This window comes from Celeribacter halophilus (genome assembly GCF_018860305.1).
In the GTDB taxonomy this organism is placed as follows: Bacteria; Pseudomonadota; Alphaproteobacteria; order Rhodobacterales; family Rhodobacteraceae; genus Celeribacter; species Celeribacter halophilus_A.
Genome location: NZ_JAHKPE010000031.1, coordinates 113,157 through 225,243, shown reverse-complemented (window position 1 = coordinate 225,243; position 112,087 = coordinate 113,157). Strand labels below are relative to the sequence as shown.

112 protein-coding genes and 1 tRNA gene (1 of these 113 running past the window's edge) are annotated in these 112,087 nt (G+C 59.8%); 67 read left to right on the top strand and 46 right to left on the bottom strand.

Translation table 11 applies throughout. The features are described from left to right. Positions 1–63 precede the first annotated feature (63 nt). The 6 genes from dctP to KO492_RS12920 all read left to right on the top strand — a co-directional run bounded on the left by dctP (position 64) and on the right by KO492_RS12920 (position 5,100). Positions 64–1,068, top strand: coding sequence for a TRAP transporter substrate-binding protein DctP (dctP, locus tag KO492_RS12945; protein ID WP_216045344.1), 1,005 nt, complete (start codon positions 64–66; stop codon positions 1,066–1,068). 186 nt (positions 1,069–1,254) lie between these two features. Next, positions 1,255–1,851 (top strand): TRAP transporter small permease, encoded by a 597-nt coding sequence (locus tag KO492_RS12940; protein WP_252735562.1) that lies wholly within the window; start codon positions 1,255–1,257, stop codon positions 1,849–1,851. A 3-nt stretch (positions 1,852–1,854) separates the two neighbouring features. Next, positions 1,855–3,141: a TRAP transporter large permease gene (locus KO492_RS12935; RefSeq protein WP_216045343.1), complete on the top strand. Its 1,287-nt coding sequence runs from the start codon at positions 1,855–1,857 to the stop codon at positions 3,139–3,141. A 12-nt stretch (positions 3,142–3,153) separates the two neighbouring features. Then, positions 3,154–3,597 carry a universal stress protein gene (locus KO492_RS12930; protein WP_216045342.1) on the top strand — a complete coding sequence of 148 codons (444 nt, stop codon included), beginning with the start codon at positions 3,154–3,156 and terminating at the stop codon, positions 3,595–3,597. A 202-nt stretch (positions 3,598–3,799) separates the two neighbouring features. Continuing rightward, complete coding sequence (locus tag KO492_RS12925; protein WP_216045341.1) at positions 3,800–4,774, top strand: DnaJ C-terminal domain-containing protein; 975 nt, start codon at positions 3,800–3,802, stop codon at positions 4,772–4,774. Next, positions 4,771–5,100, top strand: a complete 330-nt coding sequence (locus KO492_RS12920; protein WP_216045340.1) for a chaperone modulator CbpM — start codon at positions 4,771–4,773, stop codon at positions 5,098–5,100. Before KO492_RS12925 ends, KO492_RS12920 begins: the two co-directional genes overlap by 4 nt. Positions 5,101–5,218: 118 nt before the next feature. On the opposite strand, the gene ilvN is transcribed toward KO492_RS12920, so the two are convergent. From ilvN to KO492_RS12905, 3 genes are read right to left on the bottom strand one after another with little or no spacing between them, the layout of a single operon-like run. Beyond that, positions 5,219–5,785, bottom strand: a complete 567-nt coding sequence (gene ilvN, locus KO492_RS12915; protein WP_216045339.1) for an acetolactate synthase small subunit — start codon at positions 5,783–5,785, stop codon at positions 5,219–5,221. 15 nt (positions 5,786–5,800) lie between these two features. Continuing rightward, the gene (locus KO492_RS12910) at positions 5,801–6,103 is read right to left on the bottom strand and encodes a hypothetical protein (protein WP_216045338.1); all 303 of its coding nucleotides are present in this window, start codon (positions 6,101–6,103) and stop codon (positions 5,801–5,803) included. Continuing rightward, complete coding sequence (locus KO492_RS12905) at positions 6,103–7,851, bottom strand: acetolactate synthase 3 large subunit (protein ID WP_216045337.1); 1,749 nt, start codon at positions 7,849–7,851, stop codon at positions 6,103–6,105. The genes KO492_RS12910 and KO492_RS12905 overlap by 1 nt, the downstream gene beginning before the upstream one ends. 383 nt (positions 7,852–8,234) lie before the next feature. Here KO492_RS12905 and KO492_RS12900 point away from each other — a divergent pair, with 383 nt between their 5' ends. Both KO492_RS12900 and modA read left to right on the top strand, forming a co-directional pair. Continuing rightward, on the top strand, positions 8,235–8,636 hold the full coding sequence (locus KO492_RS12900; RefSeq protein WP_066608176.1) for a winged helix-turn-helix domain-containing protein: 402 nt from the start codon (positions 8,235–8,237) through the stop codon (positions 8,634–8,636). Between the two features lie 125 nt (positions 8,637–8,761). Next, on the top strand, positions 8,762–9,526 hold the full coding sequence (gene modA, locus KO492_RS12895; RefSeq protein WP_216045336.1) for a molybdate ABC transporter substrate-binding protein: 765 nt from the start codon (positions 8,762–8,764) through the stop codon (positions 9,524–9,526). Between the two features lie 3 nt (positions 9,527–9,529). Here the strand turns inward: modA and KO492_RS12890 are convergent, their stop codons facing one another. Continuing rightward, the gene (locus KO492_RS12890) at positions 9,530–9,997 is read right to left on the bottom strand and encodes a YbjN domain-containing protein (RefSeq protein ID WP_216045335.1); all 468 of its coding nucleotides are present in this window, start codon (positions 9,995–9,997) and stop codon (positions 9,530–9,532) included. A 290-nt stretch (positions 9,998–10,287) separates the two neighbouring features. Here KO492_RS12890 and KO492_RS12885 point away from each other — a divergent pair, with 290 nt between their 5' ends. After that, positions 10,288–11,052 carry an STAS/SEC14 domain-containing protein gene (locus KO492_RS12885; RefSeq protein WP_216045334.1) on the top strand — a complete coding sequence of 255 codons (765 nt, stop codon included), beginning with the start codon at positions 10,288–10,290 and terminating at the stop codon, positions 11,050–11,052. A gap of 237 nt (positions 11,053–11,289) precedes the next feature. Further along, a complete protein-coding gene (locus KO492_RS12880) occupies positions 11,290–13,173 on the top strand; it encodes a heavy metal translocating P-type ATPase (protein ID WP_216045333.1) in 1,884 nt (627 codons plus the stop codon). On the opposite strand, the gene arsH is transcribed toward KO492_RS12880, so the two are convergent. Together arsH and KO492_RS12870 are read right to left on the bottom strand one after the other, a co-directional pair. After that, the gene (gene arsH, locus KO492_RS12875) at positions 13,148–13,846 is read right to left on the bottom strand and encodes an arsenical resistance protein ArsH (protein WP_216045918.1); all 699 of its coding nucleotides are present in this window, start codon (positions 13,844–13,846) and stop codon (positions 13,148–13,150) included. The two genes, KO492_RS12880 and arsH, sit on opposite strands and share 26 nt — an antisense overlap. A gap of 302 nt (positions 13,847–14,148) precedes the next feature. Next, positions 14,149–14,910: an IclR family transcriptional regulator gene (locus KO492_RS12870; RefSeq protein WP_216045332.1), complete on the bottom strand. Its 762-nt coding sequence runs from the start codon at positions 14,908–14,910 to the stop codon at positions 14,149–14,151. A 165-nt stretch (positions 14,911–15,075) separates the two neighbouring features. Between KO492_RS12870 and KO492_RS12865 the strand changes: the two genes are divergently transcribed. From KO492_RS12865 to KO492_RS12845, 5 genes are all read left to right on the top strand, one after another. Continuing rightward, on the top strand, positions 15,076–16,521 hold the full coding sequence (locus KO492_RS12865) for an NAD-dependent succinate-semialdehyde dehydrogenase (RefSeq protein ID WP_216045331.1): 1,446 nt from the start codon (positions 15,076–15,078) through the stop codon (positions 16,519–16,521). A 69-nt stretch (positions 16,522–16,590) separates the two neighbouring features. Further along, positions 16,591–17,757 (top strand): iron-containing alcohol dehydrogenase, encoded by a 1,167-nt coding sequence (locus KO492_RS12860; RefSeq protein ID WP_252735519.1) that lies wholly within the window; start codon positions 16,591–16,593, stop codon positions 17,755–17,757. A 105-nt stretch (positions 17,758–17,862) separates the two neighbouring features. Then, entirely contained in the window at positions 17,863–19,230 is a 1,368-nt protein-coding gene (locus KO492_RS12855) for a hypothetical protein (protein WP_216045330.1), read from the top strand. 291 nt (positions 19,231–19,521) lie between these two features. Next, positions 19,522–19,980: a DUF1440 domain-containing protein gene (locus KO492_RS12850; protein ID WP_216045329.1), complete on the top strand. Its 459-nt coding sequence runs from the start codon at positions 19,522–19,524 to the stop codon at positions 19,978–19,980. Positions 19,981–20,274: 294 nt separating this feature from the next. Next, positions 20,275–20,820, top strand: coding sequence for a YaeQ family protein (locus KO492_RS12845; protein ID WP_216045328.1), 546 nt, complete (start codon positions 20,275–20,277; stop codon positions 20,818–20,820). Between the two features lie 258 nt (positions 20,821–21,078). Here the strand turns inward: KO492_RS12845 and KO492_RS12840 are convergent, their stop codons facing one another. Then, entirely contained in the window at positions 21,079–22,275 is a 1,197-nt protein-coding gene (locus KO492_RS12840) for a multidrug effflux MFS transporter (protein WP_216045327.1), read from the bottom strand. A gap of 103 nt (positions 22,276–22,378) precedes the next feature. Between KO492_RS12840 and KO492_RS12835 the strand changes: the two genes are divergently transcribed. Further along, positions 22,379–22,969 carry a TetR/AcrR family transcriptional regulator gene (locus tag KO492_RS12835; protein WP_216045326.1) on the top strand — a complete coding sequence of 197 codons (591 nt, stop codon included), beginning with the start codon at positions 22,379–22,381 and terminating at the stop codon, positions 22,967–22,969. Between the two features lie 98 nt (positions 22,970–23,067). Here the strand turns inward: KO492_RS12835 and KO492_RS12830 are convergent, their stop codons facing one another. Further along, positions 23,068–23,790: a hypothetical protein gene (locus KO492_RS12830; protein WP_216045325.1), complete on the bottom strand. Its 723-nt coding sequence runs from the start codon at positions 23,788–23,790 to the stop codon at positions 23,068–23,070. A 395-nt stretch (positions 23,791–24,185) separates the two neighbouring features. Between KO492_RS12830 and KO492_RS12825 the strand changes: the two genes are divergently transcribed. After that, entirely contained in the window at positions 24,186–24,596 is a 411-nt protein-coding gene (locus tag KO492_RS12825; protein ID WP_216045324.1) for a GFA family protein, read from the top strand. Between the two features lie 166 nt (positions 24,597–24,762). Beyond that, on the top strand, positions 24,763–24,963 hold the full coding sequence (gene rpsU / locus KO492_RS12820; protein ID WP_040700433.1) for a 30S ribosomal protein S21: 201 nt from the start codon (positions 24,763–24,765) through the stop codon (positions 24,961–24,963). A gap of 164 nt (positions 24,964–25,127) precedes the next feature. Here the strand turns inward: rpsU and KO492_RS12815 are convergent, their stop codons facing one another. Next, positions 25,128–26,057, bottom strand: a complete 930-nt coding sequence (locus KO492_RS12815) for a hydrogen peroxide-inducible genes activator (RefSeq protein WP_216045323.1) — start codon at positions 26,055–26,057, stop codon at positions 25,128–25,130. 103 nt (positions 26,058–26,160) lie between these two features. Between KO492_RS12815 and KO492_RS12810 the strand changes: the two genes are divergently transcribed. After that, the gene (locus KO492_RS12810; RefSeq protein WP_216045322.1) at positions 26,161–26,805 is read left to right on the top strand and encodes a peroxiredoxin; all 645 of its coding nucleotides are present in this window, start codon (positions 26,161–26,163) and stop codon (positions 26,803–26,805) included. Between the two features lie 60 nt (positions 26,806–26,865). Further along, positions 26,866–27,309 (top strand): Dps family protein, encoded by a 444-nt coding sequence (locus KO492_RS12805; RefSeq protein WP_216045321.1) that lies wholly within the window; start codon positions 26,866–26,868, stop codon positions 27,307–27,309. Positions 27,310–27,695: 386 nt separating this feature from the next. On the opposite strand, the gene KO492_RS12800 is transcribed toward KO492_RS12805, so the two are convergent. Beyond that, on the bottom strand, positions 27,696–28,460 hold the full coding sequence (locus KO492_RS12800; RefSeq protein ID WP_252735518.1) for an SDR family NAD(P)-dependent oxidoreductase: 765 nt from the start codon (positions 28,458–28,460) through the stop codon (positions 27,696–27,698). Positions 28,461–28,804: 344 nt separating this feature from the next. Between KO492_RS12800 and KO492_RS12795 the strand changes: the two genes are divergently transcribed. Both KO492_RS12795 and dusA read left to right on the top strand, forming a co-directional pair. Continuing rightward, positions 28,805–29,446, top strand: coding sequence for a DUF3047 domain-containing protein (locus KO492_RS12795; RefSeq protein WP_216045320.1), 642 nt, complete (start codon positions 28,805–28,807; stop codon positions 29,444–29,446). A 198-nt stretch (positions 29,447–29,644) separates the two neighbouring features. After that, a complete protein-coding gene (dusA, locus tag KO492_RS12790; RefSeq protein ID WP_216045319.1) occupies positions 29,645–30,652 on the top strand; it encodes a tRNA dihydrouridine(20/20a) synthase DusA in 1,008 nt (335 codons plus the stop codon). A gap of 21 nt (positions 30,653–30,673) precedes the next feature. Here dusA and KO492_RS12785 read toward each other — a convergent pair whose 3' ends face one another. Beyond that, positions 30,674–34,384, bottom strand: coding sequence for an efflux RND transporter permease subunit (locus KO492_RS12785; RefSeq protein ID WP_216045318.1), 3,711 nt, complete (start codon positions 34,382–34,384; stop codon positions 30,674–30,676). After that, positions 34,381–35,541 (bottom strand): efflux RND transporter periplasmic adaptor subunit, encoded by a 1,161-nt coding sequence (locus tag KO492_RS12780; RefSeq protein WP_216045317.1) that lies wholly within the window; start codon positions 35,539–35,541, stop codon positions 34,381–34,383. The genes KO492_RS12785 and KO492_RS12780 overlap by 4 nt, the downstream gene beginning before the upstream one ends. Before the next feature lie 244 nt (positions 35,542–35,785). Here KO492_RS12780 and KO492_RS12775 point away from each other — a divergent pair, with 244 nt between their 5' ends. The 4 genes from KO492_RS12775 to der all read left to right on the top strand — a co-directional run bounded on the left by KO492_RS12775 (position 35,786) and on the right by der (position 39,601). Further along, on the top strand, positions 35,786–35,929 hold the full coding sequence (locus KO492_RS12775) for a hypothetical protein (RefSeq protein WP_216045316.1): 144 nt from the start codon (positions 35,786–35,788) through the stop codon (positions 35,927–35,929). A 60-nt stretch (positions 35,930–35,989) separates the two neighbouring features. Beyond that, entirely contained in the window at positions 35,990–36,640 is a 651-nt protein-coding gene (locus tag KO492_RS12770; RefSeq protein ID WP_216045315.1) for a hypothetical protein, read from the top strand. Between the two features lie 40 nt (positions 36,641–36,680). Next, the gene (locus KO492_RS12765) at positions 36,681–38,015 is read left to right on the top strand and encodes a PQQ-like beta-propeller repeat protein (protein WP_216045314.1); all 1,335 of its coding nucleotides are present in this window, start codon (positions 36,681–36,683) and stop codon (positions 38,013–38,015) included. Between the two features lie 68 nt (positions 38,016–38,083). Further along, a complete protein-coding gene (gene der, locus KO492_RS12760; RefSeq protein WP_066599769.1) occupies positions 38,084–39,601 on the top strand; it encodes a ribosome biogenesis GTPase Der in 1,518 nt (505 codons plus the stop codon). 96 nt (positions 39,602–39,697) lie between these two features. Here der and xth read toward each other — a convergent pair whose 3' ends face one another. The 4 genes from xth to KO492_RS12740 all read right to left on the bottom strand — a co-directional run bounded on the left by xth (position 39,698) and on the right by KO492_RS12740 (position 42,917). Next, complete coding sequence (gene xth / locus KO492_RS12755) at positions 39,698–40,528, bottom strand: exodeoxyribonuclease III (protein ID WP_216045313.1); 831 nt, start codon at positions 40,526–40,528, stop codon at positions 39,698–39,700. Between the two features lie 33 nt (positions 40,529–40,561). Further along, complete coding sequence (locus KO492_RS12750) at positions 40,562–41,758, bottom strand: NAD(P)/FAD-dependent oxidoreductase (protein WP_216045312.1); 1,197 nt, start codon at positions 41,756–41,758, stop codon at positions 40,562–40,564. 120 nt (positions 41,759–41,878) lie between these two features. Further along, positions 41,879–42,226: a DUF7282 domain-containing protein gene (locus tag KO492_RS12745; protein WP_252735517.1), complete on the bottom strand. Its 348-nt coding sequence runs from the start codon at positions 42,224–42,226 to the stop codon at positions 41,879–41,881. Between the two features lie 358 nt (positions 42,227–42,584). Next, positions 42,585–42,917 carry a HesB/IscA family protein gene (locus tag KO492_RS12740; RefSeq protein ID WP_216045311.1) on the bottom strand — a complete coding sequence of 111 codons (333 nt, stop codon included), beginning with the start codon at positions 42,915–42,917 and terminating at the stop codon, positions 42,585–42,587. A 149-nt stretch (positions 42,918–43,066) separates the two neighbouring features. On the opposite strand from KO492_RS12740, the gene KO492_RS12735 reads away from it, so the two are divergent. The 8 genes from KO492_RS12735 to KO492_RS12700 all read left to right on the top strand — a co-directional run bounded on the left by KO492_RS12735 (position 43,067) and on the right by KO492_RS12700 (position 52,175). Further along, positions 43,067–44,239: a deoxyguanosinetriphosphate triphosphohydrolase gene (locus KO492_RS12735; RefSeq protein WP_216045310.1), complete on the top strand. Its 1,173-nt coding sequence runs from the start codon at positions 43,067–43,069 to the stop codon at positions 44,237–44,239. Positions 44,240–44,295: 56 nt separating this feature from the next. Then, a complete protein-coding gene (locus KO492_RS12730; RefSeq protein WP_216045309.1) occupies positions 44,296–46,239 on the top strand; it encodes a cation:proton antiporter in 1,944 nt (647 codons plus the stop codon). 65 nt (positions 46,240–46,304) lie between these two features. Continuing rightward, positions 46,305–48,023 carry an arginine--tRNA ligase gene (gene argS / locus KO492_RS12725; protein WP_216045308.1) on the top strand — a complete coding sequence of 573 codons (1,719 nt, stop codon included), beginning with the start codon at positions 46,305–46,307 and terminating at the stop codon, positions 48,021–48,023. Between the two features lie 142 nt (positions 48,024–48,165). After that, entirely contained in the window at positions 48,166–49,350 is a 1,185-nt protein-coding gene (locus tag KO492_RS12720; protein ID WP_216045307.1) for an SPOR domain-containing protein, read from the top strand. Positions 49,351–49,353: 3 nt separating this feature from the next. Further along, positions 49,354–50,331: a beta-N-acetylhexosaminidase gene (nagZ, locus tag KO492_RS12715; protein WP_216045306.1), complete on the top strand. Its 978-nt coding sequence runs from the start codon at positions 49,354–49,356 to the stop codon at positions 50,329–50,331. Between the two features lie 29 nt (positions 50,332–50,360). Further along, a complete protein-coding gene (locus KO492_RS12710; RefSeq protein WP_216045305.1) occupies positions 50,361–51,167 on the top strand; it encodes a segregation and condensation protein A in 807 nt (268 codons plus the stop codon). A gap of 1 nt (position 51,168) precedes the next feature. Next, positions 51,169–51,816: an SMC-Scp complex subunit ScpB gene (gene scpB, locus KO492_RS12705; protein ID WP_216045304.1), complete on the top strand. Its 648-nt coding sequence runs from the start codon at positions 51,169–51,171 to the stop codon at positions 51,814–51,816. A gap of 101 nt (positions 51,817–51,917) precedes the next feature. Next, positions 51,918–52,175 (top strand): hypothetical protein, encoded by a 258-nt coding sequence (locus KO492_RS12700; protein ID WP_216045303.1) that lies wholly within the window; start codon positions 51,918–51,920, stop codon positions 52,173–52,175. Between the two features lie 48 nt (positions 52,176–52,223). Here KO492_RS12700 and KO492_RS12695 read toward each other — a convergent pair whose 3' ends face one another. The 8 genes from KO492_RS12695 to KO492_RS12660 all read right to left on the bottom strand — a co-directional run bounded on the left by KO492_RS12695 (position 52,224) and on the right by KO492_RS12660 (position 58,406). Next, positions 52,224–53,297: a 2'-deoxycytidine 5'-triphosphate deaminase gene (locus tag KO492_RS12695; protein ID WP_216045302.1), complete on the bottom strand. Its 1,074-nt coding sequence runs from the start codon at positions 53,295–53,297 to the stop codon at positions 52,224–52,226. 114 nt (positions 53,298–53,411) lie between these two features. Beyond that, a tRNA-Pro gene (locus KO492_RS12690) sits at positions 53,412–53,488 on the bottom strand. A 92-nt stretch (positions 53,489–53,580) separates the two neighbouring features. Continuing rightward, positions 53,581–54,729 (bottom strand): MerR family transcriptional regulator, encoded by a 1,149-nt coding sequence (locus KO492_RS18695; RefSeq protein ID WP_252735516.1) that lies wholly within the window; start codon positions 54,727–54,729, stop codon positions 53,581–53,583. Between the two features lie 25 nt (positions 54,730–54,754). Then, positions 54,755–55,054, bottom strand: a complete 300-nt coding sequence (gene ihfA / locus KO492_RS12680; protein ID WP_066599804.1) for an integration host factor subunit alpha — start codon at positions 55,052–55,054, stop codon at positions 54,755–54,757. Positions 55,055–55,171: 117 nt separating this feature from the next. Further along, entirely contained in the window at positions 55,172–56,146 is a 975-nt protein-coding gene (locus tag KO492_RS12675) for a beta-ketoacyl-ACP synthase III (RefSeq protein WP_216045301.1), read from the bottom strand. A 20-nt stretch (positions 56,147–56,166) separates the two neighbouring features. Next, entirely contained in the window at positions 56,167–57,273 is a 1,107-nt protein-coding gene (plsX, locus tag KO492_RS12670; RefSeq protein ID WP_216045914.1) for a phosphate acyltransferase PlsX, read from the bottom strand. A gap of 54 nt (positions 57,274–57,327) precedes the next feature. Then, complete coding sequence (rpmF, locus tag KO492_RS12665; protein WP_066599808.1) at positions 57,328–57,534, bottom strand: 50S ribosomal protein L32; 207 nt, start codon at positions 57,532–57,534, stop codon at positions 57,328–57,330. 314 nt (positions 57,535–57,848) lie between these two features. Beyond that, positions 57,849–58,406: a YceD family protein gene (locus tag KO492_RS12660; protein WP_216045300.1), complete on the bottom strand. Its 558-nt coding sequence runs from the start codon at positions 58,404–58,406 to the stop codon at positions 57,849–57,851. Between the two features lie 79 nt (positions 58,407–58,485). On the opposite strand from KO492_RS12660, the gene KO492_RS12655 reads away from it, so the two are divergent. Then, positions 58,486–58,983 carry an outer membrane protein assembly factor BamE gene (locus tag KO492_RS12655; RefSeq protein ID WP_216045299.1) on the top strand — a complete coding sequence of 166 codons (498 nt, stop codon included), beginning with the start codon at positions 58,486–58,488 and terminating at the stop codon, positions 58,981–58,983. Positions 58,984–59,103: 120 nt separating this feature from the next. Here the strand turns inward: KO492_RS12655 and msrB are convergent, their stop codons facing one another. Next, positions 59,104–59,505, bottom strand: coding sequence for a peptide-methionine (R)-S-oxide reductase MsrB (gene msrB / locus KO492_RS12650; protein WP_216045298.1), 402 nt, complete (start codon positions 59,503–59,505; stop codon positions 59,104–59,106). Between the two features lie 271 nt (positions 59,506–59,776). Here msrB and KO492_RS12645 point away from each other — a divergent pair, with 271 nt between their 5' ends. The 9 genes from KO492_RS12645 (at position 59,777) to KO492_RS12605 (ending at position 68,416) form a co-directional block, all read left to right on the top strand. Then, positions 59,777–60,529, top strand: coding sequence for a GNAT family N-acetyltransferase (locus KO492_RS12645; RefSeq protein WP_216045297.1), 753 nt, complete (start codon positions 59,777–59,779; stop codon positions 60,527–60,529). A gap of 181 nt (positions 60,530–60,710) precedes the next feature. Then, a complete protein-coding gene (locus KO492_RS12640) occupies positions 60,711–61,154 on the top strand; it encodes a TerB family tellurite resistance protein (protein ID WP_216045296.1) in 444 nt (147 codons plus the stop codon). Positions 61,155–61,201: 47 nt separating this feature from the next. Further along, the gene (locus tag KO492_RS12635; protein WP_216045295.1) at positions 61,202–63,031 is read left to right on the top strand and encodes an ABC-F family ATP-binding cassette domain-containing protein; all 1,830 of its coding nucleotides are present in this window, start codon (positions 61,202–61,204) and stop codon (positions 63,029–63,031) included. 214 nt (positions 63,032–63,245) lie between these two features. Then, entirely contained in the window at positions 63,246–63,839 is a 594-nt protein-coding gene (locus tag KO492_RS12630; RefSeq protein ID WP_216045294.1) for an outer membrane protein, read from the top strand. Between the two features lie 225 nt (positions 63,840–64,064). After that, positions 64,065–65,030, top strand: a complete 966-nt coding sequence (gene speB / locus KO492_RS12625) for an agmatinase (RefSeq protein ID WP_216045293.1) — start codon at positions 64,065–64,067, stop codon at positions 65,028–65,030. After that, a complete protein-coding gene (locus tag KO492_RS12620; protein WP_216045292.1) occupies positions 65,027–65,449 on the top strand; it encodes a DUF1499 domain-containing protein in 423 nt (140 codons plus the stop codon). Before speB ends, KO492_RS12620 begins: the two co-directional genes overlap by 4 nt. Before the next feature lie 55 nt (positions 65,450–65,504). Continuing rightward, positions 65,505–66,554: a peptide chain release factor 1 gene (gene prfA, locus KO492_RS12615; RefSeq protein WP_216045291.1), complete on the top strand. Its 1,050-nt coding sequence runs from the start codon at positions 65,505–65,507 to the stop codon at positions 66,552–66,554. Then, positions 66,551–67,405 (top strand): peptide chain release factor N(5)-glutamine methyltransferase, encoded by an 855-nt coding sequence (gene prmC / locus KO492_RS12610; RefSeq protein WP_216045290.1) that lies wholly within the window; start codon positions 66,551–66,553, stop codon positions 67,403–67,405. The genes prfA and prmC overlap by 4 nt, the downstream gene beginning before the upstream one ends. 372 nt (positions 67,406–67,777) lie before the next feature. After that, positions 67,778–68,416 (top strand): DUF4167 domain-containing protein, encoded by a 639-nt coding sequence (locus KO492_RS12605; protein WP_216045289.1) that lies wholly within the window; start codon positions 67,778–67,780, stop codon positions 68,414–68,416. Positions 68,417–68,571: 155 nt separating this feature from the next. Here the strand turns inward: KO492_RS12605 and rsmA are convergent, their stop codons facing one another. The 6 genes from rsmA to lptF form a co-directional block, all read right to left on the bottom strand. Further along, positions 68,572–69,414, bottom strand: coding sequence for a 16S rRNA (adenine(1518)-N(6)/adenine(1519)-N(6))-dimethyltransferase RsmA (rsmA, locus tag KO492_RS12600; protein ID WP_216045288.1), 843 nt, complete (start codon positions 69,412–69,414; stop codon positions 68,572–68,574). Then, positions 69,414–70,397, bottom strand: a complete 984-nt coding sequence (pdxA, locus tag KO492_RS12595) for a 4-hydroxythreonine-4-phosphate dehydrogenase PdxA (protein ID WP_216045287.1) — start codon at positions 70,395–70,397, stop codon at positions 69,414–69,416. Before pdxA ends, rsmA begins: the two co-directional genes overlap by 1 nt. Next, positions 70,394–71,647, bottom strand: coding sequence for a peptidylprolyl isomerase (locus KO492_RS12590; RefSeq protein ID WP_216045286.1), 1,254 nt, complete (start codon positions 71,645–71,647; stop codon positions 70,394–70,396). The genes pdxA and KO492_RS12590 overlap by 4 nt, the downstream gene beginning before the upstream one ends. Before the next feature lie 133 nt (positions 71,648–71,780). Then, the gene (locus KO492_RS12585) at positions 71,781–73,991 is read right to left on the bottom strand and encodes an LPS-assembly protein LptD (RefSeq protein ID WP_216045285.1); all 2,211 of its coding nucleotides are present in this window, start codon (positions 73,989–73,991) and stop codon (positions 71,781–71,783) included. A gap of 3 nt (positions 73,992–73,994) precedes the next feature. Next, positions 73,995–75,092, bottom strand: coding sequence for an LPS export ABC transporter permease LptG (gene lptG, locus KO492_RS12580; RefSeq protein ID WP_216045284.1), 1,098 nt, complete (start codon positions 75,090–75,092; stop codon positions 73,995–73,997). Continuing rightward, positions 75,089–76,270, bottom strand: coding sequence for an LPS export ABC transporter permease LptF (gene lptF, locus KO492_RS12575; protein WP_252735515.1), 1,182 nt, complete (start codon positions 76,268–76,270; stop codon positions 75,089–75,091). Before lptF ends, lptG begins: the two co-directional genes overlap by 4 nt. 99 nt (positions 76,271–76,369) lie before the next feature. Here lptF and KO492_RS12570 point away from each other — a divergent pair, with 99 nt between their 5' ends. Then, positions 76,370–77,836 (top strand): leucyl aminopeptidase, encoded by a 1,467-nt coding sequence (locus KO492_RS12570; RefSeq protein WP_216045283.1) that lies wholly within the window; start codon positions 76,370–76,372, stop codon positions 77,834–77,836. Positions 77,837–77,842: 6 nt separating this feature from the next. After that, a complete protein-coding gene (locus KO492_RS12565; RefSeq protein WP_066599875.1) occupies positions 77,843–78,301 on the top strand; it encodes a DNA polymerase III subunit chi in 459 nt (152 codons plus the stop codon). Positions 78,302–78,404: 103 nt separating this feature from the next. On the opposite strand, the gene KO492_RS12560 is transcribed toward KO492_RS12565, so the two are convergent. The 3 genes from KO492_RS12560 to KO492_RS12550 form a co-directional block, all read right to left on the bottom strand. Continuing rightward, positions 78,405–78,974 (bottom strand): retropepsin-like aspartic protease family protein, encoded by a 570-nt coding sequence (locus KO492_RS12560; protein ID WP_252735514.1) that lies wholly within the window; start codon positions 78,972–78,974, stop codon positions 78,405–78,407. A 75-nt stretch (positions 78,975–79,049) separates the two neighbouring features. After that, complete coding sequence (locus tag KO492_RS12555) at positions 79,050–79,676, bottom strand: MarC family protein (RefSeq protein ID WP_216045281.1); 627 nt, start codon at positions 79,674–79,676, stop codon at positions 79,050–79,052. A 15-nt stretch (positions 79,677–79,691) separates the two neighbouring features. Beyond that, positions 79,692–81,542 carry an ABC-F family ATP-binding cassette domain-containing protein gene (locus KO492_RS12550; protein ID WP_216045280.1) on the bottom strand — a complete coding sequence of 617 codons (1,851 nt, stop codon included), beginning with the start codon at positions 81,540–81,542 and terminating at the stop codon, positions 79,692–79,694. 139 nt (positions 81,543–81,681) lie between these two features. Between KO492_RS12550 and ndk the strand changes: the two genes are divergently transcribed. Further along, on the top strand, positions 81,682–82,104 hold the full coding sequence (ndk, locus tag KO492_RS12545; RefSeq protein WP_216045279.1) for a nucleoside-diphosphate kinase: 423 nt from the start codon (positions 81,682–81,684) through the stop codon (positions 82,102–82,104). 145 nt (positions 82,105–82,249) lie between these two features. Here ndk and KO492_RS12540 read toward each other — a convergent pair whose 3' ends face one another. From KO492_RS12540 to KO492_RS12525, 4 genes are all read right to left on the bottom strand, one after another. Next, positions 82,250–82,588 carry a TfoX/Sxy family DNA transformation protein gene (locus KO492_RS12540; RefSeq protein ID WP_216045278.1) on the bottom strand — a complete coding sequence of 113 codons (339 nt, stop codon included), beginning with the start codon at positions 82,586–82,588 and terminating at the stop codon, positions 82,250–82,252. A 21-nt stretch (positions 82,589–82,609) separates the two neighbouring features. Then, complete coding sequence (kdsA, locus tag KO492_RS12535; RefSeq protein ID WP_216045277.1) at positions 82,610–83,434, bottom strand: 3-deoxy-8-phosphooctulonate synthase; 825 nt, start codon at positions 83,432–83,434, stop codon at positions 82,610–82,612. A 330-nt stretch (positions 83,435–83,764) separates the two neighbouring features. Next, positions 83,765–84,292 (bottom strand): single-stranded DNA-binding protein, encoded by a 528-nt coding sequence (ssb, locus tag KO492_RS12530; RefSeq protein ID WP_216045276.1) that lies wholly within the window; start codon positions 84,290–84,292, stop codon positions 83,765–83,767. A gap of 38 nt (positions 84,293–84,330) precedes the next feature. After that, positions 84,331–84,552, bottom strand: a complete 222-nt coding sequence (locus KO492_RS12525) for a hypothetical protein (protein WP_216045275.1) — start codon at positions 84,550–84,552, stop codon at positions 84,331–84,333. On the opposite strand from KO492_RS12525, the gene KO492_RS12520 reads away from it, so the two are divergent. Beyond that, positions 84,536–85,111 (top strand): lytic transglycosylase domain-containing protein, encoded by a 576-nt coding sequence (locus KO492_RS12520; RefSeq protein ID WP_216045274.1) that lies wholly within the window; start codon positions 84,536–84,538, stop codon positions 85,109–85,111. The two genes, KO492_RS12525 and KO492_RS12520, sit on opposite strands and share 17 nt — an antisense overlap. A gap of 127 nt (positions 85,112–85,238) precedes the next feature. Here the strand turns inward: KO492_RS12520 and KO492_RS12515 are convergent, their stop codons facing one another. The 3 genes from KO492_RS12515 to KO492_RS12505 all read right to left on the bottom strand — a co-directional run bounded on the left by KO492_RS12515 (position 85,239) and on the right by KO492_RS12505 (position 88,190). Continuing rightward, entirely contained in the window at positions 85,239–86,225 is a 987-nt protein-coding gene (locus KO492_RS12515; protein ID WP_216045273.1) for a helix-turn-helix domain-containing protein, read from the bottom strand. Positions 86,226–86,327: 102 nt separating this feature from the next. Next, entirely contained in the window at positions 86,328–87,236 is a 909-nt protein-coding gene (gene miaA / locus KO492_RS12510) for a tRNA (adenosine(37)-N6)-dimethylallyltransferase MiaA (protein ID WP_216045272.1), read from the bottom strand. Positions 87,237–87,386: 150 nt separating this feature from the next. Then, a complete protein-coding gene (locus KO492_RS12505; protein WP_066599912.1) occupies positions 87,387–88,190 on the bottom strand; it encodes a mechanosensitive ion channel family protein in 804 nt (267 codons plus the stop codon). A 176-nt stretch (positions 88,191–88,366) separates the two neighbouring features. On the opposite strand from KO492_RS12505, the gene pyrH reads away from it, so the two are divergent. The 13 genes from pyrH (at position 88,367) to lpxB (ending at position 100,852) form a co-directional block, all read left to right on the top strand. Then, a complete protein-coding gene (pyrH, locus tag KO492_RS12500) occupies positions 88,367–89,116 on the top strand; it encodes a UMP kinase (RefSeq protein ID WP_216045271.1) in 750 nt (249 codons plus the stop codon). A gap of 64 nt (positions 89,117–89,180) precedes the next feature. Further along, positions 89,181–89,741, top strand: a complete 561-nt coding sequence (gene frr, locus KO492_RS12495) for a ribosome recycling factor (protein ID WP_066599922.1) — start codon at positions 89,181–89,183, stop codon at positions 89,739–89,741. A 101-nt stretch (positions 89,742–89,842) separates the two neighbouring features. Continuing rightward, the gene (locus KO492_RS12490) at positions 89,843–90,601 is read left to right on the top strand and encodes an isoprenyl transferase (protein WP_216045270.1); all 759 of its coding nucleotides are present in this window, start codon (positions 89,843–89,845) and stop codon (positions 90,599–90,601) included. After that, positions 90,598–91,287, top strand: a complete 690-nt coding sequence (locus tag KO492_RS12485) for a phosphatidate cytidylyltransferase (protein ID WP_303578334.1) — start codon at positions 90,598–90,600, stop codon at positions 91,285–91,287. The genes KO492_RS12490 and KO492_RS12485 overlap by 4 nt, the downstream gene beginning before the upstream one ends. Before the next feature lie 7 nt (positions 91,288–91,294). Beyond that, a complete protein-coding gene (gene dxr, locus KO492_RS12480) occupies positions 91,295–92,467 on the top strand; it encodes a 1-deoxy-D-xylulose-5-phosphate reductoisomerase (RefSeq protein WP_216045269.1) in 1,173 nt (390 codons plus the stop codon). A gap of 14 nt (positions 92,468–92,481) precedes the next feature. Beyond that, entirely contained in the window at positions 92,482–93,828 is a 1,347-nt protein-coding gene (gene rseP, locus KO492_RS12475) for an RIP metalloprotease RseP (RefSeq protein WP_216045268.1), read from the top strand. Between the two features lie 190 nt (positions 93,829–94,018). Then, positions 94,019–94,150, top strand: a complete 132-nt coding sequence (locus KO492_RS18815) for a hypothetical protein (RefSeq protein WP_269446547.1) — start codon at positions 94,019–94,021, stop codon at positions 94,148–94,150. Positions 94,151–94,435: 285 nt separating this feature from the next. Further along, the gene (gene bamA / locus KO492_RS12470) at positions 94,436–96,802 is read left to right on the top strand and encodes an outer membrane protein assembly factor BamA (RefSeq protein ID WP_216045267.1); all 2,367 of its coding nucleotides are present in this window, start codon (positions 94,436–94,438) and stop codon (positions 96,800–96,802) included. A gap of 1 nt (position 96,803) precedes the next feature. Next, positions 96,804–97,442 (top strand): OmpH family outer membrane protein, encoded by a 639-nt coding sequence (locus KO492_RS12465; protein ID WP_216045266.1) that lies wholly within the window; start codon positions 96,804–96,806, stop codon positions 97,440–97,442. A gap of 196 nt (positions 97,443–97,638) precedes the next feature. Beyond that, positions 97,639–98,106, top strand: a complete 468-nt coding sequence (gene fabZ, locus KO492_RS12460) for a 3-hydroxyacyl-ACP dehydratase FabZ (RefSeq protein ID WP_216045265.1) — start codon at positions 97,639–97,641, stop codon at positions 98,104–98,106. 10 nt (positions 98,107–98,116) lie between these two features. Then, positions 98,117–98,917 (top strand): acyl-ACP--UDP-N-acetylglucosamine O-acyltransferase, encoded by an 801-nt coding sequence (gene lpxA / locus KO492_RS12455; RefSeq protein ID WP_216045264.1) that lies wholly within the window; start codon positions 98,117–98,119, stop codon positions 98,915–98,917. Between the two features lie 4 nt (positions 98,918–98,921). After that, positions 98,922–99,704, top strand: coding sequence for an LpxI family protein (locus KO492_RS12450; RefSeq protein WP_216045263.1), 783 nt, complete (start codon positions 98,922–98,924; stop codon positions 99,702–99,704). Beyond that, on the top strand, positions 99,701–100,852 hold the full coding sequence (lpxB, locus tag KO492_RS12445; RefSeq protein ID WP_216045262.1) for a lipid-A-disaccharide synthase: 1,152 nt from the start codon (positions 99,701–99,703) through the stop codon (positions 100,850–100,852). The genes KO492_RS12450 and lpxB overlap by 4 nt, the downstream gene beginning before the upstream one ends. A 66-nt stretch (positions 100,853–100,918) precedes the next feature. Here lpxB and mnmA read toward each other — a convergent pair whose 3' ends face one another. Further along, the gene (gene mnmA / locus KO492_RS12440) at positions 100,919–102,064 is read right to left on the bottom strand and encodes a tRNA 2-thiouridine(34) synthase MnmA (RefSeq protein ID WP_216045261.1); all 1,146 of its coding nucleotides are present in this window, start codon (positions 102,062–102,064) and stop codon (positions 100,919–100,921) included. Positions 102,065–102,191: 127 nt separating this feature from the next. Between mnmA and sciP the strand changes: the two genes are divergently transcribed. From sciP to KO492_RS18810, 5 genes are all read left to right on the top strand, one after another. Beyond that, positions 102,192–102,470, top strand: a complete 279-nt coding sequence (gene sciP / locus KO492_RS12435; protein WP_216045260.1) for a CtrA inhibitor SciP — start codon at positions 102,192–102,194, stop codon at positions 102,468–102,470. Positions 102,471–102,587: 117 nt separating this feature from the next. Beyond that, positions 102,588–103,304 (top strand): response regulator transcription factor CtrA, encoded by a 717-nt coding sequence (gene ctrA / locus KO492_RS12430; protein WP_216045259.1) that lies wholly within the window; start codon positions 102,588–102,590, stop codon positions 103,302–103,304. Between the two features lie 146 nt (positions 103,305–103,450). After that, the gene (gene ligA, locus KO492_RS12425; RefSeq protein ID WP_216045258.1) at positions 103,451–105,592 is read left to right on the top strand and encodes an NAD-dependent DNA ligase LigA; all 2,142 of its coding nucleotides are present in this window, start codon (positions 103,451–103,453) and stop codon (positions 105,590–105,592) included. Between the two features lie 7 nt (positions 105,593–105,599). Further along, a complete protein-coding gene (recG, locus tag KO492_RS12420) occupies positions 105,600–107,693 on the top strand; it encodes an ATP-dependent DNA helicase RecG (protein WP_216045257.1) in 2,094 nt (697 codons plus the stop codon). A 121-nt stretch (positions 107,694–107,814) separates the two neighbouring features. Then, positions 107,815–107,937, top strand: a complete 123-nt coding sequence (locus KO492_RS18810) for a hypothetical protein (RefSeq protein ID WP_289847585.1) — start codon at positions 107,815–107,817, stop codon at positions 107,935–107,937. Between the two features lie 202 nt (positions 107,938–108,139). Here KO492_RS18810 and KO492_RS12415 read toward each other — a convergent pair whose 3' ends face one another. Then, positions 108,140–108,604: an iron-sulfur cluster assembly scaffold protein gene (locus KO492_RS12415; RefSeq protein ID WP_216045256.1), complete on the bottom strand. Its 465-nt coding sequence runs from the start codon at positions 108,602–108,604 to the stop codon at positions 108,140–108,142. A 64-nt stretch (positions 108,605–108,668) separates the two neighbouring features. Here KO492_RS12415 and hisI point away from each other — a divergent pair, with 64 nt between their 5' ends. Beyond that, positions 108,669–109,049 (top strand): phosphoribosyl-AMP cyclohydrolase, encoded by a 381-nt coding sequence (gene hisI, locus KO492_RS12410; RefSeq protein WP_216045255.1) that lies wholly within the window; start codon positions 108,669–108,671, stop codon positions 109,047–109,049. 50 nt (positions 109,050–109,099) lie between these two features. On the opposite strand, the gene gluQRS is transcribed toward hisI, so the two are convergent. The 3 genes from gluQRS to KO492_RS12395 all read right to left on the bottom strand — a co-directional run. Next, the gene (gluQRS, locus tag KO492_RS12405; RefSeq protein WP_216045254.1) at positions 109,100–109,966 is read right to left on the bottom strand and encodes a tRNA glutamyl-Q(34) synthetase GluQRS; all 867 of its coding nucleotides are present in this window, start codon (positions 109,964–109,966) and stop codon (positions 109,100–109,102) included. Continuing rightward, the gene (gene trmFO, locus KO492_RS12400) at positions 109,966–111,312 is read right to left on the bottom strand and encodes a methylenetetrahydrofolate--tRNA-(uracil(54)-C(5))-methyltransferase (FADH(2)-oxidizing) TrmFO (protein ID WP_216045253.1); all 1,347 of its coding nucleotides are present in this window, start codon (positions 111,310–111,312) and stop codon (positions 109,966–109,968) included. Before trmFO ends, gluQRS begins: the two co-directional genes overlap by 1 nt. A 132-nt stretch (positions 111,313–111,444) precedes the next feature. Then, positions 111,445–112,087 carry the 3' portion of a hypothetical protein gene (locus KO492_RS12395; RefSeq protein WP_216045252.1) on the bottom strand. Its footprint extends 215 nt past the window's final position, so only the last 643 of its 858 coding nucleotides appear in the window; its start codon lies beyond the right edge, outside the window; its stop codon occupies positions 111,445–111,447.

Below are 112,087 nucleotides of genomic sequence, written 5' to 3'. Positions count from 1 at the left end.
CATGAAAATACGCCCGCCGCCAAGAGAGGGCGGTTTCGGGCATGACAACAGGGGATACGTTTAATGTCATATCAAAAGTTCTTCGCCACCAGTGCCATGGCCTTGCTGCTTGGCACGGGGAGCGCCGTGGCCGACACTTGGCGCTACGCTTTCGAAGAGGCGATGGAAGAGGTTCAGGGCAAGTTCGCCCAGAAGTTCAAGGAAGAGATCGAAGCCAATTCCGATCACGAAATCCAGCTTTTCCCGTTCGGCACGCTGGGCGAGTCCGACAGCATTATGGAGCAGACCCAGTCGGGTATCTTGCAATTCGTGGACCAGTCACCGGGCTTTACCGGCGCGCTGATCCCCGAGGCGCAGGTGTTCTTTGTGCCCTATCTGCTGCCGCAGGACACGGCGACGCTGGCGACGTTCTTCGAGAACTCGAAAGCCATCAACGAGATGTTTCCGCCGCTCTATGCCGAGCAGGGGCTGGAGCTTCTGACCATGTTCCCCGAGGGCGAGGTCATGATGACCACCACAGAGGCGGTCACAGGGCCGGATGATCTCGGCGAGGTGAAATTCCGCGTGATGACCAACCCGCTTCTGGTGGAGAGCTACAAGGCCTTTGGTGCCACACCGACACCGCTGCCGTGGGGCGAGGTCTACGGTGCGCTTCAGACCGGCATCATTCAGGGGCAGGAAAACCCCGCCTTCTACATCGAGTCGACGAAAATGTATGAGGTGACGGATCACATCACCCGTACGGGTCACAACAACTTCACCACCGCTGTGATGGCGAACAAGGAGTTCTTTGACGGTCTGTCGGACGAGGACAAGACCTTGGTCACCAATGCGATTGACGCGGCGTTCGACTATATCATCGCCTATCAGGAGGGGCTGACCGAAGCCTCGCTGGCCAAGGTGATGGAAGCCAAACCGTCCATGACCATCACCACCCTGACCGAGGAGCAGCGCGCGCCGTTCAAGGCCACGGCAGCTTCGGTGGAGGAAGAATTCCTCAAGATCGGTGGCGATCAGGCCGGAGCAATCCTTGAACAGCTCAAAGCCGATCTGGCTGCGGCGCAATAAACGCATCGCCGGAGCACAGGCCGCGCAACCTGTGCTTCGGCGGTCGATACGGAAAGGGTCGGGCCGTTTGCCTGCTGCGGTTTGTCTGCGTCGTGACCTGTTTCCCCGAAAATATCACACAGGGATGTGCTCGTGACGCCTGACAAAGATGACGCCCCGACGGGGGAGCCTGAACTCCTGACTGCACTGGCAGCCTCACCCATTGACGAAGACATCGACGATTCCAGCTATGTGTCCGGTCTGCCCGGCATTCTCGGTGTGATCGACGGCGGGGTCGCGCGGATCGAGGCGGTGCTTCTGGCGCTTGGCGTGTTGCTGATGGCGCTCAATACAATGGCCAATGTGGTCGGGCGGTTTGTCTTCGGGCAAAGCCTGTTCTTTTCCGAAGAAATCAATCGCGCGCTGATCGTGTTGATCACTTTCGCGGGGATTTCCTATGCCGCGCGCCACGGTCGCCATATCCGTATGTCGGCCTTTTTCGATGCGCTCAACCCGCCGATGCGCAAGGTGCTGATGGTGGTGATTGCCGTTGTGACCTCTGCGGCGATGTTCATGCTGGCGTGGTATGCGGTGGATTATGTGCTGGCACAGGCCGCGCGTGGCCGCCTTTTGCCCGCGCTGCAAATCCCTGTCTGGTGGATCATTGTCTGGGCGCCCTTGGGATTTTTCCTGACCGGCCTGCAATATGCGCTCACGGCGATCAAGAACTGCATCCACAAGGATATATGGCTCTCGACGAGCACCATGGAAGGCTATTCCAACGACGATGCAGAGGAGGTCTGAGCCATGGCTCTCGCAATTTTCGGCACCATGATCGTGCTTCTCCTGTTGGGCTTTCCGATGATGATCCCGCTGATCGCCGGCTCGCTCATCGGTTTCGTCACCCTGTTCAAGGGCTTCGGCCAGTTGGACACGATGGTGCAGCAAATTCTGGGAGGCATCCAGCCCGCCAGCCTGATCGCCGTGCCCATGTTTATCTTTGCTGCCGACATCATGACACGCGGGCAGTCGGCCAACCGTCTGATTGATCTCGTCATGAGTTTCGTCGGTCATCTCAAAGGCGGGCTTGCGGTGACAACGGCCGCCGCCTGCACACTTTTCGGCGCGGTCTCCGGCTCGACACAGGCCACGGTGGTGGCGGTCGGCGGGCCGCTGCGTCCGCGGATGATCAAGGCGGGATACAAGGACAGTTTCGTGCTGGCGCTGATCGTCAACGCCTCCGACATCGCCTTTCTGATCCCGCCCTCCATCGGCATGATCATCTACGGCGTGGTGTCCGGCACTTCGATTTCCGAATTGTTCATCGCAGGGATCGGTCCGGGGCTTTTGATCCTCGTGCTGTTCTCGATCTATTCCTACATCTATGCCGTGCGTAACAACGTGCCGACCGAGCCCAAGGCCACATGGGCCGCGCGGGGCCGTGCCATCCGGCGCGCGCTCTGGCCGCTGGGCTTTCCGGTGATCATTGTCGGCGGCATCTATGGCGGCATCTTTTCCCCGACAGAAGCGGCGGCGGCCTGTGTGCTCTATGCGCTCCTGCTCGAAATGGGCATCTTTCGGGAGATGAGTGTCCAACAGCTCTACGCCACGGCCAAATCGACGGGGCTGATCACGGCGGTGGTCTTTATCCTCGTGGGGGCAGGGGCGGCGTTTTCCTATGTCATCAGCTTCGCGCAAATCCCGCAGCAGGTGTTGGGCAGTATCGGCATCAACGAGATGGGCCAGTATGGTGTGCTCTTTACCATCTCCATCGCTTTTTTCATCGGCTGTATGTTCGTGGACCCGATCGTGGTGATCCTGATCTTTGTGCCGATTTTCGCCCCCGTGGTGCAGTCGGTCGGGCTGGATCCGGTTCTGGTGGGTACGATCATCACGCTTCAGGTCGCGATTGGCAGCGCCACGCCGCCTTTCGGCTGCGATATTTTCACGGCGATTGCGGTGTTCAAACGCCCCTATGCCGAGGTCGTCAAAGGCACACCGCCCTTCATTGCCATGCTTCTGTCGGTCTCGGTGCTGTTGATCTTTTTCCCGCAGATCGCGCTCTTTTTGCGGGATGTCGCCTTTGGCAAGTGAGGAGGCTCGCCCATGTTCAAGAAAATACTACTGGCCCATGACGGCTCAAACGGCGCGGATGGCGCTCTCGAAAAAGCCGCTGGCCTGTGCAAGCTGACGGGGGCGGAGCTTGTTGTGCTGACGGTCTATCGCCATCACTCGATCCTTGAGGCATCGATCTCGATGGTGCGCGGACATGGCGAGGAGAGCGGCAATCTGGACGATGCGATGAGGTCTGCGGCCCGTGAAGTGGGAAACCATGCCAAGGCGCTGGCCGGAATGCTGGGGGTGCCGAAGGTTCAGGCCTTTATCAAGGGCGGGCCATCCGCGCGCACCATTGTGACCTTTGCCAGACAGAACGGCTGTGACCTGATCGTGGTCGGCTCGCGCGGTGTGGGGGCGTCCGAAGGCTACATGCTCGGTTCGGTGAGCCACAAGGTGACCAGCATCTCGGAGATTCCGGTTCTGGTCGTCTGAGAGCTGCAAGTGAGGGCGGCAAGCGTGGCAGAGGGGTCTGTTGGGCTTGCATGCACCCAAGCGCGAGCATAGCTGCTCGGGCCGTTTCCGCATTGATTTGGATCACGGACGAAGGCGCGGGCATGTGGCACCTTGCGTCCGTTGGACCCGCCCTCGCGCGCAGTCCTGCAGACATGCATTTCCCGGCAAACAGGAGGCCTGGATGCCCGATGATCCATATGAAGTTCTTGGCCTGACCAAGGCCGCGACGGCGGATGAAATCAAGAAAGCCTATCGCAAACTGGTGCGGACCTGCCATCCGGACCTCAATCCCGATGACGCGGGTGCAGAGGAGCGATTCAAAAAGGTCAACGCCGCCTATGAACTGCTGAAAGACCCCGAAACTCGTGCGCGGTATGACGCCGGAGAGATCGACGGGCTCGGAGCAGAGCGCCCGCAGCGCCAGTATTACCGTGATTTCTCCGGTGCGTCCGACAATGCCTATCAACAGGGCCACGGGTTCGGGCCGGATGTGGATCCGGCGGATATATTCGCCGAAATCCTGCGCAATCGCGGGCGTGCAGGTGCTCAGGGCACAGGCGGTCAGGGATTTGGCGGGCAGGGCTTTGGTGGCCAAGGATTCTCGGCGCGTGGGGCCGATATGCGCTATTCGCTCAACGTGCCGTTTCTGGACGCTGCGAAGGGTGCGGAGACGCGGATCACCTTGCCGGACGGGCACAGCCTTGCCGTCAAAATCCCGCAAGGCACCGAAGACGGCCAGACCCTGCGGCTGCGCGGCAAAGGTGCGCCGGGATATGGCGGCGGACCGGCAGGCGATGCGCTCATCACCGTGCTTGTGGGGTCGCATCCGGTGTTTCGCCGCGACGGGGACGACATTCTGATCACGCTGCCGATCACCCTTGACGAGGCGGTTCTGGGCGCCAAGGTCACAACTCCGACCATCGACGGGCCTGTGGGGCTTACGATTCCGGCAGGCGCAAGTTCGGGGCAGGTTTTACGCTTGCGCGGACGTGGCGTCGGTCATGCCAAACGCAAAGCCAAGGGTGATCAGATGGTTGAGTTGAAGATCGTCTCCCCGCCCGAGATTGACGACAGTCTGCGGGAGTTTTTCACAGAATGGCGCAAGACGCATCACTTTGATCCGCGGGGTGATTTGATGAAGGGGGCAGGCACATGACGCAGAGATTCACGGTAGAGGAAGTTGTCACCACCGTCACGCGGCTCACGCGCCGCCAGCTTATGGGCTTTGTCGAAGGCGAACTGGTCCGGCCGGAACAGGGGGACGAGGGCTATGTTTTCCGTCAGGTGGATATCGCGCGGCTGGAGCTTCTGTGCGATCTGTCCCATGACCTTGATCTCGACGAAACGGCGCTGGCCATTGTCATCTCGCTCATTGACCAATTGCATGGGGCGCGACAGGAGCTGGCGACCCTTGCGGGTGCAATCGACAGCCTGCCCGATGAGCTTCAATCCCGTATCATGGCGGAGATGAAGCGGTCCTAAGGGGCGCATCGGGAGTGCGCCAGAGGGTGTGATCCGCGCCTGTCCAAAGAAAAAGGGGCCAATGCGGCCCCTTTTCATGTGATGTTGTTTGCAGATTTGTGTCGCGCAGTTGTGCGTGTCAGCCCTTGCCGCCACGGGCCAGAGCCGCAACGCCGGTGCGGGCGGTTTCCACCAGTCCCAGCGGGCGCATAAGCTCTGCAAATGCGTCGATTTTCTCCGACGGGCCGGTCATTTCAAAGACAAAGCTCTCCAGCGTGCTGTCCACCACATTGGCGCGGAAAATCTCCGCCAGACGCAGGGCTTCGATGCGGTTGTTGCCGGTGCCCTGAACCTTGAACAGCGCCAGTTCGCGCTCAATGGAGGGGCCTTCGACGGTGAGGTCGTGGACCTCGTGGACGGGCACGATGCGGCCGACCTGTGCCTTGATCTGTTCGATCACATCGCGGGTGCCGGTGGTCACAACGGTGATGCGCGACAGGTGGCTGTCATGGTTGACCTCGGCCACGGTGAGGCTCTCGATGTTGTAGCCGCGTCCGGAGAACAACCCGATGACGCGCGCCAGCACACCGGCTTCGTTGTCGACCAGAACGGCCAGCGTGTGTTTCTCGATCACTTCGGAATGATAGTCGCGAAGGTCATAGGCGGAATGGCTCGACGAGCCTTTTTCGATACGTAGGGCAGACATGATCTTTCCTCTCCCTTAGCCAGCGCAATCGAGCGTGGCGTCAAAAGTGTTGATTTCATCGCGTTTGACCAGCGTGCGCACGGCACAGCCTGACGCGGTTTCAATGGCGGCGCGGGCGGCCTCTTCAAGCTCGGCAAAGTTGAGACGGCCCGTGTGATAGTTGCGCGCGGTGGCGGTTGTGCCGGAGGTCTCGACCGCAAAGTCGAAGCCGCCGGAGGACACATCCACCGCATCAGCCGAAGACATGCACCCCGCAAGCCCCCATGTCGCGACCAGCGCGGCCAGAGCGTTGCGCAGCCATTTCCCGAAACGTTTCATCAGACCAGAACCGCCCCGTCGGACTTGATCGCCCCCTCGGTGGAGGCATCGCCCAGAAGCATTTCGTTATGGGCCTTGCCTGACGGGATCATCGGGAAACAGTTTTCGTGTTTCTCGACGAGGCAGTCAAAGATCACCGGACCGTCATATTCGATCATTTCCATGATCGCATCGTCCAGATCTTTCGGGTCGGAACACTGGATGCCCTTCGCGCCGAAGGCTTCGGCGAGTTTGACGAAATCGGGCAGGGCTTCGGACCAGCTCGACGAGTAGCGTTCGCCGTGCAGAAGTTGCTGCCACTGGCGCACCATGCCGAGGCGTTCGTTGTTCAGGATGAACTGTTTCACCGGCAGGCGGTATTGCATCGCCGTGCCCATTTCCTGCATGTTCATCAGCCAGCTTGCCTCACCCGCAACATTGACAACAAGGCTGTCGGGATGCGCCATTTGCACGCCGATGGAGGCCGGAAAACCGTAGCCCATCGTGCCCAGACCACCGGAGGTCATCCAGCGGTTCGGGTCTTCAAAGCCCAGAAACTGAGCCGCCCACATCTGGTGCTGGCCGACTTCTGTGGTGATGTAGCGGTCCATGCCCTTGGTCAGTTCCTGAAGCCGTTGCAGGGCGTATTGCGGTTTGATGATCGTGTCCGAATTCTTGTAGGTCAGACAGCGGACCTCGCGCCATTCCTCGATCTGTTTCCACCATGCGGAGGTATCGGCGGTCTTGCGCCCGCGCGATTTCCAGACCTTGAGCACATCTTCGAGAACATGGCCCACATCGCCGATCACCGGCAGGTCGACGCGGATGACCTTGTTGATCGAGGAGGGGTCGATGTCGATGTGGATTTTCGTGGAATGCGGTGAGAAGTCCTGAATCCGTCCGGTGATCCGGTCGTCGAAACGCGCCCCGATGTTGATCATCAGGTCACAGTCATGCATCGCCATATTGGCCTCGTAGAGACCATGCATCCCGAGCATCCCCAGCCAGCTTTTGCCGGAGGCCGGATAGGCGCCCAGCCCCATGAGCGTGGAGGTGATCGGAAAGCCCGTCGCATCGACCAGTTCGCGCAGCAGTTGCGAGGCCCCTGTGCCGGAGTTGATGACCCCGCCGCCGGTGTAGAACACGGGGCGTTCGGCTTTTTCCAGCAGGTCAACAATGCCGTTGATCTCTTCGATGGAGGCTTTCACGCGGGGCTGGTAATGGCTGACGTTGATTTTCGCGGGCGCTGTATAGTTGCCTTCGGCGAATTGCACGTCTTTCGGCAGGTCGATCAGCACCGGACCGGGGCGGCCGGAGGTGGCAACATGGAAGGCCTGATGGATCGTGCCGGACAGGGTGTCCGTGTCTTTCACAAGCCAGTTGTGCTTGGTGCAGGGCCGCGTGATGCCCACTGTGTCGGCTTCCTGAAACCCGTCTGTGCCGATCATGAAGGTCGGAACCTGACCGGAGAAGACCACCAGCGGAATGGAATCAAGCAGGGCATCGGTCAGTCCGGTGACCGCATTGGTCGCCCCCGGACCGGATGTGACCAGCGCCACACCCACCTTGCCGGTCGAGCGCGCATAGCCCTCTGCGGCGTGCAGGGCGGCCTGTTCGTGGCGCACGAGGACGTGCTTGATGTCATTTTGCTGGAAAATTTCATCGTAGATCGGAAGGACAGCGCCCCCCGGGTAGCCAAATACCGTGTCCACACCCTGATCCTTGAGGGCCTGAACCACCATTTTTGCTCCGGTCATCTGACGTGTCATTTTTCTCTCCGTCTCACGCGTCACTTACGTTTTTGGCAATAAAAAAGCCCCCGGTTTTACTCGGGGGCGCATGGGTTCCAATATGGTTAACCGTTACCGGCCCATGCGCGTTTTCCCTACAAGTACAATAATGTGGCCGATCATGGCGTTGGGGTCCTTCATTGCGTGCGGCGACATTATGTGCAGCCGCAGCAGGCGTCAACACCAAAACACCTGTTTGCGTGAAGAAAATGTCGCGCAAAGGGGTGGTGACGAAATAAAGTTAAAGATGCTGACCTATTTTGCGGTCAGGCAAGGCGGATATGGTCGTGAACGCACGGGTCGGGATCCGGAGGCGCAGGGGAGAGCTTGCGCCCCTCTCGGAGACGGGGCACAGTCCGGATATGTGTGAAGATCAGAACCTGCGCCCTGAAAACCCGACGCCGGAAGGCATGGCCGATATCCGTATGCGGCTCAGGCTGCATTTCGGGGATGTTCTCAAACTCGGGCCGGGTAAGGCCGATCTGTTGGAGGGCATTCGCGAGACCGGCTCCATCGCTGCGGCCGGACGTGCCATGTCGATGAGTTACAAACGCGCTTGGTCCTTGGTGGAAGAGATGAACACGGCTTTCCGTGCGCCTTTGGTGCAGTCGAACCGTGGCGGCGCGCAGGGCGGCGGTGCCTCTCTGACCGAGACGGGGGAGACGGTGCTGGCCCATTACCGCAGGCTCGAAGGCATTGTCTGGCAGGCCGGCCACGACGAGATCGCCGCCATTCGCGATTTGTTGGCTGACACTTCGGTTTAAGGCGCAAAGGCGCGGATCACACCCATTCAGCTTGCGGGAAAATCAATATGTTTGCAGGGAAATATCGCTTGCCTGTTTTTTGCGTGGATGCGATATGTTTTGTGAAACATATTGAGAGAGGTCCCATGTCCACCGCTTTGTCCCGCATCCTTGCCACTGTCATCAGTTTCTGCGCACCCGTCGCGCTTCATGCAGATGAAGTCACGGTTTTCGCCGCCGCCAGCATGACCAACGCTCTCTCGGAGATCGAGGCGGCGTTCGAAGCCGACACGGGGCATGATCTGGCCATTTCGCTTGCGGGCTCATCGGCGCTTGCACGTCAAATCCAGCAGGGCGCGCCTGCGGATGTTTTTATCTCGGCCAATCCCGACTGGATGGATGTTCTTGAAAAGGACGGTCTCTTGGCGGAGGGTAGCCGCTTTGATCTGGTGACCAATTCCATCGTGCTGGTCGCGCATGGGCAGGAAGCCGCGCCCATGCCGGTCGAGAGCCTGCCGGATGCGCTTGGCGAGGATCGTCTGGCGATGGCGCTTGTGGATGCGGTGCCTGCGGGGATTTACGGCAAGGCGGCTTTGACAAGTCTCGGCCTCTGGAGTGATCTCGCCCCCAAAGTGGCGCAGGCCGACAATGTGCGCGCCGCTCTGGCGCTTGTGGCACTTGGCGAAGCACCGTTCGGTATCGTCTATGCGACGGATGCTGTGGCCGAAGAGGATGTGAGCGTCGTGGCGACTTTCCCCGCCGAGACCCATCCGCCGATTGTCTATCCGGCGGCTTTGATCAAAGGGCAGGACACAGAGGCGGCCACGCAGTTTTTAAGCTACCTGACCGGCGACAAAGCCCGCGCCGCTTTCGCGCGACAGGGCTTTGTCATGGCATCCGCAGATGAGTGAGCCTTATTCAAAGAACTCTTCGGACTGTTCGAGAACCACACGCCACCAGTCAAACGTGTCATCCAGCGCCTCGCGGGTGATCCCGCCCTTGAAGGCGAAGGAATAGTTGATTTCCAGATCGCCATCCGAGTCGACGGAGGCTTTGCCGAAGCGGAAGCCGTTGTTATAGGCGTTGATGACGCTGGCGTCGGTCACATAGTCGTCGCCGTCAAAATAGGCGACGAAGGTGCCGTTGTTGCAGTCCTTGTGGTCTTCGCAACCGTAGAAATAGAGCCCGTAGCGAACGCCGCCGATACGACCGCGAAACATCGGGTCGCCCTCACTGTCTGTTTCAAGTTCGACCGAACCGTAGCCGCTCAACAGGCTTTCGAATGTCTCGAGATCGTCGAAGGTCAAAACTTCCGGTGCAGCCGTTGCGCCGAGGGTGGATGCGCAAAGCACAGTGCTTGCAAGAAGGGCGGATCGAAACATGTGGGTCCTTTCCGGCTGGAGGCCGTGTCGTGGAATGTGGTTAGAGAAAGTGCTAATGTCGTGAGACAGTCTTGCCAGAGCGGGGGCATGAAAAGAAAGAGGAAATCCGGTTTTATTTCCCCGTGGGCGAAACGGGGGCGCGTTAAGACCCTGCGGTGGTTGACGCAGGTCAATGCCGGAACGCGGGACATGCGGCATCCTTTGCCCACCGCAGCGTAAGCGCCAATGAGGTGCTGCCCGTGTTCGGGCCTCTTACGGTCTGCGTAGCATCGCAGCACTGGACAGGATCAATGTCCATCTTCCGCGACAAAATGGGAGGCACGATTATCATGATCGACGTTCAACATATTGGTGACCATGGCGTGATGGAAATCCGGATGACCGCTCCGGTGACCGATCACGACTATAAAGAAACGCTGGTTCCGGCCATAGACAAGGCCATTGCGGGTGGGGATTGCCTGCGCCTTCTGGCCGTTGTGGAGGCCGGATTTACCGATTTCACGCTGGGGGCCATGCTTCAGGACACGCGAGTGGGCCTCAAACACTGGCGCGGGTTTGATCGTGTGGCGGTCGTGACCGACAATGCCGCACTCGCCAAGTCTGTCGCGGCCTTTGCGGTTTTCATGCCCTGTCCTGTCTCGACCTTCAAACTGCGTGAACTGGAGGAGGCGCGCCGCTGGCTGCGCGAAAGCCTCGGCAGTATTCAGCAGGAAGATCTGGGCGATGGTGTGCTGCACCTGTCGCTTCTGGGGAAACTCGACACCGAACAATACGAGAATGACATCGAGGATCTGAACCGCTTCTTTGCTGAACATGAGGACATCCGGTTGCTGATTGATCTGCGCAAATTCGACGGCTGGCAGGGGCTGGGGGCGCTCAGGGATCACTTCTACCTGATCCGTGGCCACGCAGACCGTGTCGAGCGCGCCGCCATTGTCGGAGATGCCGGATGGCAGGAGATGGCCGTCCAGATTGGCAAACGTGCCTTTGATCTTGATGCGAAACATTTCGAGAGTGACGAGTTCGAGAAGGCAAAATCCTGGCTCATGGATTGATTTCGGCTCTGGTGCGTTGAGGTCGGGGCGAAGTGTTTTCGGCCCGCCGCGTGCCACACGCACAGCGGCCATACACGGTCGCCGCAGACCGCTGCCAGATCGTTGCCAGACAGGGGAAGACCTCGACACGTTTTACGTCTTGCGCGAAGATCATGCTCGGTCTGAGGCGCGGGCAAATGCTTCGCTGATTTCCAACACATCGCCCAAGGCAGATTTGCCCCAGCCAAAGTGAACAGCATGACCAACGCCCGAAACGACGACGCCAGAAACGCCCGTGTGAAGAAATCGCTCTTTCTGGCGGCTATCCTCGGGCTTGTGGCGGGGCTGGCGCTGTATTTCTCTGGCCATGAGGGGACATCCCGCCTTGTCTGGACGATTACGGTGCTTCCGGTTCTGGTCGCGCTCTGCGTGGATATTCTGCGCAGCCTTTTGCGGGGCGAGGTCGGGCTGGATATTGTTGCGGCCCTGTCCATGTCCGCCGCGCTGGGGTTTGGCGAGACCTTGGCGGCGGCTGTGGTGGCGGTGATGTATACCGGCGGCAATGTGCTTGAGAGCTTTGCCGAAGGCCGCGCGCGGCGGGATATGCATGCGCTGCTGTCGCGGGTGCCGCGGATGGCCTGCCGCTATGAGGCGGGTGCGCTGGTGGATGTGCTGCTGGATGACATCACGCCCTCGGACCGGCTTTTGATCCGTCAGGGCGATGTGGTGCCGGTGGATGGCACGGTGGCCTCAAAGACGGCCTATCTCGACAGTTCTGCCTTGACGGGGGAATCCCTGCCTGTGCGTCTGGCATGCGGGGCGGAGGTCATGAGCGGGGCGACCAATGCGGGCGAGCCTTTCGACCTGATTGCCGCACGTCGCGCAAGTGAGAGCACCTATGCGGGGATCGTGCGGCTGGTCGAGCAGGCGCAGCACTCCAAGGCCCCGATGGCGCGACTGGCGGACCGTTGGTCGCTGGGCTTTCTCGCCGTGACCGTGGTGATCGCGCTGGCGGCATGGGGGCTGACGGGCGACCCGATCCGTGCGGTGGCCGTGCTGGTCGTGGCCACGCCGTGCCCCTTGATCCTCGCCGTGCCGGTGGCGCTGGTGGCGGGCCTGTCGCGGGCAGCGCGTTTCGGGGTGTTGATCAAGGGGGGCGGGCCGCTGGAGGCGATGGCGCGTATTCACACGCTGATCCTCGACAAGACCGGCACGCTGACCGATGGGCGACCGCAGATCGTCTCGATCCACCGCAGCGGTGATACGTCGGAGGAGGACATTCTGCGCTATGCCGCCTCGCTTGATCAGGCCTCCAAACACCCTGTGGCACAGGCCATTGTTGCGGCGGCCAAGGCGCGGGGGCTGGCGCTCGCGGTGCCTTCCGAGGTCACGGAAGTGGCTGGCTCCGGGGTTGAAGGCACGGTTGACGGGCGCAAGATCGTGGTCGGCGGCAATGATCTCGTCGCGCGGCGGACCGCTCAGGCCGCAGAAGACATGCCCGTGCTGGAGGCCGGTGCTTTGTTGGTGGCGGTGGCTATAGACGGGCGGCTGGCAGGGCATCTGGTCATGGCCGACCCGCTGCGACTTGGAACTGCGTCGATGCTGGCAGGGCTGCGCGAACAGGGCATTGCGCGCATCCTGCTGGCCACGGGGGACCGCGCCGCCGTGGCCGAGCATGTGACCGAAGGGCTGGATATGGACGGGGTGCGTGCCGGTCTGACGCCGGACCAGAAGGTTCTTCTGGTCCTCTCTGAGCGCCAGAACGGGCCGGTGATGATGGTGGGAGATGGTGTCAATGATGCCCCCGCGCTTGCGGCGGCGACTGTCGGCGTGGCCATGGGCGCACGCGGGGCGGCGGCCTCTGCCGAGGCGGCCGATGTTGTGCTTTTGGTGGATCGCGTGGACCGTCTGGGGCCGGGGATCGAGATCGCCCGTCGTTCGCGCCATATCGCCATGGAAAGCGTTGTCGTCGGGATCGGCCTGTCGGTCGCGGGGATGATCGCGGCCGGTTTCGGCTATCTGACGCCGGTTCAGGGGGCGGTGTTGCAAGAGGTCATCGACGTTGCCGTGATCCTGAACGCGTTGCGCGCGCTGCGAATTGTGCCGAAAGACGGCCTCAGCCCACAGCCTTCGACTGATTGACCCGTTTGGAGAGCTCTTCGCGGCTTTCCACCCGTTCCGAATAGCGGTCGACAAGATGCTCCTTGATGTCGCGGGTGAGCAGGGTGAATTTCACCAGTTCTTCCATCACATCGACGATCCGGTTGTAATAGGGCGAGGGTTTCATGCGCCCGTCTTCGTCGAATTCGTCCCATGCCTTGGCCACAGAGGACTGGTTCGGGATGGTCAGAAGCCGCATCCAGCGCCCGAGAATCCGCAACTGGTTGACCGTGTTGAAACTCTGCGATCCGCCGCAGACCTGCATCACCGCCAGCGTCTTGCCCTGTGTCGGGCGCACGCCGCCAAGGGACAGGGGAATCCAGTCGATCTGGCTTTTCATGATGCCGGTCATGGCGCCGTGACGCTCGGGGGAGGACCAGACCATGCCTTCGCACCACGTCACGAGATCGCGCAGTTCTGCGACTTTCGGATGGTCCAGAGGTGCGTCGTCGGGCTGGGGCAGGCCGCGCGGGTCGAAGATTTTCACCTCCGCGCCGAAACGGGTCAGGATGCGTCCGGCCTCTTCGGCAGAAAGACGTGAGAAGCTGCGGTCGCGCAGGGAGCCGTAGAGGATCAGGATGCGCGGCGGATGGGTGCTATGGCTGGCCGGAAAGAGTTGCGCAGGGTCCATCGCGGCAAAACTTGCGTCTTCCATCTGCGGTGTATCGGTCTCTGATCTGTTGTGTGCGGGCGTCTCGGACATGGCCGGTCTCCTGTTTGTCATCCTCTTTTCCCTCCTCGTCACCACGCAATATGGTTGCAGCCAAGGCGTCACTCAGCGCCTGAATGCCGCCAGCGCAGCCCTGAATTAGCCCTGTATATGGGGGCAGGGGTGTCCGCTATGGCCGCATTTTGTGTCGTGAGGCGGGGATGCCTATGGTTTCGTCATTACGCGGATTCTCGAAGTCAGAGGTGAAGTAGAGCGATGCGGCGGCTCTGTCAAGCGGCGCAGACGGGTCAGCCCAGATGGTGGCGCGATAGGGAGCCTGCGATTTCGCAGATGATGCCGCCGAGGTCTTTCTTGGCGGCGTCGCGGGCTTCGGTGCTGGTCATGGAAATCGCGATGCCCGCTACGGGGCTGCCTTCCGGCCCGAGGATCGGTGCGCCGAGACAGACCATACCCTCGCGGATTTCGCCGTTGTCCACGGCGTAGCCCTGCGCCCGCCAGACTTTCACATCCTCTTCGAACGCCTCGAAATCACGCACGCTGTTGTCGGTAAACGGCGCGTGCCACGGGGCGGAAAGAAGCGTGCGTCTCTGCTCTTGCGGAAGCTGTGACAGCATGGCTTTTCCGGTGGCGGAATAGACTGCGGGAAGGCGCATACCTATTTGAAATGTAAAGCCTAAAGGCTTGTCGGAGTTGCGGCAGGCGAGGTAGACGACCTGATCGTTTTCCAGTGTCGAGAGGGTGACGGTGTAATTGGCCAGCCGCCCGTCGCGGGCCAGTGTACGCTGGAATTCGGAGACAAGGGAGGAGCGGCTCAGATAGGCCCCGCTCCAGCGCAGGCAATGGGCGCTCATGCTGTAGCCGGTGGGCTCCGAGTGAAGCACGCCGGTCTCCACCAGAGTCTCACAAATGCCGAAGACGGAACTCTTGGGGATATCGAGGCATCGGGCAAGCTCGGAGACGCCCATAGGGGCGTTGCTGGCGGCCAGTTGATCGAGGATTCGGATGGTGCGCTCCGCCGCCGGTGCGCGCCGTTTTGTAGGGTCAGCCATGTGTCTGCCATTCGTCTGCGTTTTGTCGGGCAAGTTTACCGCCGTATTTGGGGAATTGACATAGGGTATACATCGGCATACGTTTCATATTGAAGACAGCGTTCCACATGCGGAACGATCAGTCAAGCCGAAACCGAAATACCAAGACCAAACTGGGAGGCCCGAATGCCCGAACTCAAAGACCCGTCTCTGTTGCAAAACGCCTGTCTGGTGAACGGCCAGTGGGTGCAGGCCGCCTCCGGTGACACTGTCGAGGTTACAAACCCCGCAGATGGCTCCGTGGTCGGCACCGTGCCCAGCATGTCCCCCGATGAAATCCCTGCGGTGATCGAAGCCGCGCGGGTGGCGCAGGCGGACTGGGCCACATGGGCGGCCAAGGAACGCGCGGCCGTGCTGCGCAAGTGGTTCGAACTGATGGTGGAGAACACCGAAGACCTCGGCCTGATCATGACGCTGGAGCAGGGCAAGCCGCTGAAAGAAGCCAAGGGCGAAATCGCCTATGCTGCCTCTTTCGTGGAGTGGTTCGCAGAAGAAGCCAAACGCATTTACGGCGACACGATCCCCGCACCGGCACGCAACCAGCGCCTCACCGTGCTGCGCCAGCCCATCGGTGTGACCGCCGCGATCACGCCGTGGAACTTTCCGGCTGCGATGATCACCCGCAAGGCCGCGCCTGCGCTGGCCGCAGGGTGTTCGATGATCGTGCGCCCCGCCGATCTCACCCCGCTCACGGCGCTGGCGCTTGGCGTGCTGGCCGAACGTGCGGGCATTCCGGCAGGCGTGTTCCAGATCGTCACCGGTCCGGCCTCGAAAATCGGCAAGGTCATCACCGATAGCGATGTGGTGCGCAAGCTTTCCTTCACCGGTTCGACCGAAGTGGGACGTCTGCTGATGGCGCAATGTGCCGACACGATCAAGAAAGTCTCGCTCGAACTGGGCGGCAACGCGCCCTTCATCGTGTTTGATGACGCCGATCTTGATGCGGCGGTCGAAGGGGCGATGGCCTCGAAATACCGCAACGCGGGTCAGACCTGTGTCTGTGCCAACCGGATTCTGGTGCAACGCGGCGTTTATGATGCCTTTGCCGAGAAACTGGCAGCCAAAGTTTCGGAACTCACCGTCGGCAACGGCACCGAAGAGGGCACGGACATCGGCCCGATGATCGAGGCGAAAGCCCTCGACAAGGTGCAAAGCCATATCGAGGACGCGGTCTCCAAAGGCGCGACGCTTATGCAGGGCGGCAAGCGCCTCGGCGGGCTGTTCTTTGAACCGGCCATCCTCACCGGTGTCACACCGGAGATGAAAGTCGCGAGTGAGGAAACCTTCGGCCCGCTCGCGCCGCTGTTCCCCTTCGATACGGAAGAAGAAGCGATTGCCATGGCCAATGACACGATCTTCGGTCTGGCGGCCTATTTCTTCACCCGCGATCACGCCCGTATGGTGCGTGTCTCCGAAGGGCTGGAATACGGCATGGTCGGGCACAACACCGGCCTGATCTCCAACGAGGTGGCCCCGTTCGGCGGCGTGAAACAGTCCGGTCTGGGCCGTGAAGGCTCCAAATACGGAATCGAGGAATATCTCGAAATGAAATACATCTGTAGCGCCCTTTAAACCCTTCCCCTCGCGCGACCCGACCCTCTTCCTGCGGGTAGCGCATTTTTTACTTCAAGGACAAGATCAATGACTGATGGTATCAAACCGTTTTCCTTCGACACGCCCGGCTCCATGCTTGTGGAATGGGGTGGCGCGAAGCGGATGGGCGAGCTTTTGAGCGCATGGTTCCCCGAGCGCAACCTGTTGATCGTGACTGACAAATTCCTGCATGAGAACGGCCTGCTTGATCCGGCTGTGGCCTCTTTAAAAGCCCACGGGTTCACTGTGACGGTGTTTGACGATGTGGTGGCCGATCCGCCCGAAGCCGTGCTCATGTCCTGTGTCGAGCGTGCCAAAGCTGCGGGTGCTGATGTCGTCATGGGGCTGGGTGGCGGCTCCTCTATGGACATCGCAAAACTCGTGGCGGTGATGCTGGTCTCCGAACAACCGCTTTCCGAGCTTTACGGCATCGGCAAGGTCGAGGGCAAACGCACGCCTCTGGTGCAGGTTCCGACCACGGCGGGCACGGGCTCCGAAGTGACCAACATCACGATTCTGACCACCGGCGAGACCACGAAAATGGGCATTGTTTCGCATCAGCTTTACGCCGACCGCGTGTTGCTGGATGCCGAGCTGACCGTGGGTCTGCCGCCGGTTCAGACGGCTGCGACCGGCATTGATGCGATGGTTCACGCCATCGAGGCCTTCACCGGCCAGCACAAGAAAAACATGATGTCGGATGTGTTCGCCAAAGAGGCCTTGCGCCTGATGTCGGCAAACCTGATTACGGCCTGTCAGGACGGCACCAACCGCGCGGCACGCGAAGCCATGCTTCTGGGTGCGAACCTTGCGGGGCAGGCCTTCTCCAACAGTCCGGTAGGCGCGGTTCATGCGCTGGCCTATCCGTTGGGCGGGCATTACCACCTGCCGCATGGTCTGACCAATGCGCTGATGCTCGGGCCGGTTCTGCGTTACAACATGACCGCCGCCGCGCCGCTCTATGCCGAGTTGGCCGATGTGGTTGTCGGGCCGTCCGACGAGGGCACACAGGCCAAATCCGCCAATTTTGTGAACTTCATGCAAGACCTGATGGATCGCTCCGGCGCGCCGTTGAAACTGCGTGATGTGAACGTCCCCGAAGCCGATCTGCCGATGCTGGCGAAAGACGCCATGCTGCAAACGCGGCTTCTGATCAACAATCCCGTCGAAGTGACGGAGAAAGATGCGCTCGCGCTGTATCGCGAAGCATACTGACCCTCATGACAGGCGCCCTGACGCACCGCAGGTAGGGCGCCTGACACATAAGAAATGAGCCCCGGGAGGGAGGGGCCCAACTGCGCACAAAGCGAGGAGACTTCAGTGAGACAACAACGTATCGACGGGCAGGAAACGCCCTATTGGCCGGCGGGTCCGTTCAAGATCCGCCTGCCATTCCTACACTACCGGTTCGAGTGGCCGGATTATTTCCAGGGCCTCTTGATGTGCGCTGTGGATCTGGCGGCGATCCCGCTCATGATCGAACTGTTGGGGATGCCCTTTGAGGTGGCCCTTGCTGTTGTCATGATGAACGGGATTTTGTACCTGACGCACCACCTGTTGGGCGATCCGGTTATTCCCGGCTGGATCACACCGGCGATCCCGCTTCTGATGGCCTATTGTGCGGCATTCCCGGAGGGGCCGGAGCGCGTGCATGCCTTGATTGCCTTCCAGTTGATGCTCGGCCTGTTCTCGATCTTCATCGGGGCCTCGGGTCTGGCGCATCGCGTGGTGCAGCTTATCCCGCAAGCGATCAAGTCCGGCATCATTATCGGGGCGGGCATTGCCGCCGTGATCTCCGTGTTCAAGGTCGGTGGCCGGTTTGACAGCTTCCCCTTCACCATCACCATCGCGGTGGGCATTGCCTTCTACGTCATCTTCTCGCGGCACTTTGCCAAGCTGAAAGCCACCAATTACATCTTTGGCGCGATCGGCAAGCTCGGTATCTTCCCGATTGTGGCGCTGGCGATTGTGGTTGCTCCGGTCTTTGGCGAGGCACCGTGGCCGACCATCGAGTGGGGGATTTCCAAGCCGGACTTCACCACGCTGTGGAAGGAATACACAGTCTTCGGTCTCGGCTTCCCGCCGCTGGGCATGTTCCTGACCGCGATCCCGACGGTTCTGGCCGCCTATATCGTGCTGTTCGGGGATGTTCTGCAAAGCAAGGCCATCCTTGAAGAAGCCGACCACGCGCGTCTGGACGAAAAGATCGACTACAACCCCGACCGTGCACATATGATCTTCGGGGCGCGGAACTCGGTCATGTCCATCATCGGGCCGGATGTGGCCATGTGTGGACCGCTCTGGGCCGCCATGCATGTCGTCATTGTCGAGCGTTTCACGCAGGGCAAAAAGGCGATGGACTCGATCTTCGGCGGGGCAGGGTCCTTCCGTTGGGGGACCAACACCGGCTTGCTCTTGATGCCGATTGTCACGCTTGTGCAGCCGATCCTCGGCATCGCGCTGGCCCTGACGCTGCTGATCCAGGGCTATGTCTCGGTCCGCATCGGTGTGATGGAAGCGCGTTCCCAGCGTGACCTCGGCATCGCCGGTGTCGTTGCCGCCGTGCTCGCCACCCGCGGGGCCGCTTGGGCCTTCGGCGTCGGCGTGGTGCTCTGCATTCTCGTCTACGGTCGGGACTTCTTCCGCGGTGAGGTCGACGAGACCTTCGTGAAAGACATGAAAGACTGACACAGACTATTTTGTGAGACGTTGAAACGGGGGCCGCTTTGGCCCCCGTTTTGTGTTTGGCCTTCGGTCGGCCTCACGTCCCAAACCCTGTCCACATAACAAACGATCACCCTTTGTTGAGTGATCGTTCAAATATGTTTTTTGAGTCATCGCTCCATAACGCTTAAATGCCAGTCTACGACATGACGGCAAAGGCGTCTGTGCGATGAACGCTCTGTTCTGTGCCGCCCTTGCCGAAGTGATTCAAACCGGCTCCGCAATTTACGCAAAACACAGAAAGACCTTCCCGATATGTTGACACTTCACAGCCTCAGAAATCTGGTTATCGCCGGATTGGTGGGCGAAATTTCGTTTGAAATCTACGCATGGCTGATCTCGCCGGTTCTGTTCGGGGTGGCTTTGGCCCCTGCGAATTTGGTGATCGCGCTGATCAAGATCGCCTTTGGCGTCACGCTGCCGCATTGGGCGGGGTTCCTTGTCCATTTCACAATCGGCGCGGTCGGGTTCGGGGCGTTTGTCTGGCTGACGCATCTGGTGACGCGGGTCAATCTCGTCCTATCGGGCGCTTTGGCGGGGTTTGTCCTGTGGTTCGTGGCACAAGGCTTGTTGGCGCCTGTGGTGGGGCGCAGCTTTATGATGGGGTTCGGGGCCTATACCCAGTCCTCCTTTATCGGGCATGTCGGCATGGCGACCTTGATGGGGTATGTCATGGTCAGGCTGCAAACACGCCAAGCGCGCATCGCGGCCTAAAAGCGCAAGCGTACCCAAGGGGCAAAGCAGAGCGTCCTGTCTGCTTTGCACATGACCATGCCTGAGACCATGCCCGTGCCCCTATCTGCCTGAGGCCGGAAGAGGCGGGCAGGGGCGTGGCACAAGAGCCGCGCGAAAGGCTTGGCCTGTGCCTTATCCGCTTTCACAAAGACGCCGGAGGCTTTAGAGCCTATCGCAACGTGCCTCGATGGAGCGTGACAGCCCCATCCCGACGCAGCGCGGCGTTTCTTGAAACGCCTGCGGCAGGCCCATCTTTTATTCAGGACAGATATCATGGCGCTCAAAGCCACCATTTACAAAGTTGAACTCACCGTCTCCGATATGGACCGTCACTATTACGAGACCCACAAGTTGACGGTGGCCAAACATCCTTCCGAGACGGATGAGCGGTTGATGGTGCGCCTGCTGGCCTTTGCCTTGAATGCCCATGAACATCTGGAAATGACCAAGGGCCTCTCCACGGATGACGAGCCCGACATCTGGCAGAAAAGCCTGAGCGACGAACTGGAACTCTGGGTGGCCTTGGGCCTGCCGAGCGAGAAACTCGTGCGTCAGTCCTGTGGCAAGGCCCGTGATGTGATCATCTATGCCTATGGCGGCAGGACGGCAGAGATGTGGTGGGAGAAGATCAAAAACAGCACCACGCGGTTCGACAATCTGAAAGTGGTGAATATCACCCCGAAAGACACCGCCGCACTGGCCGAACTGGCGCGCCGCACGATGAAGTTGCAGGTCAACATTCAGGACGGCGAGGTGATGGTCGGGGTTGATGACAGCGTGGTCTACCTGACGCCGGAGACTTGGAAAGAGGCGGGGTAGGCGACGGAAGTTCCGCAGAGAGCTGCAACCATACGGCTTGGGCGCAACATTTTGTTGCATCATTCCTTAGAAACAGGCCCCCCAAAATCGAGGAAAGACAGCTCCGAGCCGTTTGTGGCAGTTCGACACCAACGGCGAAAACGGACATTTGCTTCATCTCGCATGACCGTTGTTTGAGGAGATGGGCCTTGGTCTCCTTTGCAATGCAAGGCCCATACTCTCATTTGGTGAGGTTTCCCGATTGTGATCTCGACACGCCTATCTCTTTGAGCGATTCCCAAAGGCAAAGAACAAAACTGTCGCGAGTGTGGCTGGGAGAAAGAGGCCAAGAGACATGGGCAGAGCCGTGGCGGTTCCTCCGATGGCAACGCAGGACGAGACGGTAAATGCGATGGCAAACTGAATGGCTCCGAGCAAAGCCGAGCCCATGCCTGCGCCCGCTTTTGCCAGTTCCATTGTGATCGACATGGCATTGGCCGAAAGCAACCCGACCATACCGATCGAAATCCAGAGAGGAAGAACGAATAGCCACAGTGTCTCTGTGCCGGAGAGCAGGGTCAGGACCAATGTCGCGCCCAAATAGACTGGCAATCCGACCGTGAGGATCCGGTTGGGGCTGTGGGTGTTCAGTAGAATGCCATTCACCTTCCCGAAAACCATCAACGCGGCAGCAATCGCCGCGAACATGATGCCGAAGCCAATCGAGCTTAAACCAAATATCCCCTGAAACACGCCCGATGATCCGGTGATGAATGCGAACATGCCGCCCTGCACCAAACCCGATACAAGCACCATGATGACAAAGCGGCGCTGTGACAGCAGTGTCACCGCCGTGCGGGCCCCGTGGACAAATGGCTGTGTTTTGCGCTCTTCGACTGGGAGTGTTTCGGGCACGACAATCAGGGTCAGGACAAAGGCAACAACGCTGATAAGCGCCATGAGCGCAAAAATCGAACGCCAACCGAAGGCTTCAAGAAGCAGGCTGCCCAGCGTTGGAGACACGATCGGACCGATCGTCAGCAACATCACAAGCACCGTCATGACCTGAGCCGCCCGTCGCCCTTCATAGAGGTCTTTGACCACGGCGCGCCCGACGACCATGCCGGCACTTGCACCAATGGCTTGGACAAACCGCAGGGCGTTGAACCACACGATATCGTCGAGCAACGGTAGGGCAATCGAGGTCGCTGTAAACAGGGCTGTTCCGATCAGAAGCGGCAGCTTGCGCCCATAGGCATCGGCCAAGGGGCCAACCAGAAGCTGACCGACACATAGCCCGAGAAAAAAGATCGAAAGAGAAAATTCGGCCGCTGTGTGTGTGGCGGACATTGATGTCGCCAAATCACCGAGCGCGGCCAGATACATATCTGTTGCCAGTGGGGGAAAGATGGACAGCAAACCCAAGCTTGCTGTGATGGCCGCAGCGTGCTTTGGCGTTAGGGATATTCGGGACATTTTGGTTCCTGTCTGGTTAGTAGACTTTGGTCTAAATTTAGTTAATAGACTAAAGTCTCACAAGCAAGTAAGGTCAGCCTGCGTGATTGAACAGGATATGTGCATGACGAAGAAAGTATCGGGCGGGCGGCCGACAGACGAGAGAGCCAGTGCCGCGCTGAAAGCCGCCGCACTGCAGCTTGTTCGCGAAAACGGCTACGAGAAAGTATCCATCGCAGCGATTGCCAAAGAGGCCGGTGTGGCCCGACAAACGCTCTATAATCGCTGGAACACCAAGGCCGATCTCGTCCTTGAGGCCGTATTCGAGGAAACAGGCAATTACGCCGCCCAACCCGCCTTGGAGGACGGCAAAAGCTGTCGCGTGGTTCTGGAAGAGTTTCTGATCAATGTCTTCGAGCACCTGAACAAAGACCGCGACACTCTGTGTTCCATTATCGCCGCTGCGCAGAAGGATGTGACATTCAATGCCTCCTTCCATAAGAATTTCGTCTTGCCGCGTGAAAAGATGATCACCGCGTTGCTGCATCGGGCACAAGACCGCGGAGAGCTTTCGCGCGGTCGGAATCCGGAAATGATTTCAACCATGATCCATGGCGCGTTCTGGTATCGCCTTCTCAATCGCGGAGCGCTGGATGCCCGACTGGCAACAGATATCACAACGGAAGTCTTTGAACGACCACCTGCATCGCCTTAGTGCGTTGCGGTTGGTTCTTTGCACGCGCGGTAGCCCCAAAATGCAACATTCAGTTGCCAGCCGGAGACTTGGGTGAAAGCGCCTGAAATACCGGAATATTAAGATGCGTCGCGTAGCATAGAGCCTAAATTTTCGAGATAATTACTCGTCTTTCCTCTCACCCTCGCGTTTGGATGGTGCATCGAAACAAACGTGGTGTCACCTTTAACGGCACGCGAATGCAAATTTTCAGTTTCGAAGGTCGCGCCTGCAATTTCAGCCCAAAATCTCTCATACTTCTTTCCGTAAAAGATGACAGCCTTTGGCTCGTGCTGTGCAAGCATATCTTTAATCGACGCTATACGGTCAGCCCGATACCGAGCATTGTAGGCAATTCGGCTTGCCAAAAAGGGCAGGTCGGTGAAATCTGGATACTTCCAGGTAGTGATGCTCGGAGAGGGCAACGGGTTCAATTCCATAATGCAAGTTGCCGAACCTCGTCTACCAAGTTGCTGCTGCCAATGGTTGCGCACACTCATTCCCGACACGGGGTCTGAATTATAGGCGAGCTGGATACGGCTGAGCGCTGACCAAGTGTTTTGCTTGGTAATCGAGTTAAAGCCATTCTCAAATACGGCATCATGGTATTCTGCGACATCTTCCAGAGGCGCGCACCCTCTTTGCTGCCACACGTGAATTCTATTCGTCACCTCTCTTGCGCTGTTACCTCCACCTTCTTCCATACCTATAAACCATAGCGGGGCTTCGAAATCTCCATAGCCATAGAAGCCTGTTGCGAAGCCGTCTATTTCCTCGGCAGTGGGAAAGTTAAGTGTTGTCATTGAAAAATGCTCTTTGGATAGAGGAAGTGACTTTCAAGATAACCACAAAATTTATCAGTCAGCGCAATAGTTCAAGTCTTTCATTCAGAACTGAAGGTGGAACGAAAAGCCCCGATCGGAGAGGGTATATGTTATTATCTGGAACGTAATGCATATCCAAAATTTATCGCAAAGGCCATTTGTCCGCTTCGGGCTGCTGCCGTTGAACGGTTTTTGCACGAATAGCGGCTCGGGACCGTGAACGACGGAAAGGCATGGTTTTCAATCCGTTGATGCTCTGCGACGCCGAGACTGTCTTTCTGTGAGCCCCTTTGACCGGAATTCAACACGCGGATACAAAGGAACAATGAAATGCGTTTGACTGGCGGCAGGGGGGGCGGTTGCGAGGAGTGTGAATGGACAACAATCCGACCACGGGACAATGCCTTTGTGGCGCTGTGAAATTCCGCATATCAGGAGAGTTCGAGAGCTTTTTCCTGTGCCACTGTTCCCGCTGCCGCAAGGATAGCGGTTCGGCCCATTCGGCAAACCTGTTTTCGTCCACGGCCAAACTCATCTGGGTTTCAGGCGAGGCAAAGATCAAGACGTTCCGTTTTCCTGCTTCACGCCATATGAAGAGCTTTTGCTCCGACTGCGGATCCGCACTGCCTATCTCCCAGCCGGAGGTCGGTTTGCTTGTGGTTCCGGCAGGGTCGCTTGACAGCCCGATCGACATACGACCCGACGCGCATATCTGCTGTTCCAGTCGCGCGGACTGGGACAACGATCCGAGCTCCATCCCAAGGATCGACGGGCTTCCCGGCTGAAGGGTCGCGCCGGTGATGCCTCTCGGACAACCGCCAGATGACAAGGGCGCGACCGCCGGTTTCGTCCCACATGGCAGGCTTTACTATACAAGATGGTTTAAGGCTGTTATCTGGCCTGTAGGTGCAGATCATTGCAAATTCAAACGAAAAGGCTGGTGGAAACCACATGCAGGTTAGTGTTCGCGACAACAATGTCGATCAGGCCCTTCGGGTTCTTAAGAAAAAACTTCAAAAGGAAGGCGTGTTCCGTGAAATGAAGCTCAAGCAACATTTCGAGAAACCTTCCGAGAAAAATGCGCGTCAGAAAGCGGAAGCGATCCGTCGCGCCCGCAAACTGGCACGCAAGAAGCTGGAACGCGAAGGATGATTTAATTCAACTCCTGATGTTGAATAAACACCCCCGTTGTCTGATGGCAGCGGGGGTTTTCCGTATTTGAAGGGTGTTTTTACATGGGCCGTTCACTGCGCCCGCATTGTGGGTGACCCGTCATCATGCAGCAGACATATCTGTGGCTGTCAGGTAGGGAGGTCTCAGGCACAGGTTGAACGATCTCCATTCGGCACATTTCCGGATTGGACAAGGGTTTTCTGGGTTTGCTGCAACAGCTTTCCGATGGATTGAAAGAGTTTCGCCCGTGCCGTTCCGGGGCGCCAGGCCAGAACAACCTGACGCGGGCAGGCATCAGGCAGCGGTGTGAGTTGAACATGAGCCAAGCGTGTCACTCCGGCAGCGACCGCCAGATTGGGCAGGAGCGTGATCCCCAGACCTTCGGCGACCATGGCGATCAGTGTGCTCAGGCTGGTCGCGGCAAAGCTGTCTTCGGCCGCGACGATCCGCCCCGGATAGGCCGCCAAGGCATGGCGCTGTAGACAGTGCCCCTTTTCCAGAAGCATCAATTCGGGGCTGCTTGTTAGTGTGTCCGCGCCCCGCGGGGGTGGACCGCCAAGGGGCGTGGCCAATTGATAGCCATCATCGAACAGCGGCATGACCTCCAACGCGCCGATGTCAAAGGGCAGGGCAATCAGCACCAAATCCAGCCGACCGGCGTTCAGTCCTTCGATCAGAGTCTCGGTCATTTCTTCGCGCAGGTAGACCCGAAGATCGGGGAAGGCCTCTCTGATGGCTGGTAGCGCACGTGGCAGAAGATACGGCCCGATGGTGGGAATCGACCCCAGTTTCAAATCACCCTCCAAGGGGCTCTTATGGGCCTTTGCCACCGCTTCGATCTCTGCGGCGTCCAGCAACAAGCGCCTCGCCCGTTCGGTCAATTCCAGACCCAGCGGTGTCATCATCACGCTTTGTCGTGTGCGCTCGATCAACTGAACGCCCAGCCGGTCTTCCAATTCCTTGATGCCGGCACTCAACGTCGGCTGGGTGACGAAACAGAGTTCTGCCGCGCGGGAAAAATTCAGTGTGTCGGCAACGGCCGTCAGGAAACGCATCTGGCGCAGGGTAATCATTGATAGACTTTCTCTATAATAATGATCTTTATATTCGATTTCTTCTATCTGTGTCCAGCCGCTATATCTGCTGCATCAGAACGCAGACAGGAAAGACAAGCAAATGACAGACCAGATCCAATACCCCGCAGCACGTCTGAACGAAGCCGCTCCGGCCTTTGATGCTCCGACCACCCATGGTCGCAAGACACTGGCCGACTACCGTGGCAAATGGCTGGTGCTGTTTTCGCATCCGGCGGATTTCACGCCGGTCTGCACCACGGAATTCATCGCCTTTGCCAAAAAGCACGATGACTTCACCGCCCGCAACACCGAGCTTCTGGGGCTCTCCATCGACAGCCACTACAGCCACATTGCGTGGATGTTGAATATCAAGGAAAAATTCGGCGTCGAGATCAAGTTCCCGATTATAGCGGACCTGAATATGGCCGTGGCACAAGCCTATGGCATGATCCAGCCCGGTGCCTCCGACACGGCCGCTGTCCGTGCGACGTTCCTGATTGATCCGGAAGGTGTGCTGCGTGCGATGGTGTATTATCCGATGAACGCAGGCCGCTCCGTTAACGAGATTTACCGTCTGCTGGTGGCTATGCAAACTGCGGATGAAAACAAATGCGCGATGCCGGAGAACTGGACCCCCGGACAGCCGGTCATCGTGCCGACACCTGCAACCCCGCAAGACGCAATGGCTCGCGCTGGCGAAGGCTATGATACGGTGGATTGGTATTTCTCCACACGCAACCTGTGACAGTTCCGGACGGGCCATAGTGGCCTGTCCGCCCCCATAATTCCGTTAGGAGAGAGACCTATGACCACCGCATCCCAAACCAACATCGCGACCCTGAAAGACGTTCTCGGACAGACCTTCCGCCTGTATGTGCAGACCCACGGCTATCACTGGAATGTCGAAGGACCGAATTTCCGCCAACTGCATGTCTTGTTCGAGGCGCAATATCAGAACCTCTGGGGCGCGCTGGACGAAATCGCTGAACGCATCCGTATTCAGGGGGCATATGCGCCGGGAACGGTCGCGGGCCTGATGGCACATGCCGAAGCGGAGGACACTCCGGCGCAATCCGCTGAAGACATGATGATCAAACTCGTCGCTGGCCACGAGGCCCTTGCCGTCACCCTGCGCGATGCCATCGGCATTGCCGGCGAGGCGGGCGATGAAGTGTCTGCCGGCATCCTCACCGACCGTCTGGAATGGCATGAAAAAGAGCTCTGGATGATGAAATCCAGCCTCCGCTAAGCTTGGGTGGCCAAGCTTCGGAGCTTGGCCACCACGCGCGCCTACAAAGACATCAAACACCCAAACCCTACATCAAGGAGTGGGATCATTGGTGGGAGGTCGGCGGTATGCTTTTATAACCCACGCCTATAACCAACGCCGCCGTCACTCATTGTTTGGCGGCAAAAGTCCTGAGCCTTCTCCCGTCTAGCGAAGAGATGGCATAAAGATATGGCAGAGTGCGCTTGCGGAGGGGAACTCGCCCCCTCTGGGTATTGGCCTGTTCGGGAGCAAGGGCCCCTCCGCAAGACATATCAGTTTTCAGTCCATCGCGCCGATTGTCACGCAGATACATCGGCCAATCCACCTTCGGTGTTCAACGGGCCGCTCTTTTCGAGCGTGAAAACCTATGTAGCAGACATCCCGCCATCAATGGAATACCGTCCACCCGTGCAAAACTTGCTTTCTTCAGATGCAAGGAAGACTGCCAAATCCGCGACTTCATCGGGTGTTCCATAGCGACTGAGCGGAATGGATTTTTCAGCAGCATCCTTGGCAGCAGAAGCCTTGTCTGGGGCGGCACCCGCCTCAATGGATCGCATCATCCGGGTTTCGATTGGCGAGGGGTGAATGGTGTTGACACGCACCTTCATTGGCGCGGCTTCCAAGGCGGCCGTGCGCATCATGCCAACCAAAGCATGCTTGCTGGTCACGTAGGCTCCGAGGCCCGGAGCGCCTTTAAGGCCGCCAATGGAGGACGTGATGATGAAGCTGCCACCGCCAAATTTGGAAATCTCCGGAATGCCGTAATGAAGGCCCAGCCAGACACCACGAATGTTGACGGCCATCACTTTGTCAAAAGCTGCGAGCGGGTATTCCGTGATGGGGGCTATAACACCTTCGGTGCCGGCATTGGCGAAGAAGGTATCAAGACGGCCAAACCGTTTGATCGTTTCGGCAATATAACGTTGCGTGTCATCCGGATCCGAGACGTCTGCGACACAAGTTGCGACCTGATCTTTTTCGAAGCCTGCCTGAGCCTTATCCAAGGCGTCCTGACCAATATCAACCAGCATCACTTTTGCGCCCTCAGACACAAAACGTTGAGCCGTAGCAAGGCCAATGCCGCCTGCGCCGCCAGTGATGATTGCCACTTTTCCATTCATTCTCATGATTTTCTCCTCAATTTGCTGGTTGCTCTAAGGCGGTTCCGGTAAGAGGGGCGACGCGGGCCAATAATTCCCAAAATTAGAATTCAAATGCCTATGCGCTATACGTCTAAGAGTATCTCACCGATAACTGTCACCGAATGCATCCTCGGCTTCATTTATGTGAGAATTTGCGGGCGCCATTCCAATACCCTGATCTCTGACGGAATCTGGCCTTTTCAGTTATCACATTCGCGTATCAGGCGCTGCGCGCCATTCAAACCTTGCAAAAGCCGGTTACAATGAACGCTCCGAATATGTGATGGCGAGTATGATCGCTCGTTTTACAACACCCAAGGGAGTGATCAATGCGTTTCACAATACCAGCCGCGCTGCTTATGTTTTTATCTCAGGCCGCACTTGCCGAACCCGTCAGTTTTTCCGACGGGTGGCGCGAGCAGCGTTTGTCCCTCTTCAGTTCGAATGACTACAGTTTCGGGTCCAGCCTGAGTCTGGTTTCGGAGGGGGCGGTGTCGATTGCGTGGAGCCGCGTGGCGCAGGATCGTTGGACAAGTTCGCGCGCATCGTGGGTTTGGACCGTTGATCAGTCCGTGCCGCCAACAAACCTTGCGCAGAAGGGCGGCGATGATCGCAATATTTCGCTTTACTTCGTGTTCGTGCCAGAAAGCATGGCTCCGGCGCTTCGGGAAGCCAATATCCGCAGCCTTCTGGGGAATGAAGATGTGCGCATCATCCAATATGCGTGGGGCGGAAACCACGGACGCAAACAGATCATTCCTTCGCCCTACGGTCCTACGGGGCAGGGTGTGACCATTGCATTGCGGTCTGCGGGCACAGGGTCTCACGCCGAGAGTGTGGACCTTACCGAGGACTACATGAAGGCTTTCGGTGGCGCAAAAGGGGCGCTTGTCGGTTTGGCTGTTTCGGGCGATAGCGATGATACAAATAGTATAATTCGGGCTGCTATCGGGAATTTACATTTGGAGTAGAGCGACATTTTCAAAAGATGCCGGGCGCACCGTTTCATGTCCAATGTCAAGAGAGAGGCGCAGGACATGAGGCCGGTCATGACATGATCAGAAGCCTCTTTCACGAACCGGATTTTAATTGCGCCACCCGTGCTGCAACCTGTAGCACCGCGTCTGGAAACGGGATAAAATCGCGCTGAAACGAGGAAAACGTGAAAAATGGTTGATCAAAAAGAACAAGAAAAATCAGCGTTTTCCGCAGTTGATTGCTCTGCGCGTCTATCTGTCGCCCCCATGATGGATTGGACCGACCATCACTGCCGGTATTTTCACCGGCTGATGAGCCGTCATGCCTTGCTTTATACGGAGATGGTGACCGCGCCGGCTTTGGTGCGGGGCGGGGCTGTGCATTTGTTGGACTATAACTCAGAGGAACATCCGGTTGCGGTGCAGCTTGGTGGTTCCGATCCGGCGGAGCTGGCGGCGGCGACGGGGTTTTGTGTGGAACGCGGTTATGACGAGGTTAATCTCAACGTCGGCTGCCCGTCTGATCGGGTGCAGTCGGGGGCCTTTGGCGCGGTGTTGATGAAATCGCCGGATCTCGTGGCCGATTGCGTCCGTGCGATGCAGGAGGCGGCGGGGGCTGTGCCTGTGACGGTGAAATGCCGGATCGGGGTGGATGATCAGGAGGCTGCAGAGGTCTTGCCGGAGTTCCTGCGCAAGATGCAGGCGGCCGGGGTCGGTCGGATCACGGTTCATGCCCGCAAGGCGTGGCTGGACGGTCTGTCGCCCAAGGAGAACCGCGATATTCCGCCGCTGGACTACCCGCTGGTGCATGAGATGAAACGCGTCTTTCCCGATTTGCACCTGTCGATCAATGGCGGCATTGCTTCGCTCGATACGGTCGAGGCGGAGCTTGCGCATATGGATGGCGTGATGGTGGGGCGGGCGGCCTATCACCAGCCTTACGATATTCTGGGCGATGCGGATCAGCGGATCTTCGGGGATGCGCGCGCGCGCCTGAGTCGTGAGGACGTGGTCTTCGCGATGGAAGACTATATCGGGCGGCATGTGGCCGCAGGCGGCAAGCTGGCGCAGATCACAAAGCATATGCTAGGCCTGTTTGCGGGCCAGCCGGGAGCGCGGCGCTGGAAGCGGGTGCTTTCCGAGGGCGCGCATAAAGAGGGCGCGGGGTTTGCCTTGGTGCAAGAGGCCCTGCCGCGCTAGGGCCTTTCATGCGCCTAGGGCTCACTCCGCGGCTTTCGGCCCGTCTTTTCCATCTTTGCTGATTTTGCCGGTCTCCGGCGTCTCCGGTGTAACCTCGCCCACGCTTTCGGGCGTGGCGGGCGGCGGTTCTACAGGGCGGGTTTTCGGCGCGGTTTGCGACACGCGCTCGGCCTCGAATGTCTCCGGTGCTGCCCAAGCGCCTGTGCCTGTGGACCAGATGAATTCGGGGTTCTTCGCCCGTTTGGCCTCGCGACGCAGGCGGTAATCCTCGGCGGTGCGGCTTTGGCGGCCCATGACGGTCAGCAGGCGCATCCGCAGATGGTGCAGGATGTCCCAGAACCAGATGCGCAGCGCCAGCATGGCGGGGGTGAACACCAGCGTCAGAACGGTGGCAATGCCGAGGCCGAAGACCACAGCCGTGGCCAGATTGGTCCAGAACTGTGCGGTGGGCGAGTTGATCGTGTAGCCGCCATTGATGAAGTCCAGCGAGAGGCCGAACATCATGGGCGTGAGGCCCGCCATGGTGGTGATCGTGGTCAGAAGCACGGGGCGGATACGGTCTTCGGCCGTGCGCACGATGGCTTCGATACGCGGCATGTAGCGGGAATATTCCTGATAGGTATCAATGAGAACGATGTTGTTGTTCACCACGATCCCCGCCAGCGCCACGATCCCCGTGCCGGTCATGATCATGCCGAAGGTCATATCCATCACCAACAGCCCGATCAGCACGCCCGCCGTGGACATGACCACCGCCATCAGCACCAGAACCGAGTTGTAGAAACTGTTGAACTGGGCCAGCAGGATGATGAACATGAGCGCAAGCGCGGCCCCGAAGGCCTTGCCGAGGAATTCGCCGGTTTCCTTTTGCTCCTCGTCATCGCCGGTCCATTCCCAAGAGACGCCTTGGGGCAGGGGCGTTTCGTCTTCCAACCATTGCGTCAGCGTTTCGATCCGTTCCGTGGGGGTGATCGTCACCCCGTCCTCGCGGGTCAACCCGCTGTCCACCGCCGCTTTCACATCGTAGTAGCGCTGTTGGTCGACGCGGCTGATGGAGGCGAGTTTTCTGACGGGTGTGCGGGTAATGAAATTGGACAGGGGCACCTGACCGTCAGCGGTGCGGACCTTGAGACTGTCGAGTGTGGAGAGCACGCGGAATTCTTCGGGCAGGCGCACACGGATGTCGATTTCCTCGTCGGATGTGTCCACCCGCATCGTGTCGAGCAGGATGCCACGGGTCACAAGCTGGATCATCCCGCCGACCGTGGCGACATCCGCGCCGTAGCGACCGGCCTTCTCCACATCCACGTCGATCTGCCAGTCGATGCCGGGCAGGGGGCGGGTGTCTTCGATATCGGCCAGTGCCTCGGTCTGATCGAACTTGGCGCGCACGATCTCGGTTGCCTGTTCCAGCAGTTCGAAATCAACGGCCTTGAGCCGCAGATGCACGGGCTTGGCTGAGGCCGGTCCCATTGAGAGGTTCAGTGTCTCGGTCTGGATGCCGGGCAGTTTCGAGAGCTTCTGTTCAAGCTGGGAAAGTACATAGTCGCCGTCATAATCCGGTTTGACATGGGTGTCCTTGAAAAAGAGAAACCCGTCCTCGGTCTCGGTCGGGCGGTCTTCCCACGGGATCAACTCGACCTGAATCTGGCCGATGGTGTCGCGCGGTGCGGACGAGCCGCCGGTGTTGGAATTGAGCCCGCCGTCGCCAGCAAAGACAAAGGCGTTGTCCACACCGGGCTGGGCCAGCACAATGTCTTCGGCCTGACGCACCAGCGCGTCTTTTTCGGTCAGCGACAGGTTGCCGCGTGCCTTCACATAGATGATCGCCTGTTCCGGCTCTGTGGCTGAAAAGAACTCGATGCCTTTGTTGTTTTTGCCATAATAGCCGAAGACCGAGACCACCGCGAAGAGAACGGCGACAATGACCACCACCGGCATCACGGGGTTGCCTGCGATGAAATAGGTGAAATGCCCGAAGGCGGAGCGTTTATAGCCGGACTCCACCTTTTTCCTGTCCAGCTCGATACGCGCCGCCGAAAGCGTGATGCCGGTGAGGGCCGAGCCGATCAGGAACAGAGCGCCGCCGAGCACAGCGCCGCCCTTGGCCCCATCGCTCATGAGGTAGCCGGGGTTCATGAGCTGCATAAGCCCGAGAAACACAAGATAGGCCGACGGGATCACCAGAAGCGCGCGCAGCCAGTAGGGCGCCATGTCGCGCAGACCGGCCGAGGCGAGATCAAAGCTCCGCGCGATCCGGCCGGAGACGCCACCCATCACAGGCAGGTAGATCAGAGCCACGATCAGCGAGGCGGAGAGCACAAAGATGATGGTAACGGGCAGCATGCCCATAAATTCGCCCGCTACACCCGGCCAGAACAGCATCGGCAGAAAGGCGCAGAGCGTTGTGGCGGTGGAGGAGACAATCGGCCAGAACATGCGCTTGGCCGCCTCGATGAAAGCGGCCATGGGGCCTGCGCCTTCGTCCATTTTCCGGTCGGCATATTCGACCACCACAATGGCCCCGTCGACCAACATTCCGACCGCGAGGATCAGCCCGAACATGACGATATTCGAAATGGTGATGTCCATCAGCCCCAAGAGGATGAAGCACAACAGGAAGGACGTGGGGATGGCAAAGCCGACCAGAAGAGACGAGCGGATGCCCAGCGAGGCCAGCACCACGATCATCACCAGCGCAATGGCGGTGAGCACGGAGCCTTCGAGCTGACTCACCATAGAAGAAACCTGCCGCGACTGGTCATTTGACGTGCCGACAATGATCGCCTGTTGCAGCGGCCCCGGCCATGTGGCGAATTCGGCAGCAACCTCCTGTTTCACAAGATCCACCGTGTCGATGATCGGGAAACCTTTGCGTTTGACCACCTGTAGCGCCACGGTGTTTTCGCCATTGAACCGCGCCGTGCCCGTGCGGTCCTCGAAGGTCAGACGGATGTCGGCCAGATCGCCCAGCGTCACCACGCGGTCGCCATTGACCTTGACCGGCAGGGACATGACGTCGCGCTGGTCGTCGAAAGACGCGGGGATCTTGACCGAGAACGTGCCTTGATCGGTTTCGACCTCGCCTGCGGCGACAAGCTGGTTGTTGTTTGTGACCACGTTGATCAACTCGGCGGCGGTGACATTGTAGCTTTCGAGCTTGAGTGGATCGATCACCACTTCGAGCATCTCGTCGCGATGGCCGGTGAGCTGGGCTTCCAGCACGGGTTCGAGACTTTCGATCCGGTCCTGCATTTCCTTGGCATATTTCACCAAAGTGCGTTCGGGCACGGGGCCGGTAAGGTTGACGATCAGGATCGGAAATTCGGAGAAATTGACCTCCGAGACGGTGTAACTGTCGGCCCCTGCCGGAAAATCCGCCTCGACGCGGCCCATCCGGTCGCGCACATCCGCGATGGTTTTGGTCTTGTCCCAGCCGAATTCGAATTCAAGCCAGATGCCGCCATAGCCTTCGGAGGCAGTGGCCGACATGGAATCGAGCCCGTCGAGATCGGAGAACTCGGTTTCCATCGGTTTGACGAGCAGCTTTTCGGCGTCTTCGGCGGAAATGCCGGGGAAGGGCACGGCCACATAGAGGCCGGGGATTTCGATGTCCGGTTCGCCCTCTTTGGGCAGGCTGACATAGGCATAGGCCCCCGCGATCAGGGTCAGAGCAATAAAGGCCAGAATCATTCGGGCGCGTTCACCGGCCCAGTCGACGAGTCCGGTCATTGGGTGGCCTCCGTCTGGAGGTCGGTCTCAGTCGTATCAGTCTCGGGCATGGCCTCGTCGGGAGTATCAAAATGCGGCTCGACCAGAACACCCGCGCGGACAAACTCCTGTCCCACGGTGATGATGTCGGCCTTTTCGGGCAGACCGGCGACCCAGATGCCCTCGCGCGTGTCGCGCAAGACGGTGACGGGCGCAAACTGCGTGCGGCTGTCCTCGCCCACGAGTCGCAAGCCGATCCGTCCCTCGTCGTCCAGTGTCAGCGCCGATTGCGGCACCAGATGGGCCTCAACCCCCGCCGAGGAAATGGCGATTTCTACCGTTTGCCCGTCGCGGATGGCGAAATCGGGATTGGGCACCTCGACTTCAACGCGGAAGGTGCGCGTGGCCGGATCGGCGGAGCGCGATAGGAAGGTGACATTGCCCTGCACAGTTTCCCCCGAAATCAGCCGTGCACCAGCGAGCGCGCCAAGTTCGATCTTGTTCACATCGGTCTCGGAGGCATAGCCCACCAGTTTGATCGGATCGAGCTGGATCACCATGGCACAGGGCGCCCCCGCTGTCAGATAGGTGCCAAGCTCCGCCGTGTCGCTTTCGAGAAGCCCCGCAAAAGGCGCGGTGATCGAGAGGTTTTCAATATCACGCTGGACCTGCGCCACAGCGGCGCGCGCACTTTCAACACCGGCCTCTGCGGAGAGGATCTGGGTTTCCGAAGCATAGCCCCCTGCGGCCAGTTTGCGGGCATTGGCCAGTGCGACTTCGGCCTCGGAGAGCGCGGCATGGGCCTGTGCAAGGCTCGAATCCCGCGTGCCGCGATCAAGGGCGCAAAGCTCTTGTCCTGCGCTGACCGTCGTGCCCTTGCGCAGTGGTTCGTTGATCACGCGCCCGTTGGTCTCGGCGGTCACCTGAACCGTGCGCGCCGCTTCGGTCTCTCCGCGCAGCACCACGGCCGAGTCGAGTGTCCGCGCCACGGAATGGCGGGCCACCACAGCCACCGCACGGGCGTCCTGTATGGCTTTTTGCGCTGGCGGGGCAAAGTCCTCTTGGCTCTCCGCGTTTGCGTCCGTCTGGTCCTGTCCGGTCAGGCGGTCACGTTCGAATATGAACAGGTACAGGCCGATCGTGACGAGCAGGGCGATAAGAATGGAGACGATGCGCATGGCTTTACTGTCCTGTGTCTTGTCTTGGGTGGGTTACGCCCCGGAGCAGGGTCCGGATCAAGTTTTCCACCCGCGAAAGAGTTAATGGCATTAACATTGCGACCAAGATGGGGAATCCTCATGGCAATCACAAGATCGTGTCGGCAATTCTTTCACTTTGGAACCTGTTTTTGCATCTGGCAACCACTGGGGGCGGCGTTGTGAGGCACCGTCTCGGCATTTTTGCAGGGCAAGGCCCGTATGAATGAGCGCCTTTGCACAGAGCCCGCCGGATCAGGCAGGAAACGGCTTTTCTGCAATGCCAGCGCGGCTTGGCACAGGGCCGGAATGGCAGATCATCCATCTGATCTCAGCGCAGGTCTTGGCAATCCGGCGAAGATCGGGGTAAGAGGGTGCAAGAGTTTGAAACCACATGAATCCCGTGCATGCGCAGGGGCGGAGGGCATTTGTGAGCCAGAGCGATACCTTCATCGAGGAAGTGACCGAAGAGGTCCGCCGCGATAAATTCTATGCTTTCCTGAAAAAATACGGCTGGATCGGCATTGTCGCCGTTGTAGCGCTTGTGGGCGGTGCGGCGTATAACGAATACAGCAAGTCTCAGGACCGCGCACAGGCCGAATCTGCCGGTGATGCGATCACGGCTGCCTTGGGGCTGGATGCGCCCGAAGCACGGGCCGAGGCCCTGGCCGAGGTGTCTGTTGAAGGTGACGCGCGTGTGGTTGCCGCGATGCTGCGCGCAGGCGAACTTCATGCCGCAGGGGATGTCAAAGGCGCTTTGGCGGTTCTGGCACCTTTGATGGCTGATGACATGCTGGCGCCGGTCTATCGTGATCTGGCGGTTCTGAAATCCGCGATGATCGGTGCGGGGGAAATCCCGCCGGAAGATCGTGTGAAACAGCTTGCCGTCATTGCCAGCCCCGGCGCGCCCTACCGGCTTTTGGCCGAGGAGCAGATTGCCGCCGCTCAGGTCGAGATGGGCGAAGTGGAAGCGGCGATTGAAGGCTATCGGGCCATCTCGCAGGATGTCGGGGCAAGTAATGCCTTGCGTCGGCGCGCGGCTCAGATGATTGTGGCCCTCGGGGCCGATCCTGCGGAATAGAAAAACGCGTCGGGATCGTGGAATGAAAGGGAGTGCGGGTATGATCGGTCGATCTGGCAAAGCGGGGCTTTTCACAGCGATGCTGGCGCTGACGGCGTGTGGCGCGGGGCGTGAGGAGATTCTTCAGGGGCCGCGTGTCGATCTGCGCGACGGCTCGCCTCTGGCGGCGGCGACAGCCACCGAGACACCGCAAAACCGTGCCGAGAGCATTTCTCTGGGCCAGCAGGTTTCACGGGATTCATGGACCATGACCGGCGCAGGGCGCACTCATGCGTCCGGCCATAATGCCTTTACCTCCGGCGCGCCGAGCCTTGTCTGGACCGCTGATATCGGCAAGGGCAAGACCCGCAAGACCCGCCTGACGGTTGATCCTGTGGCGGCACAGGGCCTGGTCGTGGCGATGGATGCCGAAGCGCGTCTGACAGCTGTATCCGCAAGCTCCGGTGCAACAGCATGGTCTGTGGACCTGACGCCTGCAGGCGAGAAACCGGGCAAGGTTTTCGGCGGCGCTTTGGCGATCTCCGGCTCCGTGCTTTATGCGACGACCGGTTACGGCGATCTTGTCGCGCTTGATTTGAAAACCGGTGGCGAAATCTGGCGGCAACGTCTGGATTCTGTCGGGGCGGCGGGGCTCACGGTCTATGACGGTCTGGCCTATGTGGTCGCGGGCAACGGACGCGCTTGGGCGGTGGACACCTCCAACGGGCGCGTGAAATGGCAAATCTCCGGTCCCGAAAGCATTACCTCACGCGTCGGGGCGACCTCTCCGGCGGTGTCGGACAAATTCGCGATTCTGCCCTTTGCCTCCGGTGATCTCTACGGCGTCTTCCGTAAGGGCGGCGTCCGCTACTGGACCTCCTCTCTGGCTGGTCAGCGCAAGGGCGTGGTCTATGCCAATGTCTCTGACATCACCTCTGATCCGGTTGTGATCGGGGGAAAATTCTATGTCGGCAACCAGGCCGGACGCTATGCCGCGTTCAATCTCGAAACCGGTACACGGATCTGGACGGCGGACGAGGGGGCCTATAGCCCTGCGTCCATCGTGGGTGGCTCTGTCTTTATCGTGACCGACCGCAACGAGTTGGTGCGGCTCTCGGCCTCCAGCGGCGAGCGGATTTGGGGCGTGCAACTGCCCTATTTCACCACGGAAAAAGAGCGCAAGCGCAAAACCGTCTTTGCCCATTACGGTCCCGTGGCGGCAGGGGGCAAACTCTGGGTGGCCTCGGATGACGGAATGCTGCGCGGATTTGATCCTGTTTCGGGCGCATTGGCGGCCTCGGTTGCCCTTCCCGAAGGCGCGGCCTCGGACCCGATTGTCGTCGGCGGGGTGATGTATCTCCTGCTGGAAGACGGCTCTCTGGCTGCCCTGCGCTGATTCTCTTTGACGGGCGGCCCCGAACGGGTGTATCGGGGCTGCTTGAACCCACACCCGGAGCCTGAATTATGTCCTTTTCTCTCGCCATCGTCGGTCGTCCCAATGTGGGCAAATCGACCCTGTTCAACCGCCTTGTGGGGCGGCGTTTGGCGTTGGTGGATGACCAGCCCGGCGTGACGCGCGATTTGCGCGAAGGTGAGGCGAAGCTTGGCGATCTGCGCTTTACCGTGATCGACACGGCGGGGCTTGAAGAAGCGACCGATGCCAGCCTTCAGGGCCGGATGCGCAAACTCACCGAACGCGCGGTCGACATGGCGGATGTCTGCCTGTTCATGATCGACGGGCGTGCAGGTGTTTTGCCCGCCGACGAAGTCTTTGCCGATATTCTGAGAAAACGCGCCAAACATGTGATCCTTGCGGTGAACAAGGCCGAGGGAAAAGCCGGCGAAAGCGGTTTTCTGGAGGCCTATGGTCTCGGCATTGGCGAGCCTTTGCGCCTTTCTGCCGAACATGGCGAGGGGATGCCCGATCTTTATGACGTGCTCAAACCGCTCGCGGCGCAGTTCGATATCCGCTCGGCGCAAGAGCAGCCCGAGGTTGATGTCGAACTGACCGAGGAAGAGCAGGAACTGGGCGAGGGCGAAGACATCGGTGGCGCGTCGCGCGATTTCACCATGGACAAGCCTTTGCAGATTGCTGTCGTGGGGCGTCCCAATGCGGGCAAATCCACGCTGATCAACAAGCTTCTGGGTGAAGATCGCCTGCTCACCGGACCTGAGGCGGGGATCACGCGCGATTCTATCTCTGTGACGATGACATGGAACGGCACGCCCGTGCGGGTGTTTGACACGGCGGGGATGCGCAAAAAGGCCAAGGTGCAGGAAAAGCTGGAAAAGCTCTCCGTCGCCGATGGTCTGCGCGCGGTGAAATTCGCTGAAGTGGTGGTCGTGCTTCTGGACGTCTCTATTCCGTTTGAACAACAGGACCTGCGCATCGCCGATCTGGCAGAGCGTGAGGGCCGTGCGGTTGTGATTGCCGTGAACAAATGGGACGAGGAAAAAGACAAATCCAACAAGGCCAAAGAGTTGCGCGAAGAATTTGCACGGCTTCTGCCGCAGCTTCGCGGCGCGCAATTGGTCACGGTTTCCGCCATGACGGGCAAGAACCTCGACAAGCTGCAAGAGGCGATTCTCGATGCCCATGCGGTGTGGAACCGTCGTGTGTCGACCTCGCGTCTCAACAGCTGGCTGGGTGCCATGACCACGGCCCACCCGCCGCCTGCACCCGGTGGCCGCCGGATCAAGCTGCGCTACATGACGCAGGTGAAGGCCCGTCCGCCGCAATTCATTGTGATGTGTTCGCAGCCAGATGATCTGAACGACAGCTATAAACGCTACCTTATCAACGGGTTGCGCGAAGACTTTGATATGCCGGGCACGCCGATCCGCCTGTTCTTCCGCTCTCAGGCGGACAAGAACCCGTTCAAGAACAAGACCAAGTCCACACCGTCGCGGCTGCGTAAACACCTCGGCAAAGAACGTGCCGACGCGCCGAAGGTCAAGAAACAGCGCCCGCCGAAACGCTGAACCATCCGTGCGGGTGTCTGCTTTTGGTGAGGATGTTATGAAAAAGGGGCCCGTCGCGGCCCCTTTTGCTTTGATGTTGTCGCGTGAATCTCTGCCTTACAAATCCAGTTCGACCCAGATCGGCACGTGGTCTGACGGTTTGTCCTTGGCCCGCGTATAGGCGTCGATCTGACAGTCGGTCAAAAGATCGGCGGCCTGTGGCGACAAAAGGAAGTGGTCAATGCGGATGCCGTCGTTTTTCTGGAAGGCACCGGCTTGGTAATCCCAGAACGTATAGGTCTCCGGCGCACCATTCCGGACCCGCAACGCATCTGTGAGGCCGAGATTCATCATCTTGCGAAACTTTGCACGGCTTTCCGGACGGAACAGCGCGTCGTCTTTCCATGCCTCGGGGCGTTTGGCGTCTTCGGGCTGGGGGATGAGGTTGTAGTCGCCTGCCATCAGAAACGGTTCTTCGAGCGCCAAAAGTGCCTCGGCACGCTGTGTCAGCCGGTCGAACCATTTGAGTTTGAAGTCGTATTTCGATCCGGGCACCGGTTGGCCATCGGCGTCGAGATCGACCGGATTGCCGTTGGGCAGGTAGAGCCCGCAGATGCGGATCGCGCCTTTGTCGCCGACCACGGTGGCCTCGATATAGCGCGCTTCCTCGTCATCGGCCCCGTCGCGCCCTGCGCCCTGTGCGTCGGGCAGGCCGCGGGTCACGTCTTCGAGCGGCAGTTTCGACAAAAGCGCCACGCCGTTGAACGATTTCTGCCCGTGGGTTTCGACATTGTAGCCCATGTCCTCGAAAATCTCGCGGGGGAAATTCTCGTCGACGGATTTGATCTCCTGCAAGATCGCCACATCGGGTTCGGCTTCCTTGAGCCAATCCTGAAGGGCGTTGACCCGCGCTTTGATGCCGTTGATGTTGAAACTGGCGATTTTCATGGGCGCTCCTTCTTTTGTCCCTTTCTAGGGGGATCACTGGCGTTCGGCAATGGCCCGACCGGCTGCGGCGGCAGAGGCCCAAGCCCATTGGAAGTTGTAGCCGCCGAGCCAGCCCGTCACATCGACCACCTCGCCGATGAAATAGAGACCGGGGACGGTTTTGGCTTCCATTGTTTTCGACGACAGCCCGTCCGTGTCCACGCCGCCCAGTGTCACCTCGGCTGTGCGGTAGCCCTCCGAACCTGTGGGTTTGAGGGGCAGGGCGTGGATATGGTTTGCCAAGTCCTGAAGCGCCTTGTCCGACTGGTCGGCAAGATTTCCCCGCAAGTGCCACTTTTCGGTCAGAGCCGTGGCCAGTTTGGCGGGAAATAGGGTGGCCAGAGCGGTGTGCATCTGGCGACGGCCATTGTGGCTGCGCTCGGCCTTCAGGGCTTCGAATGCGTTTTGCGCGGGCAAAAGGTCCACGGTGATCGCATCCCCTTCGCGCCAGTAGTTCGAGACCTGAAGAATGGCCGGTCCGGACAGGCCGCGATGGGTGAACAGGAGTGCTTCGTCAAAGGATGTGCCGTTGGCCGTGACGCGCGCCTCAATGGCGGTGCCCGCAAGCGGTGCGATCCATTCCAGCTCATGGGGGGCGAAGGTCAGGGGCACGAGGCCGGGGCGGGTGTCCAGAACCTGAAGGCCGAATTGCGTCGCGATCTGGTAGCCGATCCCCGAGGCGCCCATTTTCGGAATGCTCTTGCCGCCGGTGGCCACCACCAGATTGCGCGCCTGCACCGGCTGACCGTTCAAGAAGACAGTAAACCGCGTGCCGTCATGGGAAATCTCGCCCACCTCTGTGGAAAGCCGCAAGTCGGCAGCGCGGGATTCGTGTAGCAGCATTTCGATAATGGCGGCGGATTTGCCGTCGCAGAACAGCTGCCCCAAGCCTTTTTCGGGGTTTTTCTCATGCCATGTGATGCCGTGCTGTGCCAGAAGGTCGATGAAATCCCATTGCGTGTAACGTGCCAGCGCCGATTTCATGAAATGCGGATTGCGGCAGATGTAATTGTCCGGCGCGGCGTAGAGATTGGTGAAATTGCACCGCCCGCCGCCGGAAATCCGCACCTTGTCGGCAGGGCGTTTGGCGTGGTCCACCACAAGCACGGAACCGCCTGTTGCGGCTGCGAATTTCGCGCAAAACAGCCCTGCGGCCCCTGCGCCTAGAATGAGTGTATCGACTTGGGTCATGAGGCGGTTTGAACAGGCTGTGCGCGCTATTGCAAGCCAAGAAAAAGCCCCCGCACGAGGAACGGGGGCTTTGGGGTGTCTGTGTTTTGTGGGAAACCAGACGTCCTTGGAGGCGCAGCGTCAGTCGCTTTCATGCACCTGTGCGGTGGCGCTCGGCGTGGTCGTGTCGTCCGTGTAGAGCACGGTCAGCACATCATTGAGCGCAGGGGTTTTGAAATTGACCCGTACATCACTGTTGGCACCTGCCTTGACGGCGGTGGAACCGAGAACCTTGCCATCCGTGCCGGTCCGCGCGTCATAGGCATAGATCACCCCGTCGGAATCGGCGCGCACAAGTTCAAGGGTCACGCCGGAGTTGGTGTTCTGGGCCTCTCCGACCTTGATGTAATTCGCACCGGCAAAAGCGGCGGAACCGGCAGCGGCCAGCAGTGTGGCGGCCACAAGAGTTTTTACGGTGTGGGTGATCATTGTCTTTGTCCTTTTATCCTTTGCGAGACACCGGCGGAATTGCACGGCGCTTTGCTCTGTCCTGTCTGATATGGGATGTGGGTCGCTAAGGTTAAGGGGTTGAAAGATCACAAGATTGCGCGTGAAAAGTGACGGTTTTGTGTGTGAATTCCTGTCGGGGTTTCTGTGTATTTACGCGCGATGGAAACGGGCAGGTCCTGCGTAGAAAGACGGCTTTCGCCTGTCTTGCGCGGTGAGGACCTGTGGGTTTGCGGAATGATGCGGCGTTTCGCAGGCCGCGCCAGAGAGCAGAACGCGAGACTGCAAAAAGGGAGGCCTGAAGACCTCCCTCAAAACCACGTCCCGAATGGGCTGCATCTCACATCGAAAATGATACGCCGCAGCCGCAAGAGGAGCTTGCATTCGGGTTGTCGATCACGAAACGCGCGCCGATCAGTTCTTCGGTGAAGTCGATGGTGGCGTTCTCCAGAAAGGGCAGGGAGACCGGATCAATCACCACCGTGCCACCGTCACCGGAGAGCACCACATCGTCTTCGGCGGGGGTGTCGAGGGTGATGTCATATTGAAATCCCGAACATCCGCCGCCTTCGACAGCGACGCGCAGCGCCTTGTCCTCGCCGGTTGCGGCGTTGATTTCGGCCAGACGTGCAAAGGCACGAGGGGTCACTTTCGGGGGCAGAGTAAGAGCCATGATGTCGATCCCGGGTGTTCAGGCTGAAAAAACAGCAGATTAATGCGAAAAAGCGGCGTCATCTGTTTGTCGCCGGATGCTGTGCACAATATAGTTGTGGAAAACACAGGCGACAAGGACAGGGGTGAAGATACCTCTGAAACAGGCAGATGATGAAACCCTATGCAAGCCAGCCGAACGACACCCGCGGGCGGCTCTACTCCGAGGAACTGTCAACGTTCCGCTCACCGTTCCAGCGCGACCGCGACCGGATCATTCACTCGTCGGCCTTCCGGCGGCTGAAACACAAGACGCAGGTCTTCGTCGAACATGAGGGTGATTACTACCGCACGCGGTTGACCCACTCTATCGAGGTGGCGCAGGTGGCGCGGACCATGGCGGGCGCTTTGGGGTTGAACGAGGGGTTGGCCGAAGCGGTCGCCCTTGCGCATGATCTGGGGCATTCGCCTTTCGGACATACCGGCGAGGATGCGCTCGAACTGTTGATGGCACCCTATGGCGGGTTTGACCACAATGCGCAGGCCTTGCGGATCGTCACCAAGCTGGAAAAGCATTACGCGACATTCGACGGGCTGAACCTGACATGGGAGAGCCTTGAGGGCATCGCCAAGCACAACGGGCCGATTGTCGGGCCTTATGCGGATAAAAAGAAACACCCCGAAGACGCGCCTTTGCCCTATGCGCTCAAGGAGGTGAACGACCTGTTCGACCTTGAGTTGCACACATTCGCATCCGCCGAGGCGCAGGTGGCGGCGATTGCCGATGATGTGGCCTATAACCACCACGACCTGCATGACGGGCTGCGTGCGGGGCTGTTCACCGCCGAGGATTTGATGGAACTGCCGCTGACGGGCCCGGCATATGAGGAGGTGGACCGCCTCTATCCGGGGCTTGAGCGCAACCGGCGCGACCATGAGGCGCTGCGGCGGATTTTCGGCTATATGGTCGAGGATGTGCTGACCATTGCCACCAACCGTTTGGAAGCGGCCAAGCCGGAAACCGCGCAGGACATCCGCGATATGGACCGGACGATCATCCGGTTTTCCAAACCGTTCTTCCAGAACCTCAAGGCGATCAAGTCCTTTCTCTTCACCCGAATGTATCGCGCGCCGTCTGTGGTGCGAGAGCGCCAGCGCGTGACCCATATGGTCAACACGCTCTTTCCGTTGTTCATGGAAAAGCCGGAGCTTTTGCCCGAAGAATGGCGTCATGAGGTGGAAAACGCGCAGTCGGAGACGGAACTGGCGCGGATCGTGCTTGATTATGTTGCCGGGATGACCGACCGTTTCGCCATTCAGGAATATGAACGACTTTGCGCCTGATGCGTTTGAGTATTTGAGGCACAAAGGAGACCGCAGGATCTGCGGGGGAGCGGGATATGGCGACAGAACATTTGACGGGCTTGGGTCCGGTGGAAGCCTTTGCCCTTGTGGGCGCACTTGGCGTCGGGTCGCAATGGCTCGCGTGGCGACTGAAACTTCCCGCGATTGTGCTGATGCTGGCCGCCGGTCTCATCGTCGGCCCCGCTTTGGGCATTCTTGATCCGCAGCGCGATATTGGTGATCTGGTGCAGCCGCTGATTTCGTTGGCGGTGGCGGTGATCCTGTTTGAAGGCGGGCTGACGCTTGATCTGCACAAGCTGGGGGATGCGCGCAAAGGTGTGACGCGTCTGGTTCTGATCGGCGCGCCTTTGGGTTGGTTCCTCTCGACAGCGGCGCTGCATTGGGGTGCGGGGCTGGGCTGGGAGGCCGCAACGGTGTTCGGCGGCATTATGGTTGTCACAGGCCCGACCGTGATCGCGCCTTTGCTGCGGCAGGCCAAGCTGCAAAAACGGCCCGCGAACCTGTTGCAATGGGAGGCCATCGTCAACGACCCTGTCGGGGCTTTGGCGGCGGTGCTGGCCTTTGAATTTGTGCTGGTAGGGCGCGAGGCGGAGAGCCTGCCGGATGCCTTGGTGCAACTGGGGGTCGGGATCGCCATGGCCATGGCTGTGGGCATCGCGGCGGGGATGGCGATTTCCTATACGTTCCGCCGCGCCTATGTGCCGGAATATATGAAGGTGCCGGTGCTGTTTGCCACGCTTCTGGTGACCTTTGCTTTCCCGAATATGATGCTGCATGAAAGCGGGCTTTTGGCGGTGACCGTGATGGGGCTGATCATCGCCAATGCCGATCTGCCGTCTTTCGAAGAGCTGCGCCGGTTCAAGGAACATGCGACGGTGCTTCTGGTTTCGGGCGTGTTCATCCTTTTGGCTGCCTCGATGGATTTCGCCTCCTTGGGACAGTTGACATGGCGGGCGGGGCTTTTTGTGGCCTTGGTGATCCTCGTGGCGCGCCCTGTGACCGTTTTGGTCTCGCTCATCGGGACCGGACTGCCGCGCAACGAAAAACTGCTTATCGCGCTGACAGGGCCACGCGGTGTGGTGCTTGTTGCTGTGGCGGGGCTATTTGGCGAACGTCTCGCCGCCAACGGGGTGAGCGATGGCGCGGTTGTGGGGCCTTTGGCCTTTGTGCTGGTGCTGACGACCGTGGTGTTGCACGGCTTCACGCTGGCGCCTCTCGCGCGGCGCTTGGGGCTGGCGTCCAAGGGCAAGCCGGGGGTGCTGATCCTTGGCGGGTCGCGGTTCACCACGGCTTTGGCGCAAGCGCTCAAGCGAGAGGAGGTGCCGGTGCTGATTGCCGATCCGAACCACGCGCGTCTGGTGCGCCCGCGTGCGGCGGGTCTGCCGGTGTTTTACGGCGATATTCTGGGCGAGGCGGCGGAAGACAGTCTTGAAGTTCTGTCCTATGCCACGCTCATAGCGGCGACGGAAAATGATGCTTATAACACGCTGGTGGCGACGGATTTCGGCTCTGAATTCGGGCGCGATCAGGTCTGGCAACTGGCCCGCGTCAAAGGTGAACGCGCACGCCATGCGCTTCCGACGCAACTGGGCGGGCGTCCTTTCGGGGCGGGCAAGACCTATGGCGAGCTGGACGAGTTGATGCGTCAGGGCTGGAAGCTCTCTGTCACGCAACTGTCCGAGGATTACGGTTTTGACCAGTGGAAAGAGGACCGGCCCAATGCCATGCTTTTGGGGCGGATGAGTGCGGACGGTGTGTTCAAGCGTTTCCTGCCCGAAGATGCCGAGCTTTTGTTTCCGGCGCGTGCGGAGGCTTTGATCAAGGATTTGCCCGAAGACCAGCGCGAAAGTGCACGCGAGGCCCTCAAACGCCGCCGCACGGAACTGCGGGTGAATACCGCACGCGGGCGGATGAGCCCCGGTGTGAAACTCGTGGCGCTTGTGCCGCCGGAAGATCAAACCCCCAAACGTGTTGAATGAGCAAGCCCCGTTGACGTGGCGCGCCCGCGTGATAAACCCGCGCTGGACTGACAAAGAGAGACATCATGAACCTGTTCGCCGATATCCGTAGCCTTGTGATCGACAGCCTCAATGCGATGAGCGCCGAGGGTGTTTTGCCCGAAGGATTGGAGTTTTCCAATGTTGCGGTGGAACCGCCGCGTGATCCGTTGCATGGCGATATGGCGACCAATGCGGCGATGGTTCTGGCCAAGCCTGCCAAGATGAAGCCGCGCGACATTGCCGAGAAACTGTCCGAGAAACTTGCCGCTGATGCGCGGATCGAGACGGTTGATGTGGCCGGTCCCGGTTTCATCAACCTGCGTCTGGCCGAGGCGGTCTGGTCCGGTCTTGTGGAAACTGTGCTGACCAGCGAGGGCTTCGGGCGCTCGACCTTGGGCGGGCAGAAAAAGGTCAATGTCGAATATGTCTCCGCCAACCCGACCGGTCCGATGCATGTGGGCCACACGCGCGGTGCGGTGTTCGGGGATGCTCTGGCCTCGCTGCTGGATTTTGCGGGCTATGACGTGACGCGCGAGTATTACATCAACGATGGCGGCGCTCAGGTCGATGTGCTGGCGCGTTCGGTGTTTGAACGCTACCGCGAGGCCCACGGGCTGAGCCCCGAGATTGCAGAAGGGCTTTACCCCGGCGACTACCTTGTGCCAGTGGGCGAGGCGCTCAAGGAGAAATACGGCGACAGTCTTCTGGACAAGCCGGAGGAAGAATGGCTGGCCGATGTACGTGTCTTTGCCACCGATGCGATGATGGCGATGATCCGTGACGACCTGAAGATGCTGGGCGTCGAGATGGACCGGTTCTTCTCCGAAAAATCGCTCTACAACACGGGGCTGATCGAAACCGCGATCAAGGAACTGGACGAAAAAGGTCTGATTTATCGCGGCGTTCTGGAGCCGCCGAAAGGCAAAATGCCGGAGGACTGGGAGCCGCGCGAACAGACGCTGTTCAAATCCACCGCTCACGGTGATGACGTGGACCGCCCGATCCAGAAATCTGACGGGGCATGGACCTATTTCGCGCCGGATATTGCCTATCACTATGACAAGGTGAAACGCGGCTATGACGTGATCATCGACGTATTCGGTGCCGACCATGGCGGCTATGTCAAACGGATGAAAGCGGCCGTGTCTGCCCTGTCGGATGGCAAGGTCGATTGCGATATCAAGCTGATCCAGTTGGTGAAGCTCTTCAAAAACGGCGAGCCGTTCAAAATGTCCAAACGGGCGGGCACATTTGTGACCCTGCGCGATGTGGTCGAGCAGGCGGGCAAGGATGTGACACGTTTCATCATGTTGACGCGCAAGAACGACGCCTCGCTGGATTTCGATTTTGACAAGGTTCTGGAGCAGTCGAAAGACAACCCTGTGTTCTATGTGCAATATGCCCATGCGCGGATCTGTTCCGTGTTGCGCAAGGCCGAGGCGCAGGGGATTACACTTTCCGATACGCCGCGCTTTGACGATCCCGCGGAGATTGCCGTTGCACGCAAGCTGGCCGATTTCCCGCGTCAGGTGGAAATCGCCGCCAAAGGCCACGAGCCGCACCGGATCGCCTTCTATCTCTATGATCTGGCTTCCGACTTCCATGCGCTGTGGAACAAGGGCAATGAGAACGAGGCGCTGCGCTTCTTGCAAGACGATGCGGAGCTGTCGGCGGCAAAAATTGCCCTACCGCGTGCCGTGGCCGTTGTGATTTCTGCCGGACTTGCTATCCTTGGGGTAACTCCGGCTGAGGAAATGCGTTGAGTTTCAAGCGTATCGACCAGAACTGACCGGAACCCCGGGAGGGGCCGCATATTATAACGAGGGCAAAAGACCTTCACGCGGCCTCTCAAGAGCAGATGATAACCCGCAGAAAACAAAGCGGGAAATGTATGAGGCAAAGAGGATGCAGGACGTTTTTAACGGCCCCGGTCAAGGCTATGCGCCAGCGCAGGATCGTGGCACCACTTCTCGCGAACATTATTGGCAACGCTCGGAGCCACAGGTGACGCGCCCATCGGATTACGGGGCACAAAGCCATCCGAATATGGCGGGCGCACCGGATGCGGACCGTTTGTTTTCCAAGGAAAATGTGCACTTTTCGCCACAGTCTGCCCCGCAGGCGGGCGCGGCTATGGGGCATGAAACGCAGGCACCGCAAGCGGGCTATCAGGCAGCTCCGGCCTATGTCTACGACACGCAGGATATGCCGGAGATGGAGGGTGCTACACGCCCCCAACTCGGGCCTGCACAACTGGGCGGGGCGGTGATCTCTCTGGTGCTGATCCTTGGTCTGGCCGTTTGGGGCTACAAGCTCATGGTGCGCGATGTAACCGGTGTGCCGGTGATCCGCGCGCTCGAAGGCTCGGCACGGCTTCTGCCGGATGATCCCGGTGGTCAGCTTGCCATGCATCAGGGGCTGGCCGTCAACTCCGTGACGGCTGATGGCTCTGCGGCGGCCCCTGCGGATCGCTATGTTCTGGCCCCTGCGGCTCCGTCACTGACCGACGAGGATCAGCCTGTGTCGGCCTTGCAGCCTGTGCTTTCCTCTTATGAGCCGGCATCGGATGCTTTTGCCGTTGAACCTGCGCCGGAAGCACTGGAGCAGGTCGCGGTAGCCGAAGACCCGCTTGAATTGGAAGCGGTCGAAGAGGTCGCGACCAATGTGCCCGACACGCTCGACGGGGCAAATGTGATGACCTCCCCGATCCCGAAACCGCGCCCTGTCAAACTTGCCTCGCTGGCGACACGGACGGATACGGCCAGCCTTGACGGTGTCGCCGGTGACATTCTGGCCGCAGTCGGTGCGGTCAATGAAATCAGCCCGAGCGAGGTGCCCGATGGTGCAAGCCTTGTGCAATTCGGGGCGTTTCAATCCGAAGACATTGCGCGCAGCGAATGGGAACGGTTGAGCGGTCGTTTTGAAGACCTCATGGAGGGTAAGACCCGTGTGGTGGAACAGGCCGAAAGCGGCGGCAAGACCTTCTACCGTCTGCGTGCCTACGGCTTTGCCGATGCCTCTGATGCGAACCGTTTCTGTGCGGCGCTGACCGCGATGAACGCGGCCTGTGTGCCGACGATCAAGCGCTAAGACATGGGGCAGGGTGCCTTTATCTTCGGCTGCGAAGGCATAACGCTGTCTCCACGTGAGGCGGCGTTTTTCCGTGAGGCGCAGCCTTGGGGCTTTATCCTTTTTGCCCGCAATGTGGAGACGCCCGAACAGCTTCGCAGCCTCACAGATGCGCTGCGCGAGACCGTGGGCCGCGATGCGCCGGTGCTGATCGATCAGGAGGGCGGTCGTGTCCAGCGGATGCGTGCGCCCCATTGGCGGGAATTCCTGCCCCCTTTGGATCAGGTGCAACAGGCAAGCGATCCCGACCGCGCCTTGTGGATCAGGGGGCGGTTGTTGGCTGAAGACCTGCATAGCGTGGGCATCGATGTGAACTGCGCTCCGGGTCTGGATGTGGCCCGCGAACAGACTCATCCTTTCCTGAAGAACCGTTGTTTCTCCGAAGATCACGGCATGGTTGCCCGTATGGGCCGCGCCTTGGTCGAGGGCATGGCCGCAGGTGGCGTTGCCCCTGTGATGAAACACCTTCCCGGACACGGGCGCGGCACGGTGGACAGCCACAAGGGGCTGCCCCATGTGTATGCGACGCGGGCGGAACTGGCGGCGGACTTCGCACCGTTCGAGGCTCTGAGCGATCTGTCTATGGGGATGAGTGCGCATATTATTCTGGACGCCATCGACCCGCACCGGCCCGCCACGCAAAGCCCGAAGGTGATTGACCTGATCCGCGAGGAGATCGGCTTTGACGGGCTTTTGATGACCGATGACATTTCGATGGGCGCGCTCGATGGCACGGTTCTGGAACGTGCTCAGGTAGCACTTGCGGCGGGGTGCGATATGGTTTTGCATTGCAATGGCGATCTGGCCGAGATGGAGCAACTCGCGCATCTGGGGGCGATGTCTGAGACGGCGCAGAGCCGCGCGGATCATGCCGCCCATACGCGCCCGAGCTATCAGCCCATTGACATCACCGCTCTGGCGGATGAGTTTTCCCGAACGTAATTTCTGGGCACAACCCGTAAAGGCAACCAATGGCCGACTCCGATCAATTCGAGATCAGCGATGTATTAAGTGTCGAGGAACGCCTCGCCGCCGAAGCTCTGATTGTGGATGTCGACGGGTTTGAAGGGCCGCTGGACCTTTTGCTGCAACTGTCGCGCACGCAAAAGGTCGATTTGCTGAAAATCTCGATCCTGCATCTGGCGCAGCAATATCTGGTCTTTGTGGAGCGGGCGAAAGAGCTCAGGATCGAACTGGCCGCCGATTATCTGGTGATGGCGGCCTGGCTGGCCTTTCTGAAATCGCGCCTGTTGTTGCCGCCTGATCCGAGCGACGAAGGCCCCTCCGGCGAAGAACTGGCTGCGCATCTGGCCTTTCAGTTGCAACGTCTGGAAGCCATGCGCGACGCCGCCGCCAAACTCATGGCCCGCGACCAGAAAGGCCGCGACTTTTTCCCGCGCGGTATTCCCGAAGAGGTGCAGCGCAAGCGCAACGTCACCTACCGCGCGACGCTTCTGGACCTGATGCAGGCCTATGCTCGCGTGCGCACAAAGGACGAATTTCGCCCCTTTGTCATGGACCGCGAGGCGATCCTGTCGATGGAACAGGCGCTGGAACGGATGCGGGGGATGATCCCTTATGCGCTGGACTGGGCCGATCTGTCGTCCTACCTGCCGGAAGGCTGGGAGCTGGACCCGAAAAAACGCCGTTCTGCCACCGCCGCGACCTTTGCGGCGTCGTTGGAACTGGTCAAACAGGGGCAGATCGAATTGCGTCAGGGCGGCACATTCGCCCCCATCCAGATCAAAGCCCGTCCGAGCGGAACATCACGGAGTTAGCATGGCTGAAACTGACCAAAAGGTTGAACACGTCGAGAGCCTGTTCGAGGCCCCGCCTCTGGCCGAGCAGGAACGTATGGTCGAAGCGGTGCTGTTTGCCTCTGCCGATCCGGTGACGCTGGCTGATCTGGCGGCGCGGATGCCGCATGGTTGCGAGCCGAGAGCCGCGCTTGATCTGTTGCAAAAACGCTATGAGGGGCGCGGGGTGCGTGTGGTGCGTGTCGGTGATGCATGGGCCATTCGCACGGCGCCGGACCTTGGCTTTCTGATGCAAAAGGAAACCACGGAGACGCGCAAACTCAGCCGCGCGGCCATCGAAACTCTGGCTATCATCGCCTATCACCAGCCCTGCACCCGCGCCGAGATCGAGGAAATCCGTGGCGTCTCCGTGTCGCGGGGCACTCTGGACCAGTTGATGGAACTTGAATGGATTCGCTTTGGTCGCCGCCGGATGAGTCCCGGTCGCCCAGTGACCTATGTGGTGACGCCGGGCTTCCTTGACCACTTCGGTCTTGAGAATGCCCGCGACCTTCCGGGCGTCAAGGAATTGCGCGCTGCAGGCCTTCTGGACAGTCGCCCGATGCCGGGGGATGGTGATCTTGAGGACGGGGACGAGGAACAGGATGATCTGTTCGAGGACGAGTCCTGAGACCTTCACGCGCATGTGTGTCGCACCTGTGTGCGAAAGCCTTTCGCCACGCCTCCGGGAATGTGATATGAAATACGGGCAACAGGCAGAGGCATAGTGACATGAATCTCGACAGATTGATCAACATGGTCATCAACCGCGTGATCCGCACCCTTGTGAGCAAAGGGGTGAACAAGGGGATTGATGCGGGCTCCTCCGCGCTGGCCAAACGGCGCACACCTGCGCGCGGCGAGGAACTTTCCGACAAAGATCAGGCTAAGCGGACGCAGGATCAGGCCCAGATGTCCTCGCAAGCCAAAGAGACCGCCAAACGCGCCCGCAAACTGGCCCGTATGAGCCGGAGAATCGGCAAGTTCTGAGGCGCGTTTGCGGAAACTTCGTCTTACGGACGTGGCTGCGTCGGTAGATTACAGTCCGCGAAAATGTTTAGAGAGTTTGAGCCCTTGCCCCTGATAATTCGACGCAAGATCAGCACCGTATAGCCGGTCGGGGCGGCTTTGCATCTTTTCATAGACCAGACGCCCGACGATTTGCCCGTGTTCCAGCACAAAAGGCGCTTCGTGGCAGCGGACTTCAAGCACGCCGCGTGCACCTGCGCCACCTGCATCCACATTGCCGAAACCGGGGTCAAAGAAACCGGCGTAATGCACACGGAATTCGCCCACCATCGCCAGATATGGGGCCATTTCGGCGGCATAGTCGGGCGGGATATGCACTGCCTCGCGACTCACAAGGATATAGAACGCGCCGGGATCAAGTATGATCTGGCCGTTTCTGGCATGGATCGGCTCCCAATATTCCGCCGGATCGTAATGGCCGATGTTGTCGAGGTCGATCACACCCGTATGCGGCTTGGCGCGATAACCGACGAGATCACCCTCGGCGGGTTTCAGATCGACAGAGAACCCCAGCCCCTGATCAATCACGGCGGGACCATCGACCAGCGGGGTGCTTTCGTGCAGCGCCATCAGCGCCGGATCGGTGAGCACAGCCTGTCCGTCGCGGAACCGGATCTGGTTGAGCCGCATACCGGGGCGGACGAGCACGGAAAACGACCGCGGGCAGATTTCGGCAAACAGCGGGCCGTCATAGCCGGGCGCGATGCGATCGAATTCGACGCCTTCATCTGTGATGAGGCGGGTCAAAAGGTCCAGCCGTCCCGTCGAGCTTTTGGCATTGGCCACGGCCTGAATCCCGTCGGGCAGGGCGAGCCGTTCCATCAGGGGCACGACATAGACGCAACCTTTTTCCAACACAGCTCCGTCTGTGAGATCAATCTGGTGCATCTCGAATTCTTCGAGACGTTCGGCCACGGTGCGGCCCTCTCCGGCCAGAAAGGAGGCCCGAACCCGCCATGCCCTCGCTCCGAGACGCAGATCAAGAGAGGCGGGTTGCACCTGAGCGTCAATCACTGCCGGTTCGGCAGAAACCTCGCCGCGTGTGAGCATGTCGCGAATGGCATGGTCGGCCAGTACACCCATTGTCGTTCCTCCACCCTGATTGCGGGCATCTTGCGGGGTTTTCACAGAATGGCAGAGGCTTAACGCAAAACCGCCCGCAAGCCCAGAGGGTTGCGAGCGGTTTTGAGGTGTTGTTGGTCGGGCTAGCAGGACTTGAACCTGCGACCTTCCGTCCCCCAGACGGACGCGCTACCAGACTGCGCTATAGCCCGACGTGGACACGTTAAATAGAGATTTCCGTGGCGGGGGCAAGTGCTATTTTGCGAAAAAGACACTGAATTTGGAATAAGCTGCACGATTGCGTTCAACCGGCCAGACGCGCCCGCAGCGTTTCGATTCGCGCCACCAGTGCGGTGATCTCATCTGCGGGCATGGTCATAAGTTTGCGATGATCAAGCTGCCCCAAGACACTCTCCGCAGGGGTGATCTCGGGCGCGGTGTCCTCAGGGTCGTCCGGCAGATCAAGTGCTGCTCCCAAGGGCAGGCGTTCCGGTGTGGCGGGGACCTCTGCCTCTGTGGGCGCGGCTAGGGGGGCGTCGGCGGGCAGCTCGGCCTCGTCCGTCTCCACCAGACTCGGGTCGGGGTCGTGATCCGCAAAGGACTCACTCAGATCGAAGTCGAAAGTCGCTTGTTCAGCCATTGAGTCCGCCTCATCCGCTTCGGAACTGTCTGTCATATCGAACAGCGATTCGGTCATCGCCTCCGACTCATATGTGCCTGTTTCGGCTTCATCCATCGCGATCGGCATTTCGGACGGATCATGCGGTTCCGGCTCTGTTGGCGCATCCGTGGCGGTTTCTTCTGTGTGAGCCGTGAATACAGGCGCTTCTGCGACTTCGGGCTCTGCGACCTCCGCCCCGGCTGCGACCTCAGGCGCGTCAGATTCGGGCTGCGCCACGGCGGTGTCCGGAGATACAGGCTCCGAGCGGGAGAAGGGCACAATGGTCTCTTCAGGCTGCTCTGCCTCGTAGTCCTCTTGGGATACCATTTCAGCCATCGGCGCGGGCGGCACAGGTGTGCGCGCGGGGGCCGGTTCCGGCTCTTGTGCTGTTTCTTGTGCAGGTTGGGCCGGTTCAGGGGGCGTTTCCACGACGGCAAGCTGCACAGGTTCGGACGGTTTCGGCGTCGGGGGAATCGGGCTGTTCGTCACAGGCGGAGCGGTGATCGGCTCAACCCCCTCGATCACAGGGGAGAGCGAGGCGACATATTTAACCCCGTGTTCGCGCAAGAGTTTTTGCACGCCGCGAATGGTCATGCCATCGTCATGCAGCAGTTTCTTGATCCCGCCCAAAAGCGCCATGTCGGCAGGGCGGTAATAGCGTCGCCCGCCCGCGCGCTTGATGGGTTTGACTTGGGTAAACCGGCTCTCCCAAAAGCGCAGCACATGGGCTGGCGTGTCGAGCCAATCGGCAACCTCGCTGATTGTGCGGAAGGCGTCCGGTGATTTATCCATTTAACATCAAGCCTTTAGGTGTAGTTTACGCTTTATTGCCTTCGGCCACCCGATCTTTCATCAGGTGCGACGGGCGGAAGGTGAGGACGCGGCGCGCCGGAATAGGGGCCTCGTCACCGGTCTTCGGATTGCGTCCTACGCGTTCGGATTTCGAGCGCACGGAAAAGGTGCCGAAAGATGAAATCTTGACGGTCTCGCCTTCGACGAGGGCATCGGAAATATGCGCCAGCACACTTTCGACAAGGGCGGCGGATTCATTGCGGCTCAGACCCACTTCACGAAATACAGCTTCGCTCAGGTCCATACGTGTCAAAGTCTTGCTCATTTGTCTCCCCCTTTTGGACGGCTGACCTGAGAGTGGCAGTTTGCAAAGCCCCCGTCAATATCAATGACTTGGGTGGGGCTTTTGACGCGCGGGAAGCCGCCCTTGGGCTGTGGTCGTTTACCAGCGGATGACGATAGCGCCCCAAGCTAGCCCGCCACCGATGGCCTCGGCCACACAGATGTCGCCGGTCTTGATCTGCCCGCGTTCCTTGCCGACCGACATGGCCAGCGGAATCGAGGCGGCGGAGGTGTTGCCGTGGTCCTGTACTGTGACGACCACCTGATCCATCGCATGCCCGAGCTTTTTGGCGGTGCCTTCGATGATGCGGATATTGGCCTGATGCGGCACGATCCAGTCGATGTCCTGCGTGGTCAGCCCTGCTTTGCCTATTGCGGTCTCTGCGGTGGAGGCGAGTTTCTGCACTGCCTGACGGAAGAGCGCATTGCCCTGCATCCGCAGTTTTCCCGCCGTGCCGGTGGTGGAGACCCCGCCATCGACATAGAGCATGTCTTTGTAATTGCCATCGGAATTGAGATCGACAGACAGGATGCCGCGATCTTCCGGCGTGCCTTTGCCCTCTTGTGCCTCAAGCACCAAGGCGCCCGCGCCATCGCCAAAGAGGACGCATGTGGAACGGTCGGTCCAGTCCATGATGCGCGAGAAGGTCTCCGCCCCGATGACCAGAACCTTCTTCACCTGACCAGAGACGATCTGGGCATTGGCATTGGAGAGCGCATAGATAAAGCCCGCGCAGACGGCCTGCACATCAAAGGCAAAGCCGCAGGTCATGCCCAGTTCTTTCTGGATCATCGTCGCGACTGAGGGGAAGGTAAGATCCGGCGTCGAGGTGGCGACGATCACGGCCTCAATCTCGCTGGCGTCCACACCCGCATCGGCAAGCGCGGCTTTCGCGGCTGCAGTGCCCATCATGGAGGTTGTTTCGCCTTCTTCGGCGAAATGGCGGCGCTCGATCCCCGTGCGCGTTCTGATCCATTCGTCGGATGTGTCGAGAGTTTTTTCGAATTCTGCGTTTTCGACCACGCGTGCGGGGAGGTAGTGACCCACGCCGGTGACGACTGCCCGGATTGTCATGGCTTTGAGCCTTATGTTACTTATGACGTTGGGTCATTTTGCGCCGAGGCGTCGGCGGATGCAACCCGTGCGGCCAAACGTTCGGTGAACCCTGTGGAAGCCAGTTCATAGGCCAGTTTGATGGCGGCGGAGACGCCGGTGGCATCGGCCGAGCCGTGGGATTTGACCACAGTGCCTTTGAGGCCGAGGAACACCCCGCCATTCACGCGCCGAGGATCGATTCGTTTCTGCAAGCGTTTCAACGAGGTCAGCGCCAGAAGGGCGGCGACGCGGGACAGAGGCGTGGCCTTGAAGGCTTCCTTGAGGAAATCACCCACAAGTTTCGCCGTGCCTTCGCCGGTTTTCAGTGCGATATTTCCGGTGAACCCGTCGGTGACGATGACATCGACCTTGTCGCCGGGAATGTCTCCGCCTTCCACAAACCCTTTGAAGTCATATCCACCGATGCCGGAGGCATTGGAAATCAGCTCGTTGGCCTCTTTGAGTTCGGCGCGGCCTTTGTGTTCTTCGGTGCCGACATTCAGCAATCCGATTCGCGGCACATCCAGTCCCAAACCGTTGCGCGCATAGGAGGCGCCCATCATGGCATATTGCAACAGATCACGCGCATCGGCGCGAATATCCGCGCCCACATCCAGCATGACATTGAACCCCTGTGCATTGCGCGAGGGCCAGAGGCAGGCGATGGCGGGGCGGTTGATTCCGTCGAGCTTGCGCAAGCGGATCATCGAGGTCGCCATCAACGCGCCCGTGTTGCCACAGGAGACACAGGCCTGAGCCTCGCCGTTTTTCACCGCATCAATGGCAGAGCGCATAGAGGTGTCCGGCCGGCGCATGGCCTGACTGGGTTTTTCATCCATAGTGACGACCCCGGGCACATCGCGAATCTCGATGCGATCCCGCAGGATACGCCGTTTGCGCACGAGTTTGTTCAACTCGGCGGCAGGGCCGTGCAGGATGAAATGCAGCGCAGGGTTTTTGGATGCAGAACGCGCAATACCGGCGACCACGGTCGCCGGTCCACGGTCGCCGCCCATAGCGTCAACCGAAAGCGTGACTTTAACGCCTGCGCGTGCACCGAGCCGGCCTTTACGTTGTGCCTCGGTCTCCGCAGAAGCGGCAGACATCGGATCAACTGAGGGCGAGGGCTCGGTCATGAGTCAGACGTCGTAAAGCGAAGCTTATGCTGCGTCTTCGTCGAGATCGATCTCGTCGGCTTGTGCGACGACTTCACGATCATCGTAATGGCCGCAAGCACCACAGACGTGGTGGGGGCGTTTCAGCTCGCCACAGTTCGGGCATTCAGCAGGATTGCCTGCAACCAGCGAATCGTGTGCGCGGCGCATGTTCCGCTTGGAGCGGGTAATCTTATTCTGAGGGACAGCCATGTCTCAACCTCGGTATCAAAGGGCAAAAGGTTCGAAAACCCGTGCCGCAGGTGGGCGGGGCCGGGGCCCCAATTTATCTCCGGGCCTCATGCCCGGCAAAACTTTGGCGCTTCATAGGCTTTCGCGGGCAGCGTGTAAACCATGGTTTTGCCATGGCATTCCGTCTGCGCCAGACGCGACAACATTCGTGGAAGCGAGGCCGGGAACATACTCGGATTTCGTTTTCGTGCAAGTCTTTTGTTTTTGCCGTGTTTATCCGGTGTTTTGCGGTGGTTTTCCGGCCTTTCGGGGCGGGTGTGCCCCGCCTGTGCAGGTTAATCGCCGTCTTTTTGCAACTTGTCGCGCAAGGATTTGAGGCTGGCAAAAGGTTTCAAATCCTCGTCGGTCAGCGCCTCCTTGCCAGATTCGGTGAATTGCGTCACCGCAAGCTCGGCGCCTTCGACTCGCGGATAGTCCGGTGCCGCCAGTGCCAGTTCCTCTTCCGCCACGGTGGACAGGAGCAGCGCGACGGGCAGGGGCTCGGCATCATCTGCGGGCATTTCGATTTCTTCTTCCTCGGCATCCTCTTTGAACTGCGCGAGGTAGCTGCGGCTCACATCCGCGTCGATCCGTGTTGTCACGGGCGCGAGCGTGGCCACGCAGGGCTGGACCACCGTGGCCCCCAGTTTGCCCTCAAGACGCCAGTCGCGTTTGCCGATGGGAATCATTTTGCCCTCGAAAGACAGTTTCTTCACGGAAGACAGGCCAAGCGTGGCGGCCATTTCTTCCAGATCCTCGGATGTGGGTACGAGGCGGAACGGATGCGCATGGGCGTCCGAAAGATCACGCAAGCGCAATTCCGCCCCCCAGCTTGTCAAACCGTCATGTCCCATTGTCGATGTCTCCTTGAACGTCGGGCCCTGTTTCTATAAGCGGATAAGAGGCGCAGGCTCACAAGGCAAGAGGGGGCACATGTCCGACCGCATTTTCCCGCAAAAGACCGCAACAGGGGTCTTATCCTGGGTCTCCACTCTGGCGAAAGCCGTTTTGGGGCTGACCCTTATCCTGTCTCTGACGGCCTGCGTGGCGCAGTTCCGCAATCACGGCTATGTGCCGTCCGAGGAGCAGCTGGCGCAAATCTCTGTCGGGGTCGATACAAAAGAGACCATCAAGGACGAGATCGGCACGCCGGGCACAGAAGGTATTCTGGACAGTTCCGCATGGTATTACGTCCGCTCGCAATTCCGCCATCTGGGCGCGTTCGAGCCGAAAGAAGTGGACCGTCAGGTTGTGGCCATCTCCTTTGATGCTCAAGGGCGGGTCAGCAATGTCGAGCGATTCGGACTTGAGCAGGGCCGCGTGGTCGTCCTGTCGCGTCGCGTGACGGATGACGGGGTGAAGGGCATCACCTTCCTCCAGCAGCTCTTTGGCAACCTTGGCAATGTCTCTGCGGAGCAGTTGTTGCAGTAAGCTCTGCATTTTGCGGATTTGGAAAAAAACCGCGCATGGGAAAATCCCCTGCGCGGTTTTCTTTTGAGTATTTGGGCCATCAGAAAGCCGCCCGTGCGGCCTCAGAGTGAGGTGTTGCCTTTAATCTGCGTCTTTGGGCACGAAGCGCAGAGACACGCCGTTGATGCAATAGCGCATGCCGGTGGTCTCGACCGGCCCGTCGGGAAAGACGTGCCCCAGATGCGCGCCACATTGATCGCAATGCACTTCTGTGCGGATCATTCCGTGGGTGGTGTCACGTGTTTCGGCTATGGGGGCGTCGTCTTTGGCCGCGTCGAAGGCGGGCCAGCCGCAATGTGATTCGAATTTGTTTTCCTGTGCAAACAGTTCCGCACCACAACAGGCGCAGGTGAAAACGCCGGGGGTTTTCGGGAAACCGGGATGCGAGAAGGGGCGCTCGGTGCCCGCCAGACGGGTCACCCGATAGGTTTCGGGGTCCAGTTCCTCGCGCCATTGGGCGTCGGTTTTCTCTATTTTGGCCATAGGGTGTCCCTTTTGCTTTCGGTTGACCTCGGTCGCATTGGAGGTGCGACAGGGGATGAGTTTGGCAGGCCCTGACCATACCGAAGTCATGGCCCAAGGTCTTGATCCGCCCTGCTGTGTGTCCGCACATATTCGGTTCGGGCCATGTGCGTGTTGTTTTAGCACAGATAGGCGGCATTCCGTGCAGGGCAAGGCGTCAAGAAACCGTCATAACTTGCAGGCATGAAGGGGCTACCCATATTCTATAGGGACAAGAAAAGGACTCACAGCGATGTTCAAGCTCCTGAAAGGCCGTTACACGGCGCGCTTTGCCGAGACCCGCGCCGATGTCGAGGCGGCACAGCGTTTGCGTTATCTGGCTTTCGTGGCAGGCACGGGCGCGATTGCGCGTGAGGACGGGCTTGAGGCCGATGATTTCGATGCCTTGTGTCGCCATGTGCTGATCGAGGAACGCAAGACGGGGCGGCTGGTCTGCACCTATCGTTTTCTGGACCTCGAAGGCGGGGCGCAAATCTCGCAAAGTTATTCGGCACAGTTCTACGGGCTGGAAGGACTTGCGGATTATGAGGGCCGGATGTTGGAGATGGGGCGTTTCTGCATTCATCCCGAAGTGAAGGATCCGGACATTCTGCGCGTGGCATGGGGGGCGATGACCCGCTATGTCGACGAGCAGGATGTGGCGCTTTTGTTCGGCTGTTCCTCTTTTCATGGCACCGAGTGGAAAGACCATGCCGATGCTCTGGCCATGCTCAAACACCGCCATCTTGGTCCCAAACGGTTCCTGCCGAAGGTCAAAGCCCCCAATGTGTTCAAATATGCTGCGCGATTGCGGCGCAAACCGGATGCACGCCGTGCGATGCTCAAGATGCCGCCGCTGTTGAAGACCTATCTGATGATGGGCGGCTGGGTGTCGGATCATGCGGTGGTGGATCGCGAATTGAACACGATGCATGTGTTCACCGGTGTCGAGATCAAGGCGATCCCGCCTGCGCGCAAGCGGTTGCTGCGGGCGGTGGCAGGTTAAACCTTCGGTCAAGTCACATCCGCGCAACGGGGGGCTGTCGCGCGTCTGTAGGCTGGGACGCCGGACAAGCTGTCTGCCTTTTGCAACAGGGGCGCGAAACGATCCCTGTTTCATCTGTGAGATACTGGAAGCGGCGCGCGGTCTGTGAAAGACTCGCGTCGACCCCAGTTTGGAGCAGAGAATGTTCAGAACCCTGAAAGCGATTTTCAAAAAAGCCGAGCCTTACGAGACACCTTTGCCGGAGGCGGATGCGCAACATGCTATGGGGGCGCTTCTGGTGCGGGCCGCGAAGGCCGACCACAAGATTCTGTTCGAGGAGTTGCAAGTGATCGACTCCATTCTCGCGCGCCGCTTCGGGTTGAACCCTGTCGAGGCGTCGAAAATGCGCGCGGCTTGCGAAAAACTCGAAAAAGAAATGCCCGAGACGCAGGAAATGACTGAGATCGTGCGTAATGCCATCAGCATGGAAGAACGCGAACGCACGCTGAAGGCGCTTTGGCAGGTGGTTTATGCTGATGGTGTGAATCACGAACAGGAAGATGTGCTTTTGCATCATATCGAAAAGCTTCTGGGCATTTCGAAAGATCGGGCAAAGGCGCTCCAGTCCGAGGTTCGTGACGGCTGAGTTTGCCGGTGCTTGACCTTTGCCACAGTGGCCTGTAGCGGGTCTTTATGGCACGCGCACCCGTATTACAGCTCTCCGATATTTCCCTCACCTTTGGTGGAGACCCCGTTTTCGACGGGCTCAACCTTGTTGTTCAGGAGGGCGACCGTGTCGCTCTTGTGGGCCGCAACGGGTCGGGCAAATCCACACTTATGAAGGTCATGGCCGGTCTTGTGGAGGCGGATCGCGGCAGCCGCGTTCTGGGGCCGGGGATCACAGTCGGCTATATGGAGCAGGACCCCGATCTGTCCGGCTTTGCCTCCTTGGGAGATTTCGCCGCGTCCACTTTGGATCCGAGCGAGACCTATAAGGTGGATATGGTGGCCGAGGGCCTCAAATTCGATCCGGAAACGCCGGTGGAGACCGCTTCGGGTGGCGAGCGTCGTCGTGCGGCGTTGGCGAAACTTCTGGCCGAGGCGCCGGGGTTGATGCTTTTGGACGAGCCGACTAACCACTTGGACATTGAAGCGATTGCGTGGCTCGAAGAAGAGCTGCGCACCACGAAAACCGCCTATGTGCTGATTTCCCACGACAGGGCCTTTCTCAACCACCTGACTCGCGCAACCCTCTGGATTGATCGCGGTGCGGTGCGGAGGCAGGAAGAGGGCTTCGCTGCGTTTGAGGCGTGGCGCGACAAGATCTGGGAAGACGAGGACATGCAGCGCCACAAGCTGGATCGCAAGATCAAGGCAGAGGCGCGTTGGGCGGTCGAGGGAATCTCTGCACGGCGCAAACGCAACATGGGGCGCGTTCGTGCCCTGCAAGACCTGCGCTCCGAACGCGCCAGTCAGATCCGGCGTCAGGGCACGGCGGCAATGGAACTGGATGTTGCGGAGAAATCCGGCAAGCGGGTGGTCGAGGCCGAACATATTTCCAAGACATTTGGCGACAGGGTCATCGTGCGTGATCTGTCCATCAAGGTGGCACGCGGCGACCGGATTGCCTTTGTCGGTCCCAATGGGGCGGGCAAAACCACGGTGTTGAAAATGCTCACAGGCGAGATGGAACCCGACACGGGCACCGTCAAACTGGGCACGAAACTGGATATGGCGGTCTTTGACCAGACCCGTTCCAACCTGCGCGATGATCTGACCTTGTGGGAGGCGCTGATCTCCGACAAGGACATGCGTGTGTCGGGCAAGGCCGATCAGGTCATGGTGCGTGGCACGCCGAAGCATGTGGTTGGTTATCTTAAAGAATTCCTCTTCACCGATGCACAGGCCCGCGCGCCGGTCTCCTCGCTTTCGGGCGGTGAGAAAGCGCGGCTTTTGCTGGCGAAGCTGATGGCGAAACCGTCGAATCTTCTGGTGCTCGACGAGCCGACCAACGATCTCGACATCGAAACACTGGACCTGTTGCAGGAAATTCTGACGGACTTCGAGGGCACGGTTCTTCTGGTCTCGCACGATCGTGATTTTATCGACCGTGTGGCGACGCAGACCGTTGCGATGGAGGGCGATGGTGAGGCTGTGGTCTATGCGGGCGGCTGGTCGGACTACCTGACGCAGCGGGGCGAGCGTGCCAAGGCGCAGGCGGAGAAAACCGGCCAGAAACCGGCGCAGAAGTCCGGCAAGCCCGGGGCCAAGCCGCAGGCGGAAAAGGCAAAAACCGGCCTGTCATTCACGGAAAAACACCGGCTTGAAGCCCTGCCGGCCGAGATCGCGCGGCTGGAGGCGGAGATCGCCAAACTGGCCGATCTTCTGGCCGATCCGGAGTTGTTCACACGCGAGCCTGTGAAGTTCCAGAAAGCCACAGAAATGTTGACAGAGCGTCAGGCCGCACTCGATGCGGCGGAGGAAGAATGGCTTACGCTCGAGGAGAAAAATTCCGGCGCTTGAGGGCGCCGTTTTTTTGCCTTGCGACTGTGTGAGCCAATTTCTGCCAACTGACTCCGGAGGGTCGGCAGGATTTGACCGATTTAGGAAACCTCACGGTTCCCTCACAGGAGCGTGACCGCTGACCCTCTGTTTTTTCGGAACAAATTCTCTATCTGCCTTGTTGAGATGTCGATGATGGCATCACCTCAAGAACGAGGCATACAAGGAGAAAATGATGAAACGTTTCGCAACCCCCGCGCTGGTACTTGGCGCATTCGCCCTGACCGCTCCTGCATTCGCTGGCGGCTATTCCGAACCGGTTGTCGAGCAGCCTGCAATCGCGCCTGCGCCTGTGGCGATCATGGCCGATACAGATTGGACGGGTGGTTACGCCGGTGCGACTCTCGGCTACGGCTGGGGCGATGATGCGCTCGATGACGCTGACGACATGACCTACGGTGTGTTCGGCGGCTACAACTACGACTTCGGCCAATTCGTCCTCGGTGGCGAACTTGAATACCTCGGCTCCGATATCGAAACCGGTGATTCCGAGCTTGAAGACATGACCCGCCTCAAACTGCGTGCCGGTTATGACGCAGGTCCGGCTCTGATCTACGGTGTTGTCGGTGCGGCCTATGCCAATGCAGACATCAATGGCGTGTCCTATGACGATACCGGTTACACCTATGGTCTCGGCGTGGACTATGCCGTGACGGATAGCGTCAATGTCGGTGCCGAACTGCTGCAAAACGAATTCGACGGTTTTGACGACAGCGGTTCCGATCTTTCGGCCACGACTTTGGGCGCCCGCGTGTCGTTCAAATTCTGATCTGACACACGTCTGACTTCCGTCGGACATTTGTCTGGCACGGACAGGGCAACCTGTCCGGCCGTCTCCCCAGAGGACGATTTGCAGCAGCGAGCGTCCTCAGCCCTCCGCTTTCCCGAGCGGAGGGTTTTTTCGCATCTGCAGCGCGCATCCGATTGCCAAGCCGGAGGCAATGGCTACAGTGTGGTCCGACACATGTGCATGATGAGAGCAGAAAGGCCGCAGATGGCGCTTGAGGACGCAAAGACCCAGATTGATCTGGCCTTCACCGGAACGGGGCGGGGGCTGGCCTTCGAGAATGCCTTTGGTGGTGCGCTGTCAGCCTTCCGGCGGCGCTATAGCAAGGATCTGGCGGGGGTCGATCTGGCGATCACGGGTGTGCCCTTCGATCAGGCGGTGACCAACCGTCCGGGCACGCGTCTTGGCCCGCGCGCCATTCGCGAGGCCTCCGCGCTACAGGCCTTTGATGCGCCCTATGGCTGGGGCTATTCGCCGTTCGATTTGTTCAACGTGGTGGATTACGGCGATCTGGCTTTTGACTATGCGATGGTGTCGGAATTTCCCGACCGCCTTACCGACCACATCCGTACGATTCTGGCCGCAGGGGCGGGCAGTCTGGTGATGGGCGGGGATCACTATATCAGCTATCCGATTCTGAAAGCCCATGCGGAGAAATTCGGCCCGTTGAGCCTGATCCATTTCGATGCCCATTCGGACACATGGCAGGACGACGATCTCGCGCGGGTCGATCACGGGACGATGTTCTACAAGGCGGTGAAGACCGGCCTGATTGATCCGAAAACCTCTGTCCAGATCGGCATTCGCACCGACAATCCCGACACGATGGGCGTCAATATCATCGACGCGCGCACCGTGCACGAACGCGGCACAGCGTGGGTCGCCGCCGAGGTCAAGAAAATCGTAGGCACGCGGAATTGCTACCTGACCTTTGATATCGACTGTCTTGATCCGGCCTTTGCCCCCGGCACAGGCACGCCGGTCTGGGGCGGTTTGGCAAGTTGGCAGGCCGCCGCGATCCTGCGCGATCTGGCGGGGGTGCGGCTGACCGGCGGCGATGTGGTGGAGGTCTCACCGCCTTTTGACACCACCGGCGCCACAGCCATCGCAGGGGCGCATGTGCTGATGGAATTGATTTGCCTGTATGGCTGGACCCGCAGAGAGGATTTATGAAAATGGTTTTCTGGGGGGCATTGATTGTTTTCGTGGCGCTGCAAGCCATCGTCCGGCTGACGCCGAGTGATCCTGCACGCTGGCATGTGGACCCGTTCGCCGCCGCTGACCCTGCGCCGGGCGGCGTGAAACGTCTCGTGACCGCGCCGCTGCAACCGGAGGAGGCGCTTGCGCGTCTTTCTGCTGTGGCACAGACCGAGCCACGCACGCGCCATGTGGCCGGATCGGTCGAGGAAGGGCGTCTGACCTACCGCACGCGCTCGTTTTTCTGGGGGTTTCCCGATTACACAACATTGGCCGCCCGCCCGCATGAAGGCGGCGCGGAACTTGTGATTCTGGGCCGTTTGCGCTTTGGCAAAGCCGATTTCGGCGTGAATGCCCGCCGCGCAGAGGCGTGGATCGAGGCGGCAGGGTTTTGAGAGGCCACGCGATGATGCTTGACGCGCAGGCGGATCACAGGCAACAGATCACCCCATGATACCCGAAGACCGTCTACACCAGATCCTCCAGCGTTTTGAATTCCTTGAGGCCTCCATGTCGCAAGGCTCGGGCGATATTGTCGCCCTTGGCCGCGAATATGCCGAGTTGCGCCCCGTGGTCGAACAGATCCGCAGCTACCAAAGCCTCAGAGAGCAGATTGCCGAGGCCGAAGAAATGCTCGCCGATCCGGAGATGAAATCGCTGGCCGAAGAGGAACTCCCCGCCCTCAAAGCGGCGATTCCCGAAGCCGAAGAGGCGCTCCAGATCGCGCTTCTGCCCAAAGACGCCGCCGATACAGGTTCGGCCATCATCGAGATTCGCCCCGGCACAGGCGGCGATGAGGCGGGGCTGTTCGCCGGTGATCTTTTGCGCATGTATCAGCGCTATGCCGAGGCGAAGGGCTGGAAGTTCGAGATCATCGAATTGAGCGAGGGCGAGTTGGGCGGCATCAAGGAAGTGATCGCCAATATCAAGGGCGAGGGCGTCTTTGCCCGCATGAAATTCGAGAGCGGCGTGCATCGGGTGCAGCGCGTGCCGGAGACCGAAAGCGGCGGGCGGATTCACACCTCTGCGGCCACGGTCGCGGTGCTGCCCGAAGCGCAGGACGTAGATATCGAGATCAACCCCAACGACATCCGGATCGATACGATGCGCTCCTCCGGTGCGGGTGGCCAGCACGTCAACACCACAGATTCGGCGGTCAGGATCACCCATATCCCGTCGGGGATTGTCGTGACCTCCTCGGAGAAATCGCAACACCGCAACCGTGAGATTGCGATGAATGTCCTCAAGGCGCGGCTCTATGATGCGGAGCGCCAAAAGCTTCATGATGCGCGGTCCGCAGACCGGAAGTCGCAAGTCGGCTCGGGGGATCGGTCCGAGCGCATCCGCACCTATAATTTCCCGCAAGGTCGCATGACCGATCACCGTATCAACCTGACGCTCTACAAGCTCGATCAGGTGATGCAGGGTGATCTCGACGAGGTGATCGACGCGCTGATTTCCGATCATCAGGCGGGGCTTCTCGCGGAGATGGAAGCGTGAGCGTCCAGACGGCTCTGATTGCAGGCACCAAACGGTTGAATGCGGCGGGGATTGAGGGCGCACCCCGCGACGCGCGGCTGTTGATGGCGCATGTGTTGGGGATTGCGCCTGGACGGCTGACCTTGGTTCTGCCGGATACCATCACGGTTGATCAGGCGCAGGGGTTCGAGCAGGCGATTGAGCGGCGTGCAAAGCGCGAACCGGTTTCGCATATTCTGGGCTACCGCGAGTTCTACGGGCGGCGGTTCTCCGTGAGCGCAGACGTGCTTGACCCGCGTCCGGAAACCGAGGTTCTGATTGCAGAGGCGCTGTCGAAACCTTTTTCTTCTGTGTTAGACCTTGGTGTAGGGTCGGGCGCTATCCTTTTGACTTTGCTTGCGGAACAGGTTCTGGCCAAAGGGCTGGGCACGGATGTGTCCGAGGCGGCTTTGGCGGTGGCGCGGGGCAATGCCGATGCTTTGGGCCTGTCGTCTCGTGCGCGGTTTCAACAGGCCGATTGGTGGGGCGATGTCGAAGGGCAGTTCGATCTTATCACCTCCAACCCGCCATATATCGCGGCAGAGGAATTGGCGGCTTTGTCTCCGGAGCTTGCCCATGAGCCGCGCGTGGCGTTGACCGACGAGGCGGACGGGCTGAGTTGTTACCGGATCATCGCGGCGCAGGTGCGGGCATTTCTGGCGCCGCGCGGGCGGGTGCTGGTGGAGATCGGCCCGACGCAGGGGGCCGCAGTCTCGGCACTGTTTCTGGAGCATGGGTTGAAAGCGGTGCGTGTCCTGTCCGACTTTGACGGGCGCGATCGTGTGGTCTGTGCGCAGGCGCCGAACCCGCATCCGCGCAATTCCGGCAAATAGCGGTTTTCTTTTCACTTTTCTCTGAGGCTCTGCTCTCGTGGGAATTGAAATGTGCTTATGGAAAGCAAATGGTAACCTTTCTGTTCAAGAGTTCCGTAAATCGGTGATTTGGCCGGTTTTTCGCGGAAAAAGCCGCATTTCGGCGCATGGGATGTGCAAAAAACGCTTGTAATGCCCGTTCTGGCATGGTTATTGGAGACAGCGTAAGGCGGAGCTTCTCCCCGACGCTGTTACCCTGCACAGCTTTGACGTTGCGGCTCCCGATACTGGGAGCGCATGGGACAGACAAGCCAATTCAAGGATAAGCCGGTCCATAGAACCCGGCAGACACAGGCTCGACTTTACCGAGACATAGGCTCGAAAGAACAACATATGAGATCTTCCAAAAACCGTTCGCGGTCCAAGAACAACCGCAACCGTTCTGTTGGCAATATCGTCAACCGTGTCTTTGATAGCTCCGGTCCGGAGGGCAAGGTGCGCGGCACGCCGCAGCAGATCATCGAGAAATACAACCAGCTTGCCCGTGACGCACAGCTTTCGAACGACCGTGTGGCCGCCGAGAACTTCCAGCAGCACGCGGAACATTACCTGCGTCTTCTGGGGCAAGCCCAGAAAGAACAGGAAGCGCAACGCGAACAGCAAGAGCGCGAACAACAGGAGCGCCGCGAGCGTCAGGAGGCCGAACGCGCCGAGCGCGAGCGCCAACATCGCAAACGCGAGGAACAGCAGCAACAACCCGCACAGCCGGTTGCCGGAGAGGGCGAACAGCCTGATCTGTTGTTCTCCGAGACCAAAGCCGAGGCCAGCGATGCCGGTCTCGTAGAGACGCCGGAAGAAGCGCCCAAAGAGGCGCCGAAGCCGAAAAAGCCGCGTGCACCGCGCAAGCCGCGTAAAACCAAGGCGGAGCGCGAAGCCGAAGCTGCGGCCAAGGCCGAGAGCGCACCAGCGGAGTCTGAGCCGAAATCTGCACCGAAAGCCGCGCCGGAAACGGCACCGGACGTGGTCGAGTAAGACCGCGTTACGGATGTTCGGGCGCAAATCTGTGCTTTGAGCTTTTGAATATTGAAAAACCCCCGTCCGATGTGGCGGGGGTTTTCTATTGCAGGGTGTAGACAGGTTTTGCGGCTGGTGCCAAGCCGACCGGTCGCACCGCGGTGCGCGATGGCCTAGCCCTTGGCAACCTCTCGGGCCAAGGCACACCATCCCTCAATCGGCACTTGTTCGGCCCGATCCGTCGGCTTGATCCCTGCAGCGACCAGACGGTCTTCGATATCCGTTGCGGCCCCTTTGAGCGAGGCGCGGAGCATCTTGCGGCGCTGGTTAAAACCGGTGGCAACGATGCGTTCGAGCACCTTCGGGTCGGCCTCGAAACGCGGGGCGGTAAGAGCCTCGAAATGCACCACGGCAGAATGGACTTTCGGCGGTGGGCTGAAGGCTTCCGGCGGCAGTTCCATGACGATGCGGGCGTTGGTGCGCCACTGGCTGAGAATCGCGAGACGACCGTATTTCTTGGAGCCGGGCTGGGCCACGATCCGCTCGGCCACTTCGCGCTGGAACATCAGCGTGAGCGAGGCCCAGTAGGGCGGCCATTCGGGCGGGGTCAGCCAGCGCACCAGTAGCTCCGTGCCGACGTTATAGGGCAGGTTGGCCACCACGCGCACCGGCGGGGTGAGGGTTTCGAGCGGGTCGATCTCCAGCGCATCGGCGTTGAGGATGTCGAGCCGCTCCGGATAGATCGCCTGAATGTCCGCCAAAGCCGCCATCGCGCGGCTGTCTTTTTCCACGGCCAGCACCTTGCGCGCGCCTTCGGCCAGAAGACCACGGGTCAGACCACCGGGGCCGGGGCCGACTTCGAGCACGTCGCATTTGCTGAGGTCTCCGGCCTGACGGGCGATTCTGGAGGTCAGGTTGAGATCGAGCAGGAAGTTCTGTCCAAGGGACTTCTTGGCCACAAGCCCGTGGGCCTCGATCACCGCACGCAGCGGCGGCAAACCATCGACGGTGCTCATCAGGTGTCTCCCTTTGCGGCCATCTCTGCGGCCATGTTCAGCGCCGCAATCAGGCTGGTCGGATCGGCCAGCCCCTTGCCCGCAATGTCAAAGGCGGTGCCGTGATCCGGCGAGGTGCGGATAAACGGCAGGCCGAGGGTGACATTGACGCCGCCAGAAAAATCAATGGTCTTGATCGGGATCAGCGCCTGATCGTGATAGGCACAAAGCGCCACATCATAGCCCGCACGCGCCTTGGCGTGGAACATGGTGTCCGGCGGCATCGGGCCTTTGAGATCAAAGCCTTCCGCGCCGAGGCGTTCGATCAGCGGGATCATCCAGTCGAGTTCCTCGTGGCCCATCGCCCCGCCTTCGCCCGCGTGCGGGTTCAGCCCCGCAATGGCGATGCGCGGACGCTTGATCCCCCAGAAGCGTTTCAAATCCGTGGCGGTGATGCGGATGGTCTCTTCAAGAAGTGCTGGGGTGAAGGCCGCGGGCACATCCCTGAGCGCGATGTGGATGGTCACCGGCACCACGCGCAATTCGGGGCAGGCCAGCATCATCACCACACGTTCAACGCCGCCCAGATGGGCGAGAAACTCGGTATGTCCCGGATAGGCGAAATTCGCGCCGTCTTTCAGGACTTTCTTGTGGATGGGCGCGGTGCAGATGGCGGAGGCTTCGCCGGATTGCACCAGAGCGACCGCGCGGGCGATCACGTCGATGACGCCGCGGGCATTGGCCAGATCGGGCTGGCCTGCGGTTGCGGGGGCGGCAAAGTCATGACGCAGCACGGGCAGGGTGCCGGAGGCCACATGATGCGCCTCATCGGGGGTAGAGATTTCCGCAAAACGGCTGCCTTCGGGCAGGTGACGCGGGTCTCCGATCCAGAAGAACGGCAGGTCACCATCGAGTGCCTGAGCGGCCGCGACCGCCAGTTCCGGTCCAACGCCCGCAGGTTCTCCGCAACTCAGCGCAATCGGCGCGTGTCGGCGCCCGCTCATGGGATCACGATGGTGGCGTCGGCCTTGAGTTCCGCAAGGTAGCTGTCCGCCAGAGCGCCGATGCGTTGGGATTGCAACTGGTTGCGAATCTGTTCCCGGTCGACATTGCCGGTGTTCTCATAGGTACGACCACACATCATCAGGAAGACCAGAGTTTCGCCATTGGCGCGGGTGAGGGCGGTGGAGACCTCTCCGGGGTCAAGTTTGGCCAGTTCGACGGCCACATCCGTGGGGATGTCTCCGGCAGGCAGGGTGTCGATTTGTAGCACCTCTTCCGGCTCGCCCTTGGCAATGCCGTAAAGGTCGTCACAGCTGTCGACGCTGGCTTTGACCTCTGCGGCGCGTTTGAGCGCGGCTTCGGAGCGTCCGCCCGCGATGTAATAGGCGGCGTAGGTGATGGCGTCGGCCTTGGGCGTGGGGCGGGTGGTTTCCGCCACGGAGCGCAGTTGGAACAGGCCGATGGCGTTTTGTGTGGACAGGGGCGCTGTGATCTCGCCGGGTTTCAGGCCGGCCACGGTGTTGCGCAGGGCAGGCGGCAGATCACCGATGGCGACCCAGTCCATCCGTCCGGCTTTTTCCCGCGAAGGGGCCACGGAATATTCGCTGGCGGCGGCGGCAAAGGCGGAGATCGACGGGCGTGCGGCGATCTGTTTGGCGAGGGCTTCGGATTTGGCCCTCTCTTCCGGTGTGCGCGCAGGCAGGAAGAGTTCGGACAGCAGCACGCGCAGACCGCCGGAGGGGCCGTTGTTCTGCATGGCGCGGTCAACTTCGAGATCGGAAATCTGGGCCTTGTTGGCGAAGAGACCACGGGCGATTTCGCGCCACAACAGGCCGGTTGCGACAAAGTCGCGGACGGTTTGTGCGCTGACGCCTTCGCGGGCCATGAGCGAGAGGAACTGTTCGGGTTTCAGCCCGCCACGTCCGGCAAATTCCTGAATACCTGCGGCGACCTGTTCGTCGGTGAGCGACAGGCCGAAACGGTCCGCCATCTCTTTCTTGAGCCGTTCTTCGATCAGGGCATCCAGTGCGGCCTGACGGGTTGGGGTCGCGCCCAGCACGGTCATCAACTGGATGCGCTGGTTCAACTCGAATCCGGTGACCACGTTGTCATTGACATAGGCAACAGGGGCAAAGAGGTTTTGCGCGGCGGCGCGATCCGGCACGCCTGTCCCGACAAGCACGGCACAGAGGAGCCCGAGGCTCGCTTTCTTCAATCCGGCGATCAGATCAGCCCTGAATTTGCGTGTCATGCCAACTCCCATATTCCACATGCGCCCCAAAAAGCGCGTTACTCGATGTCTTTCTAAGGGGTTTCACAACGCGGGCCAAGTGGATTGCAAAGCCTGATTGCGCACGCGGGGTAAAACTTTGCGGAAGTTCCTCTCAAAAGGCGCATGTGCTGGCCTTGGTCTGTTCTGTTGCAAAGGCCCCGAAGCCCACAGAGAAGGTCACGCGCGTGGTCGGGTCGAGGTCATCCGTGTCCCAGTAGCGGCGTGTCAGGCCGATCTGGACGCGGGTGCATTCGTTTTGAAACTTGATCCCGAGTTTGGCGCGGGTGACTTCGTCATTTTCGAAATCATGCCGGTATTCGCCGGTCAGCGTCCAGTTGTCGGCGAGGATCACTTCCCCGTCGAGGGCGAATTCGTTGATCGGCTCGTCGCGGTCCTCCACGGCATCGGCGATCACATAGCTGTAGGTCGTGCCGATGCTGTAGGTGTCGCGCAGATAGTCCAGACGGGTGTCCCATTTGGTCATTTCCGCGTCATTGCCCACCAGCAGCCGGTTATAAAGTGAGAGGCGGTCGTTGAAGGCCATGCGCGCCGCAAGAAGCCAGTCGGATTGGGTGGTCGAGAGGCCGGAAGAGGTGGAATAGCCGTCAGTGTCTTCGAGATAGAGCACACGCCCCAGCGTCACCGCATAGTCGATCTGCGGCCCGTAATGCGAGAATCGCAGACCGGCGGCGGAGGTCAGGCCGGTTTCGCGCCGGTCGGCACCGGGAAAACGTGCGAGTGTCAGCAGGTTGCCCTCGTCGAACTCGATGAACAGCGAATCCGTGTCAGGCACAGAACCGCCGACACTGTCCGACCAGCCGACTTGTAGAATCGGTTCAAGGATTTCCGAGGCACCGGAGGCGGTGCTGCGGGTAAGCGGCCAGCTCAGCTTGGTCTCGGCGCTGGCGGTGCCGCGCAGGACCGTGCTGTCGTAATCAGAGTTCTGCCGGATGAAATAGGCATCGGCATAGACGGAGGCCTCGTTGTCGAGCCGCAGGCCGCTGTTGAAAATCTTGCTGCCGCTCCAAGTGCTTTCCGCGCCAAGACGCAACACATCCGCCCCGTCCACATCTTCGTTCGATTCGCGGTAATAGCTTGATGCGGTGAAACCGTAGCTCAACCGTCCGGGCAGGCTCCACGGCTGGACATAGCGTTCATAGAGAAATTCCCCGAGCACGGTGGGGTTTTCGTTGTCGGTATCGTCGCCCAGATAGCGGCTGTAGGTGATCTCCCCGTCGATCGCCTCGCCGGTGCGGTAGCGTGACAGGTTGACGGTCGATTTGAGGTAATTGCTGTCGGAAATATCGTATTCTGAGAGGTAGCTCGTGTCCGAAACCGCAGCGAGGTCGATGTCGAGCGCATAGCCGTTGCGGAGGGTCCAGTCGCCTTCGATTTCGGCATAGGCCCGCAGACCGTCGGTTGTGTCATCGTCACTGACCGCGCCGTTGATCTCGATGTCGCCATTGGTGAATGCCTGACGGTAGCGCAGGTTCAGCGTCGTTGTGTTGGTCGCCAGATAGGGCGAGACGGTGATGTCGCGATGATCGCCTATGGTGATGAAATAGGGAATCTCGATCCCTGTGCCCAGCGTTGAGTCGGTGCGCACCTCGGGGACGAGAAAGCCGTTGACGCGTTCGAGCGTCGGGTCCGGCACGCGCAGATGCGGCAGCCAGAGCACCGGCACATCCATGATCCGCACATGGGCATTGGTGAAATAGAGCTGGCGGGCCTCGCTGTCATGCACGATTTCCTGCGCACGGATTTCCCACATGGGCACAGGCCGGTCGGCGCAGACTTCACAGGTCGAGGCTACGGATTTCTGCATCCGCAGGTAACGCCCGTCGATCACATCAAGACGCGCTGCGGCCAGTTGCATCTGTTGGTCGATGACCATGCGCGCGGAGGTCAGGATGCCGTTTTGCAACTCTGTGTCGAGCTCTGCGGCGGAGGCCAGCACCACCGTGTCCGTGCCGCTTTCCGTCAGGCGGATCGGCCCTTCGATGCTGAGCGCACCTGTCGTCTGGTTGTAAGAAATGCGGCTGGCGGTGAGGCGGGTGCCATCATAGAGCACTTCGACATCGCCAGTGGCGACGAGCATCTCCCCGTCGAAACTCACGCCATTGGCCAGCAGCGCGGTGGGCAGGCTGGCGTCCTGTTGGCTGTCCTGTGCGTGAAGCAGGTCAGGCAGGGCAATGGTCGTGATCGCAAGACCTGCCGTCACGGTGAGATGAACGGTGAGATGACAGGCAAACCGCTTGGCGCCGCCTGTGAGGCGGGCAATCCGGGGGCGGGGCGTGGTCATAGACGGGGCAGCAGCTCTCATGTCCTATCCATCTTCCAGATGCAGCAAAAGTGCAAGTGTGGCGAGGATCACCGCCAGCGGTGGCCCCCATGCGGCCAGCGTGATCGGCAGCAATCCGTTCTGTCCCATGACAATGGCAAAAGAGCGCAGGAAATAGAACCCGAAGGCCAGAATGATGGCTGTGACCACGAGGGTCGAGGTCCGGCCCAGCCGCGTGTGGCGCATGGTGAAACCGGCGGCGATCAGCATCATCGCGACAAAGGCAAAGGGCAGGGCCAGTTCGCTTTGCAGCCACATCTTGTAGCTGCGTGCGGAAAATCCGGCGTCTTCCAGTTTCCTGATATAGGCCGACATATCCCAGATCGACACAGCCTCCGCCGAGCCGAACCGGTCGCGGATTTCCTCAAGGCTGAGGCTGGTGGGAAGGGTCAGCCGCGCATGGCTCGTGGCGGCGGCTTCCGGATTGGCTGCCCCTTGCAGCGGCCAGCGTTTCGCTTCCGTGAGCACCCATTGACCGTCTTCGATCCGCGCGTCGCGGGCTTCGATGCGGAACATCGGCAGGCCCTCGGTGGTAAAGCCCAGAAAGCTGACGTCATAAAGAATGGAGCCGTCGAGGTTGGACCGTGTGGCACGGATGACCATCTGGCCGCTTCCTGTGCCTTCACGCAGCCAGAGCCCTTCGTCGGAGACGGAGAACACCTGACGCTCGCCCTGAAGATACAGGGTTTCGCGCGGTTCATAGGCCCGTTCGGTCGCGGCGGTGAAGGGGTTGAGCACGGCCACGCTGAACAGGCCGAAGATAAAGGCGACAATGGCAATCGGCACAAGAGAGCGCATCGCCCCGCGCCCCGAGGCCCGCGCCACCACCAGTTCCGAGGAACGCGCCAGCCCGAGAAACAGCGTGAGCGTGGCGATCATCACCACGATGGGCAGGATCTCGTAAAGGGTTGTCGGCACGCGCAGCAGCGCCATGCCGAGAATGGCGGTGCCGCTGATGTCGACGCCGGAAAAATTGCGGATTTGATCGAGGCTCTCGACCATGGCGATCAGGCCGGCAAAAACTCCCAGCACCATGAGCAGGGCGCGGATATAGCGGCGGGCGAAATAGAGATCGAGCCTCATGATTTCGCCTCCGTTCCATGTTTTGCACGCCGCCGCGAGCGCCTTGCGGGGCGGGCGGTTTTCCACATCAGTGCCAAGGCCATGAGAACAGCAACCAGTGAAGCGACATAGCGCAGCGGCCAGAATGATGGATCATCGTCGATCATGCCTTCGAAAGTATTGTCGAGCGATTTGATGATGACCAGAAGCACGATGGCCAGAAGAATCTGTCGCCACAGGCCAAAGCGCGAAAACCCGCCAATCAGCAGCGCGGCAAAGCCGATGAGACAGATGGCGAATCCTTGCACCGCCTTGTTCATGCGTTGGGTGACTTCGGCCAGAACCTGCAAACGGCTTGAACGCAATTCTTCCAGAAGCGCAGGGCTGGCACTCAAGAGACCGAAACTGTCTGTCGATTTGAGGCTGCGCCGTTGCGCTTGTGTCGTGCCGAACAGACCTTGCAGACTATAGGCGAAACTGTCGAACCGTGTGACGGAGAGCCGCTGGTCTTCGAGGTCATAGACTTGTGTCATACCGTCGAACATCAAAAGCATCGGTCCGTCCTCGTCTTTGACGATCAAGGCCTGACTGGCGATAAAGCTCTGGCGTTCGCCCTCGGTGCGGCTGTTCGAGAGATAGACATCTTCAAGTTCGCCGGCTGCGGAGATTTCACGGACATAGAAGGTGATGCCTTTGACCGGATGCACGAATGTGCCCTCGGTCAGAAGACGTGAGGTGATGTCGCCGGCAATCTCGGCGCGGCGCAGGTCCAGTTCGCGTTGCGACAAAGGCACAAGCACATGGGACAACACCGCAACCATCAATGCCACGATGACGCCGAAATAAAGCACCGGACGGGCCAGACGATAGGGCGAATAGCCTGCTGCCTGCACCACGACCAGTTCGGATTCGGAAGACAGACGATTGGTCACATAGACGGTGGCCGCAAAGGCGGCGATGGGCAGCAGATTCACCAGAATGGTCGGCAGGGACAAAAGCGTGAGCTGGAGAAAGGTCGAGGCCGATTGCCCGTCTCCCATCAGCCAATCCAGCAGGCTCACCGCCTTGTTGACCCAGAAGACCAGTGCCAGAACGAGCGAGAAAAACCCGAACAGCATCAGCAATTGCTGAAGCATGTATTTGTCGAATCTTCCCAAACCCGTTGTCCCGTACCCGTCCTGACCGTTGCGCGCGACCATATCGTTCCCTGCGGCGGGGAGAAAGGTCCAATCTCACTCTGGTCAGCCCCTCGTTTGACCGCTACCTATAGCGGGACATCAATTTACACAGGATTTGATATGACCGCGCTTGTTCAGCTCTCCGTTACCGCCCTCGATCTCGACGCCATTGCCGCCCGTTCCGGTCGCGTGGTTGTTCTCGTCAGCCCCGATGGCAAACTCGGACAGGCGGCGCGGCGGATCAACCGTCTGACCAAAGGCGCACTGGCGCGTTTTCTCGAAAGCGCGGCCTTCGAGACGCTCAAAGAGGGTGAGGCGAAAGATCTGGCCTATCCGACCGGTATGGAAGCGCAGGCCGTGCAGGTGGTCAAACTGGCCAATCAGGCCTCCAGTGACCTGTGCCGCAAGGCTGGTGCGGCCATCGGTGGCGCGCTTGGCAAGGAGGGCGCTCTGGTGCTCCCCGGCAGCGTGAAACGGGTCGAGGAACTGGCCTTGGGGCTGGCGCTCAAACATTACAAATTCACCGATCACAAAACCGGCGACGAAAAATCCGCCGCACCGGAGGTCACGTTTGCGGTGAGTAAACCGGAAACGGTTGATTTCTCTACAGTGACCGCACTGGCTGAAGGGGTGTTCTTCACCCGTGATCTGGTATCGGAACCGTCGAATGTGCTGACCACCACGGAATTTGCCAATCGGCTTGTGGAGCTTGAAAGCCTCGGGCTCAAGGTCGAGGTGTTTGAAGAGGACCGTCTCGAAGAGCTGGGGATGAACCTCTTGCTTTCTGTGGGCCAAGGCTCTGTGACGCCCACGAAAATGGTGGTGATGCAGTGGACCGGCGGTGGGGACAAAGCCCCGCTGGCGCTGGTTGGCAAGGGCGTGGTCTTTGACACGGGCGGCATTTCGCTCAAACCCGCAGGCGGCATGGAAGACATGACCATGGACATGGGCGGCGCGGGCACGGTGTCAGGCGTGATGAAATCGCTCGCCCTGCGCAAGGCGCCGGTGAATGTTGTGGGGCTTGTGGGCCTCGTGGAAAACATGCCCGATGGCAAGGCCACACGTCCCGGCGATGTGGTGACCTCCATGAAGGGCGACACTGTCGAGATCATCAATACCGATGCCGAAGGGCGTCTGGTTCTGGCCGATGTGCTCTGGTATGCGCAGGAAACATACGCCCCGACCGCAATGATCGACCTCGCCACGCTCACAGGCGCCTGTCTGGTTGCGCTCGGCAACGAGAACGCCGGTGTATTCTCCAACGATGATGCTTTCTGCAACGGGTTCCTGAAAGCCGCCGAAGCCGAGGGCGAGGGCGCGTGGCGCCTGCCGTTGGGACAGGGCTATGACGACCTCATCAAATCCGATGTGGCGGATATGAAAAATGTCGGCCCGCGTTGGGGCGGTGCGATCACGGCGGCGCAATTCCTGAAGCGTTTCGTCAAGGATGAAACGCCGTGGATGCATCTTGACATTGCAGGTGTGGCCTCGGTCAAATCGCCCACCACATTGGCCCCGAAGGGGGCAACCGGCTGGGGCGTTCTGGCGCTCAACCGGATGATCGACGAGATGAACAAGGAAGGCTAACCCCTTATGGGTGCTGTCTATTTCTATCACCTGACCCGCGCGCCTCTGGTGGAGACGCTGGGCACGCTGGCGGAGAAATCCCTCTCTGCCGGCTGGCGCGTGGAAGTGCGCGGGCGCTCGATCGAGCAGCTTCGCGCACTGGATCAGGCGCTCTGGCTGCGTGAGGGGTTTCTGCCGCATGGCTTGGCGGGCGGTCCGCATGACGCAGACCAGCCGATTCTGTTGTCGGCCACACCGGGGGGCAACGCGGCCTCCTGCGTCATGAGTGTCGGCGGGGCGGAGGTGAGCGCGGAGGAAATTGCCGCCCTTGATCGCGCCTGTATCCTGTTTGACGGGCATGACATGGAGGCGGTGCAGCACGCGCGGCATCAATGGAAAAGCCTCACAAGCGCGGGGGCCGAAGCGCAATACTGGTCCGAGGAAAGTGGCCGCTGGGAGAAAAAGGCGGAGAGCAAGGCGGGTTAGGCGTGCCCTGATCTGTCCGCCTGACTTGCCCGACTTTCGGGACTGTCTGACAAGGGGCGCATGGGCGGCACTGGGCCGCGCGATCTGCACGACCTCCCGCCGCTTAGCGCGTCAGGATCAGCTTGTCCTGTTTGATCTCGATACTGTCATAACGGCGCAGGTAATCCATGCCCAGTAGCGAGCCGAACAGCTCACCATCCGTCACATAGGCACGCACGCCATCGTCGGTGATGCCCTCAAGGGTCAGGGTGTCGATCTTGACAGAGGCGGTGCGCACCGTGCCATTGGCAGTCTGGGCGCGGCCGGTAAAGGCCAGATTGTCCACATCAACTCCGGCTTTCTCCGCATCACTGAGCGACAGCACGACATTTGACGCGCCCGTATCCACCAGAAACTCCACCGGTGCGCCGTTGACCTCGGCAATGATGGAGAAATGTCCGGAATGGTCGCGATCCACGGTGATCACACCGGCGCCATCGCTGATCTGCGCAGGTGCAAGACGCGGGCGCACATCCTGCCATAGCCCCACAGCGGCCAGCGCGCCGATAAAGATCAACGCCCACAACACGGCATGGCGCAGCATCTGCCCCAGATTGCGCCGGTTGGCGATGACGTAATAAAAGGCAATCGCGCCCAGAAGGAGCGACAGGTAGAGTATGCGGGCGGTGTCCATCTGATCCATGAGACTATAGATAGGGGCCTGCGCACGATTTGTCAGCAGGCCGTGCTGCGACAAAGGGCAAAGGGGTCAGCCGAGAAAGAACATGTCCTTGATCCCGTCGGCGACGAACTGCACCGAGAGAGCCGCCAGAAGCATCCCCATCAACCGCGTGACCACATTGATGCCCGTGGCCCCGAAAACGCGTTCCATCGCCCCCGAGAGGGCGAAAAAGGCAAGACAGACCAGCAGGACCGCGACCAGAACACCCAGCATCAGCAAGACGCCGGCGATGCCGTTGGCCTGATCAATCAACAGGATCATTGAGGTGATCGCCCCCGGACCGGCCAGAAGCGGCGTGGCCAGCGGGAAAACAGAAGGGTCTTCTACCGGCTGGTGTTCAGGGTGCTGGGCATGTTCCTCGCGTCGTTTCGTGCGCTTCTCGAACAGCATCTCCAAGGCGGTCAGAAATAGCAAAAGCCCGCCCGCGATGCGAAAGGCAGGCATGGAGATGCCGACGAAGGTCAGCACATGGTCGCCAAAGAGACCGAAGACCGTCAGGATGCCAAAGGCAATCAGCACCGCCCGCAGCCCGATGGCCCGACGGTGGCGTGCGGTTTGCCCCTGTGTGATGGCCACGAAGAGCGGCGCAAGCCCGATCGGGTCGATGATGACAAACAGCGTCATGAAGGCAGTGATCAATACCTGTAGCTCCATCCTGCCGTCTCTCCCTTATCCGCCCGATTTTTCGAGCTTTTCAAGCGCCGCCAACCAGAGCGCCTCGGCGCGTTCTGTGGCTTCTGTCACTTCGCCATATTTCTTTTGCCAGACGATTGCGGCCTCTTTGTCCTCGTAGAGTTCGGGATTGGCGAGTTTGACCTGAAGCTTCTTGCTCATATCCGTGAGCTTGTTGACCCGTTCCTCACATTTGCGCACCTCGGCACGCAGGGCAAGGATTTCGTCGCGGCTGGCCTTGCGGGGCTTGGGCGCGGCTTTCTCTTTCTTCTCGGATTTGGGCTTGTCGTCGCCTTGCAACAGAAGTTTGCGATAGGCGTCGAGATCTTCTTCATAGGGGGCGACGCGGCCATCCTTGACCAGCCACAACCGGTCGGCCACGAGGCTCAGAAGGTGCATGTCGTGGGACACAAGAACCACGGCACCGGTGTAGGCGGTGAGCGCCTCGACCAGCGCCTCGCGGCTCTCGATGTCGAGGTGGTTGGTCGGCTCGTCGAGGATCAAGAGATGCGGCGCATCCAGCGTGGCGAGCAAAAGCGACAGGCGGGCTTTCTGCCCCCCTGAAAGACGTCCGACCTCGGTATCGGCCTGATCGGCCCCGAGGCCGAATCCCGCCAGTTTGGCGCGCAGTTTCGGCGGATAAAAACCGGGCAGGGCGCTTTGCAAATGCTGCAAGGGCGTTTCGTTCAGGTGCAATTCATCCACTTGATGCTGGGCGAAAAAGCCGATGCGCAGCTTGTTGTGCCGTGTGATCTGCCCGCCCATCGGGTCCAGACGGTTGGACAGGAGTTTCGACAGCGTCGATTTGCCCTCGCCGTTGCGTCCCAAAAGCGCGATCCGGTCGTCTTGGTCAATCCGCAGGTTCAGCCTCTGCAACACAGCCTTGCCGTCATAGCCGACCGACACGCCCTCCATATTGATGATGGGGGGCGACAGTTCTTCGGGTTCGGGGAAGGAAAAGACCACACGCGCCGCGTCTTCGGGTGCGGTGATGGTTTCCATTTTCTCCAGCATTTTGACGCGGCTCTGCGCCTGTTTGGCTTTCGAGGCCTTGGCCTTGAACCGGTCCACAAAGCTCTGCAAATGCGCGCGGTGCAGGTCTTGCTTCTTGGCAGCGGCGGCCTGAACCGCACGTTGCGCGGCGCGGGTCTTGGCGAAATCGTCGTAACCGCCGGAATACAGCGTCAGTTTCTTGCCTTCGAGATGCAGGATCGCGCCCACCGCACGGTTGAGCAGGGCGCGGTCGTGGGAGATGAGCAGCACCGTATGCGGATATTTGGCGAGATAGGTCTCAAGCCAGAGCGCCCCTTCGAGATCGAGATAGTTGGTCGGCTCGTCAAGCAGCAGGAAATCGGGCTGGGAAAACAGCACGCCCGCCAGAGCCACACGCATCCGCCAGCCGCCGGAAAAGGCGGAGCAGGGCATCTGGATTTCCTTGTCGGTAAATCCCAGACCTTTGAGAATGCTTGAGGCGCGACCTTCGGCACTCCATGCGTCGATATCGGCCAGACGGGTCTGGATATCGGCAATCCTGTGCGGATCGGTCGCGGTCTCGGCCTCCTGCATGAGGCTGGCGCGTTCCTTGTCCTCGGCCAGAACCGTATCCAGCAAGGAAACCTCGTTGCCCGGCACCTCCTGAGCCACGCCGCCGATGCGGGCGCGTTTCGGGATTTCAATGGCGCCGGTCTCCAACACCAGTTCGCCCTTGATGATGCGAAAGAGCGTTGTCTTGCCCGCGCCGTTGCGTCCCACGATGCCGACCTTGTGGCCGGTGGGAATGGTGACGGACGCCTCTTCGATGAGAGTGCGGCCTTCGACGGAATATGTGATGTTTTGGATCTTTAACATGTTGCTGACTTGCCTGACGTTTCACGGAAGGTCAATCGCCGCTTTTCAATCGGCGCGCCTCATGCTATCCGGCGCGCAATCTTTGGGCGGGGCTTTTCGGTCCGGCCCGTTCCTTTGACATCACTATGAGGCTCATCCAATGGCGATCCAGCGCACCTTCTCCATCATCAAACCCGATGCCACCAAACGCAACCTCACCGGCAAGATCGTTGCCAAGTTCGAGGAAGCCGGCCTGCGCGTTGTCGCATCCAAGCGCATCCAGCTGACACTTGCCCAAGCGCAAGAGTTCTACGGCGTCCACAAGGATCGTCCGTTCTTTGACGAACTGTGCGAATTCATGATCTCCGAGCCGATCGTGGTTCAGGTGCTCGAAGGTGAAGACGCGATTGCGAAAAACCGTGAAATCATGGGCGCGACCAATCCGGCAGAAGCCGCTGAAGGCACCATCCGCAAAGAGTTCGCCCTGTCCATCGGTGAAAACTCCGTGCACGGCTCCGACGCTCCGGAAACCGCAGCCCAAGAGATTGCTTTCTTCTTCTCCGGTCTCGAACTGGTCGGCTAAGGGCACACCCTTTCCGTCATGTTTTGGAAATGCGAAAGGCCGCTCCTTGGGGCGGCCTTTTTCTATGAGTATTTTTGCCATCAGAAAGCCGGCCATCAGAATGGCGGTCGGGGTGTATCCGGATGTGTGATGTCGGGCGCGGGAATTACCGTCTGAGACCTGTGCCGATCTCGTTGAGGGCTGCCTCGATTCCGCTGGGCGCGGCGGAGGTGTCGGCGGCGACCGAGGCGACAATCGCATCGAAGCGTGTGCGCAGCGCCTCTTTTTCCTTGCCTTTGCAATCGTTCCACGGGCGGCCCTGTAGCCCCATCACCATCGCGTAATAGCCGATGAAATGCGGGCGGTGGCCGCTTGCCAGAAGCCGCGCATAGGCGGCGTCCGGTCCAAGTGCGCGCAGCTCATCGGCGCTTTTGATCCCCGCAGCTGCGAAACTTGCGTCAGAGGCGGGGCCAAGGTTGCGGATGGAGGAGACGGGCGCGGGCACAGGCAGGGGCGCTTTGGCGGCTCAGGGTTTGACGACTGTGTCGAGCGCGTGAAGCGTTGCCAGAAGCGGGGCGAGGTCTTCGATCCGCAGCATGTTCGGCCCGTCAGATGGCGCGTTGTCGGGGTCTTCGTGGGTTTCGATGAACAGCCCCGCAACGCCCACGGCCACGGCAGCACGGGCCAGCACGGGGACCATGGTCCGGTCGCCGCCGGTGGATGTGCCTTGTCCGCCCGGTTGCTGCACCGAATGGGTGGCGTCCATGATGACCGGATAGCCGGTTTGCGCCATACGCGGCAGGCCGCGGAAATCGCTCACGAGCGTGTTGTAGCCAAAGGAGGTGCCGCGTTCGCAGAGCATGATCCTCTCATTGCCGGTGGAGGCCAGTTTGGCGGCGACATTGTCCATGTCCCAAGGCGCGAGGAACTGGCCTTTTTTGACATTGATGGCTTTGCCGGTCTCGCCTGCGGCCAGCAGAAGGTCGGTCTGGCGGCACAGGAAGGCGGGGATTTGCAGGATGTCTACGGCTTCGGCGGCCATAGCGCATTGCGCGGCTTCATGCACATCGGTGATCACCGGACAGCCGAATTCCTCGCGGATTTTCGACAGGATGGTGAGGCCTTTCTCGGCGCCAAGACCACGTTTGCCGGACAGGGAGCTGCGGTTGGCCTTGTCATAGGAGCCTTTGAACACAAATTCCGTGCCGGTTTGCGCACAGGCCTCGGCGATCTTTTCGGCCAGCATACGGGCGTGATCGAGGCTTTCCAACTGGCACGGGCCGACGATCAGGCCGAAGGGGCGGGCGTTGGAAAAGGTGACATTGCCGATGGAGACGTCTTTGGCGGTCATAGGGAGCCTCTTTGCTGATGTGCGCAAGCTAAAGCGTTTTTCGATACACCTGAACCACAGGGTTTCGGGACACGCCGCACAATCTGTTGATCTGGTGGGTGTTGATGTGGTGGGCCTTTCACAATCAACTTGTGACACAAGCCAATCGCAAAGCGCCTTATTCCACGAAGCAGGGGCAGGGCGCAAGCCTGTTGCTTTGAGGCGGCGTGGTTTGGCAGATCTCCGCGCTTCTGGTTGGGTTCATGATCGGGCGCTTGAGCAGGCCGCTCAAAAGAAAGAGGAAGCCCGAAGGCTTCCTCGTAATCATCGACAGTTTCCGGTCGGTGTGACCTAGAACGGGATTTCGTCGTCGTCCAGAGACGGACGGCTGGAGCCGCCACCTTGAGGACCGCCCGCGCCACCAGAGCCGCCGCCGTAGCCGCCCTGATCGTAGCCGCCGGAGGGGCCTTGGTCATAGCCGCCGCCACCTTGACCACCGCCATAGGAGTCACCGCCGCCGCCACCGGAGCGGCCATCGAGCATCACCATGGTTGAGGTGTAGGGACGCAGCACCACTTCGGTGGAGTAGCGGTCGTTGCCTTGCTGGTCCTGCCATTTGCGGGTTTCCAGCTGGCCTTCGAGATAGACCTTCGAGCCTTTGCGCAGATATTGCTCTGCGGTGCGCGCCAGAGGTTCGGAGAAAATCGCCACCGTGTGCCACTGGGTGCGGTCGCGTTTTTCGCCCGTGTTGCGGTCCTTCCAGGTCTCGGATGTTGCGACGCGCAGGTTGCACACCTTGCCGCCGTTCTGGAACGTGCGCACTTCCGGGTCCGCGCCCAGATTGCCCACGAGGATGACTTTGTTCACGGAACCGGCCATGCGATCTACTCCCTGAGATTCTTCAACTTGGACGCACCTTACACCAAACCCGCGCCTGCAATGGAAGGCCAAAATCCGCCTTCGGTGCGCTTGTTCTTTGAAACTTCCGATTTTGCGCCTATATTGCGCGGGATCGGATGGTGGTAAGTGGATTTTTGGATGTATGCAGAGTTTGGAACTTCCGTCGTCGCCTCCCGCACGTCGTCCCGCACTTTGTTCTGCAGAGGGCGATTTCGACCGGGGATGAGGGCTGCGGCCATTGCGGTGGCGCTTTTCGGCCTTGTGGATGGCGTTGTTGCCGAAGACATTTTTTCGACCAGCAATCGTATGGCGATCTTTGATTCCCAGCTTTCCGTGCTCGACGGGCGCGCCGCCCAGCAATATTCCAATTCTGTGACGCTTCAGCCGGAACGTTTCGGCACGGATGCGGCCACGGCGAAATATACCGGCAGCTACAAGGGCCAGTGGTTGCCCGTGGCGGAGGCTATGGCACGCAAACATGACATTCCGACCGATCTGTTCTTGCGCCTTGTGCAGCAGGAGAGCGGCTGGAACCCTTCGGCGCGCAGCCCCAAAGGCGCGACCGGACTGGCGCAGCTCATGCCGGAGACCGCGCGGCTGCTCGGCGTGAATATCAACGATCCGCAGCAGAATCTCGAAGGCGGGGCGCGGTATTTGCGGATGATGTTCAACCGGTTCGGCAACTGGCGACTGGCGCTTGCGGCCTATAACGCGGGGCCTTTGGCGGTCGAGAAATACAACGGCGTGCCGCCCTATAAAGAGACGATGAACTACGTCAAAATCATCTACGGATCGTAAGCGCGGCAACGCGCCGTGCCGGAGATGCCGCCAGAGTCACCCAAAAAGCCACAGAGCAGTATCAAGGGTGTGATTGAGCGCCGCTTGAGCCGCTGACACCCGTCAGGCGGCTCCGTTCAGCCACGCGTCAGGCCGACTGCCGGAAGGCGCGCGGGGACTGGCCGGTGTGTTTGTGGAAGGCGCGGCTGAAATAGGCGGCGGAGTGAAACCCCAGTTTCTGCGCGATCTGCTTGATCGGAAGATCGGTTTCCGAGAGCATCCGGCGCGCTTCGAAATGCACCCGATCCGCGAGAATGGCCGAGGCCGAGCGCCCGCAGGCGATGTTGCAGGCCCGTGTCAGATGTGTCGGGCTGACGCCAAGCTCGGCGGCGAATTGCGCAACCGTATAGCCTTCGCGCAGCTTGCTTTCCACCAAGGCCGTATAGGCGGCGGCCAGACGGCGGGAGGCATCAGGCGTCAGATTGTAATCCGGCATCACGGACATCTGGCGTTCGAGCCAGACCGCAATCATGCCCGCCTGAAACTCCATAGCGCGGTCACGTCCCGGACGGTCGCCATCGATCTCCCGTTGCAAGCCTTCGATCATACCGGTGATCTCGTTTTGCTGGATCACCTCGCGAAACCGCATGTGCAGCGGCTCTTTGGGCAGGGCAAAGCTCGGCTTGTCCGGCAGATGCACCGTGTAGCCCATGACCTGACCGACTGGTTCAAAGCCATACATGGTGCGGGTCGGCAGGTAGATCAGGTTGTGCGGCCCGAATCCGCGGGTGACACCGGCGACCGTGATCCGGCCCTGACCGCGGGTGAACCACAACAGCGTCGGCGAGCGGTGGCTGCGCATGGCTTCGGTGCGCCATTTGTTGACATTGGACAGCGTGCCCGTGCCGCGCCCCAGTGTGTTGACGCGATAGGCGCTTTGCGGCGGGATGTCGGGAATATGGGGCACAGGGGTCTTGCGCGGCTTGGCGTTGCGCGGTTTCTCCTCGGATGTGGCCTGTGCGGTTTGCGGCGTGGCAGCGGCGCGTTTGGCCGCCTCCGGCTTGGCCACGTCGCCCTTCGACAATTCCCCCAAGGGCAGGGATTGGAAAATCTTACGCGGTTTTGTCTCGGGCATGGGGCAATCTTGTTCGGTTTGTGCAATTTTAACCGCAGATTAGACATCACAGAGGGCGAGTCAAAGAAAACATTTTGTTTTCAATGTGATATGTGTAGTTCCTCAACTGTCCGCAAGGTCTGCGCGGGGCAGCGATATCTTGTGGAAGGCCTTCATCCGCGCTCTAAACCATGTGCGTTGACGCTTGGCATATTGCCGTGTGGCGATGGTTGCAGCCTCTTTGGCCTCGTCCAGACCCATCTCGCCGCGCAGATGGGCGATCAATTCGGGCGCACCGATGGCTTTGGAGGCGGGGGCGGCGGGGTTCCAGCTTTCCAGATTGGCCTGTGCCTCGTCCAGAGCGCCTTGGGCCAGCATGATCTCGAATCGCTGCGCGATGCGGGCGTTGAGCCAGTCCTTGTTGGCCTCAAGCAGCACCGGACAGCAGTTTGCAAGCGGCAGCAAGGGGGGCGGTGTGTCGGCCTGCCACGCGGCCAGACCGCGTCCCGTGGCCCGCAAAACTTCCCACGCACGCTGGACCCGCATCGGGTTCAACCGGTCGATTTTCGCCGCTGTTTCAGGGTCTTCCGCGTCAAGCTCTGCCAAAAGCCCCGCGTGATTGCCCTCATCGGCGCGGCGTTGGTCCGCCTCTTGCCGGATCGCGTCGGGCGTGGGGGGGATTTCCACCAGCCCTTCGGTCAGCGCGGTGAAATACAGCCCCGTGCCGCCGACGATGATGGGACGCTCCGCACCGTTCAGATAGGGCGTCACATCGCGCAGCCAGTGGCCGACCGAATAGGTCTCGTCTCCGGCCACATGGCCATAAAGCACATGTCGCGCGCGGGCTTCGTCTTCGGGAGAGGGGCGCGCGGTCAGCACCCGCCAGTTGTCAAAAACCTGAAGCGCATCGGCATTGATGATCACGCCGCCCTGACGCTCGGCAATATCAAGCGCAAGCGCCGACTTGCCGGAGGCGGTGGGGCCGGCGATCAGCACGGGCTGCGCGGGGGATATGTCAAAGGGCAGGGTCATGGGGGCGATGTTTCAGGCCATCGCCGTGCTGTCAATATCCCGCAGGAAAACGGGGCCCCGAAAGGCCCCGTGCTTTGTCATGTTTGGCCGTGTTTACGGTGGATGGCGCTCTGTCGTGCCACGTCGTGCCATCGGTTCCGCTCTTCGTGTTCAGTCGGCCTTGTGTAGCACGATCTGCTGGAACGGAATCTCGATGCCTTGAGCGTTGAATTCCTCGTAGATTGCCTGCGGGAAGCTGTATTTGACCGCGAAGTAATCCTCACCCTTCACAAAGGGGCGCACCAGAAGATCGACGCTGGAGGCGGCGAGGTCCTGCACTTCGACAAAGGGGGCCGGATCGGCCAGCACGCGCGGATCGGCGTCGAGTACCTTTTTGATTGCGGCTTTCACCTTGGAAATGTCGGAGCCATAGGCGACCGAGGCGATCATATCCACGCCGCGCACCGGATGGTGGGAGTGGTTGGTTATCTTGGTGCCCCAGATTTCCGAGTTGGGGATGATGATGTGCTGGTTGTCAAAGGTGATCATGTCCGTGGTGAACAGGGTGATCGCCTCGACCTTGCCGAAAACACCGGCGGCCTCGACAAAATCGCCCACTTTGAAGGGGCGGAACACGATGAGCATGACACCGGCAGCAAGGCTGGAGAGCGTGCCCTGAAGCGCCAGACCGATGGCGAGACCGGCGGCGCCGAGAATGGCCACAAGCGAGGTGGTCTGGATGCCGAAACGGTCGAGAATGATGAGACCGGCAAAGATCAGGACGGCATAGCGGGCCAGCGAGCCGAAGAACTGGAACAGCGTGTCATCCAGCGAGTCATGGCTTTCGCCCAGTTTGAGGATGAGCTTTTTCACCAGCCCGGCAACCCAGAACGCGACCGCCGCGATCAGAATGACGTAGAGGATGTTGATCAGATTGGCCTGTAGCCATCCGAAGGAGGTGTTGACACTGTCCATTGTGGTCCTTGTTTTCTTATGTGGATGCGAAAGGGTGTTCTATGATCGTGTTTCGAGCAAAAGGCGCGGGGAAAAGGCGTTTTGGCCTCCCCGCAGAGTTTCCGAAAAAGGCGCATTGATCCTGCTGGCGTTTTCGCGCATTTTGCCGGCAATCAAATTCATATCGGGGACATGTTATGAGCGACGCGGAGCTTGAGACGGGCAAGGATCACCCTGCCACGAAATATAAACGTGTGCTGTTGAAGATCTCGGGCGAGGCGCTCATGGGCGACCAGGGATTCGGTCTTCATCCGCCGACGGTGGAACGGATCGCCAAAGAGGTGCAATCCGTGCATGATCTTGGTGTCGAGATCTGTATGGTGATCGGGGGCGGCAATATCTTTCGCGGGCTGCAAGGCTCTGCGCAGGGGATGGAACGCACCACCGCCGATTACATGGGGATGCTGGCCACGGTGATGAACGCACTGGGCATGCAGGCCGCGCTGGAAGGTCTGGGCATCCACACGCGGGTGATCTCTGCGATCACGATGAACGAAGTGGCCGAACCCTATATCCGCCGCCGTGCAGTGCGCCACCTTGAGAAAAAGCGGATCTGCATCTTTGCCGCAGGCACCGGCAACCCCTATTTCACCACCGACACGGCGGCCACGCTGCGCGCCAATGAAATGGCCTGTGAGGCGATCTTCATGGGCAAGAACGGGGTGGACGGGGTCTATGACAAGGACCCGAAGACCAACCCCGATGCCAAACGCTACGATCACGTCAGCTATGACGAGGTGCTGCGCAAGAATCTCAAGGTCATGGATGCCTCCGCCATCGCGCTGGCGCGTGACAATGATTTGCCGCTGGTGGTCTTCCCGCTGGACGCGCCGGGGGGCTTCCGCTCCATCCTTGCGGGCGAAGGCACCTATACATTGGTGAACTGATAGGGCTATAAGCGCAGCGACCCGCGTCGCCGCGAAACGATACGAAAAGAGGGGAAACTCACCCATGTCCGAAGATTTTGAACTCGATACCTCTGACCTGTCCAAACGTATGGACGGGGCTTTGAACAACCTGCGGACGGAATTCGCTTCTTTGCGGACGGGGCGTGCCTCCGGATCGATGCTGGAACCGATTATGGTGGATGCCTACGGCTCCATGACCCCGATCAATCAGGTCGGCACCGTGAACGTGCCGGAGCCGCGCATGGTGACGATCAACGTCTGGGACAAAGGTCTTGTGAACAAGGTCGAGAAAGCCATTCGCGAGAGCGGTCTGGGCATCAACCCGCAGCTCAACGGCACAATCATCATGCTGCCGATTCCCGAGCTGAACGAAGAGCGCCGCCGCGAATTGACCAAAGTGGCCGGCCAATATGCCGAACACGCCCGTGTCGCCGTGCGCAACGTGCGCCGTGACGGGATGGAGCAGATCAAGAAGCACAAGGACGGCATGTCCGACGACGACCAGAAGTTCTGGGAATCCGAAGTGCAGGATCTGACCGACAAACATATCAAGATGATCGACGATCTTCTGGCCAACAAGCAAGAAGAGATCATGCAGGTTTAAGGGGGGCGAAAGCGCCTCTTTCCGGCGCTTTTTCCATTGTATGGAACATGTCTGAAACGCGGGAATACCGCGTTTCGGACGATTGTATTTTGAGAGGCGCGATGAGCGAGACAAGCCCATCAAATTCAGGCCCTTCCGGTTCCGGAGAGGCGAATGCGGGCGGTCCGACCCATGTTGCCGTGATTATGGATGGCAACGGTCGCTGGGCACAGTCTCGCGGCAAGCCGCGGCTTTTCGGACACCATGCTGGGGCCAAGCGGGTCAAGGAAATCGTGCGCGCCTGTCCCGATCTGGGCGTGGAATACCTGACCATCTTTGCCTTTTCGACAGAGAACTGGAAACGCACCCAGACCGAAGTCTCCGGTCTCATGTCCCTGTTCCGCCGCTATATTCAAGGCGAGATGAAAGGGCTTGTGGCCGAAGGTGTGCGCGTGCGCTTCATCGGTGACCGCGTGCGGCTCGACAAGAAACTCATCCGGTTGATGGACGAGCTTGAAGAGGTCACAAAAGAGAACAGCCGCGTCCATTTGACCATTGCGATCAATTACGGAGGGCGCGACGAGGTCTCCCGCGCGGTCAAGGATCTGGCGCATGATGTGGCGCAGGGCAAACTCGATCCCGATACAGTTGATGAAACCACGCTGACACGCTATCTCGACACGCGCGTTCTGCCGGACCCCGATCTGGTCATTCGCACCTCGGGCGAGGCACGGATTTCCAACTTTCTGCTCTGGCAGTCGGCCTATTCCGAATATGAATTCATCGACACGCTCTGGCCGGATTTCACGGCAGAGGTCTTTGCCGAATGCGTATCGCGCTATGCGGGCCGTGACCGGCGCTTTGGCGGGGTGAAATCGTGAGTGTAAATTCTCCCAAAACCGGCAAATGGCGCGATCTGATGCCCCGTCTCCTGTCGGCGGTGGTGATGGTCGCTGTCGGACTTGGCGCCGTGCTGACCTCACATCTGGCCTTTAGCGGTCTTGTGGCCGTTGTTGGTCTCGTCGGCTTGTGGGAACTCTGGCGCATGTGGCAGGTGAAACAGGCCACGGGGGTGACGGCGGGAGATCGCAATGCGCTGCTGGCCTATCTGGCTGTGCTGGTGCTGGGCTGTCTCGGCCTTGTGACCCTGTCTGCGGAGGGCGGGCGGGCGCTTTTGCTCTATGTCATCGGCTTGGTCGTGGTGACGGATTCCATGGGCTATCTGGTCGGCAAGACCTTGGGCGGTCCGAAATTCTGGCCGCGCATCAGCCCGAACAAGACATGGTCTGGCGTTCTGGGCGGCTGGATCGGGGCAGGGGTGCTGGGCTATTTCTGCCATCCCTTCATGCCCGAAGGACTTGTGCGCCTGTGGTTCTTTGTCACTTCCTCGATGATCCTGTCCTTTGCCTCGCAGCTGGGCGATATGGCCGAAAGCGGGTTGAAGCGTCGCATGGGCGTCAAGGACAGTTCCAATATCATCCCCGGACACGGGGGAGTGCTCGACCGGTTCGATGCGCTTCTGGCGCTTGGGGCGCTGGCCTTTATCCTCGATGTGATCTTCGGCTGAGGCAGATATGCGACGCATTTCCATTTTCGGTGCTACGGGGTCCATCGGGCAATCGACCATCGATCTGATCCGCCGTGATCGTGCGGCCTATGACGTGGTGGCCCTGACCGGCGGCGGCAATATCGATCTGCTGGCGAAAGACGCGATTGAACTGGGCGCGGATGTGGCGGTCACCGCCTATGAGGACCGGCTTGGCGATCTCAAGGCCGCACTTTCGGGTTCCGGTGTTCAGGCCGCCGCCGGTGCGCAGGCCTTGCTCGAAGCGGCGGATCGTGAGGCCGACTGGATCATGTCCGCCATTGTCGGCTCTGCCGGTCTCGCGCCGGGTCTGCACGCGCTGCGCCACGGCACTACGCTGGCGCTTGCGAACAAGGAAAGCCTTGTCACCGCAGGCCCGCTGCTCATGCGCACCGCCCAAGGACACGGCGCGCGGGTTCTGCCCGTGGACAGCGAACATTCCGCTGTGTTTCAGGGGCTTGTGGGCGAGGATCAATCCGAGGTCGAGCGCGTCATCATCACCGCATCTGGCGGCCCGTTCCGCGACTGGTCTCTGGAGCGCCTCGAAGGGGCCACGCTGGCGCAGGCCTGCAAACACCCGTCTTGGGACATGGGGCAGAGGATCACGATTGATTCCGCCTCCATGTTCAACAAGGCGCTCGAAATCATTGAGACCAAAGAATATTTCGGATTTGACCCCGATCAGATCGAAGTGCTCGTGCATCCCGGTTCCTACGTTCACGCGCTGGTGGGGTTTCGCGACGGGGCCTTGATGGCGCATATGGGGGCGCCCGACATGCGCCACGCCATCGGCTACGCGCTGCACTGGCCGGAGCGCCGCGATCTACCGGTGGCGCGGCTTGATCTGGCGAAGGTTGGCCAGTTGCGTTTCGAAGCCCCTGACGAGACCCGTTTTGTGCCGCTGCGGCTGGCCCGCGAGGTGATGGAGACCGGCGGTCTGGCTGGTGCCGTGTTCAATGCCGCAAAAGAGGCGGCTTTGGACCATTTCATTGCCGGAAAGATCGGGTTTCTCGACATGGCGCGCCTTGTCGAACAGGTGCTCAATCAAATGTCAGTGGATGTGAGACTGGACGCGGGCAGCTTGAGCTTGGACAATGTGCTTGCAGCCGATAAAGAAGCCAGAGCCCGCGTGGCGGCCTTGCAGCCCGCGTTGAAAAAATAAGGAAGACCCGTTTTATGGATGTAACCAGTCTTGTGAGCAGTCTCGGCGGCACCGCCTTTACGCTCGTGTTTTTCATTGTCGCCCTGTCGATCATCGTCACGGTGCATGAATACGGCCATTACATCGTCGGACGCTGGTCCGGCATCCGCGCGGATGTGTTTTCCCTCGGTTTCGGCAAGCCGCTCTGGCAACGCACCGACAAACGCGGCACGGTCTGGCAGATTGCGGCCCTACCGTTCGGCGGCTATGTGAAATTCGCAGGCGACGCCAATGCAGCCTCCGCCCCTGACGCCCATGCGGTCGAAGGCATGAGCGAGGACGAGGCCCGCCACACCATGCCTGGTGCACCTTTGTGGGCGCGCACACTCACCGTGGCCGCCGGTCCGGTGTTCAACTTTATCTTTTCCTTCATCGTCTTCACCATCTTCGTGCTGATCGCAGGCAAGGCCACCGATACGCTGGTCGTCGATGAAATCTCCCCCGTGCCCTTTGAAGTCGGCATCGAGTCCGGCGACGAAATCCTTGCCATCAACGGGCTGAATATTCCCGAGCCGACCGAGCTGATGGAGGTTCTCGAAGAGCTGCCTCGCACGGCACAGGTCACCTACACAGTGATGCGCAATGGCGAGGAACTGGCGGTGGTGGGGGCCTATCCCTATCCGGTGATCGTCTCGGGCATCTCCCCGAAATCTGCGGCGCGGGATGCGGGGATCAAGACAGGAGATGTCATCACGCAACTCGACGGGCAGGACATCCATACGTTCTGGGACTTGCAGGACTATGTCACCAGCCATGACGGCGCGCCGATGACCCTGACGGTCTGGCGCAACACGGATGCCGGTGGCGAGACCTACGAGACCACTCTGGAGCCGCGCCGCCGTGATCTGCCGCTGCCGGACGGGGAGTTCGAGACCCGCTGGCTCATCGGCATCACCGGCGGTCTTTTGTTCTCCGTGGGCACCGAACCTGTCGGTCTGGGCGAAGCAATTGTCGCGGGGGCGCAGGGCGTCTGGCGGATTATTGTCACCTCGCTCTCCGGCATGGCGCATATGATCACAGGCGCGATTTCCGCCTGTAACCTCTCCGGTCCCGTGGGGATTGCCGAAGTGGTCTCCACCTCTGCTGCTGACGGGGTGGCCAGCTTCCTGTCCACCGTGGCGTTGCTCTCCACCGCAATCGGGCTGATGAACCTCTTCCCGATTCCGGTGCTCGATGGCGGGCATCTGGTGTTCTACGCCTATGAAGCGGTGCGCGGCAAACCTCTGCCGGATCGTGCGGTGGGCGTGATGATGACCATCGGCATGGCCGTGATTCTGGGATTTATGGTGCTGGGACTGGGATCGGACCTGTTCTGTAAGTAATCCGCTGTATTTCATTAAGATTGTTGCCGGATTTCACAAAGAAAACCGGCAGTTCATCCAAATATCGCCACATTCAGCGCCTATCCCGTCATCAAGGCGGGCAGGGCAAAAGCCTCGACCGTCTTGATCCTGTGGAGGCGGGGCGCTGTCAGCGGTTCGACCTCCTCTCGAAGAAGGTGAGGACCACGATATGACCACATTGCGTGCAGGCTATGAAAGCGTTCATGAACTTGTCGATCTGAACTGGGATCGTCTGCTCTATGCCGCCACCATTGTTGTGGCGCTGGTGGCCGGTTCGTTCTTCGGTCAGCTGTTTCTGTAACACGGCGCCGCCGGTTGAGGCGCAGGGGTTGCTGCATGGAGTGCCGCGTGGATCGATGCGGACAAGGCCCTGAAATAGGCCCGCGTCACCTGTCGGATGCGTGCAAATCTGTGTGAAGCCGGAAACCGATAAACTCGACTCCAACGCAAGAACTGGGGCTTTCGCACTCTGCGAGGGCCTTTATGCTGTGTGCCTCGGGCGGCGAATTGTGCGCGAACGCTTTTGACAAGGCGCCGTATTGCCGTTACTCAGCTTATAACTTGTGGGAATTTCGAGAAAGCTGACATGCTCTCAATGAATCATCGTTCGACCCGCGTAAAGCCACGTCTTGCCCGTGCTTTTGCGCTTTCATTCGCGGCTTTTGCTGTCACCTCCGTCTCTTACACCGTGTTTCCGGCACCGGCTGAGGCTCAGTCCTACCGTTTCACCAATGTGGTGGTCGAAGGGAACGCGCGGGTGTCTTCGGGAACGATCCTGTCCTATGCGGGAATCAGCCGTGGTCAATCCGTGTCCGGCGGCGAGTTGAACGATGCCTACCAGAAGGTTCTGGGCTCCGGTCTCTTCGAAACCGTCGAGTTCGTCCCCAGTGGCAACACGCTTGTGATCAAAGTGACCGAGTTTCCGGTCGTGTCGCGGATCTCCATCGAAGGCAACCGCAAGGTCAGCGACGATGCACTGATGTCCGTGCTCACCACCAAGGTGCGCGGCGTCTATTCGCCCTCCGATGCGGAGGCCGATGCCGCCAACATGACCAAGATGTATGAGGCGAAGGGGCAACTCGTCGCCACAGTGACGCCGAAAATCATCCGTCGCTCCGACAACCGCGTGGACGTGGTGTTTGAAGTGACCGAGGGCAAAGGCGTCGAGATCGAGCGTCTGAGCTTTGTCGGCAACCGCAATTATTCCGACTCGCGTCTGCGCCGTGTGCTTGAAACCAAACAGGCCGGTGCCCTGCGTTTCATCATCGGGCGTGACACCTACACCGAAGACCGGATCCAGTTCGACAAACAGGTTCTCACGGATTTCTACACATCGCGTGGTTATATCGATTTTCAGGTGCTCAATGTTGCCGCCGAGTTCTCGCGCGAGCGCAACGCCTATTTCCTGACCTTCAACGTGCGCGAAGGGCAGAAATACGAATTCGGCAATATCACGGTCTCGTCCGAGATCGCCGAGGCGCTTGAAGAAGACTTTGCCAAGGTCAATAAAATCCGCTCCGGACAGACCTATTCGCCGCTTGCCGTGGAAAACAGCATCGACCGGATGGAAGCGCTGGCCCTGAAAAAGGGCATCGACTTCCTGCGCGTCGAGCCGGTTGTGACCCGCAACCAGCGCAGCCAGACCCTCGACATCGAGTTCAAACTGACACGCGGGCCGCGTGTGTTTGTCGAACGGATCGATATCGAAGGCAACCAGACCACGCTTGACCGTGTGGTGCGCCAGAAATTCAAAGTGGTTGAAGGCGACCCGTTCAACCCGCGCCAGATCCGCGCCTCTGCTGAACGTATCCGCGCGCTTGGCTTCTTCTCGAATGCCGATGTCGAGACCCGTCAGGGCTCCGCACCCGACCAGATGATTGTCGATGTGAACGTGACCGAAAAGCCCACCGGCTCTTTCACCTTCGGCGGCAACTATTCCGTGTCGGACGGGGCAAACCTGATCGCGTCCTTTAGCGAGGCGAACTTTCTGGGTCGCGGGCAGAGCCTGTCCTTCAGCTTGACCACCGATATTGATGACGGCAGCCTGTCGTTCAACTTTGTCGAACCGGCCTTCCTTGGCCGCGATGTGGCCTTTGGCTTTTCGGCAGGTCTGGGCACGTCGCAACCGTCCTATGCGGAATACAATATCGAACGCGCTTATGTCTCGCCGCGTCTGACCTTCCCCGTGTCTGAGCATGGCAGCCTGACGCTCAACTACCGTGCAGAGATGGCGCGTATCACCGATGATGACGATTATTGGGAAGACGATTACAGTTCTTACAGTGATTACTATGCATCCCAAATCAATGCTGACATAGCTGACGGTTGGGAAACCACAAGCTCGATCGGCTATTCCTACAGCTACGACACACGGCGGAGCGGCTTGTCCACCAATTCGGGCATCCTGTTCAAATTCGGTCAGGATTTTGCCGGTCCTGTCGGGGGCGACATCAGCTATACAAAAACCTCTTTCGAGCTGACGGGCCGGACCAAGGTCTGGAACGAAGAAATCACCCTAATGGCGACGCTTGAGGGCGGTATTCTGGATGCGGGCGACGATTCCAGCGTTGCAAACCGTTATTTCAACAGTTCCTCTATCATCCGCGGGTTTGAAACCGGTGGGATTGGTCCGCGCTCGGAAACAAACGATGCGGCACTTGGCGGCGACTACTATGCAGTAGCCCGTCTGGATGCGCAGTTCCCTCTGGGGCTGCCCGAAGAATACGGATTGAGCGGTGGTCTCTTCTTTGACTATGGCTCCGTCTGGGGGCTGGATGACACGGATGGCATCTACAGTGGATCCGAGGATCTGCATTGGCGTTCCGTGATCGGGGCTTCGGTCTTCTGGACGACGCCTCTGGGGCCGTTGCGCTTCAACTTCTCCAAGGCGCTTCAAAAAGAAGACTATGACGAGGAACAGACCTTCGATCTGACCATCTCCACGAGCTTCTGAGATGTTTCTGCGCAGGGTTTCGCTGGCCGTCCTGTTCGCTCTGGGTGCTACGGCACTGTGCGCACAGGATGCGCCGCAGGGCTCGGATGATGCCGCGGAAACGGCGGAAAGCCGTGAGGTCTCCGCGTCATCTGGCACGAAACTGGTCTTTCCGGTTCTGGTTTTCGACCGCTCCCGTGTGCTGAGCCAGAGTGTGGCGGGGCAGGCGCTTGAGGCCGAGATTGAAGAGGCCCGCGCAGCGATTCTGGCGGAAAACGAACAGATCTATGCCGACCTCGAAACCGAAGAGCAGGAGATCGCCGACGCCAAACCGCTGATGAGCGAAGAGGCGTTTCGCATCCGTGCGCAGGAATTCGACACCAAGGTGACCGAAGCCCGCAGCGCACAGGACCAGAAAGCCCGCGACATCCAGACGCTCTATGACGACAGGATCGGCGAGATCGAGCAGAAGATGAACGACGCGCTGGCCACCATCGCGCGTGATCTCGGTGCGGTCGTGGTGTTTGAACGCGGACAGGTCTATCTGATGAACGGAGCGATCGACATTTCCCGTCTGGTGATCGAGAAACTCGACGAGGATTTGGCCGAGGACACGGATACAGCGCCCGCAGATCAGGATACGGCGCCTTCTGAGGACTGAGCCTCCCGCAGACCTGAACAGAGCGGCAAGAGCGCCTCGCCCTGCTTGTCACCCCGAACCTCTGTTGATAGGTAGTAAGCCAGCATTTCTGTCCCCCGAGCATTTCAGGGGCAAGAGGGCCGAGCGGATCGCCACACCTTGCGGCCCGCCGGTTGCACGAGAAAGACAACAAGACAATGAAGCCCGGGGAAGACATATGACCGAGAGCACCAAGCCGACCATTGCAGATATCGACCTGATCCAGCGCATCCTGCCGCACCGCTATCCGTTCTTGCTTGTGGACCGTGTGGTGGATATCGACTGCCCGAATTCCTGCACCGGCATCAAGAATGTGACCTTTAACGAGCCGCATTTTCAGGGCCATTTCCCCGGCCAGCCGGTTATGCCCGGCGTGACAATCGTCGAAGCCATGGCCCAGACCGCCGCCGTCATGGTGGGCGTGCACATGGATCTGGCCGACAAGGAATTCAACGTCTATTTCATGAACATCGACGGGGTGAAATTCCGCCGCAAAGTCGTGCCGGGTGACCAGCTCAAGATGCATGTCACCGTGAAACGGGGCGGCGGCAAGGTCTGGAAATTCGATGGCCGCGCCGAGGTTGATGGCGAACTGGCCTGTCAGGCCGAATTTACCGCGATGATGGATTTGACGCCCAAGGCGTAAGGACAGGACCATGAGCACCATTCACCCCAGCGCCCGCATTCATCCGTCTTCCGTGATCGAAGAGGGCGCCGTGATCGGTGCGGATGTGGAGATCGGGCCGTTCTGCCTGATCGGTCCGGAGGTCCGGCTTGCAGACCGCGTGGTGATCAAATCCCACGCGGTGATCACCGGCGACACCGAGATTGGCGAGGACACCACTGTGTTCCAGTTCGCCTCCATCGGGGAAATTCCGCAAGACCTCAAATTCAAGGGCGAAAAGACCCGCCTTGTCATCGGCAAGCGCAACCGCATCCGCGAATATGTGACCATGAACACCGGCACAGAGGGCGGCGGTGGCGTGACCCGCGTGGGGGATGACTGCCTGCTGATGGCTTCCGCCCATGTGGCCCATGACGCGCAGATCGGGGATCGGGTGATTCTGGTCAATTCGGTCGCCGTGGCCGGCCATTGTGTCATCGAGGATGATGTGATCATCGGCGGTCTGTCCGGCATCCACCAATGGGTGCGGATCGGGCAGGGGGCCATCGTGGGCGCTCTCTCTATGGTCACCTCCGATGTGCTGCCGCATGCGCTGGTGCAAGGCCCGCGTGCCGAGCTGGACGGTCTCAACCTCGTCGGCCTGAAACGCAAAGGCGTGCCGCGCGATGACATCAACCAGCTTCGCGCCGCTTTCCAGATGCTCAAACAGGGTGAAGGCTCTTTCAAGGACCGCGCCCAGCGACTTACGGAAGATTTCGACAGCGATTACGTCTCCCGCATGGTGGCTTTTGTCATGGCAGACAGCGACCGCGGCTTTTTGACCCCGAAGTGATCCCATGACCCGCACCGCGATCATAGCCGGATCAGGCGCGCTGCCACGGCTTCTGGCCGAGGCGCTGAACAATCCTGTCTATGTGACACTGGATCCGGTGGAGGTGCCTGAGGGGATCGAGCATGTCACCGCACGGATCGAAAAGCTGGGGCGGCTTTTCAAGGATTTGAAATCCCGCGATGTCGGTGCGGTCACCTTCGCCGGAGCCATGAGCCGTCCGAAGGTCAACCCCGTGTTGATGGATCGCCACGCGCTGCGCCTCGCCATGTCTCTGGGCAAGGGCGACGATGCGCTGTTGCGCGAGGTTCTGGCGCTTTTCGAGGATCAGGGCTTTCTCGTCCGTGGTGCAACCGAAATCCGGCCCGATCTGGTGCTGGAACCCGGTGTGATCTGGGGCCGCAAACCGACCCATCAGGACGAGGAAGACTCCGCCCGCGCCCAAGCCGTTCTGGATGCGCTCGGGCCGTTGGATGTCGGACAGGGCGCGGTCTGTGCGGGCGGGCAGATGCTTGGCATCGAAACGCTTCAGGGCACCGATGCCATGCTGGCGTTTGTCGCGCAGACTCCCGCCCATTTGCGACGAGCCAATGGAGTCTTTGTCAAAGCGCCGAAACAGGGGCAGGATATGCGGATTGATGTGCCGACCATCGGGTTGTCCACCATCGAGGCGGTGATCGAGGCCGGTCTTGGCGGGTTGGTGATCCCCTCGGGGGAGGTGATCGTGTTGGATCGTGACGCCGTCGAGGCGCGTGTAAAAGAGGCAGGACTGTTCCTGAAAGCGCAATGACACTCAAGGTTTTCGTAATCGCGGGCGAACCTTCCGGCGACCGTCTTGGCGGGGCCGTCATGGCGGGGCTGTCCGCTCTGGCGGATGATGTGGCGTTTCGCGGTGTGGGCGGCGCGGCGATGGCGGAGGCGGGGCTTGTTAGCCAGTTTCCCATGTCCGAACTGTCTCTCATGGGGATTGCGGAAATCCTGCCGAAATATTTCCATCTCAAGCGCCGTATCCGCGAAGTGGCCGAGGCCATTCTCGACTGGCAACCGGATGTGGTTGTCACCATCGACAGCCCTGATTTCTGCCTGCGCGTGGCCGATCTTGTGAAGGCACGCTCGGACATTCGCATTTGCCACTATGTTGCGCCAACGGTCTGGGCCTGGCGTCCGGGACGGGCGGGCAAGCTCGCGAAACGTGTGGATCAGCTTTTGGCGCTCTTTCCTTTCGAGCCGCCCTATTTCGAGAAAGAGGGGCTGCGCTGCGATTTCGTCGGTCATCCTGTGGCGACAGAGGAACTGGCCTCTGACCAAGAGGTTGCCGATTTTCGTGCCCGACACGGGATTGGCACGGAGCCTCTTGTTCTGATCCTACCCGGATCGCGCAAGAGCGAGGTCTGGATGCTTGCCATGCTCTTTGCCGAGGCGATGGGGCATTTCTCGCAGCATCATCCGAAGGCGCGCTATGTCCTGCCGATGGCGCAGAATGTCGAAAATGTGGTGCGGCGTGTGGTGAAGAGCGATTGGCCGGTTCAGCCGATCCTGATTGAAGCCTCGGACAAGGCGGAGAAGGCCGCCGCCTTCCGTGCCGCAGATGTGGCGCTTGCGGCCTCTGGCACCGTGTCTCTGGAGCTTGCCGCCAATGACACGCCGATGGTGATTGCCTACCGGATGAATCGGCTCACAGAAATGATCATCAAGCGCAAGCTGCTGATCGACACGGTGACTTTGGTGAATCTGGTCTCGGAAACCCGTGTCGTGCCGGAGTTTCTCGGAAGAGATTGCATCCCGCAGAAAATCGCGGCCTCTTTGTCCCATGTGCTCAACACAGGCGATGACCAACGCGCGGCGATGAAACTGACGATGGAGCGCTTGGGCCGCGGGCAGGAAGATCCGGGTCTCAGGGCCGCACGCGCCATTCTTGACGGGATTGCGCAGGGCTGAGCGGTTGGCGTGTGTAGAGGCGCGCCCCGATTGGGACGCACGCTCTTTTCGGATCATCAGAAACGATTAATGCCCGCGCCAGATCCAGCCGCCGCCAAAGATGCGCGACCCGTCCGGATCGTAGAAGACACAAGCCTGTCCGGGCGAGACGCCTTCTTCGGCCACGACCAGTTCCACCTCCGCCTCGGTGTCCGAAATCGGACGGATGATCGCCTCGCGCGGCGGACGTGTCGAGCGCACCTTGACGTCCAGCACCCATTCCTCGCGTGAGGTGAAAGGCGCGTCACCCAGCCAGTTGATCTCCCGCACGGGGATTTTCCGCGTGGCGAGCATCTCTTTCGGCCCGACGATCACGCGGCGGGTGTCCACATCGAGCTTCACCACATAAAGCGGCTCCGTAAGCCCGCCGATGCCAAGCCCGCGCCGCTGGCCGATCGTGTAATGGATCACGCCCTCATGCGTGCCGCGCACCACACCGTTGTGATCCACGATCTCGCCCGGCTCTGCCGCGCCGGGACGCAGCTTCTCGATCACGGAGGCATAATTGCCGTTGGGCACGAAACAGATGTCCTGACTGTCCGGCTTGTCCGCCACAGACAGCCCGTATTTCGACGCCAGCGCACGGGTCGCATCCTTCGACGGCAAATGCCCCAGCGGAAACCGCAGGTAGTCGAGCTGCTCCGGCGTGGTCGAGAACAGGAAATAGCTCTGGTCACGGTTCGCATCCGCCGCCGAATGAAGCTCCGGCCCGTTTTCGCCCATCTTGCGCTGGATATAGTGCCCCGTCGCCATGCAATCAGCATCCAGATCCTTGGCGGTTTCCAACAGATCCTTGAACTTCACCCGCTCGTTGCAGCGGATGCAGGGCACGGGTGTCGCCCCCGCCAGATAGCTGTCTGCAAATTCGTCAATCACCGCATCCTTGAACACGTTCTCGTAGTCGAGAACATAATGCGGGAACCCCATTTCTTCGGCCACGCGCCGCGCATCGTGAATGTCACGCCCCGCACAACACGCACCCTTCTTGGAAAGTGCCGCGCCGTGATCATAAAGCTGGAGGGTCACGCCCACCACATCATAGCCCTCTTCGGCCAGCTGGGCCGCGACCACAGAGGAATCCACGCCCCCCGACATGGCCACAACCACGCGGGTGTCTTTCGGGGCTTTCGCAAAGCCCAGGGAGTTCAGCGGGTGTGCGCCGTCGTCAAACATGAATAAATCCTTTCGGGAACAGTCCTGCTATATAAGAAAATTGGAACTATTCTCAAGGGGCGGCTTCACTCCCCATTAAGAGGATTGCGGCACAAAGGCTGTGCAATTCAAGATGAGGGTGAGTTCCATGTATCTTAAAAAAGTTGATGGTCCGCGTGCCGTGACCCTTCCCGACGGGTCGATCCTGACCAGAGCCGACCTTCCCCCGAAAGAAACCCGCCGCTGGGTGGCCTCTCGCAAGGCGCTTGTGGTTAAAGGCGTGGTTTACGGGCTGATTCCCCTGTCGGAAGCCCTGAAAACCTACGGATTGTCCGAAGAGGAGTTCAATTCGTGGAAAAATGCCATTTCCGAACATGGCGAAGCCGCTTTGAAGGCCACGGCACTGCAAAAATATCGACAACCTTGAGGTGAGGACACGAAAAGTTTATTTCTGGTAACGGGTAGTTAACTATTTTTGAGCACCTTTCATTTCATCGAACGCCACAAAAACAAATTTGGAAGATTCTAACGGAGACACAGAACCATGCGCATTTTGCTGGTCGAAGACGATCCCACCACCTCCAAGAGCATCGAACTGATGCTGTCCCACGCCAACCTGAATGTTTACACGACGGACCTTGGTGAAGAGGGGATCGATCTCGCAAAACTTTATGATTACGATTTGATTCTTTTGGACCTCGGCCTGCCGGATATGCACGGCCATGAGGTGTTGCGGCAATTGCGGCTGGCACGGATCGAAACGCCGATCCTGATTCTGTCTGGAGCCGATGACACCGAGAACAAGATCAAGGGATTCGGCTTTGGCGCGGATGACTACCTGACCAAACCGTTCCACCGCGAAGAGCTTGTGGCACGCATCCATGCCATCATTCGCCGCTCGAAGGGACATTCCCAATCCGTCATCCGCACCGGCAAGATCGAGGTCAATCTCGACGGCAAAAACGTCACGGTCGGCGGTAAACCGGTGCATCTGACGGGCAAGGAATACCAGATGCTCGAACTGCTCTCCCTGCGCAAGGGCACGACACTGACCAAGGAGATGTTCCTCAACCACCTCTACGGCGGCATGGACGAGCCGGAACTCAAGATTATTGACGTGTTCATCTGCAAATTGCGCAAGAAACTCGCCAATGCCACCGATGGGGAGAATTACATCGAAACCGTCTGGGGGCGTGGCTATGTGCTGCGTGATCCGGAGCCCCAGTCCGATATGGACGAGCAAATCGCCATTGGCGCCTGAGTGTTTTCCCTGACGGTTTGTTCTGTTCCGATCCGTCAGCTCGTATGATTTGGAGCGTTTTCTCCGTCTCGTGGATATCTACCGACTGGACCTCCCCGTGCGCCTCTCCTAAACCAAGGGAAAGGCATCCTCGGGGAGGTATTTTTATGGCTGACACTGTGGCAGAATCAAAATCTGTCGAGGCATTGACCGAAGCGGAAGCGCGTGTGGAACTGACACGGCTTTCCGAGCGTCTGTCGGGGGCGAATATCGCCTATCACACCGAAGATGCGCCGGTGATGTCGGATGCCGAATATGATGCGCTCAAACGGCGTAATGCAGCCATCGAGGCCCGCTTCCCTCATCTCAAACGCAGCGACAGCCCGAGCGAACAGGTGGGTGCAGCCCCCGCCGAAGGCTTTGGCAAGATCACCCATGCGGTGCGCATGATGTCTCTGGCCAATGCCTTTGACGACGAGGATGTTGTGGAATTCGACCGCTCCGTGCGCAAATATCTCGGCGCACCCGGCGAGATCGCTTATACGGCAGAGCCGAAAATCGACGGGTTGTCCCTGTCCTTGCGCTATGAACAGGGCCGGCTTGTCTCCGCCGCCACGCGCGGCGATGGCGAGGTGGGCGAAAACGTCACCGCCAATGCCCGCACCATCGCCGATATTCCGCAGCAACTGGACGGTGCGCCGGAGGTGCTCGAAGTGCGCGGCGAGGTCTATATGTCCCACACCGATTTCGACGCGCTGAATGCCCGCCATGCCGAACGCGGCGGCAAGACCTTTGCCAATCCGCGCAACGCCGCCGCCGGTTCCTTGCGCCAGCTTGATCCCGAAATCACCCGCGCCCGTCCGCTCAAATTCTTCGCCTACGCATGGGGCGAACTGTCCACACCTCTGGCCGAGACACAGATGGAGGCGATCCATCGTCTCGCAGCACTCGGCTTTCAGACCAACCCGCTGACCAAGCGGTTCACCCGCATTTCCGACCTGCTCGCGCATTATCGGGAAATCGAATCCCAACGCGCCACGCTGGGCTATGACATCGACGGTGTGGTCTACAAGGTGGACAATCTCGAATTGCAACGCCGTTTGGGTTTTCGCTCGACCACGCCCCGTTGGGCCATCGCGCACAAATTCCCTGCCGAACTGGCATGGACGCGGCTTGAGGGCATCGACATTCAGGTTGGCCGCACCGGCGCGCTCTCGCCGGTCGCGCGTCTGAGCCCTGTGACCGTGGGCGGTGTCGTGGTCTCCAGCGCCACGTTGCACAATGAGGATTACATTCAGGGCTACGGCTCGAAAGGCGAGGTCATTCGCCCCGATGAGACGGGACAGCCCAAGGACATTCGCGTCGGTGACTGGGTGCAGGTTTACCGTGCGGGCGATGTGATCCCGAAGGTGGCCGATGTCGATCTTGCCCGACGCAAGTCCGACGCATTGCCATACGTCTTTCCGACCACCTGTCCGGAGTGCGGATCCGATGCCATCCGCGAAGAGGGCGACGCCGTGCGCCGCTGTTCCGGCGGTCTGATCTGTCCGGCGCAGGCGGTGGAGAAACTCAAACATCTGGTGTCGCGCGGAGCCTTCGACATAGAGGGGCTCGGGGCCAAGCAGATCGAGCAATTCTACAAGGATGGCTGGATCAAGGAACCTGCCGATATTTTTGAACTGAAAGAGAAATTCGGCCCGGGAAATATTCAGCAACTCAAGAACCGCGAAGGCTGGGGCGAAAAGTCCGCGCTCAATCTTTTCGACGCCATCGACGCCCGCCGCGACATCCCCTTGGCCAAGCTGATCTTTGGTCTCGGCATCCGTCACGTCGGGGACAGTTCGGCGGGTCTTCTGGCCACGCATTACGGCACATGGAAGGCCTTCGAAACCGCCATGAGTCAAGCCACAGTCGGCACCGGAGACGCCTGGAACGACCTTCTGTCCATCGACGGTGTGGGGGAGGTTATGGCCACCTCGCTCGTTACCGCGTTCCACCAAGAGGCGGAGCGCGCGTCTATCGACAGGTTGGTGGCCCATCTCAATCCGATCGAGGCGGAAAAGCCCAAAAACGATAGCCCTGTCAGCGGGAAAACCGTTGTTTTTACGGGCTCTCTTGAGAAGATGACCCGCGCAGAGGCCAAAGCCCGCGCGGAATCACTGGGCGCAAAGGTCTCCGGTTCGGTCTCTGCCAAAACCGATCTTGTCGTTGCGGGGCCGGGGGCCGGCTCGAAAGAGAAGAAGGCAAAAGACCTCGGAATCGAGGTGATTGACGAAGACGGTTGGCTTGCGCTGATCGGGGATGCATGATCAGCGCATGAGCACGGGACGTCCGGATATTCTTTTCCCCTTGTTTGCGGGGTTGGAAACGCTGTCGGGCGTTGGTCCGAAGACGGCGAAACTCCTGCCAGCGATGGGGGTGGAGCGCCCGCGTGATCTGTTGTTCACCTTGCCCAATGCGGTGGTGGACCGGCGGCGGCGCGACAGTTTGCGCGATGTGTCGCCGGGGATGGTGGCGACGGTCGAAGTCACGGTGCTGCGCCATCAGCCGCCCTCGCGCAAGGGATTGCCCTATCGGGTTTTTGTCGAAGATCGCGAGATTGCCTTTCAGGTCGTGTTTTTTCGCGGCGCGTCGAAATGGATCGAGGCACAGTTGCCTGTGGGCGAGCGCCGTCTCTTGTCCGGCAAGGTCGAGATGTATGACGGCCAGTTCCAGATGCCGCATCCGGATTATATTCTGACGGATGAAGAGGCCGATGAACTGCCGGGGTTCGAGCCGGTCTATCCTTTGACGGCGGGGGTGACGCAGAAAACCATGGCGAAAGCCAGCGCCTCCGCTTTGGAACGCGTGCCCGATTTGGCGGAATGGATTGATCCGGCGCTCAAGTCACGGGAAGGCTGGCCGGATTTCGAGACGGCCTTGTCTCAGGCGCACCGTCCACTCTCCGCCAATGAGGTTTCTCCGACCAGCTCAGCGCGGCAACGGTTGGCTTATGACGAATTGTTTGCCCATCAGGTGACCTTGGCTCTTGCACGCGCACGGGTGCGTCGCGGCAAGGGGCGGGTGAATGAAGGCGACGGGCATTTGCGTGCCAAGGTATTGAAAGATTTGCCATACCGCCCGACCGGCGCACAAAACCGCGCGATGGAAGAGATCGCCGCCGACATGGCCGCGCCGCAGCGGATGAACCGTCTGCTGATGGGCGATGTGGGGTCGGGCAAGACACTGGTGGCTCTGTTTGCGCTGTTGGTCGCGGTCGAAAGCGGCGGGCAGGGGGTTATGATGGCCCCGACAGAAATTCTTGCGCGTCAACATCTTGAAGGGCTCAGACTTCTCGCCGAGAGCGCGGGTGTTGTGCTGGAGTTGTTGACCGGACGGGACAAGGGGCGTGCCCGCGCGGAGAAGATCTCGGCCTTGGAACGTGGCGATATTCATATTCTTGTGGGCACCCACGCCGTGTTTCAGGAGGATGTCACCTATCACGATCTGCGCCTGACCATTATCGACGAGCAGCACCGTTTCGGCGTGGCGCAACGTCTGGCTCTGTCGAAAAAAGGCACGGCGGTGGATGTTCTGGTGATGACGGCCACGCCGATCCCGCGATCCTTGTCTCTGGCGCATTACGGCGACATGGATGTCTCTGTTCTGGATGAAAAACCACCGGGGCGCACGCCGGTGAAAACGGCTTTGAGTTCGATTGAACGGATGGATGAGGTGGTGGCGCATCTGCGCGATGCCATTTCCGACGGGAAGCAGGCCTATTGGGTCTGTCCCTTGGTCGAGGAAAGCGAGCTGGTGGATATGACGGCCGCCGAGGAGCGGTTCAAATATCTGCGCGCGGCCTTGGGTGAGGGGCGTGTCGGTTTGGTTCACGGGCAGATGGCACCTGAGGACAAGGACCGCACCATGGCCGCATTTGCGGCGGGTCGGCTGTCTGTTCTGGTGGCAACCACGGTCATCGAGGTGGGGGTGAATGTGCCGAATGCCTCGATCATGGTGATCGAAGGGGCCGAGCATTTCGGTCTGGCCCAGTTGCACCAGCTCAGAGGACGTGTCGGGCGCGGGGATGTCGCGTCGACCTGTCTGCTCATGTATAAACCACCCTTGACCGAAACCGGACGGCGGCGTCTTGAGATTCTGCGAGAGACAGAGGACGGGTTCCGCATCGCGGAAGAGGATCTGGCGATGCGCGGGGCGGGCGATGTTCTGGGCACGGCGCAATCCGGCCTGCCGCGCTTCCGTGTGGCCGATCTGGAACGGCAATCCGCATTGATGGCTTTAGCCCAGTCGGACGCGCGTAAACTCCTGCATGACGATCCGACGCTGCAAAGCGAACGTGGGAAGGCTGTGCGTGTTCTCCTGTGGTTGATGGGCAAGGATGAGGCGATCCGTTTGATTTCAGTGGGTTAGGCAGTCTGGCAATTTGCGGGAGTCGTTTTGTTCGCAAATGTTCTTAAAAAGTTCTTTACAGGTCGCAATCTATATGAGAACAAAGTAGCAACAAGTCATTAACCTTAATGGTGAGGATGCCATGATCAAAGACCTGAAGTCCGTTGTTGCCCGCTCCCAAGCGACTCTGCTCGAAGACATGCTCGGCGCGGTTGCGCTTTTGGTCATCCTTGTCGGCGGGCTGTCTCTGCCCGCTCTGGTGTGACGCCACTTTCGTGTTTCTGCCTCTGATCTGATCCCGAACCCCGCGTCTGCCTCACGTCTGACCCTTACCTGTTCAGAAGGTGGTTCCCCAACCACCGATACGACGCATCAGATCAACCTGCCGCCGCCTTCGTCCCGAAGTGCGGCGGTTTTTTTATGGTCTCTCGGGGTGAAATGATGTGAGCGCGTCGCAGATCATGCGACTAGACGGTTCGGGTCAACTCGTCAAAGCCCCGACATGTGGCCGTGATCGCCAAGAGGATCGAAGCGTGCCGGTTCTTGAAGGCCCGCGCAGGCAAAAGCGCCTCGAACCCTTCAAACGGGGCAGAGGGGATCGGGCCGTCTTCTTTGAGAAAGGCCGCCAATTCGTCACGGGCGCGCCGGAGTTCGGATTCTGTGCGACCAAGAACGTGACGCCCGAGAACAGAGGCAGAGGCCTGACCCAAGGCACAGGCTTTGACGTCTTGCGCAAAGCGCGTCACGCGCCCGTCTTCGACATCCATATCCACAGTGACAGTGGAGCCACAAAGCGGCGCGCGTTCTTTTACGGAGACCATCGGTGCATCAAGCCGCCCGACATGCGGAATATCAGCCGCCAGCGCCAGAAGCGTGCCGGAATAAAGCTGGGTCAACTCTGCGGGTGACTGTGGGCGTGACTGTGCGGACATGGTTTGCCTTTCAGGATCGAAGCCCATAAATAGGGCAAACGCCCCCGCTTGGAAAGGACAGGTCATGTGCTCCGAAGAGTATTTCGGTAAATTTGATGCCGCTCAACTGAAGTATGACGACAAGGGGCTGATCCCCGCCATCGCACAGGACCATACAAGCGGTGAGGTCCTCATGATGGCCTGGATGAACGAGGCCGCCGTGCGTAAGACCTTGGAAACGGGGAAAGTGACCTATTGGTCGCGGTCACGTCAGGCGTTCTGGATCAAGGGCGAAACCTCCGGCCATGTGCAGAAACTCGTGGATTTCCGCTTTGACTGCGACAGCGATTGCCTCTTGGTTCTGGTCGAGCAAACCGGCGCGGCCTGTCACACCAACCGGCGCTCGTGTTTCTACCGTGCGGTGCGCGATGGCGAGAGTGTCGAGTTGATGAAGCCGATGGAGTGAGTATTTCCGCCATCAGAAAGCACGTGCCGGTTTTCCGATGGATCAAATACTCATAAGCCGATCAGGGCTTTCACCTCGTCAGGGGACAGACCTTCTTCGCGGAATTTGGCGATGGCTTTGGCATCCGCGCGTTTGGCGAGACGTTTGCCGTTTTCATCGCGGATCAGGCGGTGGTGGTGATAGGCGATCTCGGGCAGGTCGAGAAGCGCTTGCAAGAGGCGGTGGATTTGCGTGGCTTCCATCAGATCCGCGCCGCGCACGGCTTCGGTGACGCCTTGGGCCGCGTCGTCGAGCACGACGGAGAGGTGATAGGCAGCGGTGCCGATTTCTTTGCGGGCAAGCACGATGTCGCCAACCCCGTGGATCAGCTGCGCTGCGTCAAGGTGATGGCGACCGGTCTCGTAAGGGCCGGTTTCCTGCCATGACAAGCGGCTGACATCGCCCAGAAGGTCCACTGCTTTGGCTATATCGAGGCGAATGGCCTCGCCCGGATTGAAACTCTCCATCGAACGGGCGCGGCAGATGCCGGGATAGATCACTCCATCTGGACCGAAGTCTTGATGGAGCGGCGCACCTTCCTGTGGTGCGGACATGGCGTTCTGGATGTCGCGGCGGGTGCAGGAGCACGGGTAGATCAACCCCATTTCATCCAGTCTTTGCAGGGCACTTGCGTAAATTTCTTCACGCGCAGTGATATGCAGAACCGGTTCCGGCCAAGTGATCCCGAGCCAGCGCAGATCGGCATAGATCAGGGCCTCCCATTCGGGACGGCAGCGGCTTGTGTCGCCGTCTTCAATTCGTAGGAGGAATTTGCCGTTTCGTTCCTGGGCGCGACGGAAGGCTGTGAGCGCAGAAAAGGCGTGACCCAGATGCAGAGGCCCTGTGGGGCTGGGTGCAAACCGGGTCACGTAGCGCATCAGGATTGGCCTTCAAGCCATTGATTATAGTCTTCTTTGGCGCGATCCGTGTAGCCTTTGTAGCGCTCTTTGCGCCCCTTGCGACCGCCGCGAATCCCGTCCAGAGGCGGGAAAAGGCCGAAGTTTACATTCATCGGCTGGAAGGTCTTGGCTTCCGCACCACCGGTGATGTGATGGATAAGCGCGCCCATAGCGGTGGTGCGCGGTGGCGGTCCCATATCGACACCCGATAGTTCGGCAGCGGCGAGCCGGCCCGCCAAAAGCCCCATCGCGGCGCTTTCCACATAGCCCTCGACGCCCGTGACCTGTCCGGCGAAACGGATATTGGGGCGCGATTTCAGGCGCATCTGGTCGTCGAGAAGTGTGGGCGAGTTGAGGAAAGTGTTGCGATGGATGCCGCCGAGACGCGCGAAACTGGCGTTCTCCAGACCGGGGATCATCTTGAACACTTCGGTCTGTGCGCCGTATTTCATTTTGGTCTGGAAGCCCACGATATTGTAAAGCGTGCCAAGCGCATTGTCGCGGCGCAGTTGCACCACGGCATAGGCCTTTTCTTCGGGCTTGTGCGCGTTGGTGAGGCCAATGGGTTTCATCGGACCGTGACGCAGGGTTTCACGCCCGCGTTCAGCCATGACCTCGATGGGCAGGCATCCGTCAAAATAGCCGGCCGTTTCGCCCTCGTGAAACTCGGTTTTCTCGGCGGCCAGAAGCGCGTCGATGAAGGCTTCATACTGGTCCTTGGTCATCGGACAGTTGAGGTAGGCTTTTTGCTCTTCCTCGGTTTCGCCCTTGTCATAGCGCGACTGCATCCACGCCACGTCCATGTTGATGCTGTCCGCATAGACGATGGGGGCGATGGCGTCGAAAAAGGCCAGACGATCCGTGCCAGTCTCTTTGGCAATCGCCTCGCCAAGCGCGGGGGAGGTCAGCGGGCCGGTGGCGAAAATCCACATGCCTTCCGAGGGTAGATCAGTGATCTCGCCATAGTCCACGGAGACGTTGGGATGGGCTTTGAGCGTGGCTGTGATGTGGTCGGCAAAAGCGTCGCGGTCCACGGCCAAAGCTCCGCCTGCGGGCAGTTTGTGCCTGTCTGCGGCGGACATCACCAGCCCGTTTGCGGCGCGCATCTCCCAATGCAGCAGCCCCACGGCGTTTTGCTCGTCATCATCCGAACGGAAGGAATTGGAGCAGACCATTTCGCCGAAATTGCCCGTCTGATGGGCAAAGGTTCCGACCTCGGGCCGCATTTCATGCAGCACGACTTTGATGCCAAGATTGGCGGCCTGCCACGCGGCTTCGGAGCCAGCCATGCCGCCTCCGACGATGTGAAGTGTTTTCTCTGTCATAGGGCGGGATGTAGCTTGGCTTGGAAGAGGAAGAAAGGGAAAATTTTCCTGTATCGCGAAACAAGTAAAAACCCCACAAGTCGAAACTTGTGGGGCCTTTGTCTGATACTCAATCTATTCCGAGGGAACAGTTTAGTTGAGAATATCAAAAAGCGGTGTGGTGTCGGATGCGAAATCTTCAACCTGATCCATCACGCGAAGACGACGTGCACCGGTTTCGAATGTGAGGGCGAGGGAGAAACCGTCGCCGTCGATGTCACCAAAGGCGGTGCCATAATTTGCTTCGAGCGAGGTGCTGTCGTTGAGGGCATAACGGCCACCGATTGTGAGCAAGCCATCTTCGAGGTAGTCTTCGTTGGTGCTGACCACAGATGCCAGAACGGTGAAGTCTTGGGTTGCGTTATACTCACCACCGATCGCTGTGAAGCCGGTGTCAAAACCATATTCAGACCAGGCAGTTGCAACGTTCACTTCAAAAGCTGCGGCATCATATTTGTAGCCGAGTGCATAGGATGTGTCATCGTCCCAGTCATTGGCGAGGCCATACACGGTGGATGCTCCGAAGCCATAGAAGCCAACAAGGCTCAGGCTGTCTACATCGGCGTCGTCAAAGGTTTCGTATTCCAACGCAATGCCGTAATCACCGGTTTGGTATTCTGCACCAAGACCGTATGATGTGTCGTCATATCCGCCTTCTTCGTTGCTCACGCTCAGAAGAGCATAGACGGTCATGCCGGGGACAATTGCATAGCCTGCGGTGCCGCGCACGACGGAA

Excerpts from the sequence above, each read along its gene's own strand:
- dctP (WP_216045344.1), top strand. The coding sequence starts at position 64 with ATGTCATATCAAAAGTTCTTCGCCACCAGTGCCATGGCCTTGCTGCTT.
- KO492_RS12935 (WP_216045343.1), top strand. The coding sequence starts at position 1,855 with ATGGCTCTCGCAATTTTCGGCACCATGATCGTGCTTCTCCTGTTGGGC.
- KO492_RS12930 (WP_216045342.1), top strand. The coding sequence starts at position 3,154 with ATGTTCAAGAAAATACTACTGGCCCATGACGGCTCAAACGGCGCGGAT.
- KO492_RS12925 (WP_216045341.1), top strand. The coding sequence starts at position 3,800 with ATGCCCGATGATCCATATGAAGTTCTTGGCCTGACCAAGGCCGCGACG.
- KO492_RS12920 (WP_216045340.1), top strand. The coding sequence starts at position 4,771 with ATGACGCAGAGATTCACGGTAGAGGAAGTTGTCACCACCGTCACGCGG.
- ilvN (WP_216045339.1), bottom strand. The coding sequence starts at position 5,785 with ATGTCTGCCCTACGTATCGAAAAAGGCTCGTCGAGCCATTCCGCCTAT.
- KO492_RS12910 (WP_216045338.1), bottom strand. The coding sequence starts at position 6,103 with ATGAAACGTTTCGGGAAATGGCTGCGCAACGCTCTGGCCGCGCTGGTC.
- KO492_RS12905 (WP_216045337.1), bottom strand. The coding sequence starts at position 7,851 with ATGACACGTCAGATGACCGGAGCAAAAATGGTGGTTCAGGCCCTCAAG.
- KO492_RS12900 (WP_066608176.1), top strand. The coding sequence starts at position 8,235 with ATGTGTGAAGATCAGAACCTGCGCCCTGAAAACCCGACGCCGGAAGGC.
- modA (WP_216045336.1), top strand. The coding sequence starts at position 8,762 with ATGTCCACCGCTTTGTCCCGCATCCTTGCCACTGTCATCAGTTTCTGC.
- KO492_RS12890 (WP_216045335.1), bottom strand. The coding sequence starts at position 9,997 with ATGTTTCGATCCGCCCTTCTTGCAAGCACTGTGCTTTGCGCATCCACC.
- KO492_RS12885 (WP_216045334.1), top strand. The coding sequence starts at position 10,288 with ATGTCCATCTTCCGCGACAAAATGGGAGGCACGATTATCATGATCGAC.
- KO492_RS12880 (WP_216045333.1), top strand. The coding sequence starts at position 11,290 with ATGACCAACGCCCGAAACGACGACGCCAGAAACGCCCGTGTGAAGAAA.
- arsH (WP_216045918.1), bottom strand. The coding sequence starts at position 13,846 with ATGGAAGACGCAAGTTTTGCCGCGATGGACCCTGCGCAACTCTTTCCG.
- KO492_RS12870 (WP_216045332.1), bottom strand. The coding sequence starts at position 14,910 with ATGGCTGACCCTACAAAACGGCGCGCACCGGCGGCGGAGCGCACCATC.
- KO492_RS12865 (WP_216045331.1), top strand. The coding sequence starts at position 15,076 with ATGCCCGAACTCAAAGACCCGTCTCTGTTGCAAAACGCCTGTCTGGTG.
- KO492_RS12860 (WP_252735519.1), top strand. The coding sequence starts at position 16,591 with ATGACTGATGGTATCAAACCGTTTTCCTTCGACACGCCCGGCTCCATG.
- KO492_RS12850 (WP_216045329.1), top strand. The coding sequence starts at position 19,522 with ATGTTGACACTTCACAGCCTCAGAAATCTGGTTATCGCCGGATTGGTG.
- KO492_RS12845 (WP_216045328.1), top strand. The coding sequence starts at position 20,275 with ATGGCGCTCAAAGCCACCATTTACAAAGTTGAACTCACCGTCTCCGAT.
- KO492_RS12840 (WP_216045327.1), bottom strand. The coding sequence starts at position 22,275 with ATGTCCCGAATATCCCTAACGCCAAAGCACGCTGCGGCCATCACAGCA.
- KO492_RS12835 (WP_216045326.1), top strand. The coding sequence starts at position 22,379 with ATGACGAAGAAAGTATCGGGCGGGCGGCCGACAGACGAGAGAGCCAGT.
- KO492_RS12830 (WP_216045325.1), bottom strand. The coding sequence starts at position 23,790 with ATGACAACACTTAACTTTCCCACTGCCGAGGAAATAGACGGCTTCGCA.
- KO492_RS12825 (WP_216045324.1), top strand. The coding sequence starts at position 24,186 with ATGGACAACAATCCGACCACGGGACAATGCCTTTGTGGCGCTGTGAAA.
- rpsU (WP_040700433.1), top strand. The coding sequence starts at position 24,763 with ATGCAGGTTAGTGTTCGCGACAACAATGTCGATCAGGCCCTTCGGGTT.
- KO492_RS12815 (WP_216045323.1), bottom strand. The coding sequence starts at position 26,057 with ATGATTACCCTGCGCCAGATGCGTTTCCTGACGGCCGTTGCCGACACA.
- KO492_RS12810 (WP_216045322.1), top strand. The coding sequence starts at position 26,161 with ATGACAGACCAGATCCAATACCCCGCAGCACGTCTGAACGAAGCCGCT.
- KO492_RS12805 (WP_216045321.1), top strand. The coding sequence starts at position 26,866 with ATGACCACCGCATCCCAAACCAACATCGCGACCCTGAAAGACGTTCTC.
- KO492_RS12800 (WP_252735518.1), bottom strand. The coding sequence starts at position 28,460 with ATGAGAATGAATGGAAAAGTGGCAATCATCACTGGCGGCGCAGGCGGC.
- KO492_RS12795 (WP_216045320.1), top strand. The coding sequence starts at position 28,805 with ATGCGTTTCACAATACCAGCCGCGCTGCTTATGTTTTTATCTCAGGCC.
- dusA (WP_216045319.1), top strand. The coding sequence starts at position 29,645 with ATGGTTGATCAAAAAGAACAAGAAAAATCAGCGTTTTCCGCAGTTGAT.
- KO492_RS12785 (WP_216045318.1), bottom strand. The coding sequence starts at position 34,384 with ATGACCGGACTCGTCGACTGGGCCGGTGAACGCGCCCGAATGATTCTG.
- KO492_RS12780 (WP_216045317.1), bottom strand. The coding sequence starts at position 35,541 with ATGCGCATCGTCTCCATTCTTATCGCCCTGCTCGTCACGATCGGCCTG.
- KO492_RS12775 (WP_216045316.1), top strand. The coding sequence starts at position 35,786 with ATGAGCGCCTTTGCACAGAGCCCGCCGGATCAGGCAGGAAACGGCTTT.
- KO492_RS12765 (WP_216045314.1), top strand. The coding sequence starts at position 36,681 with ATGATCGGTCGATCTGGCAAAGCGGGGCTTTTCACAGCGATGCTGGCG.
- der (WP_066599769.1), top strand. The coding sequence starts at position 38,084 with ATGTCCTTTTCTCTCGCCATCGTCGGTCGTCCCAATGTGGGCAAATCG.
- xth (WP_216045313.1), bottom strand. The coding sequence starts at position 40,528 with ATGAAAATCGCCAGTTTCAACATCAACGGCATCAAAGCGCGGGTCAAC.
- KO492_RS12750 (WP_216045312.1), bottom strand. The coding sequence starts at position 41,758 with ATGACCCAAGTCGATACACTCATTCTAGGCGCAGGGGCCGCAGGGCTG.
- KO492_RS12745 (WP_252735517.1), bottom strand. The coding sequence starts at position 42,226 with ATGATCACCCACACCGTAAAAACTCTTGTGGCCGCCACACTGCTGGCC.
- KO492_RS12740 (WP_216045311.1), bottom strand. The coding sequence starts at position 42,917 with ATGGCTCTTACTCTGCCCCCGAAAGTGACCCCTCGTGCCTTTGCACGT.
- KO492_RS12735 (WP_216045310.1), top strand. The coding sequence starts at position 43,067 with ATGATGAAACCCTATGCAAGCCAGCCGAACGACACCCGCGGGCGGCTC.
- KO492_RS12730 (WP_216045309.1), top strand. The coding sequence starts at position 44,296 with ATGGCGACAGAACATTTGACGGGCTTGGGTCCGGTGGAAGCCTTTGCC.
- argS (WP_216045308.1), top strand. The coding sequence starts at position 46,305 with ATGAACCTGTTCGCCGATATCCGTAGCCTTGTGATCGACAGCCTCAAT.
- KO492_RS12720 (WP_216045307.1), top strand. The coding sequence starts at position 48,166 with ATGCAGGACGTTTTTAACGGCCCCGGTCAAGGCTATGCGCCAGCGCAG.
- nagZ (WP_216045306.1), top strand. The coding sequence starts at position 49,354 with ATGGGGCAGGGTGCCTTTATCTTCGGCTGCGAAGGCATAACGCTGTCT.
- KO492_RS12710 (WP_216045305.1), top strand. The coding sequence starts at position 50,361 with ATGGCCGACTCCGATCAATTCGAGATCAGCGATGTATTAAGTGTCGAG.
- scpB (WP_216045304.1), top strand. The coding sequence starts at position 51,169 with ATGGCTGAAACTGACCAAAAGGTTGAACACGTCGAGAGCCTGTTCGAG.
- KO492_RS12700 (WP_216045303.1), top strand. The coding sequence starts at position 51,918 with ATGAATCTCGACAGATTGATCAACATGGTCATCAACCGCGTGATCCGC.
- KO492_RS12695 (WP_216045302.1), bottom strand. The coding sequence starts at position 53,297 with ATGGGTGTACTGGCCGACCATGCCATTCGCGACATGCTCACACGCGGC.
- KO492_RS18695 (WP_252735516.1), bottom strand. The coding sequence starts at position 54,729 with ATGGATAAATCACCGGACGCCTTCCGCACAATCAGCGAGGTTGCCGAT.
- ihfA (WP_066599804.1), bottom strand. The coding sequence starts at position 55,054 with ATGAGCAAGACTTTGACACGTATGGACCTGAGCGAAGCTGTATTTCGT.
- KO492_RS12675 (WP_216045301.1), bottom strand. The coding sequence starts at position 56,146 with ATGACAATCCGGGCAGTCGTCACCGGCGTGGGTCACTACCTCCCCGCA.
- plsX (WP_216045914.1), bottom strand. The coding sequence starts at position 57,273 with ATGTCTGCCGCTTCTGCGGAGACCGAGGCACAACGTAAAGGCCGGCTC.
- rpmF (WP_066599808.1), bottom strand. The coding sequence starts at position 57,534 with ATGGCTGTCCCTCAGAATAAGATTACCCGCTCCAAGCGGAACATGCGC.
- KO492_RS12660 (WP_216045300.1), bottom strand. The coding sequence starts at position 58,406 with ATGGGACATGACGGTTTGACAAGCTGGGGGGCGGAATTGCGCTTGCGT.
- KO492_RS12655 (WP_216045299.1), top strand. The coding sequence starts at position 58,486 with ATGTCCGACCGCATTTTCCCGCAAAAGACCGCAACAGGGGTCTTATCC.
- msrB (WP_216045298.1), bottom strand. The coding sequence starts at position 59,505 with ATGGCCAAAATAGAGAAAACCGACGCCCAATGGCGCGAGGAACTGGAC.
- KO492_RS12645 (WP_216045297.1), top strand. The coding sequence starts at position 59,777 with ATGTTCAAGCTCCTGAAAGGCCGTTACACGGCGCGCTTTGCCGAGACC.
- KO492_RS12640 (WP_216045296.1), top strand. The coding sequence starts at position 60,711 with ATGTTCAGAACCCTGAAAGCGATTTTCAAAAAAGCCGAGCCTTACGAG.
- KO492_RS12635 (WP_216045295.1), top strand. The coding sequence starts at position 61,202 with ATGGCACGCGCACCCGTATTACAGCTCTCCGATATTTCCCTCACCTTT.
- KO492_RS12630 (WP_216045294.1), top strand. The coding sequence starts at position 63,246 with ATGAAACGTTTCGCAACCCCCGCGCTGGTACTTGGCGCATTCGCCCTG.
- speB (WP_216045293.1), top strand. The coding sequence starts at position 64,065 with ATGGCGCTTGAGGACGCAAAGACCCAGATTGATCTGGCCTTCACCGGA.
- KO492_RS12620 (WP_216045292.1), top strand. The coding sequence starts at position 65,027 with ATGAAAATGGTTTTCTGGGGGGCATTGATTGTTTTCGTGGCGCTGCAA.
- prfA (WP_216045291.1), top strand. The coding sequence starts at position 65,505 with ATGATACCCGAAGACCGTCTACACCAGATCCTCCAGCGTTTTGAATTC.
- KO492_RS12605 (WP_216045289.1), top strand. The coding sequence starts at position 67,778 with ATGAGATCTTCCAAAAACCGTTCGCGGTCCAAGAACAACCGCAACCGT.
- rsmA (WP_216045288.1), bottom strand. The coding sequence starts at position 69,414 with ATGAGCACCGTCGATGGTTTGCCGCCGCTGCGTGCGGTGATCGAGGCC.
- pdxA (WP_216045287.1), bottom strand. The coding sequence starts at position 70,397 with ATGAGCGGGCGCCGACACGCGCCGATTGCGCTGAGTTGCGGAGAACCT.
- KO492_RS12590 (WP_216045286.1), bottom strand. The coding sequence starts at position 71,647 with ATGACACGCAAATTCAGGGCTGATCTGATCGCCGGATTGAAGAAAGCG.
- KO492_RS12585 (WP_216045285.1), bottom strand. The coding sequence starts at position 73,991 with ATGAGAGCTGCTGCCCCGTCTATGACCACGCCCCGCCCCCGGATTGCC.
- lptG (WP_216045284.1), bottom strand. The coding sequence starts at position 75,092 with ATGAGGCTCGATCTCTATTTCGCCCGCCGCTATATCCGCGCCCTGCTC.
- lptF (WP_252735515.1), bottom strand. The coding sequence starts at position 76,270 with ATGGTCGCGCGCAACGGTCAGGACGGGTACGGGACAACGGGTTTGGGA.
- KO492_RS12570 (WP_216045283.1), top strand. The coding sequence starts at position 76,370 with ATGACCGCGCTTGTTCAGCTCTCCGTTACCGCCCTCGATCTCGACGCC.
- KO492_RS12565 (WP_066599875.1), top strand. The coding sequence starts at position 77,843 with ATGGGTGCTGTCTATTTCTATCACCTGACCCGCGCGCCTCTGGTGGAG.
- KO492_RS12560 (WP_252735514.1), bottom strand. The coding sequence starts at position 78,974 with ATGGACACCGCCCGCATACTCTACCTGTCGCTCCTTCTGGGCGCGATT.
- KO492_RS12555 (WP_216045281.1), bottom strand. The coding sequence starts at position 79,676 with ATGGAGCTACAGGTATTGATCACTGCCTTCATGACGCTGTTTGTCATC.
- KO492_RS12550 (WP_216045280.1), bottom strand. The coding sequence starts at position 81,542 with ATGTTAAAGATCCAAAACATCACATATTCCGTCGAAGGCCGCACTCTC.
- ndk (WP_216045279.1), top strand. The coding sequence starts at position 81,682 with ATGGCGATCCAGCGCACCTTCTCCATCATCAAACCCGATGCCACCAAA.
- kdsA (WP_216045277.1), bottom strand. The coding sequence starts at position 83,434 with ATGACCGCCAAAGACGTCTCCATCGGCAATGTCACCTTTTCCAACGCC.
- ssb (WP_216045276.1), bottom strand. The coding sequence starts at position 84,292 with ATGGCCGGTTCCGTGAACAAAGTCATCCTCGTGGGCAATCTGGGCGCG.
- KO492_RS12520 (WP_216045274.1), top strand. The coding sequence starts at position 84,536 with ATGAGGGCTGCGGCCATTGCGGTGGCGCTTTTCGGCCTTGTGGATGGC.
- KO492_RS12525 (WP_216045275.1), bottom strand. The coding sequence starts at position 84,552 with ATGGCCGCAGCCCTCATCCCCGGTCGAAATCGCCCTCTGCAGAACAAA.
- KO492_RS12515 (WP_216045273.1), bottom strand. The coding sequence starts at position 86,225 with ATGCCCGAGACAAAACCGCGTAAGATTTTCCAATCCCTGCCCTTGGGG.
- miaA (WP_216045272.1), bottom strand. The coding sequence starts at position 87,236 with ATGACCCTGCCCTTTGACATATCCCCCGCGCAGCCCGTGCTGATCGCC.
- KO492_RS12505 (WP_066599912.1), bottom strand. The coding sequence starts at position 88,190 with ATGGACAGTGTCAACACCTCCTTCGGATGGCTACAGGCCAATCTGATC.
- pyrH (WP_216045271.1), top strand. The coding sequence starts at position 88,367 with ATGAGCGACGCGGAGCTTGAGACGGGCAAGGATCACCCTGCCACGAAA.
- frr (WP_066599922.1), top strand. The coding sequence starts at position 89,181 with ATGTCCGAAGATTTTGAACTCGATACCTCTGACCTGTCCAAACGTATG.
- KO492_RS12490 (WP_216045270.1), top strand. The coding sequence starts at position 89,843 with ATGAGCGAGACAAGCCCATCAAATTCAGGCCCTTCCGGTTCCGGAGAG.
- dxr (WP_216045269.1), top strand. The coding sequence starts at position 91,295 with ATGCGACGCATTTCCATTTTCGGTGCTACGGGGTCCATCGGGCAATCG.
- rseP (WP_216045268.1), top strand. The coding sequence starts at position 92,482 with ATGGATGTAACCAGTCTTGTGAGCAGTCTCGGCGGCACCGCCTTTACG.
- KO492_RS18815 (WP_269446547.1), top strand. The coding sequence starts at position 94,019 with ATGACCACATTGCGTGCAGGCTATGAAAGCGTTCATGAACTTGTCGAT.
- bamA (WP_216045267.1), top strand. The coding sequence starts at position 94,436 with ATGCTCTCAATGAATCATCGTTCGACCCGCGTAAAGCCACGTCTTGCC.
- KO492_RS12465 (WP_216045266.1), top strand. The coding sequence starts at position 96,804 with ATGTTTCTGCGCAGGGTTTCGCTGGCCGTCCTGTTCGCTCTGGGTGCT.
- fabZ (WP_216045265.1), top strand. The coding sequence starts at position 97,639 with ATGACCGAGAGCACCAAGCCGACCATTGCAGATATCGACCTGATCCAG.
- lpxA (WP_216045264.1), top strand. The coding sequence starts at position 98,117 with ATGAGCACCATTCACCCCAGCGCCCGCATTCATCCGTCTTCCGTGATC.
- KO492_RS12450 (WP_216045263.1), top strand. The coding sequence starts at position 98,922 with ATGACCCGCACCGCGATCATAGCCGGATCAGGCGCGCTGCCACGGCTT.
- lpxB (WP_216045262.1), top strand. The coding sequence starts at position 99,701 with ATGACACTCAAGGTTTTCGTAATCGCGGGCGAACCTTCCGGCGACCGT.
- mnmA (WP_216045261.1), bottom strand. The coding sequence starts at position 102,064 with ATGTTTGACGACGGCGCACACCCGCTGAACTCCCTGGGCTTTGCGAAA.
- sciP (WP_216045260.1), top strand. The coding sequence starts at position 102,192 with ATGTATCTTAAAAAAGTTGATGGTCCGCGTGCCGTGACCCTTCCCGAC.
- ctrA (WP_216045259.1), top strand. The coding sequence starts at position 102,588 with ATGCGCATTTTGCTGGTCGAAGACGATCCCACCACCTCCAAGAGCATC.
- ligA (WP_216045258.1), top strand. The coding sequence starts at position 103,451 with ATGGCTGACACTGTGGCAGAATCAAAATCTGTCGAGGCATTGACCGAA.
- recG (WP_216045257.1), top strand. The coding sequence starts at position 105,600 with ATGAGCACGGGACGTCCGGATATTCTTTTCCCCTTGTTTGCGGGGTTG.
- KO492_RS18810 (WP_289847585.1), top strand. The coding sequence starts at position 107,815 with ATGATCAAAGACCTGAAGTCCGTTGTTGCCCGCTCCCAAGCGACTCTG.
- KO492_RS12415 (WP_216045256.1), bottom strand. The coding sequence starts at position 108,604 with ATGTCCGCACAGTCACGCCCACAGTCACCCGCAGAGTTGACCCAGCTT.
- hisI (WP_216045255.1), top strand. The coding sequence starts at position 108,669 with ATGTGCTCCGAAGAGTATTTCGGTAAATTTGATGCCGCTCAACTGAAG.
- gluQRS (WP_216045254.1), bottom strand. The coding sequence starts at position 109,966 with ATGCGCTACGTGACCCGGTTTGCACCCAGCCCCACAGGGCCTCTGCAT.
- trmFO (WP_216045253.1), bottom strand. The coding sequence starts at position 111,312 with ATGACAGAGAAAACACTTCACATCGTCGGAGGCGGCATGGCTGGCTCC.